The organism is Nonomuraea sp. NPDC049141 (genome assembly GCF_040648415.1).
Lineage (GTDB): Bacteria > Actinomycetota > Actinomycetes > Streptosporangiales > Streptosporangiaceae > Nonomuraea.
The window spans coordinates 167846-281734 of the sequence record NZ_JBEZDR010000012.1 but is presented as its reverse complement, the minus strand read 5'-3'; the positions used below and the strand labels follow the sequence as shown (position 1 = coordinate 281734).

The following is a 113889-nucleotide window of genomic DNA, read 5'->3' as shown; positions in this document are numbered from 1 at the left end:
TTGAGCATCTTCGCGGCGCCCAGGATGGCGTCGGCGGGGTCGTAGACGTTGCCGACGCCGTCGCCGTTGCCGTCGGAGGCGTACCCACTGAACTTCGACGACATCGCGATCTGCGCCTTGCCGCCCCACGTGCTGATCAGGAACTGCATCGGCCCGGCCGCGCCCGCGTAGTTGGTGCCGCTCTTGACGCCCGCCATGTTCGAACGGCCGTGGTCGGTCTCGCGTTTGCCGACGGCGGCCAGGATGTTCCACTGGACGCCGATCTTCTTGCCGAACTTCTTGTAGAGCCCCAGGTAGTCGGCCGGGATGTCCGCGGCTCCGGTGTCGGACACCTCCTGTACGGGGGTGCCGCCATCGAGGCAGTCGGTACGGCCGGTGCCTCCGCTGCCGAGGAACGACGGGATCGAGGTCATGAGCATCGGCGACATGATGATGACGGCGAGGAGCAGCACCCCGGCGGCTCCGATCGCCAGGGCGACGTGGGCGCGGGAGCTGTTCACTCCTGGGTGTCTCCGTCCTGGCCGTCGGCGGCGGGTTGCAGGTCGAAGACCCGCCAGTCGGAGCCCATCTGACTCACCGTGACCGCGTAGTCGTCCACGAGTTGCTTGTTGCCGCTCTTGGCGGTGATCTGCTGCGTCCCGGTGACCACGAAGACGACCGACGACTGCTCGACCTGCCTGATCTCCTTCATCTTGGCCGTCCCGGCGGCCACGACCTCGTCGGCTCGGTCATGGTCGACAGTGCCGGGCGAGGTGCGCGTCCTGGCCAGCACGTTGCCGAAATCTGCGGTGGTGAACACCTTGACCCGATTCGCGTAAGCCGACGGCTCCTCGTCGTAGCGGAACGTCCCGTACGCGGCGGTGAACCGCTCAGCCAGGTCGGCCGCCGCGGCGAGTTGCTCCTTCGTCATCGGCAGATAGGAGTAGATGTCGAACGGCTTGCCGCTGGCGGTCGCCAGCGGCTTGCTCGGCGCAGCCGGTGAGACGGTCGTGGTCCGGCCGGCGGACGGCTGCCCGGCGTCCGTGTCACCGGAATCCGGCCACATCGTCAGGTAGATGCCGACGGCGGCGATGACCGCCACGATGGCGGCGAAGGCGACGCCCCGCCTGTCACCCGGCTGCGCCATGATCAGTCCCTGTCCGGATTGCTGGGCTTGAGCCAGAACGGCACGGACGGCTCGTCACCACCGGAGCTGCCGCCGCGGCGGCTGCTCGGCAGCCAGAGCGGCGGCGCCTCGGAAGAGCGGCTCGCCGGCTCGTCGGCCGGGCGACGCGAACCCGAACCACCGCCGCCACCGAACATCCCGCCACCCGACGAACCACGACTCGCCGGCCGGGCCCCGCCCGAACCGCCCGAACCGCCGGAACCACCCGAGCCACCAGAACGACCTGAGCCACCCAGCCAGGACCCGCCCGACCCGGAACCGCCCGATCGAGACCCGCCCGACCCGGAACCGCCCGATCGAGACCCGCCCGACCCGCCTGATCCGCCGAACCGGGTGCCACCCGACCTGGTGCCACCGGAGCCGCCCGAGCCACCGCGCGAAGCCCAGCCGCCTCCGGAACGCCCGCCGAACCAGCCACCGGATCCGCCCGCACTACTCCCAGCGCCGGCCGTGGAACCAGCGGAACCGCCTGACGAGCCGCCCGACGGCCGTGATCCACCGGATGCCGGAGTGCCACGGGTACGGGTCGGCGTGCCGCTCAGGTTGAGCGGTGGCGCGGCCCCGGCACGCGGCGCCGGCACCTGCCTGCCCGCGGCCTTCCCGCCCTGCTGGTCGGTGTTCAGCGGCGCGGCCGTGGCGGGCACCCGGGTGCCGGAGGCGGCCATGCCCTCCGCGCCCTCCTGCCCGCGGGCCCGGCCCTGGGCGACCGTGGCCGCGGCCGCCGCGGTGCCCGCCGAAGCGCCCATCGCGGCCGCCTGGATGAGGGGCTCGGCCTTGCGCGCGCCCCAGCGGCCGATCCTGGCCGCCGCCACCGGCGGCAGCGCCGAGGACGACCGCTCCAGTACGGAGGAGCTCGCGGCCTCGCCGAGCATCCGCGTGGTCAGCGTGTGCCCGTTCATCGAGGCGAACAGGTGCTGGAACGGCCGCCGGTAGAAGAACACCGCGATCGTCAGCAACGCCATGAACAGGATCTGCAACCCCCACGGCATGGCGGTCGAGATGATCAGCGCGTAGCCGTACACCAGCACGCCGAGCACGAGCGCGAGCACGGCCTGCCGGAGCAGCGTGCCGATCAGCATCTCCACCCACCGCATGGCGATGATCCGCCCGCTGCCCGGATGCACGCCGATCAGCAGGAACACCGGCCCGAGTATGAGCAGCAGCAGGAAGCCGACCTTCAGCACCAGCAGCGAGACCGCCACCAGGAAGATGAGCACCCCGGCGACCAGAGCGGCGATCAGCGCGCCGATGGCCACGCCGAGCCGGCTGGTCCAGTCTCGGCCAGAGAAGATCATATAGCGCGAGTCGTTCTTGAGCTTCTCCGCGATCTCAGCGTATTTTGCCTGGTGAGCACCGACGTCCGGAGCCGGTTGATTGGCCGTGGCGGCCGGGATCGACTGGGTCTCCAGCATCGTACGGCCGAAGTCACGCACGATCGGCTGGTTGGGGTCGGCGGTGCCGAACAGGCCCATCAGCCACGGCTTGCAGACCAGCGTGGACCACAGCGCCTCGGCGTTCTGGTCGACCCCCGGCGTGCCGGTCTGGCCGTAGCCGCCCGCCTTGACCTCCGGGTTCGTCTGGCCGGGGCCGGGCAGGCAGGAGGCGCCGCCCGCACCGGGCAGGCCGGAGAAGGCCGAGTTGACCACCTCGCCGGTCTTGTCCGTGACGATCTTGCCGAGGCCGGTGAAGTCGCCGGGCCTGCTGAAGAACCAGGTCGCGACCGTGACCGCGAGCACCATCCAGATGATGCCTTCGGCGGTGGTGGTGGCCCGCTTGCGGATCAGCCCATACCAGGCCAGCCAGATGGCGCCGATGATGACGATGGGCCGGAGCAACGGCCAGTACATGGCGTTCGACAGGTTCACCACGATGTCGTCGACCACGTCCTTGATGGACTGGAGCGGCCCTTCCGTGGCGGCGGCCTGGTAGGTGGTGATGGTCACCCGGTCGATCGCCTTGGCCCACAGGAAGATCGTGTTGGCCCAGGTGTTGCCGAGCACCGCGGCGAAGTCGGAGCAGCCTAGGTCGTACGTGTGCCAGAACTGCCCGCTCATGCCGAACTGGGCGTAGTTGGTAGTCGGCGCGGCCGGGCCGCCCTCGGGCACGGGCGGCATCATCATGCCGTCGGAGCCGCTGCCGATCACCTCGGGAGCGAGCGCGCCGGACAGGTCGCAGGGAGCCGCGGCGCTGGCGGGTGAGAGCGCGCCCACCACGATCGGCACCACGAGGATGCTCACGAGCAGAGCCAAAGCGAGCGCGAAACGTCTGGGTAGCCGGAACTTCATGACCGCACCTCCTGCGCTCTGCCGCCTACTCCCCCTTGACGATCATGATGCCCGCTGTCGCTGGGTTTGTCGTGTGTCGGATTCGTATCGAGCCAACGAAGCAGGTCATCGGAGATCAGGTCTACTCCGATGCGCCCCGCCCTGCCATCCAGATCGCGGAAAATGCATTCGCCGTTGCCGAGCGATCTCAGCACGGCCTTGTGCTCTTCCGACGCCTCCACACCGAGCAGTGACATGACGTGATCGACCTCCACCCGCTCGGTGGACCTGAACGCGAAGACCGAGGACAGGCAGTTGGTGACCTGCTCGTTCAGCAGGTCACCGGCGTTCTGAGAGACGAGCACCAGCGCGGTGTTGCGGGAACGACCCATGCGGCTGACCTCCGGCACCAGCTTCGCGCCCTCCGGCGTGGACGTGATCGCCCACGCCTCGTCGAGGAAGATCGCCTTCGGCGCACGGCGGTCCAGGCTGTTCATCAGCCGCCGGGCGAACTGGGAGACCAGGTAGAGCAGCGCGACCGACAGCCGCTGCTCATAGGAGTAGTCATCACGGCCCGTGGCCACGTCGGGCAGCGTCAGGCCGCCGAGCGTGAACACGGTCGTCCAGCCTTCGGTGTCGACCTGGTCGCCTCCTGAAGGGTCGAAGCAGAGCTTGGCCAGCCGCATCTCCGACATGGAACGGAGCACGGCGCCCAGGTTCTTGGAGGCGGCGTCCGCGGACTGCTCCAGGAACTCCACCACCTTGCCGAGCGACGGATCCACACCGTTGGACACCGCCGCGACGGCCTGGATCATCGCCGACTCGCGTTCCTCCGACATCCGGGGCAGCAGCAGCCGCAGCGTCTCCGTGGCCATGGTCTTCTTGGCCGCGATGTCGTCGCCGAACGAGAACGGGTCGAGCAGGCCGGGCGCGGCCGAGCCGAGCGGGATGACGCGGGCCTTGCGGTCGCGCTTCTGCAGTAGCTGGACCAGCGACTCGGCGTCGCCCTTGGGGTCGATCACGGCGACGGTGACGCCGCGCAGCGCCATCTGGTAGATCATCAGCAGCGCGAGCGTGGTCTTGCCGCCGCCGGGCTCGCCGGTGATCGCGATGGCCGTCGGCCGGTTGCGGGTGGCCGCGACGAGCGGGTCGAAGTGCACGATGCTGCGGGCCCTGCCGACGGTCTCGCCGATGTAGGGACCGAGCCAGCCTTCGCTGCCGTCGCCCAGCCGGTCGCCCAGGTCCACGGTCGCCGTGGCCATGCCGCCGGCGATCGTCCGCAGCGGCTGCCGCTGGGCGTAGGCGTTGACCCTGACCTTCTCCCCCGGCAGCGCCTCGCAGAACAGCGAGAACTGGTCGCCGGTCGAGTTGACCACGTCGATGCCCATGTCACGGTAGTGCTCGACGACCGCTTCGACCCGCTGGACGCACATCTCCTCAGTCGGGGCCGACACGATCAGCCGGTGCCAGCCGTACACGAAGGGCAGTCGTTCCTTCGTGATGCCGTGCTCCAGCATGCGGGCCGCGTCGATCTGCTCGGCCAGCGCGAGCGGCGCCTCCGCGCCGGCCTCGCGGATGTGGATGTCCATGTCGCGCGCGTGCGCGAGCTTGCGCGCGACGTCCTTCGACGCCTTGACCGGCGGGATGAGCCGCATCCGCGACGAGACCTCGACGGGGAAGGGCAGTTGGTCGGCGAAGTGCAACCACGGCTCGCCGTCCGGGAACGGCATGATGTCCGGGAAACGGGCGAACGACAGCTGCGCGACATAGGAGTCGCCCTGCGGCTGCACGATGCGCAGCAGCGACCTGCCGTTGTGGATCTCACCCTCGACCAGCGACTCGATCTCGCCCTTGCCCCAGCGCCGCTTCGGGCTCGCCGACGGCGGCGGGTCACCGAGCGCGCCTGCGGCCGAGTGCTGGAACAGCCACGCCACCTCTACGGAGGTGGCGTGCCTGGCGTAGAGGGCGCTGGAGGCGAGTGCTCGGCCCAGCCGTTCGGCCTGTTCGGTCCATCTGCCGATCTCGCTGTCCGGCACATGGTCGTCCTCGATCCCGAGCGCCTTCTCCGTACGCTGGTAGAAGCCGAAGAGCTGCGACAGCACGCCTTCGCCCATCTGCTTGCCCCGGGGGCCGAGGCGGACGCCGATGTAGACCTCCTTGGACCAGAAGTCCTTGGCCCAGACGTGCCGGTACATCTCCTCCAGGTAGTCGCGCCAGCCCGACCCCTCGTCGGAGGTGGCGTTGAGCGCCATCGCCCATTCGGCCGCGGGATAGGTGCGGTGCGCGACCCTGAGGTGTACCTCGGCGTCGGGCATCCTGATCGTGGCCAGCGCGATCGTGATGTTGGTGGCCAGCGCCTCACGCTCTTCGGGCGTGACGAACTCATAGCTGACCGTCGGAAGGCGGAAATACGCCCATGCGGAGGTGTTGGTGAGCAGGATGCGGTCGTCGAAATAGCGGACCGCCAGGCGCTGATGCGCTCGGGACGCCCTGCTCATGCCGCCCCCTCGGCGCATGAACAAGTCAGACCTGCTCGCACGTTCACTTATCGCTCACCGATTCTCGTGCCCGGGGGGTCACTCGCCAACTCCTCTTCGCTCGGACGGACCGTCTTTGCCGCAAAGCCCGCGACCACGACTCCGGCGAGGGCGAGATAGGCCCGCCGCCCGGCCGCGCGCAACTGCCCGGGATCGACGACCCCGTCGCCACTCGGCGCCAGGTCGTCTTCCCACGGGACCCTGACGATGGCCCGGCACCTGCCCCTGGCCACCGACTCCGCCTGCTCGACATCGGCCATCGAACGCCTGCTCACGCCGTTGACCACCATGACCGCCCGCCTGCGCAGGTCCGCGCAGCCGTGCCCGTCGAGCCACTCGTACGTCATCGCCACCGCCTCCGCCGCCTCCTCACTCGCGGGGACCACCAAAACCAGCTGGTCGGCGTACGGGAGCACGCGGGCCGCGAGCGCGGCGGCCGGATCCATGACGGCCAGCTTGTAGTGCCGGTCGAGCAGGTGCATGACCTGGCCCAGCCGATGGTCGGAGAACAGCGTCCGGTCGGACAACCGCTGCTCGGCGCCCGCGTCGGTGTCGGCGCCGATCACCTCGAGCCCCGACGAGGTGCGGGTGGTGTAGCCCCGCATGGTCAGGTAGCCGCTGACCCGGTCGAGCCCCGACAGCAGCGAGGCCAGCGTCTCGGGGGTCTCCGGCTCGATCTTGCTGGTCAGGGTGTTGCCGCCGGTGTTGGCGTCGATGGCCACGACCCGGTCGTCCCGATACTGGGCGAACGTGTGGCCCAGCATCAGCGCGGTCGTGCTCTGCCCGGCGCCACCGGTGCAGCCGAGCACCACGACCCGGCGACTGCCGCTGAACACCGCCCGCGCCCTAGCCTCGTCGATCTCCGATCCGTCGGTCCGCACATTGCCGCCACCGACGACCACCTGCGCGATCCGCCGCCAGCCACCGGAGTCCCGGCCCACCACGGACTCGACCCGCCGCACCTTTTCGCCGGGCTTGGGTCCCGGGGCAACCTGCCTGGCCGCAGGCGCCCGCCCGCCCGGCTCCCGCTCAACCGGCCCACTCTCGAACGGCCCGCTCTCGAACGTCCCGCTTCCCGACGGCTCGGCCCCGGACGCGGCGGCGCTACCGGACTCGCTCGCATCCGACTCGGCTCGCCCGCTCTTCGTGGGACCGACGTCTTGACGGGCCCGCTCGGTTTTGGCGGGACCGGTGTCTTGACCGGCCCGCCCGCCCCTAGCGGGTCCAGCGTCTTGACCGGCCCGCCCGCCCCTGGCAGGTCCAGCGTCCTGACGGGCCCGATCGCCCCTGGCGGGGCCGACGTCTTGACGAGCTCGCTCGCTCCTGGCCGGGCCGATCTCGTGGACGGACGCGGTGGTCGTGGGCTCGTCATGCCCGACGGAAGCCGTCTCGGTCTCCTGCGCCTCGTCATCGCCCGTCACCGGCCGGATGAACCGCACCGGCTTGCCGTCTGGACTGACCGGCCAGAGCCGTTGCGCGTCCGGCAGCACCAGCGACGGCCCCTGCCTGGGCGGCTGCCCCTTCCGATGCTGATCACGCGCCACCTCGTCCGCCCCAACCGCGCGAACCTCCTCAGGACCGTCACCCTCGTCCTGCCGCGATTCCTCACCCCGGCCCACACCCGAGGACTCGCCCGCCTCAGCTCGCTGCCCCTCCTCCACGACTCCGCCAGCCGCGACATCCCGAGACCCCACTCCGCCACCCAGCACCTCAGTGCGCGCCGTCTCCGGCCCCGCCGTCTCCAGACTTGCCGTCTTCGAGCCCGCCGTCTCCGGGTCCGCTGTCTCCGGGTCCGCTGTCTCCGGGTCCGCTGTCTCCGGGCGGGTTGCCTCCACGCGGCCCGCTTCTGTGCGCGCGACCTCAGCATGGGCCGTTTCTGGACGCGCTGCCTCAGCACGCGTCATCTCTGCGCGGACCGCCTTCGCGTGGATCGCATCCCCGTGGGTCACATCCCCGTGGGTCACATCCCCGTGGGTCACATCCCCGTGGATCGCTTCTGTGCGCGCAACCTCAGCACGGGCCGCCTCAGCACGCGTCATCTCTGCGCGGGCAGCATCCGCGCGAGCCGCCTCCGCGTGGGTCACATCCGCGCGGGCGACTTCGGCGGGCGCCGGCTCGCTGGACGGTGGGGTGTCGGCGCTCGCGGCGAGCTTGCGGAGCCGCCGTAGTGCCTCCGTGTCGATCGGCTTCCCGGCTGCGGCGGGCCGGTCCTCACGCGACGCGTTCCGAATCTCCGCCGCCCCTTCCGGCGACAGCGACAGCGACTCAACCGACGCTTCCCGTACTTCCCGCGTTCCCCGTACAGCGTCCGCTTCCCGTACGGCCTGCGCCTCGTCAGCGCCCGGCACGAACCCAGCCATACGGGCGATGTCAGAGACGCCCTCCCGAGCCGCGCTCTTCCCGCGCACCACCGAGGACGGCTCGTCGCCCCGCCCCGTGGCGCCCCGGCGCCGCTCGTCCGCCCAGGGGACCTCGCGGCCGCCCTCGACCAGAGGCGTCTCCTCCGGCCGTGTGCCTCCCCGCGACCCCAGCCCCGACGTCGACCGAGAGGAGCCCATCGCGAGTGTCTTGTCCGGGCTCGTGGGAGTCTCGGCCAGGTCGGCGCCCAGGGCGGGGGCGGTGCCGCGACGCGGGGCCGAGCCCCAGCCGGGACGGGCGGGCCTGGACTCCGCGACCGGAGCCTGCGCCGCCGCCGCGGCGGCGGCCGCGACCGCGGGGCGGACCTGGCGCGGCCCCGTCACCGGCTCGGCGCCGACAGCCGGCTTGGTCCCGGCGACAGACAGATTGCTACCGGCGGCAGACAGTTTGGCCCCGGCGACGGACTCGGCGGCGATGGCGAGCTCGGCGCGGCGCTTGCGCTGGGGCTGGCGCGCCTTGCGTGGTGCCTTGGCCCGCTTGGGCGTGACCCGCCAGACGCGGCCCGCGAAGGTGATCACCTCCGGCTCGGCCGTCGGCGCCATCCGGCACCAGGCCCGCGGCTCGCCCACGTAACGCAGCTGGGACTGCAGGAGCTCGGTCAGGCGCTTGTTCTCGATCACCGGCCGGGTGGACAGCCAGGTGACGATGCCCGGCGGCACCAGGTAAAGCACGTGCCATGGTGCGTGAAATTGGATGCCCACGAGCATGAGGAGCAGGGACCATGGAGCCAGGACGCCGACGAACACGCCGATCCACACGATGGGAAGCGGCATCGGCAGCCGTAGGTCGTACAGCTTGTAGAGCCGCTTCTCGATTCGCCAAATATTGGTATACGTGGGCAGGTCCACGCGGTCCTCCTCTCCACCCGCTCGTACAATGACCGCCCCTGAGCGGTCTCAACCCTTTACTTGATGCCCAGTGCTCCCGCGATTGCCTTCGCCGTCACCTCAATGATGTTGGGAACGTAGAAGATCACGCCGATGGCGATGGCCAGGATGAGGAACTGGACGAACCTCGTGATCTCCCTCGTGAAGAGGAAAAAGAGGGCGACCACGGACACGACGACGAGGAAGAGCGGAGCGAAGAAGGCCCGCAGGAAGTTGGCGAGCCCCGCGGAGTCGATCCCGGTGGGGGCGGGTGTTGGCGCCAGTTCCATCATGTTGAGCAGTATCGTTTTCAAGATCACTTCTTTGTCCTCCCGGGGTTACCGATCAGCAGTGCGTGAGTGCGTCTACCCAACGGCCCGACCGGCGCCGCGGATGTCATCGACGTACCATTTGTCGCCCTGCTTCTCGACGGTGAGGCGGTATGCCTGCTCCAGGCGGGCACCGGCCGCGTTGAGGTCGGTGTTACTCGTGTCGGCTGACGGGGCCGCGCCACTGGGCACGGTCCACACCACGACCACCTGGATCTCTCTGGTGGCGCCCCCCACAGGCACCACGATCTCCTTGAGCTCGGCGAAGGTGAACGCCCCGCCGAAACTCGCGATGCTCTTGCCCGCGGCGACGTAGCGCTGCAAACCCGTCGTGTCGCCCGAGCCGTAGTTCTTGAAGAAGTCTTCCATCTGCGGCTTGAGCTCCGCGGCGACGGCGTCGTCGTTCTCGGGCTTGGCGAGCTGGGGCAGATCGGCCCGGCCCGGCGCCGGCAGTATCGCGGGCCGGCCGGAGACGACGAACTTGCCGGCCCCGTCAGCCGAGTAGTAGATCGGGACCGACAGCATCATCCGGCGGGAGCCCGTCTGGAAGGCCACGGTGACGACCGCGTCGTTGGCGTCGGTGGCCTCGATGTCGTACGGCTGGATCGCGACGGCGGCCAGCTTGCCGTTGCCGTCCCAGCCCATCTGCTGATCCATGCCGTCGGCCAGGAACGCGGCCAGCTTGCCCGCCCTGCTCTGCGCGTCGGCCGGGCTGAAATTCAGATAGACGCCGGCGAACTGGGCGGCGAACGCCATGCCACGGTCGACCGGGAATCCGTGATTGGCCACGGGCGCCTCATTCGGAGTCGCCGCGCTCCCCTGAGTAAACCTCTCAAATGGGGCACGGACCCCATTAACCACGATAACCGCGATAAGTGCCCAGAGAATGATGCGACCGGTCCACACCAGCCATCGCCCGCCGGCGCCCGACCAACCGCCCCGGCGCGGCCTGCGGGCAGGCGACACGTCGAAATCAGCCATGTCGTGGCGTGCCGAAAGCTCGGGGTCGCCAGGGATCCGAGGACCCTGCTGGACGGTTGACCTACGAGCCATCACGCCTCCGCTCGCGCCGATCCCCCGGGCTGGCGCGGTGTCGTCCGTTGCCGATCCCCATCATCTGCGGTAAAGCAGTCACACTACCTGCCTCCGCCATTGTTCCAGGAAAGCCACGCCCATGCTGCAGGCATCGCCGTCCATGGGCAAACCAGGTGCGCATGACACGCTGGAGCGCCAACCCTTGCAATTTGCCCTGCCAAATGGGCATTTGACCAGGCCAGAGGCCGGTATTGGCATAGCCCGGCGGCCATGGATTCCTGTCCAAAGCAGCCATGGACTCTCTTTGACCTGCGGAATTGGTATAGCACGCGAACGGCCGCACACCCCCTCAGGGGTCCGCGGCCTGGTGCGTTGCGCGCCCTCAGGCAGGCTCTGAGTCCTGTCCCGGGTCGTGTCGTCTCCTACTCCGCAGATCGACCACCGTGGGCCGTACCGACCGCTCCAGGGAGCCGCGGAGGTCTTCGAGCATGGTGGCGGCGTCCTGGTCACGCATCCGCGTGGCGAGCTCTTCGCGCTCGTCCACTTTCCTGCGCAAGTACGCCTCGCGATTGACGCGCAGGCCGTACATGAGCTCGACCCGCAACAGGGCGAGCTCCTCTTCGAGGCTGATACCCGCGAGTGAAGGTGCTGGACGTCGTTTCCGGATGATGCGACGGATCATGAGGGCCCTCCCGAGTCAGCGTAAACGCTGTGACGATTCGACGCGTAGGGGCCCAAAGTGGTTGACGTCTCACCTATCCGGAAATCAGACGTTAAAGCGGAACTCCACCACGTCGCCGTCGCGCATGACGTAGTCCTTGCCCTCGATGCGGGCCTTGCCCACCGAGCGGGCGCTGGCGATGGAGCCCGCCTCGACCAGGTCGTCGAACGACACGACCTCGGCCTTGATGAACCCGCGCTGAAAGTCGGTGTGGATCACGCCGGCGGCCTCGGGAGCGGTGGCGCCCTTGCGGATCGTCCAGGCCCTGGTCTCCTTGGGCCCGGCCGTCAGGTAGGTCTGCAGGCCGAGCGTCTCGAAGCCCACCCTGGCCAGCTGCGACAGGCCGGACTCCTCCTGGCCCACCGACTGCAGCAGCTCCAGCGCCTCCTCGTCGTCGAGCTCTACCAGCTCCGACTCGATCTTGGCGTCGAGGAAGACCGCCTCGGCCGGGGCGACGAGGGCGGAGAGCTGCTCTCGGAGCGCGGAGTCGATCAGCTCGTCGGCGTCGAGGTTGAACACGTACAGGAACGGCTTGGCCGTCAGCAGGTGGAGCTCACGAAGCTCGTCGCGGTCGAGTCCGCTCTCGAAGATGGTCTTGCCGGTCTCGAGCACGGCCAGGGCGGCCTCAGCGGCCTCCAGCGCGGCCTTCTTGTCCTTGTTGTGCCGCGCCTCCTTCTGCAGGCGCGGGACGGCCTTCTCGACCGTCTGCAGGTCGGCCATGATCAACTCGGTGTTGATGGTCTCGATGTCACGCTTGGGGGAGATCTCGCCGTCGACGTGTGTGACGTCGGGGTCGGTGAAGACCCGGATCACCTGGCAGATCGCGTCGGTGTCGCGGATGTTGGCGAGGAACTGATTGCCCCGCCCCTGCCCCTCCGACGCACCCTTGACCAGGCCCGCGATGTCGACGAACTCCACCTTGGCGGGCAGCACCTTGGCCGAGGAGAAGATCTCGGCCAGCTTGGGCAGGCGGTCGTCGGGCACGCCCACGATGCCCACGTTGGGCTCGATGGTGGCGAACGGGTAGTTCGCGGCTAGGGCGTTGCCGGTCTTGGTCAACGCGTTGAAGAGCGTGGACTTGCCGACGTTGGGCAGACCGACGATGCCAATGGAGAGACTCACGTTCGCCGAGTTTACTTGCTCACAAGACGCAGACAGGTCACGGGACGATAGGCGCCTCGCGCCTCCAAGTAGCGCTCGGAGCTGTCGGGGCAGCTTTCGGCGGACTCGGTGAAGGCGTCCACCCGCGCCCAGGCCCGCCGCGACGCGCAGGAGACCCGGTCGATCACCGACCTGGTCACCACGCCGGGGCCCGGCTCGGCCACGCACATTCCCCGGTCGAGCACCTTGCCACCGGCGCCGAGACAGATCACCGCGTCCCCGGTCAGCGTGCCGGGTGCCGCGTGGTCGAAGGTGAGCGTGTCGAGGGTGTTCGCGGGACAGTTCGACGCTGTACGGACGAGCGCGACGGCTCTGCCGTACCAGCCAGGCTGAGAACACGGCCGCTCGCGGCCGTCGAGCGCGACGCAGTCGCCCGGCCTGAGCACTCCCCCGCCGCCGCCCGGTGCGCCGGGGTGCGGGTCGAGGAAGTTGCGTACGCAGGCCGCGCGTCCTCCGTCGATGCGCAGGACGTCGTCGACGTCGTCGGGGCAGGCGCCGGGGCCCGGCGGATCGGCGGTCACGGCGACCACCTCGGAGTCGCCGCCATTGCACGGCGTCAGGTCGTAGCGCTCCGCGGAACTGCGCACGCACGCCCCGGGCTCCCACCGCAACGCCGGCCCGGGGTCCGGGGCGGCGACGGGGCTCGCGGAGTGGGCGCGGACGACGACCGTCGCCAGCGCGAGCACGCCGGCCGTCACCGCGATCGCCGCCACGAGCGGCAGCGCACGCCGCGATCCGGTAATCATATAAGTACTCTGGGTGACGATCGGGGAGCCGCACAAGCGGAACGCCCAAGCGTGTCGGGGAGATCCACGACCGATGTCCTGCAATCATCAATGGAGTGGATAGCGATGGAGTGGATGTCGTCTCGCTTCTCATCGGCCTGGCCGTTGGGTTGGCCATCGGGTTCATGATCGCCCGCACCCGGGCGGCGGTGCGAGTGGCCGAGTCCGACGCCAGGGCCAAATCGGCCGCCGACAAGCTCGTCTACGTCGAGGAGCAGCTCGCCGAGCGCTTCCAGGCCCTGTCCACCCGGGCACTCGACGTCAACAACATCCGCTTCCTGGAGCTGGCCGAGACCAGGCTGGCCGCCAGCCGCGCCGAGGCGAGCGGCGACCTCGACCAGCGCAGGCAGGCGGTCGAGCATCTGGTCGAGCCGCTGAAGGACGCGCTCACGCGGGTCGAGGCGCAGTTGCGCGACACCGAGTCGGGGCAGCGTGCCGGCCGTGCCGAGCTGGCCAAGCAGATGGAGTTCGTCCGGCAGAGCAACCTGGAGCTGCGTTCGCAGACCACGGCGCTGGTCCGGGCGCTGCAACGGCCCGAGGCCCGTGGCCGGTGGGGCGAGCTGCAGCTGCGCAGGGTCGCCGAGATCGCCGGGATGCAGCGCTACTGCGACTTCGACGAGCAGGTCACCGAGGGCGCCATGCGGCCCGACATGATCGTGCGGCTGGCCGGCGGCAAGAACATCGTGATCGACTCCAAGGTGTCGCTGGCCGCCTACCTGGAGGCCGCGGAGGCGTCCGACGACTCGCTGGCCTCCGTGCGGCTCGACGCGCACGCCAGGCACGTACGCGAGCACGTCGACCGGCTGGCTGCCAAGGCGTACTGGCAGGGGTTCAACCCGTCGCCGGAGTTCGTGGTGCTGTTCATCCCCGGCGAGGCGTTCCTGGCGCCCGCGCTGGAGCGGGATCCGGCGCTGCTGGAGTACGCGATGACGCGCCGTGTGCACATCGCCACCCCGACCACGCTGATCACCATGCTGCGCACCGCCCAGTACGCCTGGCAGCAGGCCGCGCTGAGCGAGAACGCGCGCGCGGTGTTCGAACTGGGCAAGGAGCTGTACGAGCGGCTCTCGTCGCTGGGAAGGAATGTCGAGTCCCTGGGCAAGTCCCTGAGCCGGGCCGTCGAGGCGTACAACAAGACTGTGGGATCCCTCGAAAGCCGCGTACTCGTCAGCGCACGCAAGCTGCACGATCTGGGCGTCGTCGACCGCGAGCTCGATTCTCCGGAGATGCTGGAGGGCCTGCCCAGGCCACTGGCCTCGCCCGAACTGCTGGAAACCTCGTCTCTGATCTCGCACGCGAACGGTAAGTTGGCCAACGGGTCGCAGTAGGGGGGCGGGGGCAATGAGTGAGAAAGGCAAGCGATCGGCCGTCAGGCTGACCGCTCGCGGTGCCATCGCGCTCGCCCTGATCGCCACACTGGCGGCCTATGTCGTGGCTGCCCTGATCAACCTGCCGATCGTGGTCGGGCCGGTTTTCGTGGTGGCGAGCCTGCTCGGCGTGCTCCTGGTCAACCCGCGCGAACTGCTGTCGCTGGTGGTCACGCCGCCGCTGGTGTTCTTCGTGGCGACGCTCTTCGTCGAGCTGGGCCGGGCGCTCGGCTCGGTGTCGATCACGCAGTCGCTCTTGCTCGGCCTGATCGCCTCGCTGTCGCAGGGGGCTCCCTGGCTGTTCGCGGGCTCGGCGATCGTGCTCGTCGTCGCCTGGCGGCGCGGGCTGCGCGACAACGTACGCGACCTGCGCGAGGAGCTACGGGCGGGCGCCGAGGCGCCGCGCCCGCGCCAGTCGTTCGTACCGGAGCCGGAGGGCTACTTCGAGCCCAAGGTGTACGGCACACCACGCACCGAGGACTGACCCGCCCCAGCCGGCGAGCCGCCCATCGAGGACCGACCGGTCCTCGGCGGGCCGCCCGCCGAGGACCGGCGACACCACACGACGCGCTGCCTGCCAAGGACCGGCCACGCGGCACGACGGGCCGCCCGTCGAGGGCTGACCACGCCGCGCGGCGCGAGGCACCCGGGAGCGCCCGGGGACCGACGCGGCCGCGCAGGCGGGGCTAGGAGACTCGGAGGTCCTTGCGGAGCTCGTGGGGAAGGGCGAAGCGCACGCTCTCGTGGACCGGCTCGACCTCCGCGACGTCGTCGAACCCGTGCGCGGCCAGCCGGGCGAGCACCTCGGCGACCAGCTCTTCCGGCACCGAGGCGCCGCTGGTCACGCCGACCGTGGTCACGCCGTCGAGCCACTCGTCGCGGATGAAGGTGGCGTTGTCGACCAGGTAGGACGCGTCGGCGCCGTAGTCCTTGGCCACCTCGACCAGGCGCTTGGAGTTGGAGGAGTTTTCCGACCCGACCACGATGACCAGCTGCGACTCGGCGGCGATCTCCTTCACCGCGACCTGGCGGTTCTGGGTCGCGTAGCAGATGTCGTCGCTGGGCGGGTCGATCAGCGTGGGGAAGCGCTCCTTGAGCTTGGCCACCGTCTCATTGGTCTCGTCGACCGAGAGCGTGGTCTGCGACAGCCAGACCAGCTTGGACGGGTCCTTCACCTGGATCCGGTCGACGGAGTCGAGGCCGTCGACGAGCTGGATGTGGTCGGGCGCCTCACCGGCAGTGCCTTCGACCTCCTCGTGCCCTTCGTGGCCGATCAGCAGGATGTCGTACTCCTGGCCCGCGAACCTCTTTGCCTCGTTGTGCACCTTTGTGACCAGTGGGCAGGTAGCGTCGATCGTGCGCAACCCGCGCTGCTTGGCCTCGTCGTGCACGGCGGGCGAGACTCCGTGGGCCGAGAACACCACGATCTCGCCCTCAGGCACCTCGTCGGTCTCCTCGACGAAGATCGCGCCTCTGGCCTCCAGAGTCTTGACCACATGCGTGTTGTGCACGATCTGCTTACGCACGTAGACGGGCGCTCCGTATTGCTCCAGGGCTTTCTCGACCGCCACCACGGCTCGATCGACTCCGGCACAGTAGCCGCGTGGCCGGGCTACGAGGACTCGGCGGGAAGTGGGGGTCTGGGGCTCCATACTTCTTATGCTACGTGGAGCGGCCGACAGGCCCGCGCGTGCGTGGTTGCCCGCCGTGCCAGACTGGCCGTCCAATACAGACCTCCCAGGGAGACGTCATGTCCCTCAGCGACGTGATACGCAACATCACGAAGACCATCACCAACAAAGACGAGCTGAAGGAGAAGGCGAAGGACTTTCCGCTCCTCGTCATCCAGACCACTCTGAGCGCGGCCGGTCAGGCACTGCTGGTCGTCGATCGGATGAAGAACTCGATCAAGGGGCTGGGCAGCAAGGAGAACAAGGAGGCGGACTACGACTCCCGTCCGTCCGCCGCCGACCAGGTGGCCGCGCCCGCGCCGGCGGATGAGGAGGTGGCGGCGAAGCCCGCTCGCAAGGAGCCGGTCATCTTCGCGCCGCGCCCCACCCCGTCGGACGCCGCCGCGCCCAACGGCTCCGCCAAGACCAAGCCGGACCCGGTCATCTTCAGCCCGGCGGCCAAGCCGAAGCCCGAGGCCACCACCGAAACCGCCGCCGCCCCGGCGACCGCCCCCGAGCCGACCGTCGCTCCGGAGCCCAAGGCCGCCCCCGAGCCTGCGGCCGCCACGGTCGAGCCCGCTGTCGCCCCCGAGCCGACCGTCGCCCCCGAGCCTGCGGCCGCTGTCGCTCCCGAGCCCCAGGTCGCCACCGTCGAGCCTGCAGTCGCTCCTGAACCGACCGTCGTCCCCGAGCCTGAGGCCGCTGTCGTCCCCGAGCCCGCCGCCGCGCCTGAGCCCGAGGCCGCCCCTGAGCCCGAGGTCGCCGCCGTTGAGCCCGTCGTCGCTGCCGAGCCGGTGGCCGCGCCGGAACCGGTGGCCGCGCCGGAGGCCGCTGAGGTCAAGCCCAAGCGGGCCGCCAAGCCGCGTACCGCTGCCAAGCCGAGGGCCGCTGCCAAGGCCAAGGCCGCCACGGAGCCGGCGACCGCCGCCGAGACGACCGCCACCAAGGAAACCGCCGCCGCGGCGCCGGCCGCCAACGGCCTGGTCGAGCCGCTGCCCGGCTACTCCGAGCTGACCGTCGCCTCGCTGCGCGCCAGGATGCGCGGCAAGTCGGCCGAGCAGATCACCGCGCTCATCGCGTACGAGCAGGCAACGAGCGCGCGCGCCGAGGTCGTCCGGATGTACGAGAACCGCCTGGCCAAGCTGCAGGCCGGGGAATAAGTCCCCCTGGCACCGTAGTCTTCCGACATGACCTCGAAGACCTCGCCCGAGTCTCCGCTGCCGATCCGCACCGTCCTGCAGATGGTGGGCGGCTGGATCGGCAAGCTGGGGACGGTCTGGGTCGAGGGCCAGATCACCGACCTGAGCGCGCGTGGCGGCACGGTGTTCATGACGCTGCGCGACCCGGTGGCCAACGTGTCGGCCCGGGTCACCGCCCCGCGCGGCGTCTACGAGGCGGCGGTGCCGCGACCGGCCGACGGCGCGAGGGTCGTGGTGCACGTCAAGCCCGACTTCTGGGTCAACAGGGGCTCGTTCGCCTTCACCGCGCTGGAGATCAGGCCGATCGGCGTGGGCGAGCTGCTCGCGCGGCTCGAACGGCTGCGCCAGTTGCTGGCCGCCGAGGGCCTGTTCAACGCCGACAGGAAGCGGCGGCTGCCGTTCCTGCCCGGCACGGTTGGGCTGATCTGCGGCCGTGACTCGGCGGCGGAGCGCGACGTGCTGGAGAACTCCCGGCGCCGCTGGCCCGCCGTGCGCTTCAAGGTCGAGGAGGTCGCCGTCCAGGGCCCGTACGCCGTGGGCGAGGTCACCGAGGCGCTGCGGAAGTTCGACGCGGACTCCGAGGTCGAGGTGATCGTCGTCGCCCGTGGCGGCGGCTCCCTGGAGGACCTGCTGCCGTTCTCCGACGAAACGCTGGTGCGGTCCGTGGCCGCCTGCCGCACGCCTGTGGTGAGCGCGATCGGCCACGAGCAGGACAATCCGCTGCTCGACCTGGTAGCCGACGTGCGGGCCTCGACGCCGACCGACGCCGCCAAGAAGGTGGTGCCCGACGTGGGCGAGCAGCTCACGCTGGTACGCCAGCTGCGCGACAGGGGGCGCAGGGTGCTCGGCGGCTGGCTCGACCGGGAGATGTCCTGGCTGACGTCGGCGCGCTCCCGGCCTTCGCTGGCCGACCCGGTGCGCGAGCTCGAACGCCGGGCCGAGCAGGTCGACGCGCTCCGTGACCGGTCCAGGCGCTCGCTGAGCGGCTCTCTCGACCGCGCGGAGGACTCGCTGTCGCATCTCCGTGCCCGGCTCGTCGCCCTGTCACCCGCCGCCACGCTGGAACGCGGCTACGCCATCGTCCAGGATCCGTCCGGGGAGGTCGTCCGGCTGGCCAAGAACGTGGCCCCCGGCTCCGTGCTGACGATCCGGTTCACAGACGACCGCCTGACCGTCCGTACGGAAGACGGCACGCCAACAGCCACCACCAAACCCCGCAAACCCCGCAAGAAGGCCACTGATGAAACCGACTGAAATCTGGCTCAGGCCCTGATCGCCTGGGTCAGGGCGTCGAATCCGGCCTTGATCTCGTCGACCGACATGCCGCGTACGTCCCGCTGATGGCGGAGCAGATGGGCGCTGATCGGCGCCAGCAGCGCGTCGGCCAGAAAGTCCGCGCCTTCTGGACGCACCTGGGCGAGCAGCGCGGCCAGGTGGGTGTGATGCACCCTGTACGGCCCGCTGAGCCGGGCGGCCGGCGGCCCGAGCTCCAGCAGCAGGAACAGGTCCAGCTGCTCGACCACCCGATCGATCAGCGCGTGCAGGAACGCCCTGATCCGCTCGGCAGGAGGCGCCCCCGGCCCGACCGGCGGCGGGCCGTTCAGGAAGGCCGCCTGGAAACGCCGCTCCCGATCGTCGATCAGCGCCAGCACCAGCCCGGCCCGATCCCCGAATCGGCGGTAGACCGTGCCGACCCCCACGCATGCCTCACGGGCGACCTCGTCGAGGGAGAGCTGGTCGAGGGACCCGTCGGCGATCATCTTGGTGGCCACCTCGACGATCTTCTGCCTGTTGCGCGCCGCGTCGGCCCGCTCGGGCTGAGGCTGCCCGAGGATCGGCAGCATTCGGCGCTCACCCACAAGGCGAGCATAATCGTTGTAACCGGAAATTTCTCCGGTTAGGCTGGGCGCCTTAACCGGAGAAATTTCCGATTCAAGGAGCCGAGCATGGCCAACGAGTTCAACGAGAAGATCATCGCCGAGTTCCGTGCCAACGAGGGCAAGGTCGGCGGCATGTTCGAGGGTGCCAATCTGGTACTTCTCACGACCACGGGCGCCAAGAGCGGCAAGCGGACGACGAGCCCGGTGATGTACTTCGAGGACGATGGCCGCTACATCGTCATCGCCTCGTACGCGGGCGCGGACCACCACCCGGCGTGGTACCACAACCTGGTCGCCAACCCGGAGGTGACCGTCGAGATCGGGACGGAGACGTTCGAGGTCACGGCCGAGGTCGTGGGGGACGAGGAGCGCGACAAGCTCTATGCCCGCGTGGTGGAGATCGCTCCGGGTTTCGCGGAGTATCAGCAGAAGACCACCCGCCGCATCCCGGTGGTGGCCCTTCACCGCGCCGCCTGAGCGATGAGCGGCTACTACGCCTGACGCTGTGCGCGGCGGGAATGCCTGACCAGCTGAGTGGCTAGAACGGCGCGTCGTCCGACTGGCCGGCGGTGGGATCGGCGCGGCGGGCCATGGCGGCGGCGAGCTTCACCCTGGCGCCCTGCAACCACTCCTCGCAGATGGCGGCCAGCTTCTCGCCGCGCTCCCACAGCTCGATCGACTGCTCGAGGGTGAGCCCGCCCGTCTCCAGGCGGCGCACCACCTCGGTCAGCTCCTCGCGGGCCTGCTCGTATGAGGGTGCCTTCTCGTCTGCCACGCGCACCACCTTAGGGTCAGGAACCGACATCCGCAGACCGGGCCCGCCGAGGAGAGCCGCGCCACGGGTCAGCCCGTCGGCTTCGGCCGCTGCCGCAGGCCGGCGGCCAGCTCGCCCAGCTCGGCCCAGTCGGCCGTGCCGGTGACGACCAGCGTGACCTCCGGCAGCACCCGGACCAGGGTGCGCTGGTTCTTGTCCTCGCGGAAGCGCTGCTCCCACGGCTGCCCGGCCACCTGCTGGGTGCCCACGACCCGGTTGGAGTTGGCCATCCGGTCGGCGAACCCGGCGGCCGGCTTCTCGTCGCTCTGCACGAACATGGCGTGCTGATTCTTGGCCGTCGCGTAGCCCAGGTAGAGCACCTGGGCCCCGCCGGAGCCCTTGGCGATCTTGTTGCTGTTGGGAACCCAGCCCGCCGGGTCCTTCTCGGGCGCCCACACCTGGTACGGCACTTCATGGCCGAAGTTGGCGACGGTCATCGAGTAGTCGAGCTTGGGAATGTGCTGCTCCCGGCTCTGCGGCGTGACCAGCAGGAACAGCCCCACCCCCACGAGACAGACGAGCAGGGCTACCGCGTAGCCGTAGAAACCTTCGGTGAACCGTCGCACAACTGGCGAGATTACCCGCTGGTGGGGCCGCCCGCCGAAGCGGCCGGGCGGATCTGGCCGATGATGGCGAGCACGTCCGCGGCCAGCTTGGGGTCGTCCGAGAGCACGACCTCGGAGACGGCGGCCGCGAGGGCGCCGGTGAGGACGACGACCAGCGCTCCCTCGTCGTCCTCGAAGAGCGCGGCGTTGCGTTCGGCCCACTTGCGCAGGCGGGCGCGCATGACCAGCTCGAAGCCGGGCGGCCCGTCGCCGCGCAGGAACAGCGCGGCGAGCTCGCGTTCCTCGATGCAGCCGTCGAGGTAGGCGCGGGCGGCGCGGATGAAGACCCGCATCGGGTCGTTCTCCCCCTCGGCGCGGGCCTCGCGGGCGGCCTGCTTGGTCCGCTGGGCCTGCCTGGCCTGCCACTCCTCGAACAGCGTGAGGTAGAGGTCGGCCTTGCCGGAGAAGTGGTGGTAGAGGCTGCCGACGCTGGCGTCGGCCTTGGCCACCACGTCGGTCACGCCGGCCTCGGCGAAGCCCTTGGAGACGAAGACGTCCCGGGCGGCCTGGAGTAGCGCGCTGCGCGTGGCCGCACCTCGCCCGGAGGTGCGGGCTGTCGCCGGTTGTTCCACATCGCTGCTCATGGCAGGCACATTATCCTCCGCTGACCGGGGATACAGGGACAACTACCATCGAGACAGTTTGTCCACAAGGAGGGCCTTCATCATGTCCGATCAGTCGTCCGTACCCCCAGCGCTGGCCACGGGAGAGCGCGCCCCTGATCGCAACCTGGCTCTGGAACTCGTACGCGTCACCGAGGCGGCCGCGATGGCGGCGGCCCGCTGGGTGGGCAGGGGGGACAAGAACGGCGCGGACGGCGCGGCGGTGAACGCGATGCGCCAGTTGATCAACACCGTGTCGATGAACGGGGTGGTGGTCATCGGGGAGGGCGAGAAGGACCACGCCCCGATGCTGTTCAACGGCGAGCGCGTCGGCGACGGCAGCGGCGCCGACTGCGACGTGGCCGTCGACCCGATCGACGGCACCCGGCTGACCGCGCTCGGCATGCCCGACGCGGTGTCGGTGATCGCGGTGAGCGAGCGTGGCTCGATGTACGACCCGTCCGCCGTGTTCTACATGGAGAAGCTGGTCACCGGCTGCGAGGCCGCCGACGTGGTCGACATCGAGGCTCCGGTGTCGGCGAACATCCAGGCCGTCGCCAGGGCCAAGGGGGTCTCGGCCTCTGACGTGACGGTCGTCGTACTCGACCGCCCGCGGCACGAGCAGATGGTCAAGGAGATCAGGGAGACCGGGGCGCGGATCAAGTTCATCGTCGACGGCGACGTGGCGGGCGCGATCATGGCGGCCCGCGCCGACACCGGCATCGACCTGATGCTGGGCATCGGCGGCACGCCCGAGGGCATCGTGGCCGCGTGCGCGCTCAAGTGCCTGGGCGGCGTGATCCAGGGCAAGCTGTGGCCGCGTGACGACGCCGAGCGGCAGAAGGCGATCGACGCCGGGCACGACCTCGGCCAGGTGCTGACCACGAACGACCTGGTGCGGTCCGAGGACGTGTTCTTCGCGGCGACGGGCATCACGCAGGGCGAGCTCATGCAGGGCGTCCGGTTCAGGGGCGGGGTGGCGCTGACGCACTCGCTGGTGATGCGCGGGCGTTCCGGCACCATCCGCAAGGTGGACAGCGAACACCAGCTCTCGAAGCTGCGCGCCTACAGCGCGATCAACTTCGACACCGCCGGATAGGACAAGGGCTCAGCGGCGGCGCTTGCGGCGCGGTGGTTCCTTGACCTTGACGTCGCCCGCGAAGTTCGTGGTGCGCACCTCGACCACCGGTGCTCCCGGCTCGGTCGGCTGCTTGGTCAGCCGGACCGTGCTGCCCTTCGCGACGCGGATCACCTCGAGACCCTCGGGTACGTGGATCTCGAGGCCGCCGAAGACCAGCGTGGCGTTGATCACGATGCGCCGGTTCTGCAGGATGGCCTCGCGGAGGTCCAGCTTGGTGGTGCCGAACATGGCCGTGACGGTCAACTCAGCGGGCACCACCCAGCGTCCGCCGCGCTGCTCCTGCTTGAAGAACGCCGACACCGGCCGGCCGTCGAGGTTGAGCGGCTGCTGCTCCGCGGGCAGCAGGTCGGCCGTCACCGCGGCGAGCTCGCCCAGCGTCCGCGCCGAGTAGACGACTCCGAGCCGTTCCTCCAGCTCGTCGAGCATGAGGCGGCCGTCGGCGTGGGCGTCCTGCAGCACCTGGACGAAACGCTCGCGATCGTCGTCGGAGGCCCGTAGTTCGTGCGGGGGAAGTGCGTTTTCATCTTCTTTGGGGCGGCGTGCCGAGACCCATTCCTCGGCCAGCCGTTCTCCGACTTCTTGCAGGCGTGGCAACCAGGATCCCGGGCGTTCATTCACACTTCTGACGATATCCGGCAGCCGGGCGGTTCGCTCGTGCCTCGGACGCCACCTCAGCCAAAAGTACGCGCCGAAAGTCAGCCGATTCGCGCGACCAGGGCCGCGATCTCCTCCGCGAGTGTCTCGTCGACGTCGGCGTGGCGGTTGAGCAAGCGGTACCACATGGCACCGAAGATCAGATCGACCGCGAGCTCAACGTCCACGTCGGCGGGGAGCGCACCGCGTTCCAGCACCGAGCGCAGGGCCTGCCGGCGCGGGCCGATGAGCCTGGCCCGCAGCTCAGCGCCGAACGCGGGGTCTGACTGGGCCTCGGCCATGAGGCCCACGACCACCCGCCCGGCCACGCCGTGGGCTAGCGCGAAGGTCTCGCGCAGGAACGCGACCAGGTCCGCGCCCGCGTCGCCGCTGACGGGCGGGGGCCGCAGCTCGGCGCCCACCAGGTCGGTCATCGCCTCCATCAGCACCTCACCCTTGGACTGCCACCAGCGGTAGAGGGTCTGCCTGCCGACACCCGCCGCGTCGGCGATGCCCTTCAGGGTGACATTCGGGTATCCGTCGCGCTCGCACAGGTCGAGCGCGGCCTTGAGGATCGCCTTCCTGGCCACCTCGCTGCGTGGTCTGCCTACCATGCCCGTCACTTTACAAGACAGCGTGCCTCGTTTTATAGTTTCGAGGCAGGGTGTATCGAATTAGGAGGAACACGATGCGAGTCGTGATCATTGGCGGCACCACGGGCATCGGGCTGGCGACGGCGGCCCGGCTGGCGGACGACGGCGCCGAGGTCGTCATCACCGGCCGGTCCGCCGAGCGGGTGGCGGCCGCGGTGAAGCAGCTGGGCGACCGGGCCTCCGGCGAGGCCGTGGACGCCCGCGACACCGAGGCGATGCGCGATTTCTTCAGCCGGACGGGTGTCGTCGACCATCTGATCGTCACCGTGACCGGCCGCGGCCCCGCCGGGCCGCTGCGCTCGCTGACGCAGGAGGCGCTGGTCGGGGCCGTACAGGACAAGCTGATCCCGCACCTGCTGACCGCGCAGGCCGCTCTGGACGTGCTCGCCCCCGAGGGTTCGATCACGTTCGTGACGGCGGCGTCGGCGGGCTCGGCCTTCCCCGGCGTCTCCGCTCTGGCGGCGGTGAACGGCGCGATCGAGTCCGCGGTGCCCGGCCTGGCGGTCGAGCTCGGCCCGATCCGGGTGAACGCCGTCTCCCCCGGCGTGATCGACACCGAGTGGTGGTCCGGGCTGCCCGCCGAGGCGCGGGCGGCCGTGTTCGCCGACTTCGCGGGGCGCTCGCCGGTCGGCCGGACAGGCAGGCCGGAGGACGTCGCGGCGACGATCGCCTACGTGGTGGGCAACTCGTTCGTCACCGGAACGGTGCTGACCGTCGACGGAGGAGGCAGGCTGAAGGCATGAGGACGATCCTGATCACCGGCGCGACGGACGGGCTCGGGCGGGAGCTGGCGCGACGGCTCGCCGCCGACGAGCGCGTCATCGTGCACGGTCGCGATCCTGAGCGGGTACGGCAGGCACGGGCCGGCGCGGGCGGCACCACCGAGGGCATCCTGGCCGACCTGGCCGACCTGAGCCAGGTGGACCGGCTGGCCGACGAGGTGCTCGACCGGTTCGACCGGATCGACGTGCTGGTCAACAACGCCGGGATGGGCGGCGGCCCGCCGGGCTCCGGCCGCGAGGAGAGCAAGGACGGCGTCGAGCTCCGCTTCGCGGTCAACTACCTGGCCGGATACCACCTGACCCGGCGGCTGATCCCGCTGCTCGTCAGGTCGGCGCCGTCGCGGGTGGTGAACGTCGCCTCGGCCGGGCAGCAGGCGATCGACTTCGCCGACCCGATGCTGACCCGCGGCTACGGGCGGCAGCGCGCCTACAGCCAGAGCAAGCTGGCGCAGATCATGTTCACCTTCGACCTGGCGGAGGAACTGGCCGGGCAGGGCGTGACGGTCAACGCCCTGCACCCGGCCACGTACATGGACACCACCATGGTCCGCGAGGCGGGAGCGCCGGTGATGAGCACGGTCGACGAGGGCGTGGCGGCGACGCGGCGGCTGATCGACGGGCTCGACGGCGTGAGCGGCCACTATTTCAACGGGCAGCGGGAGAGCCGGGCCGACGCCCAGGCCTACGACCTCGCGGCGCGCAAGCGGCTGCGCGAGCTCAGCGATGACCTCGTACGACGGGCGCTGGGCTGATCCACAAGGAATCCGTGCCCTTTTCCCGCCGTTGTCTCGACAAAGACGGCGGAGAGGGGGCCTCGTGCATCAACCCGCACGATGGGGACTGGGCGCGGTGGCGGCTGGCGCCGCGGTGATCGTCGGTCTCGATGTGACCAGCCTCGGCGAGATCGACCCGCTGCGGCGGACCATCAGCCAGCACGGCCTCGGGCCCGAGGGCTGGATCTTCGGGCTCGGCGTCGCGCTGCTGGCGGCCGGGTCCGCGGCGATCTGCGTGTCGCTGGCCCGCAGGCGGCTGGCCGGGATCGTCGGGACGCTGACGTTGACGCTCTGGAGCGCCGGGCTGTTCGTCGCCGCCTGGTTCCCCAAGCAGGACTGGTCCCTCGCGCCGACCTTGAGCGGCAGCTTCCACCGGGCCGGCAGCTTCGTGGCCTTCCTCAGCCTGCCCATCGCGGCCGTGGTCATCGCGCGGTCCTGGCGGCGCGCGGAGCGGCGGGGGGCCGCGCTGACCGCGTTCGCGTTCGGGCTGGGCTCGGTGTTGTGGGTGGCGGGCATGGCCGCGATGGCGCTGTACGGAGCGCACAACGGGCTGCCGTGGTGGCGGGTCATGCCACTCGGCCTGGTCGAACGTGTGCTGGCGGTCACCGAGGTGGCCGCGCTGATCGCCCTGGGCGTCTGGGCCGCCGCGCACACACCCGCGCTCGCAAGATCACAGGGTGGCGACGAGGTGGCGAAAGAGCTGGCCAAGCGGCTAACCTGACCGCGCCTCACGTTCCCCCCATCTGGAGGCCGCCGTGCCGACTCCTCGTGATCGCCAGGCCCGCATAGCCACGTTCGTCGTGTACGCGGTGCAGGGCCTCTCGTTCATCACGCTGCTCGCCCAGGTCGCGAACCTGCAGACCAAACACCGGCTCGACGAGGGCGCACTGACGATCCTGCTGCTCATCGTGCCGGTCTTCGCCGGGCTGGGCAGCGTGGCGGCCGGCTCGTTCGCCGCGCGCAGGGGCAGCAAGCCGCTGCTCCGCGTCGCGCAGCCGGTCGTGGCCCTCGCCGTGGTGCTCGTCGCCCTCGCGCCGAGCGTGCCGCTGCTGGTGCCCGCGCTGTTGCTGTTCGGCCTCGGGGTCGGCGCGGTCGACGCGGGCATCAACATGCAGGGCGTGGCGGTCGAGCGCAAGTACGGCCGGGCCGTACTGAACGGCTTCCACTGCATGTGGAGCGTGTTCAGCACGGCCGGGGCGCTCTGGGCGTCGGCCGCGGCCGAGCTGCCGCTGGCGGTCACGATGGCGATCCCGATGGTCGTGGCGGTGGGCGGCTCCCTGTACGCCGGGCCGCTCCTGTGCACGATCGAGGAGGAGAAGGTCGAGGACACCACCGCGACGGCCGCCGGTGGGTTCCCGTGGAAGCCGATCATCCCGCTCTGCCTGGCGATGGCGTTCCTGTACGTCGGCGACGCCTCGGTCTCCAACTTCAGCACCGTCTACATGCAGCAGGTCCTCGCCGCGAGCCCCGGCGTCATCCCGCTGGCCTACGCCGCCTACCAGGCCACCACGCTGCTGATCAGGCTCGGCGGCGACGTCGCGGTCAGGAAGTACGGGCCGGCGGCGATCGTCAGGATCGGCGGCGCGATCGCCACCCTCGGCTTCCTGGGCATCGTCCTGGCGCCCAACCAGCCGCTGGCCATCCTGGCGTTCGGCCTGACCGGGGTGGGACTGTCGGTGGTCGCGCCGCAGTCGTTCTCGGCTGCGGGACGGCTCGACCCGGCGGGGACCGGGGTGGCCATCGCGCGGGTCAACCTGTTCAACTACGTCGGCTTCATCGTGGGCGCGGCGCTGGTCGGCGGCATCGCCAGCGCCAGCGACATGCAGGTGGCGTTCGCCGCGCCGCTGGTGCTGTCCGCCGTGATCATCGCACTGGCCAGGGGGTTCGAGCCACGACGGGTCAAGGAAGCCGCCTGACCGCGGCGGGCCGGCCCAAGCCCAGCAGTCCCACGCGCATGGCGCCTCCAATGTGGTGGGGATTTCTTTCTAAGCGCGACCTTCTCCATCAGTCAATATTTTGTCCTGACATTCTGACCTTTAAGCCCTGGATGACCTCCGCCGCCCGATGAGCGGGGAGGCGGGCGAAGCCGACCACGACCGCGGGCGGGCCCGGGGTGAGGCGCGTCGGGCCGACCGGGTCGGCGGCCAGGCCCAGCTCCCGCGCCGGCCCCACGAAGGCGTCCTCGTCCCAGCCCGGCGGCAGATCCAGGTAGGCGTGCAGGCCCGCCTCGATGCCCCGGACCCGCACCTCGGGCAGGTGCTCGGCCACCGCCTTGACCAGGGCGTCCCTGCGGCGCCGGTACTCCCTGCGCATCCGGCGCAGGTGCTTGTCGTAGCCGCCGGTACGCAGGAAGTGGGCCAGCGCGTACTGGTCGATGACCGGGGAGCCCAGGTCGAGCTCGCCGCGCGCCTGCCGGATGGACTCGGCCAGGTCGGCCGGGGCCGCCACCCAGCCGAGCCGCAGCCCGGGGGCGAGCGCCTTGCTCACACTGCCGGAGAGGATCACCCGGCCGGGGGCCAGGCCCTGCAGGCAGCCGACGGGATCGCGGTCGAAGCGGAACTCGGCGTCGTAGTCGTCCTCCAGGACCACACCGTCGCTCTCGGCGGCCCACTCCATCAGGGCGGCCCGCCGGGCCGGGGAGAGCACGACGCCGGTCGGGTACTGGTGGGCGGGGGTGACCAGGACCGCGTGCGCGCCGCTGGCCCGCAGCGCCGTCACGTCGAAGCCCTGGTCGTCCACCGGGACGGGCACGAGCTCGGCGCCCGCCCGGCGAAGGAGGGGAACCTGGCGGTGGCTGTTCGGGTCCTCCATGGCCAGCCGCAGGCCGTCGATCCGCTGGGCGAGCACGTGCAGCGCCAGGCTGAGGCCCTGGGCCACGCCCCCGACGATCACCAGGTTGTCGGGGTGCACGTCCGCGGCCCGGACCCGCCTCAGGTAGCCGGCCAGTTCGTCGCGCAACTCCAGGACGCCGCCGGGGTCGCCGTAGTCGAACACGTCGGAGTGCATCGTGGTGAGCACATGGCGTACGGAGGCCAGCCAGCGCTCCCGGGGGAAGCACCCGAGGTCGGGCGAGGTAGGGCGGTGACCGTAGTGCGGGCCGCACGCGGTGACCTCCGGGCGGGCGGCGGCCGCCACCGAGCCTCGGGACGGCGCGGGCGCCACCTGGGTGCCCGCGCCGACTCGGGAGATCAGGAAGCCCTCGGCCACCAGTTGCTCGTAGGCCTCGACCACGACACCGCGCGACACCTGGAGGTCGGTGGCCAGGTCGCGGCTGGCCGGGAGCCGGGTGCCCGGTGTGAGGCGACCCCGCCGGATGGCCTCGCGAAGCTCCGAAGCGATCTGCCCAGCTATGCCCCCCTGATCACGATTTATCAGGATGTGTAGGTCAGCCACATTGGTCCATCCTTTTAGTGGGACATTGGACTCCTTGCCTGAGCCATTCTGCCCCTAGCCTCCCTTCCATGAGAAACGGAGTCGTCGGGGCGGCCGCCGCCATGTTCCTCGTGGGGACGCTGGCGGGTGTGTCGGGCCTGATCCAGGACTATCCGGTGTACGGCGGGCAAGCGGTGCGCTACCTGGCCGCGGCGGTGATCTGGCTGGTCGTGATCCGGGTGCTCGGGCTGCGGTTCGTCCGGCTGACCAGGCGCGAGACGCTGCTGCTCGTCGCGCTGACGCTGCTCGGGCTGGTGTTCTTCAACATGTGCGTGATCGAGTCGGCCCGTGCCGCGGGCCCCGGACTGGTCGGCACCATCCTGGGCACCGTGCCCCTCGCCCTGGCACTGCTCAGCGGCCGTCCGGCGCCCCGGCTGCTGGCCGGCGCGGTCGTCGTGGTCGCGGGCGCGACACTGGCCACCGGGCTGGGCAGCGGCAACCTGCCCGGCCTGCTGTGGAGTCTGGGGGCGCTCGTCGGCGAGGTCAGCTTCTCGATGCTGGCGATCCCGCTGCTGCCGAAGCTGGGGGCGATCCGGCTGTCGGCGTACTCGACGATGCTGGCGGTCCCCCTGCTGGCCACGATCGGCCTGGTCAAGGAGGGCACCGGCATGCTCCGGCCACCGACCTCTGCACAGGCCCTCGGCTTCGTCTACCTGGCGGTCGTGGTGACCGTCCTGGCCTTCTTCCTCTGGTACACCGCGCTGCCCAAGCTCGGCCCCGGCCACGCGGGCCTGTTCGCCGGCCTCATCCCGGTCGGGGCGATCACCACCGGCCTCGTCCTGGGCATCGCCACCCCAACGGTCTTCGACCTGCTCGGCGCGTCGCTGGTGATCGCGGGCATCCTGGTCGGGCTGACCACTACGAGGCAGCGGGAGCCGGCTCACGTCCTTTGAAACCACCCAGACGGCCGGCGATACGCACGTCACGGCGGCCGGCCACCTCCACCGGAGGAGCGTGCCCCTGGACAGAGCCCAGCTTGGACGGCGGGTGGGGCCCACCGGGCCGGCCGTAAAGACTGGTAGAAAAGATAGGCTCTGTGCGGCGAATGGGGAGGATCATGGGCGAGTTCGATTACAGCGAGTTGCTCCCGTTGGGCGCCGACGAGACCGAATACCGGCTGATCACGCCGGACGGTGTGCGGCGGGTCGAGGCGGCCGGGCGCAGCTTCCTGGAGGTGGACCCCGAGGCGCTGCGGCTGCTCACCGAGACCGCGATCCACGACATCTCGCACTTCCTCCGCCCCTCCCACCTCGCCCAGCTGCGGAAGATCGTCGACGACCCCGAGTCCAGCGGCAACGACCGGTTCGTCGCGCTCGACCTGCTGAAGAACGCCTCCATCTCGGCCGGCGGCGTGCTGCCCATGTGCCAGGACACCGGCACCGCCATCGTCATGGGCAAGCGTGGCCGCCACGTGCTCACCGACGGGCGCGACGCCGAGCACATCTCGCGCGGCGTCTATGACGCCTACACGCGCCTCAACCTGCGCTACTCGCAGATGGCGCCGCTGAGCATGTGGGAGGAGAAGAACACCGGCAGCAACCTGCCCGCCCAGATCGAGCTCTACGCCGAGGACCCCTACGGCCACGCGGACGAGTACAAACTGCTGTTCATGGCCAAGGGCGGCGGATCGGCCAACAAGTCGTTCCTGTACCAGGAGACCAAGGCCGTGCTGAACGAGAAGCGGATGCTGGCCTTCCTGGAGGAGAAGATCCGCTCGCTCGGCACCGCGGCCTGCCCGCCGTACCATCTGGCGATCGTGGTCGGCGGCACGTCGGCCGAGTACGCGCTGAAGACGGCCAAGTACGCCAGCGCCCGCTACCTCGACTCGATCCCCACCTCGGGCTCCCCCTCGGCGCACGGCTTCCGCGATCTGGACCTGGAGGCCAAGGTCTTCGAGCTGACGCAGAAGCTCGGGATCGGCGCCCAGTTCGGCGGCAAGTACTTCTGCCACGACGTACGCGTCATCCGGCTGCCCCGGCACGGCGCCTCCTGCCCGGTGGCCATCGCCGTGTCCTGCTCGGCCGACCGGCAGGCGCTGGCCAAGATCACGCCGGAAGGCGTCTTCCTGGAGAAGCTGGAGACCGATCCGGCCCGCTTCCTGCCGGAGACCACCGACGAGCACCTCTCGGACGACGTCGTCAACATCGATCTCAACCGACCCATGCCGGATGTCCTTGCCGAGCTGTCGAAATATCCGGTGAAGACGCGGCTCTCGCTGACCGGCCCACTCGTGGTCGCCCGCGACATCGCGCACGCGAAGATCGCCGACCTGCTCGACGCGGGCGGCGAGATGCCGCAGTACCTGAAGGATCACGCGGTCTACTACGCGGGTCCGGCCAAGACCCCGGAGGGCTACGCGTCGGGCTCGTTCGGCCCCACGACCGCGGGGCGGATGGACTCCTACGTGGAGCGCTTCCAGGCCGCCGGCGGCTCGATGGTGATGCTGGCCAAGGGCAACCGGTCGAAGCAGGTGACCGACGCCTGCAGGGAGCACGGAGGCTTCTACCTGGGCTCCATCGGCGGGCCCGCGGCCAGGCTGGCTCAGGACTGCATCAAGAAGGTGGAGGTCCTGGAATATCCGGAGCTGGGGATGGAGGCGGTGTGGAAGATCGAGGTGGTCGACTTCCCCGCGTTCATCGTCGTCGACGACAAGGGCGACGACTTCTTCACCGATCGCACCGGACCGGTCCTGTCGATAGGCCGCCGCTGACGCTCTCGTCTTGTCTCGTCAATCGGTCGCCGAAGGGTGCCGGGTGGGCCGTTTCGGGCCGCTCGGCACCGGTCGGGTGACGCTCAGGCGGCCACGAGACCGCGGTGGGGCGCGACGACGGAGCCGTCGGGAAGGAGCAACCCGGTGTCCTCGAACAGCACCACGCCATTACACAGCAGGCTCCAGCCCTGGTCAGGGTGGGCCGAGATCACGTGGGAAGCCTCACGGTCGGGTGAGTCGGCGGTGGGACAGAGCGGGTAGTGACTGCACATCGTGCACCTCTCGGGTGACGCTCCAGTTGTGTGGGTTTCAAAAGGGCAGCTGTCGCCCCGACGGCGTGCGAAGGTCCAGCGCGGGCACGATCGGCCTCTTCGTCGGTCGGCGACGAACCTGACTGCGGCGCATCCTCATCACGTCCCTCAACGAACTCGTCATGGCTATTCGTTCCGGTAAAGCACCAGGGCCGTATGTTCCCAGTGTGACCGCCGACACTGACAGTTTCGGCCGCCGGTGGGTCCATGAGTTCCCCTTAACTCCACTGTGCCCCAGAGCCCTTACGACACCCTTACAAGTCGCTGACGGCTTCGTCAGACCGCTGTCGGCAAGCCTGCCGGATGCCTGCGAACTTCTTGCCGGGCATCGCGCACATTCCTCGCGACCAACCTGGGCCGGGCGCTGTATCGGCAGGTCAGGGGCCTGAGAACGAGCGGCACCGCTACCCCGCCCGTACGCCTGACCCCGAGCCCGGCATCACCGGCGAGACCTTGTCGCCGCACCAGGCCGGGTCCGTCCGCGGCGCCGGCGGCACCCTGGACACGCCGGCCGGGAGCCGACCATCTCGGCATGGTCGAACGTTCCAGCGGGGGCAGACTGGTCATCGGGCCGATTTGCCACCATCATGGGAACACCACGCTTGGGAGCACGCCTACTACTCGCGGTATCGCAATGTCTGTGGAGCCTGATCAACGGGGACCGATGTAGCCGACAGGTTTGCTGACGTCACGAGTCAGGCGAGTTGACTTAACTTCGCAACATTTTATCGGCCCCGCCTCTACTGGTCGGTTTACACAAATAGGTAAGCTGCCTGCCATGCGTGCGCCCTCCGGTTACCTACTCGCCGCGCGCTACCGGCTTCTCGAACCGGTCGGTCGCGGCGGCATGGGTACCGTTTGGCGAGCGCACGACGAGCTGCTCGACCGCGACGTGGCGGTCAAGGAGGTCCGGCTGCCGGCCGTGCTCGACGAGGAGTTGCGGGCCGAGCTGTGCGCCCGCACCGAGCGTGAGGGCAGGGCGACCGCGATGGTCGCGCACCCGTCGGTCATCACCGTGTTCGACGTGGTCACCGAGGACGACCGGCCGTGGATCGTCATGGAGCTGCTCCAGGCCAGGTCCCTTGAGCAGCTCATCCTGGAGGGCGGACCGCTCCATCCGCGCAAGGCCGCCGAGATCGGCCGGCAGATCCTCGGCGCGCTGCGGGCCGTACACGCCAAGGGGATCCTGCACCGCGACGTGAAGCCCAGCAACGTGCTGGTGATGGAGGACCGGGCGGTCCTGACCGACTTCGGGCTGGCCGCACTGGAAGGTGACGTTTCCATCACCCAGGCGGGCATCGTGCTGGGTTCCGCCGGATACATCGCTCCAGAGCGGGTGCTGGGCTCGAAGGCCAGTCCGGCCGGTGATCTGTGGTCGCTCGGCGCGACCCTCTACACCGCCGTCGAGGGCAGGGGCCTGCATGGACGCCGTACGGCCGCCGCCGCGCTGGCCGCGCTCACCAGTGGCGAGCCGATCCCGATGACGAAGGCCGGGCCGCTGGCGCCGGTTCTCGACGCGCTGCTCCGCATCGACCCGCAGACCAGGCTCGACTCAGTACGCGCCTCGTTGATGCTGGCCAGGGTGGCCGCGGGCGGCTCCGCGGAGGAGCCGCTGGCCCCCAGCGGATCGGGCCGGCCGACGCCGGTGATCACCGCACCCTCTTTCGCGCGCAGGCCCGCGCACCGCGGGCTGCACCGGGCAGAGGCCACGGCGGCCGCCCTGGCGGTGCCGCCACCACGTCAAGAACGACGGCAGGGCGAAGGCGTCCATCGGAAGAGAGTCGAGCCTCGACCTACTCCGTCCGCTTATGCCCGTTTCAAAGCGACGGTGATAAAGTTGTGCCTTCCTCGACGGTTCTGGCCAAGAGAACTTCGCAAGCGAGGGTAAAGCACTTCCCAAGCGAGAATCGATATCTTCTTCTCATGCCGGAACAGCAGACACGCCTGCTCGCGGAGCGCTACGAGCTCATCGCACCCCTCGGTCGAGGGACAATGGGCACGGTGTGGCGCGCCCGTGATCGCGCGCTCGGGCGCGAGGTGGCGGTCAAGGAAATCCGCCAGGACCAGGGTCTCACCGAGGAACAACGGGCCGAGCTGCGCGAGCGCATGGTCCGCGAGGGGCGTATCGCCGCCCGGATCAACCACCCGTCAGTCGCCGCCATCCACGACGTGCTCATCCACGACAAGAGCCCGTGGATCATCATGGAGCTCATCGAGGCCCGCTCCCTGGAGCAGGTGATCGACGAAGAGGGCCCGCTGCCGCCCCGGCTGGTGGCGGAGATCGGCGTCGACCTGCTCGGCGCGCTGCGCGCGGCGCACGCCCAGGGCATCACGCATCGCGACGTCAAGCCGGGCAACGTGCTCATCACCGAGAACGGCCGGGTGGTGCTGACCGACTTCGGCATCGCCAAGGCCGAGGGCGACTCCCGGCTCACCAAGACCGGCATGGTCATCGGCTCGCCCGGCTACACGGCGCCGGAGCGGGCCAGGGGCGAATACACCGGGCCCGAGTCCGACGTCTGGTCGCTCGGGGCGACGCTGTACTTCGCGGTCGAGGGCCGGCCGGCGTACGAGCGGGCCACGATCGCGGAGACGCTCGCCGCGCTGCTGAGCGAGAACGCCGACCCGCCCACCCAGGCCGGGGCGCTGCTGCCGGTGCTGACCGGGCTGCTGGACAAGGACCACAAGCGGCGCCTGACGGCGGCCAAGGCGGAGACCCTGCTCCGGATGGTCGCCGACACGCCCACGAGCGAGATGCAGGCGATCACGGCCGAGGCCCTGATCGCCCAGGAGGCCGGCGTGCCCGACTCGAACGACACGGCACCCGCCGTACAGGCCCCCAAGGCGGCCGGCCAGTGGGGCACCCCACCCGCCGCGCCCGGCTGGGGAGCGCAGGGCGGGCCGTCGGGACCCGGTCGAGATGCGCAGGCTCCGCACGCGGCGACCGGTCCGAGCGGATCGGCACCGGCCGGGGTAGGCGGTCCGGCCGGTCAAGGCGGACAAGCTGGTCGAGGTGGGCAGGGTGGCCAGAGCGGCTCCGCGGGTCCGGGCGGGCAAGCCGGTCAAGGCTGGCAAGCGGCTCAGAGCGGCCAGAGTGCTCAGGGCGGGCAAGCGAGGGGCGGTCAGGGGCCGATGGGCGGGCCCCAGGGACCGGTAGGCGGGCCGCAGGGGCGTGGGACCGGGTCGCGGCCGAATGCGCCCGGCACATCCCCTCAGGGCCCCGCGACAGGACCGCAGGCAGCACGGGCAGGCGCGGCCCCCGACGCGCGGACCGCCAACCCGATGGGCGGAGCCCAACCGCATGGACCCTCGGGCGCCCCGTCCGGCCCCGTCGGCGCTCCGCAGGGCCCCGGTGGTCAGCAGGGCCCGGGTGGTGCTGGGCGCGGCGTTCCGACCGGGCCTCAGCCCAGCGGTGCGTACGACCCCGAGCGGACCATCAGCGTGGCGCGTCCGAAGGCCCCCAGGCCGCAGGACCCGCCACGACGTGGCTCCGACGAGGAGAGCACCGTCACCACCCGCATCCACCAGGCCCCGGGACAGCAGGTCTACCCGCTGCCCCCACCCCAACAGCACCCCCAGCCAGGACCGCGAGGCCCGCAGATGGGACCGCGGCCCGGACCGCCGACGGGTCCGCAGCAGGCGCCACCCCCGATGGGGCAGGAGCGCCAGGCCGGGCAGGGGCTGGGCACGGATCTGTTCGCCATCGCGAAGGAGCCCGAACAGCGCCCCACCGGCAACCGCAACGGCATGCTGGTCCTGATGGCCGTGGCCGCGGCCGCCGCCGTGGTGATCGCCGTCCTCATCGTGGCACTCCTCTCAAGCTGACCCAGCGTCGGCGGGACGCCCCTTTCGGGGTGATCCGGCAGGCGTGAGCCAGACTGGGAGGCATGAGCGAGTTCCGCATTGAACATGACTCCATGGGTGAGGTGCGCGTTCCGGTCGGAGCCAGATGGCGCGCGCAGACACAGCGGGCGGTGGAGAACTTCCCGGTGTCCGGACGGCCGCTGGAGCCGTCGCACATCGCCGCGCTCGGCCTGATCAAGGCGGTCGCCGCCGAGGTCAACGGAGAGCTCGGCGTACTCGAAAAGGATCTGTCCGAGGCCATCGCGCAGGCCGCGGCCGACGTCGCGGAGAACGAGCACGACGACCACTTCCCGATCGACGTCTTCCAGACCGGTTCCGGCACCTCGTCCAACATGAACGCCAACGAGGTCATCGCGACGCTGGCCCAGGAGCGGCTGGGCCGGCCCGTGCACCCGAACGACCACGTCAACGCCTCGCAGTCGTCCAATGACGTGTTCCCGACCTCGATCCACGTGGCGGCGGCGACGGAGGTGACCTACCACCTGCTGCCCTCGCTGGAACACCTGGCGGCGGCGCTGCGCGCCAAGGCGATCCAGTTCGACCAGGTGGTGAAGTCGGGCCGGACGCATCTCATGGACGCCACGCCCGTGACGCTGGGGCAGGAGTTCGGCGGCTACGCCACGCAGATCGAGCACGGCTCCGTACGGGTGAGGTCGGCGCTCGGGCACGTACTCGAGCTGCCCCTGGGCGGCACGGCGGTGGGCACCGGCATCAACACCCCGCCGGGCTTCGCGAACCTGGCGATCGAGAAGCTGCGTGAGGCGACCGGGATCCCGTTCCGGGAGGCGATGGACCACTTCGAGGCGCAGAGCGCGCAGGACTCCATCGTCGAGCTCTCGGGGCAGCTGAAGGTGGTGGCGGTCTCGCTCAACAAGATCGCCAACGATCTCCGGTGGATGGGCTCCGGGCCGCGCGCCGGGCTCGGTGAGATCAACCTGCCGGACCTGCAGCCGGGGTCGTCCATCATGCCCGGCAAGGTCAACCCGGTGATCCCCGAGGCCACGGCCATGGTCGCGGCGCAGGTCATCGGCAACGACGCGGCGATCACGTTCGCGGGCGCGTCGGGCAGCTTCGAGCTGAACGTGCAGCTGCCGGTCATCGCGCGCAACATCCTGGAGTCGATCCGGCTGCTGGCGAACGTCTCACGGCTGCTGGCCGACCGGTGCGTGGCCGGGATCACGGCGAACGTGCCGCGGCTGCGGGAGTACGCGGAGTCGTCGCCGTCGATCGTCACGCCGCTGAACCGGTATGTGGGCTACGAGGAGGCGGCGAAGATCGCCAAGCAGGCGTTGGCGGAGCGCAAGACGATCCGCGAGGTGGTCATCGAACGCGGCCACGTGGCGGCCGGCCGGCTCACGGAGGAGCAACTCGACGCCCTGCTGGACGTGCTCTCCATGACCCGGCCCGCCAAGTGACGGACAGCTTCAAACCGCCCGGTGGGTGGCGTGGATCCAGCGGGTGAGCAGTGTCGAGGCGGCACCTGAGTCGACGGCGTCACCCGCTCGCTTGTAGGCCTGGGCGAGAGCCGTGGTGAGGCCGTCGGCCGGGGGTGTGCCGTCGGCCGCCACCAGGGCGGCTGCCGCGTTCAGGAGCACGATGTCGCGGACCGGCCCCCGCTCGCCCGCGAGGACCGCCCTGGCCACCGCCGCGTTGTGCGCCGCGTCGCCGCCGACCAGGTCGGACGGGTGTGCTCGCGGGATCGACAGGTCCGCCGGGTCGAAGCGGGTCGGGGTTACCGTGCCCCTGCGTACGAGCCAGACGGCCGAGGGGCCGGAGGTGGTGAGCTCGTCGAGGCCGTCGTCGCCACGGAAGACCAGCGAGGAGCCGCCGCGCTCCGCGAGGACGCCCGCGATGACCGGCGCCAGGTCCGGGTGGAAGACGCCGACCGCCTGCGCGGCCGGCAGGGCGGGGTTGGTGAGGGGGCCGAGGAAGTTGAAGACCGTCGGCACGCCCAGCTCCCGCCGCGCCCCGGAGGTGCGTTTCAGCGCCGGGTGGAAGGTCGGCGCGAAGCAGAACGTGATGCCGACCTCCTCCACGACCCGGGCGACGCCGGCCGGCGGCAGGTCGATGACCAGGCCGAGCTCCTCCAGCAGGTCGGCGGCCCCGGTGCTCGATGAGGCGGCCCGGCCGCCGTGCTTGACGACCTTGGCTCCGGCCGCCGCCGCCACGATGGCCGCCATGGTCGAGACGTTGACCGTGTTGGCCCGGTCGCCGCCGGTGCCGACCAGGTCGACCGGGTCGCCGGGGATCCTGATGGCCGCCGATCTGGCGAGCATGCCGTCGGCCAGGCCGGAGACCTCCGCCACGGTCTCGCCCTTGGCCCGCAGGGCGATGGCGAAGGCGGCGATCTGGGCGTCCGTGGCGGCGCCCGACATGATCTGGTCCATGGCCCAGGCGGCCTGAACGGAGGTGAGCGAGGTGCCGTCGAGGAGTGTGCTGAGCAGCGCTGGCCAGGTTGTCACGGAACGCCCTTTCGTCTGGGGTGCTCGACAAGGGGGTCCGGACATGACGACGGCCGCCTCGTCGAGGCGGCCGGGGTGCGTATGCGCTAGGAGGACCGCCTAGAAGGCGGGCCACCAGGAGTACGAATACGCGTGCATAGGGAAACCGTAGCAGGGAGGCGGGCGGCGCGGCCTCCCAGACACACCACATAAGGCGACAACGATCTATGTAGTGGACACCCATGCCACGTTCGCCCCGCGAGCGCTTAGGGTCGGAGACATGGCGAAGGAGCTGACTGGGCGGACGGCGCTGGTCACAGGGGGCGGAGCCGGGATCGGGGCCGCCTGCGCGAGACGGCTGGCCGCCGGCGGGGCGAGGGTGCTGGTCGTCGACCGGAGCGCGGAGTCCGCGGAGAAGGTGGCCGCCGAGCTCGGCGGGGTGCCGGTGGTGGCGGACCTGAGCGATCCGGAGTTCGTCCGCGCCCTGCCGGAGGAGCCCGTCGACATCGTGGTCAACAACGCGGGGTTCCAGCATGTGGCGCCGATCGAGGAGTTCCCGCCCGCGGTGTTCGGGACGATGCTGCGGGTCATGGTCGAGGCGCCGTTCCTGATCGCGCGGCAGGTGCTGCCGGGGATGTACGAGCGGGGCTGGGGGCGGTTCGTCAACATCTCGTCGGTGCACGGGCTGCGGGCTTCGCCGTACAAGTCGGCGTACACGGCGGCCAAGCATGGGCTGGAGGGGTTCTCCAAGGTCGTGGCGCTCGAAGGGGCGGCCCACGGGGTGACCTCCACCTGCGTGTGCCCGGCGTACGTACGGACCGGGCTGGTCGAGAGCCAGATCGCCGACCAGGCGAAGGCGCACGACATCGACCCGGGCGAGGTCGTCGAGGACATCATGCTCCAGCCCGCGGCGATCAAGCGGCTGATCGAGCCCGAGGAGGTGGCCGAACTGGTCGCCTACCTCTGCGGCCCGGCCGGGTCGTTCATCACCGGCGTCTCCCTCCCCGTCGACGGCGGCTGGACGGCGCGCTAACAATGAGCAGGCGCTTTCTGGAACTGTTGGCCCGGGAGGCGTCGGCGGTCGAGTTCGAGGGGCCGATCATCCAGGCCAGGGCCGCGGGCGCCGACGCGGCGACGGTCGAGGAGCTGGAGCTGGCCAAGGTCGACGCGCTCAAGGTGCGCGCGCTGCTGAAACGCCGGGCCAGGCGCGAGGCCGAGCTGTCGGCGCTCTACGACACCGCCAACGACCTGGCCGCGCTGCGCGACCTCGACGCGGTGCTGGAGGCGATCGTGCACCGCGCCAGGCAGTTGCTCGCGACCGACACCGCCTACCTCACACTGCACGATCCCGCCCGCGGCGACACGTACATGCAGGTGACGGACGGTTCGATCTCGGCCAAGTTCCGGGCGCTCCGGCTGGCCATGGGCGCGGGGCTGGGCGGGCTGGTCGCGCAGAGCGCCACGCCGTACGCGACCGCCGACTACTTCGCCGACGCCCGTTTCCACCACAAGAACCACATCGACGAAGCCGTCACCGAGGAAGGGCTGGTCGCGATCCTCGGCGTGCCGCTGCGGCTGGGGCAGCGGGTGATCGGCGTGCTGTTCGCCGCCAACCGCAGCGCCAGGCCGTTCCTGCAGGAGGAGGTGTCGCTGCTGGCGAGCCTGGCGGCGCACGCGGCCGTCGCGATCGACAACGCCAGGCTGCTCCAGGAGACCAGGAACGCCCTCGAAGAGCTGTCCACCGCGCACCGCACGGTCAGGGAGCACGGCCAGGCCGTCGAACGCGCCGCGCTGGCCCACGACCGGATGACCTCGCTGGTGCTGCGGGGCGGCGGCATCGAGGACGTGGCCGCCGTGGTGACCGACGTGCTCGGCGGTTCGCTGGCCGTACTCGACGACCTGGGCCGGCCGATCACCGGAGACGTCGGCGAGCTGGATCCGGGCGTGTTCGAGGCCGCGCAGGCGTCCAGGGCGCTGGGCCGTACCGTGCGACGAGCGGATCTGCTGATCGCGTCGGTGGACGTCGGCGGCGAGCCGCTGTGCACGCTGATCCTGCGCAGCGACGACGCCGACGAGCGCATCCTGGAGCGGGCGGCGCTGGTCTGCGCGCTGCTGTTGCTGTTCCGCCGGAGCGTGGCCGAGGCGGAGGGGCGGGTGCGGGGCGAGCTGCTCGATGACCTGATCTCCCGACCCGGCTCTCCTGGGCTGGCCGACCGGGCGCGCCGGCTGGGCGTGGACCTGACCGCGCCGCACGTCATGGTGGTGGTCCGGCATGAGGGGCAGCGCGAGCGGGCCGCGTTCTGGGCGTCGTCGCAGGCGGCCGTACGCCATGGGCTGGCAGCCGGGCGGGCCGGAGAGGTCGTCCTGCTGCTGCCCGGCGGCGACGCGGGCGCCATCGCGCAGCGTGTCGCGGCCGAGCTGAGCGCGTCCCTGCACACCCCCGCCACGGCCGGGGCGTCGCGCAAGAGCGACGTCGCCGCGGCCTACCAGGAGGCGCGGCGCTGCGCGGAGGCGCTCATCGCGCTGGGCCGGACGGGTGACGGCGCGAGTGCGAGCGAGCTCGGCTTCGTCGGCCTGCTGATCGGCGACGTCCGCGACGTGCCCGGCTACGTCGGGTCGGTGCTCGGGCCGGTGGTCGAGTACGACGCCCGCAGGGGCACCGTGCTGGCCGACACGCTGACCGCCTATTTCGGCTCGGGCGGCTCGCCCTCCCGTACGGCCGACGCCATGCACATCCACGTCAACACCGTCACCCAGCGGCTCGACCGCATCGGCAAGCTCCTGGGCGACGGCTGGCTGGAGCCGGAGCGAGCGCTGGAGATCCAGCTCGCGCTCCGCCTGCACCGGCTCGGCCACACATCCCCACGACAGACTGTGGGCCCCGACGCCATATGAGTGACGCCGGTCACTCCCTAGCGTGACGGCATGGCCACTTCCATCAAGAAGATCGTCGCCGCGAGCCTGATCGGCACCACCATCGAGTGGTACGACTTCTTCCTGTACGGCTCGGCAGCCGCTCTCGTCTTCAACAAGCTCTTCTTCCCCAACGAGGACCCCCTGACCGGGACGCTTCTCGCGTTCCTCACCTACGCCGTCGGGTTCGTCGCCCGTCCGCTCGGCGGCCTGATCTTCGGCCACTTCGGCGACCGGCTCGGCCGCAAGCGACTGCTGGTGGTCAGCCTGCTGCTGATGGGCGCCGCCACGTTCCTGATCGGCTGCCTGCCGACGTACGCGGGCGTGGGCGCCGCCGCGCCGCTGCTGCTGACCCTGCTCCGGCTGGTGCAGGGCTTCGCGCTGGGCGGCGAGTGGGGCGGCGCGGTGCTGATCGTCTCCGAGCACGGCGACGCGGCGCGGCGCGGCTTCTGGGCCTCCTGGCCGCAGGCGGGCGCGCCGGGCGGCAACCTGCTGGCGACCGGCGTGCTGGCGATACTGGCCGCCTGGCAGTCGGACGAGGCGTTCCTGGCATGGGGCTGGCGGGTGCCGTTCCTGCTGTCGGGCGTGCTGGTGCTGATCGGCCTGTGGATCCGGCTGTCGATCACCGAGTCGCCGGTGTTCCAGCAGGCCGAGCCGGAGGAGACGGCGCCGATCATCGGCGTGCTGCGCCACCACTGGCGGGACGTCGTCACCGCGATCGGCGCCCGGCTGGCGGAGAACATCTCCTTCTACCTGCTCACGGTCTTCGTCATCACCTACGCGAAGGCCAACAAGATCGAGAACTCCACCGTGCTCAACGCCGTGCTGATCGCCTCGGCCATCCACTTCGTCACGATCCCCATGTGGGGCGCGCTGTCGGACCGGATCGGCCGCCGCCCGATGTACCTGGCCGGGGCGGCCGGCATCGGGCTGTGGATCTTCGCGTTCTTCCCGCTCGTCAACACCGGCAACTTCCTGGCCATCACCCTCGCCGTCACCGTGGGCCTGCTCTTCCACGGCATGATGTACGGCCCGCAGGCGGCCTTCTTCGCCGAGCTGTTCGGCACCAGAATGCGCTACACCGGGGTGTCGATCGGCGCCCAGCTGTCGGCGATCGTGGCCGGGGCACTGGCCCCGATCATCGCGGTCGCGCTGCTGAAGAGCTACGGCAGCAGCCTGCCGATCTCCATCTACCTCGGCCTGGCGGCCGTCCTCACCCTGGTCGCGGTCTTCGCCGCCAGGGAGACCCAGGGCCGCGATCTGGCCGAGAAGGTGCGCGTATGAAGGTCACCACGCCGAGGCTCACCCAGCACGTCCTGACCGTGGACGGCAGGGAGACCGGCGAGCCCGTGCTGTTCGTCCACGGCAATGTCTCGTCGAGCGCGTTCTGGCGGGACACCATGGCCGCCCTGCCCGAGGCGTACCGGCCGCTCGCGGTGGACCTGCGCGGGTTCGGCGGGACCGACGCCGAGCCCGTGGACGCCACGCGGGGCCTGCGCGACTACTCCGACGACCTGATCGAGCTGGTCGACCGGCTGGGCCTGGAGCGGGTCCACCTGGTCGGCTGGAGCATGGGCGGCGGCATCGTCCTGCAGCTGCTGCGCGACCGTCCCGCGATGGTCGGGAGCGTCACGCTGGTGAACCCCGTCTCCCCGTACGGCTTCGGCGGCACGGAGGGCGCGGACGGCAGGCTCACCCACCCGGACGGCACGGGAGCAGGTGCCGGGGGCGCCAATCCGGACTTCGTGTCCCGCCTGAAGGCGGGCGACATGTCGGACGAATCCCCGACGTCGCCTCGCTCGGTGTTCCGGGCCACATACGTGAAGAATCCGGTGCCCGATGAGGACTTCTACCTCCGCTCCATGCTCACCACCCGGGTCGGCGAGGCCCATTACCCGGGCGACCCCGTCGGGTCGGCGCGGTGGCCGGGCGTGGCGCCGGGCAAGCACGGCGTGCTCAACGCCTTGGCCCCCACCCACTTCCGGATCGACGACCTGCACGAGATCGACCCCAAGCCGCCCATCCTGTGGATCAGGGGCGCCGACGACGTGATCGTCTCCGACACCTCGCTGTTCGACCTGGCCCACCTCGGCGCCCTGGGCGTGGTGCCCGGCTCGCCCGGCACCACCGCGCAGCCCATGGTGACCCAGACCAGGGTCGTGCTCGACCGCTACGGCCGCTATCGGGAGGCCGTGCTCGACGAGTGCGGCCACAGCCCGCACCTGGAGCGACCCGCCGACTTCCAGCGCCTGCTGGCCGACCATCTCGCGGAGTCCTGATGATCGTCGCGTTAACCCTGGTGGCGAGCCTGCTGACCCCCGGCCAGGGCCCGACGGTGCCCGGCGCCGAGTACACGGTCAGCGCCCGCCTGGACGACCTGACCACCGCGGGCACCGTCGGGACGGGTCACACCGACCCGGCTGACTGGGCCGGGCTGCACTCGGCGGCCACCGTCAACCCCACCGGCGTCCCCGGCGTCCAGATCGACGGCTACTTCCCCGACACCTCGGCCACCAACACCAACCACGGCTGGAACCACGACTCCCAGTTCGTCATCAGGCTCCCCGAGAACTGGAACGGCGGCCTGGTCGTCACCGGCACCCCGGGCAACAGGGAGCAGTACGCCAACGACTTCACGATCTCCGACTGGGTGCTGTCGAAGGGCTACGCGTTCGCCGCCACGGACAAGGGCAACACCGGCCCGCAGTTCCACACCGACGGCCGCCGCCCCGGAGACGCGATCGCCGAGTGGAACGAGCGCGTCACCCAGCTGACGGTCGCGGCCAAGGCCGTGGTCAGGCAGCGGTACGGCCGGCCGCCCCGGCGCACGTTCATGGCCGGCATCTCCAACGGCGGCTACCTCGTCCGCTGGCAACTGGAGAACCGCGGCCACCTGTACGACGGCGGCGTCGACTGGGAGGGCACGCTCTGGCGGGTCAAGGGCGACAACCTGCTCAACTTCCTGCCCCAGGCGCTGAAGGGGTCTCCGGAACAGGCGGGCTTCGCCGCGGGCTCGGAGTTCCTGTGGCCCTTCCACCGGCAGTACTACTGGGAGCTCACCCAGCAGCTCTACCAGAAGGAGCTCGACCCGTCGTACGAGGGCGCCCCGGCGGACTACGACTACGACGCGCGCAAGCCGTACGCGGCCGTCGCCAAGATCGCGCTGACCGGCCGGATCACCAAGCCGCTCATCACCATCCACGGCACGCTCGACTCACTGCTGCCGATCTCCCGCGACTCCGACATCTACGCAAAGATGGTCGGCCCGCACCGGCCGTTCCGCTACCACCGGGTCGAGGGCGGCAACCACCTCGACGGTCTGGTGGACGTCTACCCCGGCAAGCTGAAGCCGCTCCTGCCGGTCTTCAGGGACTCCTTCACGGAGCTGGAGGACTGGGTCAGTCCCTGAGGTAGCGATGCTTGCCCGCGCGCGCCAGACGCACCATGTGCCGCGCGCCGGGCAGGCGGCGGCCGAGCCGGTGCAGCAGTGTGTCCCCGCCCATCGGCGAGCGCCGCTCGGGATCCATGGCGGCCGACGGCCGCACCTCGATCCTGCCCCTGCGTACTTCCAGCCCGAACCGCAGCCCGGTCTCGTCGTCGGCGGTGCGCAGCGAGGAGAGCCAGGCGCCGGGGCCGAGGCTGTCCTTGCCCGGCAGCATCCGCTTGACCGGCACCTTGGCCACCAGCTGGCCGGCGATCTTGCCCGGCACCCCCGGCTCGACCAGCGCGGGCGCGGACACCTCTCGTGGCCGGCGCGAGGTGTTGCGCAGCACCAGCTCCAGCGCGGGGCCGCCGCTCGGCGGCACGTACGGCACGGGCAGCACGACGTACAGGTGCCCCTCCTGCCGCCTGATGGTCACGCCCGGCGACACCAGCGCGATCGACTCCGAGAACGAGCGCGGCTCGATGGCAAGCCCGAGCTCGCCCGCGTCGCTCCAGCAGGGCAGCACCAGGCGCATCCTGGGCTGCTGGGCGAGCACGCCGAGGCAGTTGAGCGGGCCGTCCGGGCGGCGGACCCGGCTCCTGGCCTGGTGCGCGCCGCCGAACATGCGGACGTGCACCTCCCACTGGCCGGCCTTGAGCGGCTCGCCGAGCGCCGCCGCGGTCACGTCGACCCTGGCCTCGCCGACGATCTGGATCCGGACGTGGCGGCGCCCGTCCGGGACCCGTTCGACCCGGTAGGCGACCGGCAGGTAGTGGATGACGCCCGTCTCGCTGTGCCGTACGTACACCTCCATGCGGGCGCGCTCGACGGCGCCGGTGACGTCCGTGACGCTGTCGGGCAGCAGCTTGGCGTCGACCGAGCGGGGCGGCTGCCACAGCAGGCGCTCACCGCTCGTACGGAACCTGGCCGGCCCCCCGTCGCCGCCCAGGACCTCCACGGAGAGCTCGAGCACCAGAACCTGCGCGTCCCAGCGGACCTCGCTCAGGTCCGCGCGCAGCCCGGCCCGCTTGGAGGAGTTGGCCAGGACGACGAGCTGATCCAGCCGCCCGGCGCGGACGAAGGCGGCCACGACCCGCAGCTGGACGGGCAGGTACTGGTCGAGGCGCTCGGGGAAGCTGTCGAGCACGAGCTGCCTGATCAGCCTGAAGTGCATGCCCCGGTCCACGGACGAGGCGGCGAAGCGGCTGGTCAGCAGCGGCTTGAGCACGGTGGAGCGGAACCAGTGGCCGTACATGCGGTCACGCTGGCGGCCGTCGCCCACGTAGGCGTCGATGGCGGCCAGCAGCGTCCGGAGCTCGGCCACGGCGGTGCGCGGGTCCTCCGCCGCCTCGTCGCGCTCGCCGATGTGGCAGCAGATCTGGTCGGCCAGCACGGCGACGACCTTGGCCTGCAGGTAGGCCCGGACCGAGAACGCCTGCTCGGCCACCTGCCCGCCGGGCACGGGGAAGCCCAGCTCGTGCTCCTCCAGGAAGGCGCGGCGGTAGAGCTTGTGCGGCGTGAGCAGGCTGAGCAGCCGGTCGCGCAGCAGGTCGGCGCGTCCCCGGTTGCGGACGAACGCGGTCACCGGCGGCCCCGTGTCCCGCACCAGGCGGCCGACCAGGACGTCGGCGTCGGTCTCGACGGCCCGTTCGTACATGCTGAGCAGCGCGTCGCGCTCCAGCCGGTCGCCCTGCTCCATCAGGTAGACGTAGTCGCCCTTGGCGGCGGCCATGCCGACGTTGCGTCCCCGCATCGGTGAGCCGGTGTGCGGAAGGTGCAGCACGCGGACGTTCCTGCGGACGGCGGCGACCGTGTCGAGTCGCTCCGCGATCCCGTCCATGGAGCCGTCGTCCACGAAGATCACTTCATAGTCGTCCGAGGGCATGCTCTGCTCCAAGACGGAGCGGATGCACGCGTCCGCACGGCTTCCCGGGTTGTGGACACTGACGATCACACTGACCTTCACACCCATGCGGACAGGGTGCGCCGGGCTGTCTCATCGGGCGTGGCGGCTTGCCGATTGCAGAGGGAAAGATGGGCTGTTAATACCATCCCGTGGACTGCGAGTGCCCCCAGGCGCCGCAGGGCGTGCCGTAGCGGCCCTTGATATAGCCGAGACCCCATTTGATCTGGGTGGCGGCGTTGGTCTGCCAGTCACCGCCCGCGCTGGCCATCTTGCTGCCGGGCAGGGACTGCGGGATGCCGTAGGCGCCGGAGTAGCGGTTCATCGCCCGCTCGTTCCAGCCGCTCTCCTTCTGCCAGAGCCGCTCCAGGCAGCCCCACTGGTCGCTGCCGAAGCCGGCTCCGGACAGCATCTGCTTGGCGACGGCCTTGTTGCTGCCCGGCGAGGGGTCGCTGCCCGGCGGGAAGTTGGCGGGCGGGAACCCGTCGCCGCCCGGACCCTTCTTCTTGACCTCGATCCAGTCGAAGTCGGCCTTGGTGTTCTTACGGCCTTCCTTGAGCTTCTTCGCCTGGTACGCCTTGACTCCCGCCTCCTTGAGCGCGTCGCTGGCGGGGTCGGGCGCGTAGAGGTCGCCGCTGGCGATCCGGCCGAAGTCCTCCGCCGAGATCGGCGTGGGCGGGGTGTTGGCGTTCTGGATCGCTCGGTAGGCGACGAAACCACCGCCACCACAGACGATCACGACGGACAACCCGATGACCGCCACGCGCTTCACCTTCTGCGCGGACGAACGGGCCGGTCGGCGTGCCGAGCGGGAGGTTTCCGACGCGGGACGCTCACTCAACTGCGGACCAGGGCTCACGACCCATGAGCTTGCCCTGTCATGGGGGGTGGTCCGCAACCGAAACGGGACATCTGGTTGGCGCCGCATTTACTAACAGGCTGGTTGGCGGCCAGTTTCCCGAAACATGTGATTTTCCTCACATCACCGGCCCGCCCCTCGGGCGCCCGTAACCGAAGGGAGGGCCGCTTTAAGCGTGCCCGTCGTTGTTTGTAGTCCTGTGCGCGCCATGTCACAGTTTCATGACGGAACGCAAGGACAGTCGGCATGGAAGAATAATGTTCGCGTGGCTGGCATCCTCCTCGTCGAAGACGATCCCTCCGTCCGCACTGCTCTGGAGCTGGCGCTGACCAGGCAGGGGCACTCCGTCACGTCTTACGCGACCGGCGAGGAAGCGCTCGACCACATCAGGTCCCGCCGTCCCGAGATCGCCATCCTCGACGTCATGCTGCCCGGCATCGACGGGGTCGAGGTGTGCCGGCGCATCCGCCGGCTCGACCAGCTCCCGGTCATCCTGCTCACCGCGCGCGGCGACGACCTCGACGTGGTGGTCGGGCTGGAGGCGGGCGCCGACGACTACGTGGTCAAGCCGGTCGAGCCGCGGGTCCTGGACGCGCGCATCCGCGCCATCCTGCGCCGGGCCGAGTCCTCCGCCTCCGACCGGATCTCGTTCGGCGACCTCATGATCGACCGGGGCGCGCTGAAGGTCACGCTGGCCAGCAAGGAGATCCACCTGACCCCGACCGAGCTGCGGCTGCTGCTGGAGCTCGTCCGGCATCCCGGCCAGGTGCTCAACCGCCGCTACCTGCTGCGGGCCGTCTGGGACCACACCCACGTGGCCGACTCGCGGCTGGTCGACGCCTGCGTGCAGCGGGTACGCGCGAAAATCGAGCCGAAGCCCGCGGAGCCGGTGTTCATCCACACCGTGCGCGGGTTCGGCTACCGGTTCAGCCCTCCGTGATACCGCTGCCCACCGGGCTGCGCGCGCGCCTGGTCATCACGTTCACCCTGGTCGCCGTCACCGCCTCCTTCCTCGTCGCGACCATCGGCTTCGAGCTGGCCAAGTCGGCGCTCGTCAAGCGGGCCGAGGACACCTCCATCGACCTGGTGACCAGGGAACTGGGCCGCATCACCTTCCCGGTAGGCACGCTCAGGCAGGGCGAGGCCCCGCCCACCACCAAGAACCTGGAGAACGTCGCCCAGTCACTCAACGGACCCGGCCGCAGCGTCGTGGTCGAGTACAAGAACCTGACCTACGCCGAGGGCCCGCTCAACATGAACGACGTGCCCAACGAGCTGTACGGCCGGGCCAAGCGGAACGTCGTCACCCAGCGCAAGCTCATCCACGACGAGCTCTGGCTCGTCGTCGGCGCCGAGGTCTACCGCGAGACCAGCACCGAACCCGAGGCCACCGGTCTGCGGGCCTTCGTGTTCTTCCCGCTGCGCGACGACGAGCGCGAGCTGGCCACGCTGAAGGGCAAGCTCACCCAGGGCGGCGTGGTCATCCTGCTGATCGCCCTGGTCGTGGCCCTGCTGTCGGCCAGGCAGGTGCTGCTGCCCGTCAGGCGGCTCAGCGCCGCCGCGCAGGCGCTCGGCCAGGGCCGCCTCGACACGCGCCTGCCCGTGCACGGTCAGGACGAGCTGGCCGAGCTCACCTCCAGGTTCAACGACGCGGCGGCGGCGCTGGAGCTCAGCGTGTCGGAGCTGCGCTCGCTGGAGGCGCTGTCGCGCCGCTTCGTCGCCGACGTCTCGCATGAGCTGCGCACCCCGCTCACCGCGATGACCGCCGTGGCCGACATGCTCTCGGAGGAGGCCGAGCGCCTGCCCAGCGCGCCCGCGGAGGCGGTACGCCTGGTGCTGCGGGAGATCGAGCGGCTGCGCGGGCTGGTCGAGCACCTCATCGAGATCAGCCGCTTCGACGCGGGCACCGCGACGCTCAACCTGGAGCCGGTCAACGTGGCCGACGCCATCCTCGACTGCCTGGAGGTACGCGGCTGGGGCGAGCAGGTGGAGGTCGCCGCCTCCCACGTGCTGACGGTCAACCTCGACCCCAGGAGGTTCGACGTCATCGTGGCCAACCTCGTCGGCAACGCGCTCAAGCACGGGCTGCCCCCCGTGGTGGTCACCGCCAGGGCCACGAAGAACGGGCTGGAGGTCAAGGTACGCGACCACGGCAAGGGCATCCCGGCCGAGGCGATGGCCCACGTCTTCGACCGCTTCTTCAAGGCCGGCGCGGGCCGGGCGCGCAGCCAGGGCAGCGGTCTCGGCCTGGCCATCGCGCGGGCCAACGTGCACCTGCACGGCGGCACGATCTCGGTGCGCCGGCAGGATCCGGGCACGCTCTTCACGGTCTGGCTGCCCCATGGCTGACCGTCGCGCCCTCGCCGCCGCCCTCCTCACCCTCCTGACGGTGGCCGCCTGCGGCATCTCCCCCACAGACGTCGAGGTACGGGCCACGCCGCCGGTCATCGAGGTGCCGCCGCCCTCGAAGACGATCTACCTGCTCAAGAACGGCAAGCTGACGCTGGAGCCGGCCGACGTCGACTCCGACACGGTCAGCAGCCTGCTCACCGCCCTGTTCGACGCCTCCGGCCTGCCGCTGGGCGACCGGGACACCGCCCTGCGCGGCTTCACCTTCGAGCGCATCGAGGACTCGCTCAACCCCATTCAGCGCGACGAGGTCCAACTGCCGCGGACCTCGACGCTGACCGTCTTCGTCAGGGGCGAGGGCACGCTCAGCAGGCTGGCCAAGGCCCAGATCGTCTGTACGGCCCAGCAGGACGCGGCGTTCGAGCAGGTCAAGATCATCCACGTATACCCGGAGAACCGCCCCTCCAAGACGGAGGGACGGTTCATCTGCGGCGAACTGAAGTGATCCGTCGAGCTAGAGGGTGATGTCCTCCAGCATCTCCGTCACCAGCGCGGCGATCGGGGACCGCTCCGACCTGGTCAGCGTGACGTGCGCGAACAGCGGATGGCCCTTCAGCTTCTCCACCACCGCCACCACGCCGTCGTGCCTGCCGACCCGCAGGTTGTCACGCTGGGCGATGTCGTGGGTGAGCACCACCCGGGAGTTGGCGCCGATCCTGCTCAGCACGGTCAGCAGCACCCCGCGCTCCAGCGACTGGGCCTCGTCCACGATCACGAACGCGTCGTGCAGCGAGCGGCCGCGGATGTGCGTGAGCGGCAGCACCTCCAGCATGCCGCGGTCGAGCACCTCCTCGATCACCTCGGGAGAGCTGATCGCTCCCAGGGTGTCGAAGACCGCCTGCGCCCACGGCCCCATCTTCTCGCCCTCGGAGCCGGGCAGGTAGCCGAGCTCCTGGCCGCCCACGGCGTACAGCGGGCGGAAGACGACCACCTTGCGGTGCTGACGGCGCTCCAGCACGGCCTCCAGGCCCGCGCAGAGTGCCAGCGCCGACTTGCCGGTGCCCGCGCGCCCGCCCAGCGAGACGATCCCGATCTCCGGGTCCATCAGCAGGTCGAGCGCGATGCGCTGCTCCGCGGACCGGCCGTGCAGGCCGAACACCTCCCGGTCCCCACGCACCAGCCGTACCGACTTGTCCGGCAGCACGCGGCCGAGGGCCGAGCCCTTGGCCGACAGCATCCGCAGGCCGGTGTGCGTCGGCAGGTCTCTGGCCTCCGCCAGGTCGGCCGTGCCGTGCTCGAAGAGCGTCCCCACGTCGTCCGTGGTCACCTGGACCTCGGCCATCCCGGTCCAGCCCGACTCCACGACCAGCTCGGCGCGGTACTCCTCGGCCGCCAGGCCGATCGAGGCGGCCTTGACCCGCATGGGCAGGTCCTTGGAGACCAGCACGACATCGCAGCCTTCGGCGGCGAGCGAGCGCGCCACGGTCAGGATGCGGGTGTCGTTGTCACCTAGTCGGAATCCGACCGGCAGGATGGATGGATCGCTGTGGTTGAGCTCAACCCTGATCGTGCCGTCTCCCGTCGGCATCGGCTCGTCCAGCCGGCCGTACTGAACTCGCAGATCGTCGAGGTAGCGCAGGGCTTTCCTGGCGAAGTAGCCGAGTTCGGGGTGGTGTCGCTTGCCCTCCAGTTCGGTGATCACCACGATTGGGAGGACCACGTCGTGCTCCGCGAACCGGGTCGTGGCCGCCGGGTCCGCTAGCAGGACAGATGTGTCCAGCACGTACGTGCGCTTGGCCGGGTTGGTCGAAGGGTTGCTCGAGGACACTGCCACACGTTCTCCCCCGGGCGCCCATACGAGCGGGCACCCTGCAGACGAGGTGGGAACCGGACCGGACCCGCGTCCCCGACCACAACATGCCGGCGGCGCCGGATTCCGGCCCCCCGCGGCAGATAGTGGTGCAAAGGCGGGCCCTCTCCGGAGTGTCCGGCCTGTGACCGGACACTTCTCACGTTACGTACTGGATACCCAGATGTCCCGTCAGGAACCGTAACGTCGATGCCTCGCGGCGTAGTCGCGCAGCGCCCGCAGGAAATCCACCCTGCGGAAGTCAGGCCAGTACGCCTCATGGAAGTAGAACTCGGAATGAGCGCTCTGCCACAGCATGAAGCCCGACAGGCGCTGCTCGCCTGAAGTCCGGATGAGGAGGTCCGGGTCGGGTTGGCCGCGAGTGTAGAGATGCTCCGCGATGTGCTCGACATCGAGTACCTCGACGAGGTCCTCGATGCTCGCACCCTTGCTGGCGTGCTCCTGGAGGAGTGAGCGCACCGCATCGGCAATCTCACGCCTTCCTCCATACCCAACTGCAACGTTCACAATCAGGCCGGGACGGTGTGATGTGACTTCTTTTGCATTTTTCAGGACATTCGCCGTCCTGTCGGGCAGCAGGTCCAGCGCTCCGACCGGGCTGATCCGCCAGCCCGACTCCACCAGCTCCTGGGTCACGTCCTCGATGATGCGCAGCAGCGGCTCCAGCTCTTCGGCCGGCCGGTTGAGGTTGTCGTTGGACAGCATCCAGATGGTGACCACCTCGACGCCGGTCTCGCGGCACCAGGTGACCAGCTCGGCTATCTTGTCGGCACCCTTACGGTGCCCGCTGGCCACGTCGCGCATCCCCATGGCCCGCGCCCACCGCCGGTTGCCATCGATGATGACCCCGACGTGCCGGGGGACGCTGTCCTTCGACAGCTTGGTCTCCAGCCGGTGCTCGTACAGCCGGTAGACCAGATCGCGCAGGCCCACGGAGTCCTCCCCATCGGTGCCGTGCCTATGGTCGAATGACCCAACAGGCAATTATCACCGCGTTTCACCCCAGCCTGCTCCCTCAACCGGATTCCCGGGGCCCTTCTCCGCCGCCGAGGCAGTCCTCCACCTCGTCGACCAGTCCGTGCACGAACGCGGCCAACTCGGACGATGTCAGAACCGCCCGCATCCCGACTCCGCTGGAGCCCCAGGCTTCCACGAAGGCCCTCCGCGTCACGCGCCACTCACGCTTGCCGGGAAGCCAGATGGGGATCGTCCTGAGCTGGCAGCGTAGCTCCCCGCCGGTCATCGCGCCGGACCTCGCGCGATATTGGAACGAGAACAACTCGCTCCCGCCCTCGCCCACCGGGAATCTGTCGTCGGGATCCGGCCACTTGCCCGCTTCGCCGGGTCCCGCCGGACCCTGCCCCTCGCGTGCCCGGCTCACCCCGAGCGCCAGCCGCGCCAGCAGCCAGCCGCACCTCTCGCCGACGATCCCGTACGGGGTGCCGTCGCGGCGGAGCTCCAGAGTGATCTCGTACGGCGTGCCGACGCTGTCCATGCACGGGATGGGCGTGACGGTCAGGTACGAACCGTCGACACAGCGAAGTCCTCCCATGTCCAGAGAGTATCCGTCGTCAAACTCGGTCAAACCCGTAGAAATACCTAGCTGTGTCACCAAATACCCGGTCCTTGTCGGTACCGCCGAGCAGGGCCGTGGCCACCTCCCAGACCGTCCGGTAGTCGGCCGCCAGCAGGGCGACGGGCCAGTCGCTGCCGTACATCAGCCGCTCGGGCCCGAACGTCTCGACCGCGTGCTCGACGTAGGGCCTGAGGTCCTCCACGGTCCAGGCGCGGTGGTCGGCCTCGGTGACCAGCCCCGAGACCTTGGCGTACACGTTGGGGCAGGCGGCGGCACGGGTGAGCTGGGCGGCCCACGGCTCCCACTCGTGGTCCTTGATCCGCGGCTTGGACAGGTGGTCGATGACGATCTTCAGGCTCGGATGGCGTTCGGCGAGCGTGACCACGTGGTCGAGGTGCCGTGGCAGCAGCGACGGCACGTCGAGCGTCAGCCCGGCCTCGGCCAGCAGTCCGAGCGACTCCAGCACGGTGTCCTGGACCACCCAGTCGGGGTCGGGTTCGTCGTGGATGAGATGGCGGACACCGGCAAACTTCGGATGTCTCCGGTAGCGGCCGATGGCCTCCGCCGCCTCCTCCGGCCGGTCCAGCGGCACCCAGCCGACGACGGCGGCGATGAAGTCGTGCGCGTCGGCCTGGGCCAGCATGGCGTCGGTGTCGTCGTAGGAGTTGGCGGCCTGGACCAGGACCGTGGCCTCGATGCCGGTGGCGTCGAGCTCCGGCCGCAGATCGTCCGGGGCGTAGGTGCGGTAGAGCGGGCCGAGGTCGGGGGTCAGCCAGGTGTACCAGCCGGTGTCGACATTCCAGAAATGCTGGTGCGCATCAACCATCATCCGACAAAACCTAGGATGTCTGGATATACCAGAGCAAGAGGTCGCGCCGACCGTGACGAAGACGGCCGGCGCGGTCGGTGCCGGTGGATCAGCTCAGGCGGTCGAGCAGATCGTTGTACTCCTCCCACAGCTCCTTGGGCAGGTGCGAGCCGAACGTGTCGAAGTGCGCCGGGATCAGCGCCGCCTCCTCCCGCCACACCTCGCGGTCGACCGAGAGCAGCGTGCGCAGGTCCTCTTCCGGCAGGTCCAGGCCCTCGACGTCGAGCCCCTCCGGCAGCAGGCCGATCGGGGTGGGCACGGCCTTGGCCTCGCCGTTGAGCCGGTCCACGATCCACTTGAGCACGCGGCTGTTCTCGCCGAAGCCGGGCCAGATGAACTTGCCGTCGGCGTTCTTGCGGAACCAGTTCACGTAGTAGATGCGCGGCAGCTTGGCGTTCTTGCGGCGGCCGATCTCCAGCCAGTGGGCGAAGTAGTCGCCCATGTTGTAGCCGCAGAACGGCAGCATCGCGAACGGGTCGTAGCGCAGCTCGCCGACCTTGCCCTCGGCGGCGGCGGTCTTCTCGGAGGCGACGTTGGCTCCGAGGAAGACGCCGTGTTCCCAGCTCAGCGATTCGGTGACCAGCGGCACCGCGGTGGCGCGCCGGCCGCCGAACAGGATCGCCGAGATGGGCACGCCCTTGGGGTCCTGCCATTCGGGGGCGATGGTCGGGCACTGGGCGGCGGGTGTGGTGAAGCGCGCGTTCGGATGGGCGGCGGGCTCATCGGACTCCGGCGTCCACGAGCGGCCCTTCCAGTCGGTCAGGTGCGCGGGGGGCTCGGCGGTGAGCCCCTCCCACCACACGTCGCCGTCGTCGGTCAGCGCGACGTTGGTGAAGATGCTGTTGCCCCAGAGCGTCTTGACCGCGTTGGCGTTGGTGACCTCGCCGGTGCCGGGCGCGACGCCGAAGAAGCCGGCCTCGGGGTTGATGGCGTAGAGGCGGCCGTCGTCGCCGAACCGCATCCAGGCGATGTCGTCACCGACCGTCTCGACTTTCCAGCCGGGGATCGTCGGCTGGAGCATGGCGAGGTTGGTCTTGCCACAGGCGCTCGGGAAGGCGGCCGCGATGTAGCGGGTCTCGCCGGAGGGCGGGGTCAGCTTGAGGATGAGCATGTGCTCGGCCAGCCAGCCCTCGTCGCGGGCCATGACGCTGGCGATGCGCAGGGCGTAGCACTTCTTGCCGAGCAGCGCGTTGCCGCCGTAGCCGGACCCGTAGGACCAGATCTCGCGGGTCTCCGGGAAGTGGCTGATGTACTTGGTCGAGCTGCACGGCCACGGCACGTCCTCCTGGCCGGGCGCCAGCGGCGCGCCGACGGAGTGGACGCACTTGACGAACTCACTCTGCTCATGGTCGCGCTTGCTGCGGCCTCCGTTGGCTCGTTCCTCGCTCTCTCCGGCCTTTCGCGCCGCTCCGCGCTCCTCGATCAGGCGCAGCGCCCGCTCCCCCATCCGCGTCATGACCCGCATCGACACGGCCACGTACGCCGAGTCGGTGATCTCGACGCCGAGCTGGGAGATCTCGCCGCCCAGCGGGCCCATGCAGAACGGCACGACGTACATGGTCCGGCCGCGCATGCTGCCCTTGAACAGCTCGCCGAACGTCCGGCGCATCTCGGCGGGCGCGACCCAGTTGTTCGTCGGCCCGGCGTCCTCCGAGCGCTCGGAGCAGATGAACGTCCGGTCCTCCACCCGGGCCACGTCGGTCGGGTCGGACTTGGCGTAGAAACTGTTGGGCCGCTGGGCCAGGCGCGTGAACGTGCCCTGCTCGACGAGCAGGTTGGTCAGGCGCGTCCACTCCTCCTCCGAGCCATCGCACCACTCGATCCGGTCGGGCTGGGTCAATGCGGCGATCTGGTTCACCCAGGCGACCAATTCGGCATTGCTCGTCGGGGCGGGTACTTCCACGGAAACGGACACGGCTACGGCTCCTCCACTCTTCAGGCCCAAACATCATTCACGACGACGGCGGCGAAAAGCCAATTGGCATAGACCTATGCCTGGATTCCACCGTCGCCGCAGGCTGCGGCCTTGATGATTGGGGGAGCCTACCCCGGCGAAGCGGTTTCAAAAGAAATCGACTCGCCCACCGTCCCGGCGAATGCGGCTGGTCTAAACCAATTTCGCAAGTGGTTTAGTCCATTCGCCGGGGAGTTTCTCCTGCGCACTCTCAGGAATTGACGTCCGGCCCTGCGGAGCGAACTCGGTCGACGTGTTGCAACGCGTCTCGCAATTCGGACAGCCAGGTGTCGGTGTTCTTTCCGACGAGTCGTACGCACCAGGCCAGCGCGTCGCTGCGGCTCCGGGCCACGCCGGCGGCGACGAGCGTGTCGAGCACCTGGCGTTCCTGCTGCCGCAGGCGGGTCATGACGGGCACGGAAAGAGTGGTGAACATCACAGTCGCATCACCGCAGACGACGCCCCAGGAGACCTTCTGCCCGAATCGCCGTTCGGCCTCCTTGGCGATCTCGATGCGGCGCTCGCGGGTCTCTTCCCTGAACCGCCCGATGAGCCCCTCGATCAGGGCCGCCCTCTCAGTGTCCGATCCCTCGAAGTCGGGCTCCGGCAGCGTGCCGAGCACCGCGATCTCCTCGCGGTCTCTGACGATCTCCGGCGCTCCGGTGAACCATCCCTCGGGCAGCCGCCCGGTGAACCAGCCCTTGATCGGGGCCGTTGCTTCATCAGTTGCCATGTAATCACAATTACATGGTTGCGCGGAAAAAGCACGTGCCGAAGGAGGGTCTCTTTCGCGGTAAAGCTTTCGTCAGCGAACGCGCGCCGCGAGCGCCGGGCTGACCCGGACGATTCCGGCCAGGTTCCGGGTGTTGATCGGGGCGATCTTGACCACGTCGCCGGTGCGCGGGGCCACCACCATCTTGCCGCCGCCCCAGTAGATCGCCACATGCGAGATGTAGCCGGGATTGGTCGGGTCGAGGCGCCAGAAGATCAGGTCGCCCGGCTGGATCTGGGCGAGCGGCACCTGCGGCCCCGCCAGCCACTGCTGGTGCGTCACCCGCGGCACGCGCACCCCCGCCTGCGCGAAGGCCCACTGGACCAGGCCCGAGCAGTCGAAGGTGTCAGGGCCTTCCGCGCCCCACACGTACGGCCTGCCCAGCTTGGAGGCGGCGGCCCTGAGCGCGACGGTGATCTGCTCGCCGCTCATGAACGAGCCGGCCGCATAGGTGCGGACCTTGGCCTGCGCCGGGGGCAGCACCGGGTTGACCATGGCCACCTGCGTGCCCTTGCCCAGCACCTTGAGCAGGGCCTTGCGCAGCTTGTCGGAGTTGGTCTTCGGCGCGCTCACGATCAGCGCGTTGTCGTGCGGCAGGCCGAGCGTCCGCCCGACCTCGCGGGAGACGACGGCGTCGACCGCCCCGAAACCGGTCGTGGCGTAGGCCCCGATGCGCAGCGACCCCGCGGGCCCGCTCACCCGGCTGTGCAGGCTCAGCCCGCCGTCGTTGCCGAGCACGAACGAGACCGCCACGTCACCGGCGGCCACGTTGTTCCACAGCGCGTCGGAGGCCGCCGTCACCTTGGGGGTGTAGGCGCGGAAGGTCGAGGGGTCGACCGCCAGGGTCTGCACCCGCTTCCCGTCGAGCGTGATCGAGGCGGCGTCGGCCAGCTCCAGCGCGGTCACCCCGCTCACCCGCGCGACCTTGCGCAGCAGTTCGTTGGTCAGCGGCTTGCGGGTGACCACGAAGAGGTTGGGCTTGTGTAACTGGCCCAGCGGCTTCACCGGCTGCGGGGTGTTGCCCTGCTTGTTCTCCTCGGCCGCCAGGGTCTTCTGGGGCTCCGGACGATGCTGCTGCTGCCGCACGGCGGCCGCGGGCTGCTGGCCGGCCGCCTGCCGTTCGCTCGCCTGCACCAGCAGCATCAGGTCGGCGGTCAGCACCGCGACGAGCGACACCACGATGAACGGGACCAGCTTGTGGTGGTCACGCCGCTTCCTGGAGCGGACCAGGAAGCTGAGGTCCTGCCGAATACCGGAGGAACGCGAAAAATCCGCCGGGCCGACGTTGGCCCGGCGGGTCGTCTCTTCTGAAGTCAGTTGCCGATGTACGGAACGGCCTCGAGGATCTCGACGGTGTTCTGGCGACCGTTGGGCATGGAATAGGTCGCCTTCTCGCCGATCTTCTTACCATTGATCGCCGCCCCAAGGGGCGATTTCGGCGAATACACGTCGATCGGGGCTCCGCTCTCCTCCCGGGAAGCGAGCAGGAAGGTCACCTCGTCGTCGTCACGGACGAACCGGATCGTCACGGTCATGCCGGGGCCGACGACCCCTTCGGTCTTCGGTGCCTCTCCCACCTTGGCGTTGTCGATGATCTGCCGGAGGTGGAAGATGCGGGCCTCCATCTTGCCCTGCTCATCCTTGGCCGCGTGATAGCCGCCGTTCTCCTTCAGGTCACCTTCCTCACGGGCGGCCTCGATCTTCTTGGCGATGTCGACGCGCCCTGGGCCCGAGAGGTATTCGTACTCCGCCTTGAGACGGTCGTACGCCTCCTGCGTCAGCCATGTGACGTTCTCATCGCGAGAGTCGGCCACGGGTTCTCCTTGCTTGCCTAGGGGGCCCTGAGATCACTCGAGGTTGCGTACGGTTGAATTGCGAAAGGCTAACAACTCAACAGCTCGAACGCTTCCTCAAACGTCTCATTATACGAGATTGCAGTACTGGATGTGGACGGATGCGGCCTGGGCACTCGTGTCCAAGCGCTCTTTGAGCTGCTTACTACCCGCACCGGCCGGAATTCTTACTTCCCTGCTGCCCACTTCTGCGTGGTTGACATCGACTGCCCTGATACGGCATATGGCCGCCCGGTCGTCCGGCTTGCTCACCTCGAAGATGATCTCGGCCTCGTTCGGACGGTCTACCACGAACGACACCACCTGCGGGACGGCCCCGGTGTTGCCGCCGGTCATCGACCACATCACGTAGCCCCAGCCACCTGCGATGATGGCCACCAGCACGCCGATGACGACGTGCACGACGAAACGGCCCCGTCGCTCGGGACGGTCGGGGAAGTCGTCGGGTGTGCCGAGAACTGGACGGTTCTCGACATCTTCGGTGGCCATGGCGGAATCTCCCTGCACTCCCTCAGCGTTATCCGAGACAATTGTCGCCCGAGGGGGTCACGCCCTCGCGACCGCCCAGCAGAACCTAACCTGTCTGGGCAAGTGATCGGTCCAACTGAGGAGACATCGAGCCCGTGAGTGCACCGTTGAGGCTGATGGCCGTCCACGCCCATCCTGACGACGAGTCGAGCAAGGGCGCCGCCACCATGGCGCGCTACGTCCGCGAAGGCGTGGAAGTGCTGGTCTGTACGCTCACCGGCGGTGAGCGCGGCTCGGTGCTCAACCCCAAGATGGACCGGCCGGAGATCGTCGACAACATCGGCGAGGTCCGCAAGGCCGAGATGGCCCGCGCGCGCGAGATCCTCGGCGTCCGGCAGGAGTTCATGGGCTTCGTCGACTCCGGGCTGCCGGAGAGCGAGGAGGAGGAGCTGCCCGAGGGCTGCTTCGCGCTGCAGAAGCTCGAAGACGCCTCCGCGCCCCTTGTCGCCGCGGTGCGTGAGTTCAGGCCGCACGTGATCCTGACCTACGACGACGACGGCGGCTACCCGCACCCCGACCACATCATGACGAACAAGGTCTCCGTGGAGGCGTTCGAGGCGGCCGGCGACCCCGACCGCTACCCGGGCACGGGCGACCCGTGGCAGCCGCTGAAGCTTTACTACCAGATGGGCTTCACCAAGGAGCGGTTCGAGGCGCTGCACGAGGCGATGACCACGCGCGGCATGGGCTCCCCCTACTCCGACTGGATCTCCCGCTGGGAGGACCGGCCCGCCAAGTGGCCGGTGACGACCCGGGTGCCCTGCGGCGACTACTTCGAGCTGCGGGACGAGGCGCTGCTCGCGCACGCCACCCAGGTGGATCCCGACGGCTTCTGGTTCGTCTGCCCGCGTGACCTCCAGCGCGAGATCTGGCCGACCGAGGACTATCACCTGGCGCGCTCGCTGGTCGACACCGAGCTGCCGGAGGACGATCTGTTCACGGGCATCCACGCAGAAGAGGTCTCCCCCGCCTGCCACTGACCGGAGCATGACCCCTCGGTGGCAGACTGAAGGGGTGACAACTCTCGTAGCGGGTGATGTGAGTCCGGGCCTGCTCGGCTTCGTCGTCGTCGCCCTCATCGGTGTCGCCCTGTACATCCTGATCAAATCGATGAACAAGCAGATGTCGAAGATCCAGGTACCCAGGGCGGCCGATATCGACGACAAGAAGGCCGAATAGATGCCGGTCGAAATAGTCGACAACACCGAGCACAGCCGGTTCGAGATCCTCGTGGACGGCACGGTCGCCGGGTTCGCCGACTACCGGCTGCTGCCCACGAAGATCGTCTTCACGCACACCGAGGTGCGGCCCGAGTACGAGGGCCAGGGCCTGGCCGGCAAGCTGGTCGGGCACGCGCTCGACGCGAGCAGGGACACCGGCCTGCGAGTGGTGCCGCTCTGCCCTTACGTGGCCAAGTACATCGAGCGTCATCCCCCGTACAAGGACCTGGTCGACGACTCAGTCGGAGGGTGACCAGGCGCGTTCGAGCGCCTTCGGCAGCCCCCACCAGCCCAGCGGGGTGAGCACCTCCTCGGTGTCGACGATGCCCAGGTAGCCCCACAGGCTCACCACCGGCACGAACAGGCGCTCGGTGGCGTCGAGGTCGTCGGCGTCCTGGTCGTCGATGTCGATGTCCTCCGACTCGGCGATGAGGCGGGCCAGCCGCTCGGGCGAGGCGAGCACTCCGGGACCGAGCCTGGTCAGGGCCGCCACCGCGGCCAGCCAGTCGGCGTGCTGGATGGCGCAGAGGTTGGCCAGCACGGAGTCCTCGTGACTGAGGTCGCCGTCGAGGTCCGCGAACTCCTCCAGGCTGTCTCCGGCCTCCGACAGATCGGCGATGGGCCCGGCGATGCCGGCCGCCACCGACAGCCAGAGCTCACCGTCGTCGTCGGGCATCGGCCGGTCGTCGAGCCCGGCGCAGGCCCGCAGCACGTTCGCCGGATAGCCGGGCAGGCCGATCAGCTCGCGCAGCCGCATCCCGGCCCGCCGCAGCTCGACGGCGGGCAGCTCGGGCGGCTTGGGCAGCTCGGCGACGATCCGCCGCAGCTCGGCCAGCGCGAACGCCTCCTCCTCGTCCCAGGCCGCGAACAGCTCCTCGTCCTGCTCGTCACTGACCGCGAACCCGGGCACCCGGCCGTCGGGCTGCGGCGCGCTCAGCCAGCGTTCCTGCAGGTCCTCGTACGTTCTGCGGGCCTCAGGATCGCCCACGACCAGCGCGTCGGGGTCGATCTCACCCGCGCTGACGCGTTCCTCCAGATACGCCACGAGCAGCGAGAACATCTCCTCGGCCACCGGCCCGCGCTCGTCCTCCTCCGGCCAGACGAAGTAGCCGGGCGTCATCAGCATCGGCTCGGTGCCGGTCGACTCGACCCAGCGCTGCACGTCGCCGACCGTGGCGGCGCCCGATTCGATCATGCCGAGCGTCGACCGGGCCGAGTCCCAGAACGCCAGCGAGAGCGGGTTGCCCGCGGCCATCAACGAGCGCCGCAGGTCGGGCAGCGCCACCAGCGCCACCCCTGAGGGCACGGCGAGCAGCGCGCGGGCCACATCCCTGCGGGTGAGGGCGGCGGCGGGGCGCCCCGCATGCGTGCACACGAAGTCCAGATCCACGCTCCGTAACCTACGCCCCCGCCGTCCCCACCACACGTGTTGCCGCCCACCCCGTGTCCGCCGGGCGTGGTCGTAGAGTGCACAAGGGAGGACCTGATGAACCGCTTGAAGGACGCGACGAGCCCTTATCTGCTGCAACACGCGGACAACCCCGTCGATTGGCACCCCTGGGGCGAGGAGGCCTTCGCCGAGGCACGCCGGCGCGATGTGCCGCTGCTGATCAGCGTTGGTTACTCAGCGTGTCACTGGTGTCACGTAATGGCACACGAAAGCTTCGAGGACGCCGGCACCGCGCGGCTGATGAACGAGCACTTCGTCAACGTCAAAGTGGACCGCGAGGAGCGGCCCGACGTCGACGCCGTCTACATGACCGCCACCCAGGCCATGATCCACCAGGGCGGCTGGCCGATGACGGTGTTCGCGACGCCTGAGGGTCACCCGTTCTACTGCGGCACCTACTTCCCGCGAGCCCAGTTCCAGCGGCTGCTGCGAGGCGTGCACGACGCGTGGACCGGCGACCGGGCGACCGTGACGGAGCAGGGGTCGAAGGTGGTCGAGGCGCTCAACGCGCACACGACGCTGCCCAGCGGGCCGCTGCCCGGCGAGGAGACGCTGGCGCTGGCCGTGGCGAACCTGCGGGAGTCGTTCGACAAGGAGCGCGGCGGGTTCGGCGGGGCGCCCAAGTTCCCGCCGTCGATGGTGCTGGAGTTCCTGCTGCGCTCCGGGGAGAGCGAGATGAGCGGCCGCACACTGGACGCGATGGCGCGCGGCGGGATGTACGACCAGCTCGGCGGCGGTTTCGCCCGCTACAGCGTCGACGCGGGCTGGGTGGTGCCGCACTTCGAGAAGATGCTGTACGACAACGCGCTGCTGCTGCGCGTCTACACGCACTGGTGGAAGGCGAGCCGGGAGCCCCTCGCCCGGCGGGTCGCCCTGGAGACGGCCGACTGGCTGCTGCGCGAGATGCGCACCGCGGAGGGCGGCTTCGCCTCGGCGCTCGACGCCGACAGCGAGGGCGAGGAGGGCAGGTTCTACGTCTGGACGCCGGAGCAGCTGGGCGAGGTGCTCGGCGACGACGACGGGGAATGGGCCACCCGGCTCTTCGAGGTGCGGGGCACGTTCGAGCACGGCACGTCCGTGCTGCAACTGCTCGCCGACCCGGACGACGCCGCGCGGTTCGACGACGTCCGGGCCCGGCTGCTCGCCGCCCGGGGCGGGCGGGGCCGCCCGGGACGTGACGACAAGGTCGTGGCCTCGTGGAACGGGCTGGTCATCGCCGCGCTGGCCGAGACCGGCACGGTGTTCGACCGGCCGGACCTGGTGGACGCCGCCCGGCAGGCGGCGGAGCTGCTCGAAGACGTGCACATGGACGGCGGCAGGCTGCTGCGGACCTCACGCGACGGACGCGCCGGCCGCAACGCCGGCGTGCTGGAGGACTACGCGAACCTGGCCGAGGGGCTGATCGCCCTCTACGGCGTGACCGGCGAGACGCGCTGGCACCGGCTGGCGGGCTCGCTGCTCGACACCGTGCTCGACCGGTTCGGCGACGACGTGGGCGGGTTCTACGACACGGCCGACGACGCCGAACGCCTGTTCCAGCGACCGCAGGATCCCACCGACAACGCGACCCCGTCCGGGCAGTACGCGGCGGCCGGGGCGCTGCTCGCCTACTCGGCGCTGACCGGGTCCACGCGGCACCGTGAGGCCGCCTACGCGGCGCTGGGCACGGTGTCCGTGCTGGCCACCGGGCACGCGAGGTTCGCCGGCTGGGGACTGGCCGTGGCGCGGGCGGCGCTCGACGGTCCGGTCGAGGTGGCGGTCGTCGGGCCGCCGGACGACCCGCGTACGCGGGCGCTGCACCGCGAGGCGCTGCTGGCGGACGTTCCCGGCCTGGTCGTCGCGCTGGGAGACGGCGAGGGAGCGCCGCCGGACGGCCCCGCGCTGCTGGAGGGCCGCGGGACGGTCGGCGGATCCCCTGCCGCGTACGTGTGCCGGGACTTCACCTGCCGGATGCCCGTCACCACCCCCGAGGAGCTGCGGGCCGAGCTAGCCGATCGGTGACCGGCCGTCGTTCCCGTCGGGCCCGGCCGTGGGAACGGCCGGGTCGCCGGTGGGCTGGCCGGTGTCGTTCTGCTGCGGCGGATCCTGGGTCTCGGGCTCCTGCGTGGTGGGCGCCTCCGTGACCGACGGCTCGGGGGTGTCGGGGGTGGGCGTGGCCCACGGGTCGGACTGCTGGGTCTGCGGCGTGTCCTGCGGCGTGTCCTGCTGCTGGTCGGGCCGGCCCCATTCGGAGCCGTAGCCGTAGTCGGACGGCTCCGGGAACTCCATGACGGGCTTGTTCGCCATGGCCTCGGTCATGAACGCCCGCCAAACCTGCGCGGGCAGCTGGCCACCGAACTGCACCCCGTAGCCGGGGATCTCGACCGGCTTGTTGTCGTCGCGGAACATGTCGACCGCGACGGCGAGCTGCGGCGTGAAGCCGTTGAACCAGACCGCCTTGGAGCTGTCCGTGGTGCCGGTCTTGCCGGCCACCGGGCGGTCGTACAGCCTGGCCGCGGTGCCCGTGCCGTACTTGACGACCTGCTGCATGGCGTACGTGGTGTCGGCGGCGGCCTGCTCGCTGACCACCTGGGTCGAGGTGGGATCGACCACGTTCTTCTTGCTGTTGGGGCGGGCCACCGACTTCACGACGTGCGCCTCCATGTGGACGCCGCCGTTGGCGAAGGTGGAGAAGCCGGAGGCGTTCTGCACGGCGCTCACCGAGGCGACGCCGAGCGGGAACGTGGCGGCCGACTCGTGCTGCTTGAGCTGCGCCTCCGGGATGCCGGCCGCCTCCGCGGTGGCGGCCACCTTGTCGAGGCCGACCTTCTGGCCGAGGTCGACGAACGCGGTGTTGACGGAGTTCTGGGTGGCGCTGATCAGGTTGATCTCGCCGTACGAGCGGTCGCTGTCGTTCGGGATGGGCTTGGTGGCTGAGGCCACGCGCATCGGCGAGTTGCCGTTGACCCGGGTGGACAGGTCGAAGCCGTTGTTGAGCGCGGCGGCCAGCGTGTACGGCTTGAAGGTGGAGCCGGCCATCACCTTGGCCGAGAAGGCGTTGTCGTACTCGGAGCGGTCGGGACGGCCACCGTAGAAGGCGACCACCTCGCCGGTGGCCGGATCGACGGCGGCCAGCCCGGTGCGCACCTTCTTGGGCGTCGCTTCGGGCAGCGTGTTCTTGACCGCGCTCTCGGCCGCCTGCATGAGCTTCTTGTCGAACGTGGTGACGACCCTGAGCCCGCCGCCGTTGATGTCCTCGTCGGTGTAGCCGCGCCGGTTCAGCTCGGCGGTGACCTGGTCGAGCATGTACTGGGCCTGGCCCTTGAGCTCGAAAGGCCGCTTCGGCGCCTTGAGCGGCGGGAACGTCTGGGCGGCGGCCTGCTCGGCGGTGAGCGAGCCGGTCTGGCGCATGGCGTCGATCACGGCCCGCCAGCGAGCCTCGGCGGCGGCGAGATCGGCGCCCTTGGGGTCGGCGAAGCGGCTGGGCTGCTGGATCACCGCGGCCAGGTAGGCGCCCTCGGCCACGCTCAGCTTGTCGACGTTCTTGCCGAAGTACGCCTGCGCGGCCGCCTGGACACCGTTGGCGCCGCGGCCGAAGTAGATCGTGTTGAGGTACTGCTCAAGGACCCAGTCCTTGGACTTGGACTGGTCCACCTTGATGGAGATCATGATCTCCTTGAACTTGCGGGCGATGGACCGCTCCTGGCTGAGACCGCTGTAGTAGTTGCGGACCAGCTGCTGGGTGATCGTCGAGCCGCCCTGGAGCTGCTGCCCGGAGACGGTGGACCACACGGCGCGCACGGTGCCCTTGACGGAGACGCCGCCGTCCTCGTAGAACGAGCGGTTCTCGGCCGCTATCACCGCGTCGCGTACGTGCTGGGGCACCTTGGCCAGCGGCACGGTCCTGCGGTCGATGCCCTTCTTCGCGAGCACGGTCTTGCCGTCGCGGTAGTAGATCACCGACCCCTGGGCCGTGGCCTCTTTCTGCGTGCTGTCGGGGATCGGGGTCATCGCCCACGCGACGGCGAACAGGCCTATGGCCACGACGATCCCGGCGCCGAATACGATCAACAGGCGTCGAAGGATCCGGCGCTTCCCCATGCCTTTCTCACCACCACTCCGCACCCACGACCCCCGATCACACCCCCGTTAGCTGGGAGAATGTCAAGGCTAAGCGATCGGTACCGGTGCCTCATCCCCTCCCGCGATAGTACGACTAGCGCGTAACACGCTGCGGAACATTCGCCACCAATGGCAATACGCGGTAGGGAACAGGAGTGTCGAGGGCGATGATCGAAGAAGTCCTGAGAACACCCTGAACCTCGACGATCCGATCGATCACCCGCTGCAGATCGGCGTTCGTCCGGGCCACCACCCGGCAGAGCAGGTCGCTGCCGCCCGTGATCGTGTGGACCTCCAGCACCTCCGGAATGTGGGCCAGCCGGTGCGCCACCGGGTCGTGCCCGGCGACCTGCCTGATCTCCATCGTCACGAACGCGGTGACGTCGTAGCCGAGCGCCTCGGGCGATATGTCCGGCCCGAACCCGGTGATCACTCCCCTGTCGATCAGCCGGTCGAGCCGGGCCTGCACGGTGCCGCGGGCCACGCCGAGCCGGCGCGAGCACTCCAACACGCCCAGGCGCGGCTCGGCGGCCAGCAGCGCGATCAGCCGGGCGTCCAGTTGGTCGATCGTCATGGTGTACAGATCTCCCGATCATTCGCGGTTAAGACTATGCAGATTGTTCAGCCTACGAAGCTTCTGTTGCACAACTCGTCGAGGAAATTCGAGGATTGGTGCTATGAGCGATGTTTTTCCGGTCAATGGGATGGACGCCGTGGTGTTCGCCGTGGGCAACGCCAGGCAGGCGGCTCACTACTACTCGACCGCGTTCGGCATGCGGTTGACGGCCTATCGCGGGCCGGAGAACGGCAGCCGCGACGAGGTGGCCTACGTGCTGACCTCGGGGGGCGCCAGGTTCGAGTTCAGGGCCTCGATCCGGCCGGGGACCGACCTGGCCGGGCACGTCGCCGAGCACGGTGACGGGGTGATCGACCTGGCCCTCGAGGTGCCGGACGTGGAAGGCGCCTACCGGCACGCCGTCGAGCAGGGGGCGCGCGGGCTGGCGGAGCCGTACACGCTGGAGGACGAGCGGGGCAAGGTGGTGCTCGCGGCGATCGCCACCTACGGGGAGACGCGGCACACGCTCGTCGACAGGTCCAACTACAGCGGCGCCTACCTGCCCGGCTACGTGCCCGCCGAGCCGCTCGTCGCCCCGCCCGCGACCAGGACCGGGCGGCTGTTCCAGGCCATCGACCACTGTGTGGGCAACGTCGAGCTGGGCCGGATGGACGAGTGGGTGGAGTTCTACAAGAATGTGATGGGCTTCACCAACATGGCGGAGTTCGTCGGCGACGACATCGCCACCGAGTATTCGGCGCTGATGTCCAAGGTCGTGGCCGACGGGACCCGCAAGGTCAAGTTCCCGCTGAACGAGCCGGCCGTGAGCCGCAAGAAGTCGCAGATCGACGAGTATCTGGAGTTCTACCGCGGGCCGGGTGTGCAGCACGTCGCGCTGGCCACCAACGACATCCTGACCACGGTCGACCACATGCGCGCGGCCGGCGTGAGCTTCCTCGACACGCCCGACTCCTACTACGACGACCCTGAGCTGCGGAGCCGTATCGGGCAGGTCAGGGCACCGATCGAGGAGCTGAAGAAGCGCAGGATCCTGGTCGACCGGGACGAGGACGGTTACCTGCTGCAGATCTTCACCAAGCCGGTGCAGGACCGGCCCACCGTTTTCTTCGAGCTCATCGAGCGGCACGGCTCGCTCGGGTTCGGCAAGGGCAACTTCAAGGCGCTGTTCGAGGCGATCGAGCGGGAGCAGGAGCGCAGGGGCAATCTTTAACCCGCGCACGCACCTCCTCGACCTAGGCTGGATTCTGTTCGACCCCCGCGAGCAGGCTTTGCCCGGCAAAGCCGCGAAGACGGTCTGGTCGACGCCTGACTCCGCGTAGAATTCCGGTCACTTAGCGAAGGGGAGAGCGCAGCCTATGGGGTTTGACCAGCGCGTGGTCGCTTCGCTCGTGGCGCTTCTGAGCATGCTCGCCTGCGCGCCGTCCGAGGGGGCCATCGTCCCCGCGGCCTCAGGCAGCCGGCAGCCGAACGCGAGCATGGGCGCGCCCGGCATCGGCGACCCCGACTTCCCCTTCGACGGCAACGGCGGCTACGACGTCTCCCACTACGGCCTGGCGATCGGCTACACGCCGAGCAGCAAGCACCTCGACGGCGTGGCGACGATCAACGCCACGACCACGCAGCCGCTCTCGCGCTTCAACCTCGACCTGTCCGGTCTCGAGGTGAGCGATGTCACGGTCAACGGGGAGAAGGCCATCTTCTCGCGCACCGGCAGCGAGCTGAGCGTGCTGCCCGCGACGCCGCTCGGCGACAAGGCCGCGTTCACCGTCAAGGTGACCTACGCCGGGGTGCCCAAACCGGTGAAGGACTCCTCCAACCTGGGCACGTTCGGCTTCATCCCGACGCCCGACGGCGCGTTCGTGGCCTGCGAGCCCGACGGCGCCAAGACCTGGTACCCAGCCAACGACCACCCCGCCGACAAGGCGTCCTACGACTTCACCATCACCGTGCCCGAGGGCGTGACCGCGCTGGCCAACGGCGAGCAGGTCGGCGAGCCCACGACCGCGGACGGCAAGACCACGTTCCGGTGGCGCGAGAAGCACCCGATGGTGAGCTATCTCGCCACCGCCACGATCGGCAAGTTCGAGCTGCACAAGGGCCGCACGCCGGGTGGCATCCCCAACTTCGCGGCGGTCGATCCCAAGCACCGCGGCTCGCTCAACAACCTCTTCAACGTGTCGGGCGAGGTCACCGACTACTGGAGCAAGATCTTCGGGCCTTACCCGTTCTCCTCGACCGGCGGCATGATCGACGACTTCGCGGCCGGCTACGCCCTGGAGAACCAGACCAAGCCGCTCTACGGCGGCTTCGCCCCCGACCAGAGCATCATCGCGCACGAGCTGGCCCACCAGTGGTTCGGCGACAGCCTGAGCATCAAGCGCTGGCGGGACCTCTGGCTCAACGAGGGCTTCGCCACCTATGCCGAGTGGCTCTGGGCCGAGCACAAGGGCACCAACACCGCCGACCAGCTCTTCCAGACCTTCCACGCCCGCCCCGCGAGCGACCCGATCTGGAAATACCCCCCCGGTCGCGCCCAAGCCCGTGACCTGTTCAACGACTCGGTCTACACCCGGGGCGGGATGACCCTCCACGCCCTGCGCAAGGCCATCGGCGACGAGACCTTCTTCAAGCTGCTGAAGACGTGGACGGCCGACCACAAATACGGCTCGGTCACCACCGAGGAGTTCATCGCGCTGGCCGAGAAGCTCTCGGGCAAGGACCTGACCTCGCTGTTCAACGCCTGGCTCTTCACCGCGGCCAAGCCCGACTGACGGATCACGGGCTGCCCGCCCCGCCCGAGGGCGTGGAGAAGATCAGGACGGACGCCGTGAAGCCGTGCACGTGGTTCTGGCCACCGACCGGGCCGACCTCGCCCGCGGCGAAGAAGCCCGCGACCCCGATCGGCCCGAGCGTGTCGCGCAGCGCCACCGGATCGTGGTCGGCGGTGCCGAACATCGCCGAGCCCCGGCCGTTGCAGGAGAACAGCAGCGCGCCGTCGATCCGGCCGAGCTCCTCCCGGTGCGCGTCGAGCAGGTCGTAGAGGTCCTCGTCGGCCGTGGCCGCGTCGCGCACGTGGAAGCGCACGGTCCTGCCGACGTCCACGACGTCGCCGATGGCCACGCCCTCGCGTTCCGGGTCGATGCCGATCACGCCTCTGATGAGGAAGTCGCCTCGTTCGTGCCGTTCGGCGTACTCGTTCATGGCCACGCCGATCTGCAGGCCGGCGGCGACCAGCTCGCGGTCGTCCTCGTCGAGCTCGCTGACGATGTCCTCCAGCCGGGCCAGGGCGGGCTGGCCGGCCAGCTCCAGCAGCAGGTTCTCCTCGGAGCGGGTGACGACCATGGTCGGGCCGATCGGCCGGCAGCCCTGGCTGACCACCGTGCTGACCTGTACGGCGCCGCTGAGCAGCACGCCGATCGCGCCCTCGGTGTAGACCTCGCCGTCGGCGAAGAGCCGGACGGAGCCGCGGCCCCGGATCCCGTTGGCCAGCCCGCCGATCAACGGCAGGTTGCCCAGCACGTCCGCCGAACGCTCCACGAACGCGTCCGTGGGGAAGGTGTACGGGTCGGCCAGCAGGATCGCCACGTGATCGTCCGACGTCCGCTCGGGCAGCCCCACCACCACGAACCGGTCCTCGGCGGTCAGCGTCTCCAGCGCGAACGTGGTCAGCTCGGCCCCGTCCAGCGTGGCCGCCCACGCGCTCACGGCGGACGTCAGCTCGACCCCCTGCCCGTCACCGATCACGCCGGTGGCGCTGCATCCGATCACGTGGGCCTCGGGGGCCAGCCTCATCGCGCGCTCCCCCGCCCTGGCGACGTCGTCGGGGTCGTCGCCGCAGATGAAAAAGCACACCAGGTCCGCCTCGCCGCTGAGCCTCGACAGGGCCTGACCGACAGCACGCTCCGCGGCCTCCACCAGGTCGGACCCCACGGCGAGACCGTCGGCGAAACGGCTCGTCATCACAGCCACAGATCTCGCCTCCTCGGCGGGTCGAAGTTCCCTAGGAACGGATTCTCCCCAGTAAAGGGACAAGCACGCGCACGAACCGTCACGCAATAGTCAAGATCCGAAATCTCCGCCAGATGGGAAACTGTCTGCCGCAGTGGTCCCGGGGGACGTAGTCTCGATCCCGTGCATCAGCCTCTAAATCTCCGCGAGCTGCGAGAGAGCGGTCACGTTCATCGCACCGTGAAAGCAGAGGTCCGCGAAAATCTGCTGGCCAAGCTGCGAGCAGGTGAGCCCCGTTTTCCAGGCATCGTGGGCTTCGACGACTCCGTCCTGCCCCATTTGGAGCGGGCGCTACTCGCCGGGCACGACCTCGTCCTGCTCGGTGAGCGGGGCCAGGGCAAGACCCGACTCATCCGCACCGTTACCGGCCTGCTCGACGAGTGGACTCCGGTGGTCGACGGGTGCGAGATCAACGACCATCCGTACGCGCCGGCCTGTACGCGCTGCCTCGCGCTCGCCCGGGAGCTGGGCGACGAGCTGCCCGTGGCGTGGAAGCATCGCGACGAGCGCTACGGCGAGAAGCTCGCGACGCCCGACACCTCCGTCGGCGACCTGATCGGCGACGTCGACCCGATCAAGATCGCCGAAGGCCGGACGCTCGGCGACCCGGAGACCGTCCACTACGGGCTGGTGCCGCGCACCAACCGGGGTGTGTTCTCCGTCAACGAGCTGCCCGACCTGGCGGAGCGCATCCAGGTGTCGCTGCTCAACGTGCTGGAGGAGCGCGACATCCAGGTGCGCGGCTACAACCTGCGCCTGCCGCTCGACATCCTGCTCATCGCCAGCGCCAACCCCGAGGACTACACCAACAGGGGCCGGATCATCACCCCGCTGAAGGACCGCTTCGGCGCCGAGATCCGCACCCACTACCCGCTGACGGTCGAGGACGAGCTGGTACTCATCCGCCAGGAGTCCATGCCGGACATCGGCGCCGACATCCCCGAGCACCTGGTCGAAGTGATCGCCCGGTTCACCCGCCTGGTCCGTGAGTCCACGGCGGTCGACGCCCGCTCGGGCGTCTCGGCGCGGTTCTCGATCGCGGCCGCCGAGACCGCCATGGCCTCCGCCGTACGCAGAGCGGCGATCGCCGGCGAGGAGCAGGCCGTCGCCCGCGTCTGCGACCTGGCCAGCGTCGTCCACAGCCTGCGCGGCAAGGTGGAGTTCGAGGTCAGCGAGGAGGGCAGGGAGACCGAGATCCTCGCCCACCTGCTCCGCCGGGCCACGGCCGAGACGTTCAGGAGCCGGTTGGGCGGGATGGACCTGTCACCGCTGACGGACAAGTTCGCCGAGGGCAACCAGGTGGAGTCCGGCGAGCTGATCCCGGCCGCCGAGCTGCTGCGCCGCATCGGCCCGGTCAGCGGCCTGGCGAAGGTCATGTCGCGGCTGAGCATGGGCGCGGGCGAGGAGTCGCCCGGACACGCGGCGGCCGCGCTGGAGTTCGCCCTGGAGGGCCTGTACCTCATGCGCCGCCTGTCCAAGGAGGACCTGGACGGAGTCACCGTCTACCGGACGTGAACATTGGGGCGGTCTCGCGCGTCGAACGTGATGTTTTGATCACGCCGCCGGGGGAGACCGCCCATGCGTCCGCTCGTCTTTGCCATCGCCTTGTCCTTGAGCGCTTTCGCCGTACCCGCTGAGGCCGCCGAGGCCACTGGGACCACTGGGACCACTGCCACGAAGGCCGTGTACGGCTGGGCCTGGTCCACCGGCGGGACCGGGATCCGCATCACCCCCATGGCCGCCACGTACCGCAAGCCGCTCCACACGTTCAAGGCCATTCCCGGCGCCAGGGAGCTGCGGCTCGACTACGCCAAGGCCGCGTTCCGTCGGGTGACCGTCGCCTGCGACCTCAAGGAGACCGAAGGACGGGTGGCCCTCGACCGCAAGGGCCTGGGCAGCACCGTCTGCGGGCCGGGCGACCTGACCGCCGACCTGGCGTTCGGGCCCAGTGCCGTCCGCGTGGAGTACCGCGGCACCACGGCCGTCAAGATCAACGAAGTGCTCGCCAACCGGCCCGACCCGCGCACCGCCCGCGGTACGGTCAAGCGGATCGACGACACCACGGTCCTGTTCACCGGGGCGGGCAGGACGCTCAAGCTCGGCTACACCAACCTGATGACGTTCGGCAGGACCACCAGGCGCTGCGGCGACGGCTGGCTGGCCGGCAAGCCGGTCAACGCCGACAGGCACGGGCTCGGCAAGAAGCCGTGCCAGAGCCGCGACTTCACCAAAGCCCTCAAATCGGTCGGGCACCCGGTGCTCGTCCAGGTCGATTACGCGCCCCAGGTCAACGAACTCTCCGGGGTGCGTGAGGTATTTGGGGACGCGTAGGCCCGTATATCGGGTTAGCGTGTGTTCGTGATGGCCTACCGCTATGGCGAGTTCAACGATGGCCCCGACCCCCTCGCCCCGCCGTACGACGTGCGCGCCGCGCTCGACGAGATGGGCGACGCCATCCTGTCCGGCTCCACCCCCGTACACGCCCTGCGCGACCTGCTCAAGCGCGGGCTGCCCGGCGCCCAGGACCGCCGGGGTCTCGACGACATGCTCAGAGAGGTACGGCGCCGCCGCCGGGACCTGCGCGAGAGCGGCCGCCTCGACGGCACGCTGGAGAAGGCGCGGGCACTCCTCGACAAGGCCATCGGCCAGGAGCGGGCCGAGCTGTTCCCCGACCCGTCCGACGACGCGCGACTGCGCGAGAGCGAGCTCGACTCGCTTCCCGACGACACGGCCAGCGCGATCCAGCAGCTGACCTCGTACGAGTGGCGCTCCGCCGCCGCCCGGCAGACCTTCGAGGAGCTGCGCGACCTGCTGCGCCGCGAAGTGCTCGACAGCCAGTTCAGAGGGATGCGCGACGCGCTGGCCCAGCCGGACCCGGCGGCCATGGAACGCGTCCGGCAGATGATGTCGGACCTCAACGACATGCTCGACAAGGACGCCAAAGGTCAGCACACCCAGGCGGACTTCGAGGCGTTCATGAAGAACTACGGCGATCTGTTCCCGGAGAAGCCGCGCAACCTCGAGGAACTCGTCGACGTCCTGGCCCGGCGGGCCGCCGCGACCCAGCGCATGCTCGCCTCGATGACCCCGCGCCAGCGCGAGGAGCTGGCCAACCTGATCAACCAGACGCTCGACCAGGCCGGGCTCTCCGACCAGATGCGCCGTCTCGGCGAGGCGCTCCAGGCCCGCCGTCCCGACCTGGCCTGGGACACCCCCGACCGGCTCACCGGCGAGGAGCCTCTGGGCATGGGCGACGCCGTCACCGCTCTGGAGGAGCTGGCCGACCTCTCCCAGCTGGAGACCTCGCTCCGGCAGGACTACCCGGGCGCCAGGCTCGACGACATCGACGAGTCCGCGGTCCGCCGCGCGCTCGGCCGGTCGGCGGTCGACGACCTGGAGGCACTCAAGCGGATCGAACGTGAACTGGAGGAGCAGGGCTACCTCCTGCGCCGCCGGGGCAAGCTGGAGCTCACTCCCAAGGCCGTCAGGCGGCTCGGCGAGACCGCGCTGCGCCGGGTGTTCTCCTCGCTCGACGCGGGCCGGCGCGGCGACCACGACCAGCACGACGCGGGCTCGGCCGGCGAGCTGACCGGCTCGTCGCGGCCCTGGCGGTTCGGCGACGAGCAGCCGATCGACGTGGTCCGCACGCTGGTCAACGGCGTCCGCAACGGCGGCGTCCAGACGGAGTCGGGCGCGGTCCGGCTCTCCGTCGACGACTTCGAGGTGGCCGAGACCGAGCGGCGCAGCGCGGCGGCCGTCTGTCTGCTGGTCGACCTGTCGTACTCGATGGCCCTGCGCGGGACCTGGGCGGCGGCCAAGCAGACCGCGCTCGCCCTTCAGGCGCTGGTCGCCTCGAAGTTCCCGCAGGACGCCGTGCAGATCATCGGGTTCTCCAACTACGCGCGGGTACTGCAGCCGGACGAGCTGGCAGGTCTCGACTGGGACATGGTCCAGGGGACGAACCTGCACCACGCGCTGCTCATCGCGGGCCGGCACCTGGATCGCCATCCCGACTTCGAGCCGGTCGTGCTCGTGGTCACCGACGGCGAGCCGACGGCTCACCTGATGCGCAACGGGCAGTCGGCCTTCGAGTGGCCGCCGTCGAACGAGACGCTGGAGCTCACGCTGGCCGAGGTGGACAAGATGACGCGGCGGCGGGCGACGCTCAACATCTTCATGCTGGCCGGTGACGATCGGCTCAAGGAGTTCGTCGACGAGGTGGCGCGGCGGAACGGCGGGCGGGTGTTCTCCCCCAGCGCGGAGCGGCTGGGCGAGTACGTGGTGAGCGACTTCCTGCGGGTGCGCCGGTCCCGCTGACCCTCGGCGTCTTCAGGCGATCAGGTGGTCACGCCTCGACGAGGGGGGCGTAGAAGTCGAGCGCGACGTCGAAGCCGTCGCGGCAGTTGCGGTGGGAGCGGTAGCAGGGGCGCCACGCGGAGCTGGCGCCCACACCCACGCGGGCGTCGCTCAGCGCCGACGGCACGCGCTCGGGCCGGGGCAGCAGCCCGCCGCCCAGATAGCGGACGCCGTCGAGCTGGGTGTGCTCGCCGCGACCACCGGAGACGAAGCTCCCGAGCCGCCACCCGCTCTCCTCGTCCCACACCAGCGCGCTGCCGTCCGTCAGGCGGACGGTCGCGTCACGCGGCTCGCAGGGGCCTTCCCACCAGTCGGCGACCTCGGCTCCGAGCAGGTCGACGACCCGCTGCACATAGCCGGTCGGCTGCTGCAGCCACTCGTCGGTATACGGCTCGACATGCCTGACGGCCACGGACGGCACCCCCTTGTGCCCAGAAGGTAAGGAAAAAGCGACGGTTAGCAACCATACCCGCGCTGAACTTATTCCGTTGCCAGAGCGTCTAGTCATTACGGACGATATTTACGTCCCACACGGGGAAGGAGGGGTGTCTCATGATTGCCATGATTCTTCTGATCGTGCTGATGGTGGTCGCCATCGCGGCCACCGAGCTGATCATGCGTTGCTCCTCGGAAGGTAAACAGAGTGTCGAGTCCACGGGCGAGATCGTCGGGGACTAGTCTCCTTCGCATGTCGTCCCTGCTTCTCTGGCTGCACATCGGCTTCGCGATCTTCACGATCGGCCCGCTCACGGCGGCCACCATGGCGGCACCGCGCGCCATCCGAGGTAAGAACGTGCCCGTCCTGCAGAACATCCAGCGGACCACCCGGATCTACAGCATCGGTTCGCTGGGGGTGCTGATCTTCGGACTGGCCCTGGGCCTGTCCATCGGGGCCGGCGTGCTCGGCAAGTGGTACATGACGGCCTCGATGACGCTGTTCATCGTGGCCATCGTGCTGCTCGTCATCATCGACCGCGACCTGCGCACCGCCGTCCGGGTCCTCGAGACCGAGAACCCGGACGACGACGCCAAGGTGCAGAACGGCCGGATCGCCGCCATCAGCGGGCTGCTGTCCGTGATCTGGCTGGTGATCCTGTTCCTGATGGTCGTACCCGGTTAGCCGAGCGCCTGCTTGAGGTCGGCGAGCAGGTCGTCGACCGTCTCGATGCCGACCGACAGCCGCACCAGATCGCCCGGCACCTCCAGCGGCGAGCCGGCCGCCGAGGCGTGCGTCATCCTGCCCGGGTGCTCGATGAGCGACTCGACGCCGCCCAGCGACTCGCCCAGGGTGAACAGCTTCGCCCGGTTGCACACCGCGACGGCCTCTTCCTCGCCGCCCGCGACGCGGAACGACACCATGCCGCCGAACCGCTTCATCTGCTTGGCGGCCACCTCGTGCCCGGGGTGCTCGCCCATCCCCGGGTAGAGCACCTGCGTCACGCGCGGGTGCGCGAGCAGCAGATCGACGACCCGCTCGGCGTTGTCGCAGTGGCGGTCCATCCGGACGCCCAAGGTCTTGAGCCCGCGCAGCGTCAGCCAGGCGTCGAATGGGCCGGCCACCGCGCCCATCGCGTTCTGGTGGTAGGCCAGCTCGTCGCCGACCGCCTGGTCGGCCGCGATCAGCGCGCCGCCGACGACGTCGGAATGCCCGCCGACGTACTTGGTGGTGGAGTGCACGACCACGTCCGCGCCCAGCGCGAGCGGCTGCTGCAGATAGGGAGAGGCGAAGGTGTTGTCGACGACCAGCAGCGCCCCGTTGTCGTGGGCGAGCTGGGCGAGTGCGGCGATGTCGGCGATGCCGAGCAGCGGGTTCGTCGGCGTCTCCACCCAGACGATCCGCGTCTTCTGCGTCATGGCCGCGGCCACGGCGTCCAGATCGCCGAGCGGCACCGGGTCGTAGTGCAGGCCCCAGCGCTCGTTGACCTTCGCGAACAGCCGGTACGTGCCGCCGTACGCGTCGTTGGGGATGATGACGTGGTCCTGCGGCCTGCAGACGGTACGCAGCAGGGCGTCCTCGGCCGCCAGGCCCGACGCGAACGCCAGCCCGCGCGCGCCGCCCTCGACCGCGGCCAGCGCCTCTTCGAGCGCGGTCCTGGTGGGGTTGGCCGAGCGGCTGTACTCGTATCCGGAACGCAGGCCCCCCACGCCGTCCTGCTTGTAGGTGGACGTCGCGTAAATCGGCGGCACGACCGCGCCGGTCAGCGGGTCAGGCTCCTGACCTGCGTGGATCGCCAGAGTTTCGAAACCGTTCGTCATAGGCCCACGGTAACGGAAGCGGCCCGCGATCCGTTCCCCAACGGATCGCGGGCCGAGGCGGGCGCCGTCCCCAAAGCGCGCCCGCGTGACTCGCACGCCATGCCCGCACGAGCCAGGTCTGTCGTATTTTTCATTTCTGTTGTGCGGCAGGCCTGTTGTGCGTCAGGGCTCAGGCCGCTTGGGGCTCGTGCCTGTCGCCGCCCGCTCGGGGCGTCAGGCGCACCACGTCGGCGTTCGGCGCGGGCACCTCGATGTGGCGGCCGCTGCCGCCCTCCGCTTCCTCCCCGTTGATGCGGGAGAGCAGTACGGGGTCGGCCACCGCCAGCAACAGCCCGATGACCAGCCCGACACCCAGTAGTACGAACCCAATGAGAACCATTTCCCGTCCCCCTTCCGGACATGTACCAGCATCGTCGACGGCCCCCCGCCACCGCCTCCGCTGAAGGGCTGGTCCTCGGCGCTCCCCATCGGCCGAACGGTCGATACTCGCCGTCCGACTTCCGGCTTAGGCTTCCAGGAGTGGGGGAATCCAAGCGCGTCGTCTACTGGATCCGCCGGCTGAGCGAGATCGCCGCGATCGGCTGGCTGGCCATGATGCTTCTCGTGGACTTCGCCGTGGCCGCCACCAGGGGCGGCGTCCAGTGGGCGGTGGCGATCTGCGGGGTCGCGGGCATCGCGGCCGTCATCCTGCGGCGCCGTTTGCGGGTCGAGACGTTCGTCGCCGTGCTGGCCCTGTCGTTCGTCGTGTCGATGGTGATCGGCGTGACCGGGTTCGCCGGCGTGCCCGGCTCCGCGGAGACCGGCGCGCTGATCATCCTGACCATCGGCGTGCTCCGCCACGTCGAGCCGGTCAAGAGGGCCGCCGTGTTCGGGGGCGCCGCACTGGTCGCCCTCATGGCGGAGGGCATCGCGCGTGATCCCCGCAACGAGCTGATCTTCTCGTTCATGCTCTTCACCGCCTGGACGATGACCGCCGCCGTCGGCGGCTACCTCCGCTTCCAGCAGGAGCGCCGCAAGGAGGCCGTCCATTCCGTACGGCGGGCCGAACGCCTGGAGCTGGCCAGGGAGCTGCACGACCTGGTCGCCCACCACATCACCGGCATCGTCGTACAGGCCCAGGCCGCCCGTACGGTCGCCGACATGAAGCCCGACGCCGTGCTGCCCGCCCTCGACGCCATCGCCACCGCCGGCACGGAGGCGCTCACCTCGATGCGGCGCCTGGTCACCGTGCTGAGGACCGAGGACGAAGCCGACAGGCGGCCCGGCACGTCGCTGGCCGATCTGCGCCTGCTGACGGAACGGTTCTCGGCGAACGGGCCACGCGTCGCGTTCGAGATCGGGTCGGGCATCGACGACCGCACCCTGCCGCCGGAGGTCATGACGACGATCCACCGGGTGCTACGGGAGGCGCTCACCAACATCCGCAAGCACGCGCCGGGGGCCAGCTGGGTCGAGGCCGAGCTGCGGCGGTTCGATCAGCGCGTGCTGTTGCGCATCCGCAACTTCGGCTCAGCCGCCGACCCCAGGCTCTCCCGTCTGGGAGGCGGGTTCGGCCTGGTCGGAATGGCCGAACGGGTGGAGGCCCTGGGCGGCCGCCTCCACGCCGGGCCCGGCGCCGACGGCGCCTGGGAAGTGGTCGCGGAGTTTCCCGCGGCCTGAGGCGCGGGCCGCGTCGAACGCCTCCTCCCCCATCGCCCCGCGCAACCTGGCGGAGATCCGGTCGACGTCGGCGCGCTCGGGAACGGGCAGAGGCACACCTACCGCCTCTCTGAGCGCGCCCGCCACCCCGACCAATCCGGCCGCCTCCCGGTACTGCTCGGTCTGGTCGGCCTGCCTGCCCTGCTTGGCCTGCTCGCCCTGCTTGGCCTGCCTGCCCTGCTTGGCCTGTCCGTGCTGCTCGCCTTGCTCGGCCATGAGTGACAGTGCGCCTGCCAGGCCCTCCAGCGCGAGCGCGATCGCTCTGGGGTCTCCGGTGGTCTGGGCCGCCTCGTAACCATCCCGCTGCCTGGCGAGCGCCGTTCCGGCGTCGCCGCGCTGCTCGGCGGCGAAACCCAGTTCGGCCATGAGGAACGCGATGCCGGGCGTCCCCCGCACCTCCCGCAACCAGCCGAGCCACGGCATCAGGAGCCCCTCCGCCCGCTCGTACCTGCCCTGGCGCCTGGCGCTCAATGCCAGCCCGAGCACGGCATGCTCCTCCGCGGCCTTGTAGGACTGTTCCACGGCCAGCCGCCTGGCCCGCTCGTGGTAGTGGTCGGCCCGCTCGTACTGGCCCGCCAGGAGCGCCACACGGCCCAGTCCGGCCAGTTTGAACGCGACCTCGAACCCGAGCTCCTCCGCCAGCCGCAACTGCTCCACGCGCAATCTGGCGGCCTCGGCATAGTCACCACGTATCTCAGCCAGCCGGTCGAGCGCGTCCATGGCCTCCAGCTGCCCCCACCCGTCCCCCAGCTGACTGAACAACTCCAGACTCCGCCGACCGTCCCGCTCCATCGCGGTCAGATCCGCCCGGCCCACCGCCAGCTTCGCCCGCAGACTGAGCGCGGCGGCGATCCCCCACCGATCGCCAAGCACCTCGAACGCGGCCAACGCCCGGCTCACCGCCGCCTGATGCGCCGCCTGATCGCCGTACGCCCAGCGCACGTGGGTCAGAAACCAGTCGGCCAGTGCCCGCCCCTCAACATCGAGCCCCGCCTCCCGCACCGGCGGCGCCACCTCCCCAACCGCCAACGCCATCCCCGCCAGCCACACAGACGCGACCGCCGCCTCACCGACGGGTCGGTCGACAGCGGGGGCGCTGGTGACAAGCGGACCACTCACAGACGGATCGGCCGCAAACGCGACGCCGACGGGCCGACCCGCCGCGAACGAACTGGCGGCGGGCACGCCGATGGCAAGCGGGCCGGTCATAGGCAGGCCACTCGCGGACGCATCGGTCACGGACGCGTCCGTGGAGGGCCGGTCCATGGTGAGCGAGGTGGTGGCGGGGCGGTCCGGCGGGCGTGGGGTTGGTGTCGGGGTGGTTCTGGAAAGGGCGGTGGCCAAGGAGCGGCGAGCCTCACCCATGCGGCCGCGTAGGAACCAGTACCAGGCGAGGGCGTTGACCAGGCGTAGCGGTTCCGGGCCCGACAGGGCGAGTCGGAGGTTGGCGGTCTCGGTGTCCAGGCGTTCGAGCCACTGCCTCTGTCCTGGGCCGCGCAGGTCCGCCCGTTCGGCCAGCGACGTGTAGTAGCGGGCGTGACGAGCGGCGATCCGCCCGTGCTCTCCCGCCTCAGCCAGGCGTTCGGCGCAGTAGGCCGCGACCGATTCCAGCAGCCGGTACCTGGGGCCGGTGGTCACCACCACCAGCGAGCGGTCGACCAGCCGAGCCAGTACGTCCACCACGTCCACGCCGGGCTCGGCACAGATCGTCTCGGCCGCCTCCAGCGTGCACCCGTCCGCGTGTACGGCAAGCCGCCGCAGCACGACCCGCTCGTGGCCGGACAGCAGGTCCCAGCTCCAGTCGATCACTGCCCGGAGCGTCCGCTGCCTCGACGGGGCGTCCCGCATGCCGGAGCTGAGCAGGCGGAACCTGTCGTCCAGCCGCTCGGCCACCTCCCGTACGCCCAGCGCACGCACCCGAGTCGCGGCCAGCTCCAACGCCAGCGGGATGCCGTCGAGCCGCCTGCAGATGGTCGCGACCGCCTCGCCCACCTCGTCCCGGCCGTCCAGCTCGTTCGCCCTGCTCGGCCAACTGGTCGCGTCAGTCGCGGCAGGCCCCATCGTCGCGGTGGTCGCGGTGGTCGAGGTGGTCGCGGTGGCCTCGGTGGTCGTGTCAAGCGTGGTGGTCGGGTCCGCCGCAGTGGTCGCGTGTGGTTCGTTCGGTTTGAGGTCGGCGCGGGCCGTGAAGAGGCGTACGGCGTCGGGCTCGGTCAGTGGTGGCACCACGTGGACGCGTTCGCCGGTGACGCAGAGCGGTTCCCTGCTCGTCGTCAGGACCCGTAGCCCCGGGGCGGCCCGCAGCAGCGCCGACACGAGCGCGGCCGCCTCCTCCACCAGGTGCTCGCAGTTGTCGATCACGAGCAGCGCCCGCTTGGCCGCCAGGGCGGTCGCCAGCCTCGGTGCCAGGGGCGCGGCGTCGTCGTCGCGTACGCCGAGGACGTCCGCGACCGCCTCAGCCACGTCGGCGATCCCGCCCAGCTCCACCAGCCACACCCCGTCGGGGAAGGCGGGGCTTTCGTCGAGGATGGAGCGGGCGGTTTCCAGGGCGAGGCGGGTCTTGCCGACGCCGCCAGGGCCCGTGAGCGTCACCAGGCGGGCGGTGTTCAGCAGGTCGCGGAGCTGGGCGAGCTCGGCGTCTCTGCCGATCAGCTCCGTGAGGGGGGTCGGCAGGTTGGAGTGGGGCGGCCGGGCGGTGAGTGAGGGGTCCTGGCGGAGGATGGCCTCCTGGAGCGCTGCCAGCTCGGGTGTGGGGTCCAGGCCCAGTTCCCGCGCGAGCCGCTCGCGTAGATCGTCGTAGCTGGCCAGGGCCTCGCCTTGGCGGCCGCCCCGGTACAGGGCTGTCATGTGCTGGGCTCGGAGGCGTTCGCGTAGCGGGTGCTGGGCGACCAGGTCGGCCAGGTCTACGTCCTCGCCCAGCGCCAGCCGTACCTCTGCCTGCTCTTCGAGCGCGGACAGGCGCGCCTCCTCCAGGCGCGCGATCTCCGGGCGGAGGAACTCCTCGTCGGCGAGATCGGCGTACGCGGGGCCGCGCCACAAGGTCAGAGCCTCGTGGAGCTGAGCGGCCCGCTCATGCGGGTCGGCGGAACGGCGGCCGGCGAGCTCGAGGAAGCGGTCCGCGTCGACCGCGATACGGAAGCGACCAGCATCACCACCCGCCCCGAAACGGCCCAAAGCGTGCCGACCCTCGGAGCGGTCCGCGTCGCGCCACCGGTCCCGAAAAGGGTCCGGCCCGACGTGGAAGGCGTCCGCCCCGGCGTGGAAGGCGTCCGGCTCAGCCGGTGAGGGGTTCGCGACGGTAGCCAGGCGGTAGCCGGCCGGGGTGTGGACGATCGAGCCGGAGCCGCCGAGCACGCGGCGGAGCTGGGAGACGCGGGCCTGAAGGGTGCCGACGGGGTTGCGGGAGGGCCGGTCCCCCCACAGGTCGTCGATCAGCCGGTCCATCGAGACCGGGCCGCCCCCGTGCGCCAGGAGGTCGGCCAGCAGCGCCCGCATCCTGGGCTCCGTCACCTCGATCCGCCGGCCGTCGTCCGTCCAGACGGCCAGCGGCCCGAGTACCCCGAAACTCACCACGCCAGGGACAACCCGTAGCGAGGCGGAAGGATTTCCGTAGGGGGACATCCGAGGCTGTGGGTCATGAGTCGAGTGACAGTGATCGGAATGGGCCCGATGGGGTCGAAGATGGCGGAGACGTTCCTCGCGGCGGGCCACGAGGTGACCGTGTGGAACCGTACGGCGAGCAAGACAGAGCCCCTGGTGAACAAGGGCGCCCGGCGGGCGGCCGAGGCGGCCGAAGGCGAGTTGCTGGTCATCAGCCAGGTCAGCTACCAGGCCATGTACGACAGCCTGGGCGACGCGCGGCTGGACGGGAAGGTGCTGGTCAACCTCAGCTCCGGCACCCCGGAGGAGCTGCGTGCGGCGGCGGGGTGGGTGGCCGGGCGGGGCGGCACGCTCGTCACCGGAGGGATCATGGTGCCGCCGCCCGGCATCGGCCTGCCCATGGCGTACACCTTCTACAGCGGCCCCAAGGACGCCGTCGACCGGCACGCGGAGACGCTCAAGTCGCTGGCCACGATCACCTACGTGGGCGAGGACCAGGGCCTGGCGATGATGTACTACCAGGCGCAGTTGCTGATCTTCTGGTCCAGCCTGACCAGCTACATGCACGCGCTCGCGCTGCTCGGCACGGCAGGAGTGGCGCCCGGGGACTTCCTGCCGTTCGCCAGGGAGACCTTCACGCAGCTCGGAGGTGACGGGCCGATGGGGTTCGCCAAGATCCTGGCCGAGGAGGTCGAGGCCGGGGTGTACCCGGGCGAGCTGAACTCCCTGCGCATGCAGGCGGTCGGCCTGGGCCACGCCGTCCACGCGCTGAAGGACGCCGGGCTGGAGATCACGGTGCCGAACGCGCTCAAGGAGCTGTTCGAGCGCGCCGACGCCGAGGGGCGCGGCCTGGAGGGGCTCGGCACCGTGATCGAGTCGATCAGGAAGCCCTAGTGGTTGGCGAGGAAGGCGAGCAGGTCCTGGCGGGTCAGTAGCCCGGCGGGCTTGCCGTCTTCGAGCACCACGGCGGCGTCCGCCTTCTCCAGCGCCTCCACCGCGCGCGCCACCGATTCGCCGCTGCCGATCATCGGCAGCGGCGACGACATGTGCTCGGCGATCGTGTCCTCGGAGGAGAGCCGGCCGCGGTAGAGGGCTTCGAGCAGGTCGCGCTCGACGATGGAGCCGACCACCTCGGCCGCCATGACCGGCGGCTCCTCCTTCATCACCGGGAGCTGCGACACGGAGTATTCGCGCATGATGGCGATGGCCGTGCCGACCGACTCGTGCGGGTGCACGTGCACGAACTCCGGCAGGCCCGCCCCCTTGCGGTCCAGTACGTCACGTACCAGGCCCTCCTCGGACGGGGTGATCAGGAAGCCGTAGTCGGCCATCCAGTCGTCGTTGAAGATCTTGGACAGGTAGCCGCGCCCGCCGTCGGGCAGGAGGACGACCACCACGTCGTCGGGCCCCGCCTTGGCCGCCACCTCCAGCGCCGCCACCACGGCCATCCCGCACGAGCCGCCGACCAGCAGGCCCTCTTCGCGGGCGAGCCTCCGGGTCATGTTGAACGAGTCCTTGTCGGACACCGCGATGATCTCGTCGCAGATCTTCGTGTCGTAGGTGGCGGGCCAGATGTCCTCGCCGACGCCCTCCACGAGATACGGCCGGCCGGAACCGCCCGAGTAGACGGAGCCCTCCGGGTCGGCCCCGATGATCTTCACGCGGCCCTGGGAGATCTCCTTGAGGTAGCGTCCGGTGCCGCTGATCGTGCCCCCGGTGCCGATGCCCGCCACGAAGTGGGTGATCCGGCCCTCGGTCTGCTCCCACACCTCGGGTCCTGTCGAGTAGTAGTGGGAGTCGGGGTTGTTGACGTTGGAGTACTGGTCGGGCTTCCAGGCGTTGGGCACCTCGCGGGCCAGCCGGTCGGAAACCGAGTAGTAGGAGTCGGGGTGGTCGGGCGACACGGCGGTCGGGCAGACCACGACGTCGGCGCCATAGGCGCGCAGCACCGCGATCTTGTCCTGGGCCACCTTGTCGGGCACCACGAACAAGCACTTGTAGCCCCGCTGCTGGGCCACGAGGGCCAGGCCCACACCGGTGTTGCCGGACGTCGGCTCGACGATCACGCCACCGGGAAGGAGCTCCCCCGACGCCTCCGCCGCGTCGATCATGCGGACCGCGATGCGGTCCTTGACCGAGCCGCCCGGGTTGAAGTACTCGACTTTGGCGAGCACCTGGGCGGTCAGGCCAGCGGAGACCTTGTGCATCCTGACGAGCGGCGTATTGCCCATCAACTCGACCAGGGAATCGTAAACGCGCACCGAGGTGTTCACCTTCTTTGCCGAAGCTTGGTCAGCTTGCCGAAGGCCGAGATCCCGTGGGGGTGGCGAGCGCTCGGCTAGTTTTCAAGCAAACGCTACCGCCGAGTTCAGTCGAAGGGAGCAACGTAGGTGGTCTGGGCACCGGGCACGGCGCGCGCGGCGCGCAAGATCGCGACGGCGGCGGCGCTCGGAGGCGGCGGTCTGACCGCTCTCGGCGCCACCGCGTACGCCCTCCTGATCGCCGAGAGCCTGCTGGCCAGGAAGGCGATCGGACGGCCGCACGGCATGGAGGGACCGCCTTCCGACGGCGTCTACGGCGACTTCTCCGGCACCCCGATCTCCATGGTCCTGCTGGGCGATTCCCTCTCCGTCGGCCTGGGGATGACCGACCCGGCCTTGACGCCGGGGGTGCTGCTCGCGCACGGCCTGGCCTCCGTGTCCGAACGCCCGGTACGCCTCCACGTGGTCGGCAAGTCGGGAGCCCCGTCGGCCGAACTCTCCGGCCAGGTCGACCGGGCGCTCAAAGCGGAACCCGACCTGGCCGTCATCTTCGTCGGCGCGAACGACGTCACCACCCAGACCCCGCCGGCGGCGGCCGTACGGCACCTGAGCAAGGCCGTGCGACGGCTGCGCGAGGCGGGCGCCGAGGTGGTCGTGGGCACCTGTCCCGATCTCGGCACGGTACGGCCCATCGCGCAGCCGCTGCGCTGGGTGACGCGGCGCTGGAGCCGCCAGCTGGCCGCGGCGCAGACGGTCGCGGTGGTCGACGCGGGCGGGCGTACGGTCGCGTTCGCCGACGTCCTGGGACCGGAATTCGCGACAAACCCCGGCGAAATGTTCGGACCGGATCGTTTCCATCCATCTGCCCGAGGTTACGCACAGGCAGCTTACGCAGTGCTACCTTCTGTATGCGCTGCGTTGAGGTTGTGGCCCGAGCCGAGACCCGCGCGCGGCGAAGGATTGCAACCGATTTACCTTGCGGCGGCTACGGCCGCGGAGGAGTCCGGCACCGAGGTCTCCGCGACCCGGGTCGCCGGGCGGGCGACGGGTCCCCACGGCAAGTGGGTGACGTTGTTCCGCCGCCGGCTGGGGGAGACGCTGAACGACGCCTGACCCCGGTCACCCTCCGAGCCGAAGCCGTCACTCCTCGTCCCTTTGGAGTGGATTGCTCGTGCTCCGGCCCCTCGCGAACGCCGCCCTCACACTCGCCGGAATCCTGGCCCTGGCCGGCTGTTCCGATGACAGCGGCGCGGCCACGGTCGACTTCCCGACCTGGCACAACTCCGAGATCGACGCGGTCAGCCGGATGGCGGCCGCAGGCGGGGTCGTCGCGACCACCTCCATGAAGCCCGACGGCACGCTGGAGACCGTCGCCGTCGACCTCGCCCACGGCAACAAGCTCTGGGCCCAGCCGGCCACCATGGCGGGCAGACTGCCCGGCATGGGCGTCTCCGCGCCCGCCATCGTGGAGACGGCCCCCGGCCAGGCCGTCGTCGTGGCGATCGACCCGGCCAAGAAGGGCCGCTGGAACGCCGCCCTCGTCGCCCGCGACGCGCGCACCGGCACGCAGAAGTGGACGCGGCCCGTGCATTCCACGTTCGGCCCCCAGCGCTGCGGCACCTACATCTGCCTGTCGGAGCACACCGCGCTCGCCAGCGCCCGCGTGGTGGTGCTCGACCCGGCCACCGGCAAGCAGTTGTGGAAGCTGCCCGGCATCGCCGAGGTCGAGTGGTCCGACGCCGACCGGGTGCTGCTGCTCCGCCTGGCCGCCCACCCCATGATCGAGTCGTACGAGCTCAAGACCGGCAAGCTGCAGTGGCAGCAGCCGATCGAGCAGGCGCTCGGTCCCGGCATCGACATGTCGGGCGGATGGGCCTTCGGCTCGACGAGCGACAACCTGATCGGCTACGTCGCCCCCTACACGAACCCGCAGACGAAGAAGGTCTCCACGTTCGGCCTGTTCTCCGTCAAGATCGGCGACGGCACGATCAACTGGATGCGTCCCTCGGTCGTCCGCGTCTACCCCAGCGGCAGCCCCGGATACGCCCCCGTAGTGCGCCCGGTCGACCAGCAGGGCACCTACGGCGGCTTCGCCCGGCTCGACTCGGAGAGCGGCCGGGTCGTCGGCCAGATCGCCGCCTCCGAGGTGCCCGGCTCCGGCTGGTGGCTGGCCTTCCCCGACCACATGGAGAGGCTGGGCTTCCTCAAGCACGACGCCAAGGGCGCCGCCTTCGACCTGACGACGGGCACCTCGGTCCCGGTCGACAACCAGCGCGGCTGGTCCTTCTGCGTCACCGACCCCAAGCCGCTCCCGCTCCGCGCCCAGGCCCCCGGCTTCTACTCGATAGCGGCCATCTGCGAGTACGACCTGTCGACCGGCAAACGGCTCGGGACCTCGGCGGCACCGCCCCCCTGGTTCACCGGCAGCCAGGACGGCTGGCGCCTCTGGCGGGACGAGAAGGGCGGCGTCCACGCGGTCAACGACGGCGCGGCCACGGCTCCGGGCATGTACGGCTAGCAACCCGGGCCGGGGCCACCGTGCCCTGCCGATAGGACTGGAATATAGTTCTAAAGGCCGGACACAGGAGGATGAAGATGGCTGAAGCTGTGATCGTCGCTACCGCGCGCTCACCCATTGGGCGGGCTTTCAAGGGTTCGATGAAGGACATCCGTCCCGACGACCTCACCGTGCAGATGATCAAGGCCGCGCTGGCCAAGGTGCCCCAGCTCGACCCCACCACGATCGACGACCTCATGCTCGGCTGCGGCCTGCCCGGCGGCGAGCAGGGCTTCAACATGGCCCGCGTCGTGTCGGTGATGCTCGGCCTCGACAGCGTGCCGGGCACCACCGTCACCCGCTACTGCTCGTCGTCGCTGCAGACCACCAGGATGGCCTTCCACGCGATCAAGGCGGGCGAGGGCGACGTGTTCGTGTCCGCGGGCGTGGAGATGGTGTCGCGGTTCGTCAAGGGCAACTCCGACTCGCTGCCCGACACCCAGAACCCGATCTTCCACGACGCCATCGGGCGCAGCAAGGCGTTCGCCGAGGGCGGGCGGACCTGGCACGACCCGCGCGAGGACGACACGATCCCCGACATCTACATCGCGATGGGCCAGACCGCCGAGAACCTCGCCCAGATCAAGGGCGTCACCAGGCGCGACCAGGACGAGTTCGGCGTACGCTCGCAAAACCTCGCCGAGAAGGCGCTGGCCGACGGCTTCTGGCAGAAGGACATCACCCCGGCGACGCTCCCCGACGGCACCGTGGTCAGCAAGGACGACGGCCCGCGGGCCGGGACCACGTACGAGGGGGTGGCGGGGCTGAAGCCGGTCTTCCGCCCCGACGGCACGGTCACGGCCGGCAACTGCTGCCCGCTCAACGACGGCGCCGCCGCCGTCATCGTGATGAGCGATACGCGGGCGGCCGAACTGGGCATCACGCCGCTGGCGCGGATCGTCTCCACCGGCGTCACGGGCCTGTCCCCCGAGATCATGGGCCTCGGCCCGGTCGAGGCCTCGAAGCAGGCGCTCGCCCGCGCGGGGATGGCGATCGACGACGTCGACCTGGTGGAGATCAACGAGGCGTTCGCCGCGCAGGTCATCCCTTCCTACCGGGATCTGGGCATCGACCTCGACCGGCTCAACGTCAACGGCGGCGCGATCGCCGTCGGGCACCCGTTCGGCATGACGGGCGCGCGCATCACCTCCACGCTGATCAACAGCCTCCGGCACCACGACAAGTCGATCGGCCTGGAGACCATGTGCGTGGGCGGCGGGCAGGGCATGGCGATGGTCCTGGAACGCCTTTCCTAGCTTTTACGGCCGGCCCGGTGGGCGCCAACCGCCATACGGGGTTGGCGCCCGTCCAGGGGAACGCTCCTCCGGCGATGCGGGCCGCCCGCCGTGACGTGCGCGTCCTTGGCCGTCTTCTTCGGACTTCCCCTACCCGTGGCGGTCCGGCCCGGCCTGAACCGGAGTCACCCGGACGATGACCCTCTTGTCGCGGACCATCGCCGCCTCGTAGTCCGGCCAGTCCGGATGTTCGCCCGAGATGCCGCGGTAGTAGGCGATCAGGTGATCCATGGCATCCGGGAGGGAGATGATCTCCGCCTCGCCCTCTACCTGGATCCAGTTCCCGTAGAAGGCGTCCGTGAAGGCACAGATCGCCACCCTGTTGTCGCGGCGGATGTTGCGGGTCTTCGCGGCCGTCTCCCTGGTGCTGATGACGAGGTAGCCCTCGGCGTCCACGCCCACCGCCACCGGGGACATCTGCGGACGGCCGTCGCCGTGCCTGGTGAGGAGGATGGCGCGGTGGTTGTGCCGCAGGAAGTCACGTGCGTCGTCTAGGTCCATGCACCCATGATTACGCGCCCGTGCCAACGGCACGGGCGCGGATCGGAGTACGGGCCTACAGGAAGCCCGTGCGGTTATGGCGGAACCGCTCGTGTTCGTGCACGATCGCGGCGGCGTAGCCATGGGTCAGCCCGTGCTCGTCGGCGAGCCAGTTGGCCCGCTCGTCACACCTCAGGAAGGACGGGCCGTTGTCGATGGCTTGAAACCACTCTGGGAGTTCGCGTCCCGTTATCGTTGGGACCCTGGCGATGAGCTTCGTGTGCGTCTCCGGTGAGTGGTTCAAGGACATGGGCACCTCCACGGATTAAGGTCCTTTGCTCGACACTGCAACACGTCCCCCGGATTGACAAGCCCCAACCTCCGACCATTTTGTGACGGCGGGTAGATTTTCGGTCGCGCAAAGCGAAGGACCCCGCCGGTTCGACGGGGTCCAGGAGGCGAACGGTCAGTCGCTGCGAGTGAAAATGCTGATGAACCGCAGGACCTCGAGGTAGATCCACACGAGGGTCAGCGTGAGCCCGAAGGCGCACTGCCAGGCGAACTTCTCCGGCGCGCCCTGCCGGACGCCTTCCTCGACCGAGTTGAAGTCGAGCAGCAGGAAGAAGCAGCCGAGCAGGATCATCGCGACACTGAAGATCCAGCCGAGCGGGGAGTCGGTACGCAGGCCGATGCCGCCCGCGACGAAGAAGCCGGCGATCAGGTTGACGAGCATCAGCCCGATGGCCGCGATGCCGGCGGCGACCACGAACCGGATGAACTTCGGCGTCACCCTGACGATGCGCAACGCGTAGACGGTCAGGACTCCGCCGAAAGCGAACGCGGTGCCGAGCACCGCCTGGAGCACGATCCCGTTGTAGAGATTCTCGTAGGCGCTGCTGATCGCGCCGAGGAAGATTCCTTCGAACGCGGCGTAGCTGAGGATCAACACCGGGTTGGTGCTCATCCTGAACGAGGCGATCAACCCCAGGACGAGCGCGACGATGGCCGCGCCGATGGCCACACCCAGGGAGACGTTCAGATACCAGGCCGCGGCCGCGGCCACGACGAGCGTGCCCAGGGTCATGAATCCGCGGACCACGACGTCGTCGATCGTCATCGTCCGGTAGGCGGGCGGGGCCGAAGGGGCGTACGACGGCGAGTCGTACATGTTCTGCAGGTCGCCGGGCGTCGGCGTCGTGCCCTGCCACCCGGCCGACTGCCTTGACCTGTTGAAAACGGGGTTCTTGCTCTCCATCGCTGCCTCCTGTGCGCCGAGCTTATTGGACCCGGCGTCGCCTAGGTCAACCGGCGCTCAGATCTATGTGGTTTCGAGACTTCAGCGTGGTGGACAACGAACGAGTGCGTTCCTGAGTTCCCGCGGTTACTGTGGGTTGTTTAATGGGGCATTTCCTATGGTAGACGCGGGTGCCCCCGGCGGGATTCGAACCCGCACTACAACCCTTTTAAGGGGTTTGCCTCTGCCTTTGGGCTACGGGGGCGCCGCAATCATACGAAACGGACCATGCTCCCGAGGAGCACAACTTCGTATCAGGCGTCACAACTGTGAAGTCTGCGGTGAAGTGATAGGGCTCCTGGCACTCTGTCCAGGAACAGAACGCCGTCGAGATGGTCCAGTTGATGCTGAATGCACCTAGCTTCGAATGCATCCGCCTCGATGGTGACGGGATCTCCCGTCCCAGGCAAGCTGCCGAACACTGTGATACGGGTCGCTCGCCGTACGTCACCGGTAAGATCCGCGATCGAGACGCACCCCTCGCGCCCCGCGCTCCAGCGGGACGCCTCAGCGAGGCGTGGATTGACCACCACGAGCTCGCCGGCCCAGGACCGACCCCTTGGGTGGCCCGCGGCGTCGAAGGCGATCAGCCGCCAGCTCAGCCCGATCTGGGGGGCAGCCAGGCCCGCCGTCCTCGGCTCGCTGCGCAGGGTGGCGAGGAGGTCGGCCGCCGCGGCCACCACGCGGGGGTCTGTTGGGTCCACCTGCTGGGCCCGGGCGGACAGGAGCGGGTGCGGAGCGTCGAGCACGCCGCGGACGATCCCGTCCGACCAGGTCACAGCAGGTCCGGTTCAACGGGGCGGAAGGTGATCTCGGACTCGAGACCCGAGCCGACCGTGGCCAGCCGGCGCATCAGCCCGGCTACATCGACCTCCTCGGGCAACTCGACGTCGGCGATCAGGACGTAGAGCCGGCCGGTGAGCCGGGTGCTCATGCCGGTGATGTTGCCGCCCACCGAGGCGAGCACGGCGCTGATGGCCGAGATGATGCCCGGCCGGTCGGGGCCGTGAACGGTCAGGACGTAGCCGAGACCGGTCGGCCGCCTGCCGAAATAGCGGCGGGCCTCGACGGCCGAGGCGGTTACCACCAGCTCCGGCGCGCAGAGGTGCTTGCAGAGCTCCTCGGCGCTCAGATCGCCCGAGACCAGCAGCATCATCGCGACATGGCCGCCGAGCAGCGTCATGGTCGAGTCCTGGATGTTCGCCCCGCAGTCGGCGAGCGAGCCGGTGACCGCGGCGATCACGCCGGGCCGGTCCACGCCGAGCACCGTCACCGCTGAGAGCCCCACTCGTGGGTCCCCTCTCTATCGAGGCCGAGAATGCCGGAACGCCCCGACGCGGCCGCACCGGGGCGCTGCTGTACACGGGCTGGCGGCTAGCGGCGGGTCGTCGCCACGGCGGCCCTGAACCCGTCGCGCGGGTGCTCCATCTCGCCCAGTGAGATGGTCTCCCGCTTGAAGAACAAGGCCAGCGTCCAGTCGACGACGACACGGACCTTGCGGTTCAGCGTCGGCACCCGCGACAGATGGTAAGTGCGGTGCATGAACCACGCAGGGAATCCGCGAAGCTTGACGCCATAGACGTTCGCGACCCCCTGATGCAGACCGAGACCGGCGACCGATCCGACATACTTGTGGCGGTAGTCGACCAGTTCCTGCCCCCGCAGATGGCGGACCAGGTTGTCGGCCAGCACCTTGGCCTGACGTACGGCGTGCTGGGCGTTGGGCGCGCAATACTGGCCGGGGTTCGTCACGTCGGGCACGCCCGCCGCGTCACCGGCGGCGAAGGCGTCCGTGACGCCCGCGACGGTCAGCCTGGTCGTGGTCTTGATCCGCCCGCGCTCGTCGAGCGGCAGACCGCCGTCGTTGACCACCGGGCTGGGCTTGACGCCCGCGGTCCACACGAGGGTCTCGGCGTCGAACTCGGTGCCGTCGGAGAGCACCACGTGGCCGCCCTCGCACGACTCCAAGCGCGTGTCGAGCTTCACCTCGATGCCGCGCTCGCGCAGCTGCTCCAGCGTCCACTTGCCCATCTCTGGGCCGACCTCGGGCAGCACCCGGTTCGTGGCCTCCACCAGCACCCAGCGGATGTCGGCCGGCTTGATGTTGCGGTAGTAGCGGGTCGAGTGCTTGGCCATGTCCTCGAGCTCGGCCAGCGCCTCGACGCCCGCGAAGCCCGCGCCGACGACGACGAACGTGAGCGCCCGGCGGCGCGCCTCCACGTCCTCGGTCGACTCGGCGACATCGAGCAGGTGCAGGACCCGGTTGCGCAGCGCGATGGCCTCGCCCACGGTCTTGAACCCGATGCCGATGTCGGTCAGCCCCGGGATCGGCAGCGTCCGCGAGATCGAGCCGGCGGCCATCACGATCACGTCGTAGGCGATCTGGCGGGGCTCGCCCTTGGCCGGCTGGAAGGTGACGGACCGCTCTCCGTGGTCGATCGCGGTGACCGTGCCGTTGAGCACGCTCACCTTGGGCAGCACCCGGCGCAGCGGGGCGACCACGTGCCGCGGGGAGAGGTTGCCGGCCGCCGCCTCAGGCAGGAACGGCTGGTAGGTCATGTAGGAGTGGGGGTCGATGATCGTGATGCGCACTTCGCCGTCGCGCAGCTCCGTGCGGAGCTTGTGCTGCAGTCGCAATGCCGTGTAGAGGCCGACGTAACCGCCGCCGACGATCAGAATGTGCTTGTTCATCCTCTGGTCCCATCCCTTGCGGGGGAGCTTGTGAAACTATTCACAAGGTTACGTCAAAGACATCCCCAAAAGCCAATCCCCAGGTCGTGCGACACGTCACACCCCCAGCTCCCTGGCTCTGGCGAAGACGTCGTCGAGCATCCGGGCGGTCACCCTGCCGGTGAAGGTGTTCTGCTGGCTGGGGTGATAGCAGCCCAGCAGGGTCACCGGCGCCTGGCCGTAGGAGACCTGGACCTCGACGCCGTGCCCGAACGGCGGCCTACTGCGCGGCAGCGAGTAACCGGCCTCCTTGAGCGCGGGCCACATGGCCTGCCAGGCGAACCCGCCCAGCGCCACGACCACCCGCACGCTCGGCGCGGTCAGCGCGAGCTCACGGGACATCCACGGCAGGCAGGTGGCCCGCTCCTCGGGCGTGGGCTTGTTCGCGGGCGGCGCGCACCGCACCGAGGCCAGCATCCGGGCGCCGATCAGCCTCTGCCCGTCACCGGCGTGCGTGCTCGTCTCCTGTACGGCGAGGCCGACGCGGTACAGCGAAGCGAACAGCCAGTCGCCGCTGCGGTCACCCGTGAAGATCCGCCCGGTCCTGTTGCCCCCGTGCGCGGCCGGAGCGAGGCCGACGAGCAGGACACGCGGCTCGTCGTCGCCCCACCCGGCGACCGGCCGCCCCCAGTACGTCTCGTCCATGAACGCGCGCCGCTTCACCTCGGCCACGTCCTCGCGCCATTCCACCAGGCGCGGGCAGGCCCGGCACACGGACTGCGCGGCGGTGAGCTCCGCCAGAGTGCCGCCGGCGGCGGCCAGACGGCGCACGTCGGCGGGGTCGTGGGCGACCGGGGTGTCAGCGGTCGCCGGGTCGCCGGGCCAGCCGGTGCCGGGAGGTACGAAGCTCACGTCGCAACGGTAGCGACAACGAAAAACCGGGTGGCGCCGGAGGGCACCACCCGGTTCGGTTCAACCGATCAGACGCTGGGCTTCGGGCAGGTCACCGAGAAGGCGGTGGCCGAAGACGCGGCGTCGGGGCTGACGACCACGAGCGAGACAGAGCCCTTGGTCTCGTTGGCGCTCTGCGCGCCGGCGATGCCCCAGGTCACGTCGACACTGCCGCTGACCTGACGCTCAAGGTCCGGGTTCTCCCGCTTGCCGTCGATCACCCAGTAGTACTTGACGGTGGTCGGAGCGGAGCTGGAGATCGTGGCCTTGAAGTCGACGCCCGGGCCGCGCTTGTCGGCACAGAAGTCGTTGCGCTGGCCGACCGTGATGCTCGAAACCGTGATCTTCGGCTTCGGCGCCACGCACGCGGCGTAGGACTGCGTGATCGAGTCGTTGTTGCTCGGACCGGAGACGGTCAGGGTGACCTTTCCACCCTTGGTCGCGTCACCGGACAGAACGCGGTCCGACAGGTCGACGGTACGCGAGCCCTCGCGGCCGAAGTAGACCGCGTCCTTGTCGACGGGCCTGCCGTTGACCGACCACACGTACTCGACCCGCGCACGGCCGGTCGAGTTGATGGTGGCGTGCGCGCCGACCTTGCAGCCGTCGTTGTTGGTGGCGGTCACCAGGTTGGTGGCCGTGACCTTCACCGAGGGAGCCGGATCTTCACACGTGACCTTGTAGTAGGCCCGGTCGGACGAGCGACCGTCGTTACCGACGACCTGCAGCAGGGCGTAGCCGCGCTCGCTGACCCGCGGCGAGTACCCGAAGGAGACGGTCCGCGAGTGGCGCACCCTGGCGTTGCCGGAGTCGACGACGCGGCCGTCCAGCACCCAGCGGTACCTGACCCACGACGGGTCGCTGACCTTGATCCGGCCAACAAAGTTGATCTTGTCGCCGGGGGTACAGGGGCCGGTGTACGAGCTCGGGTCGGCCCAGGCGCTGACCGAGACCTTCTTGTCGTCACCGTTGTCGTCGATGACGACTTCCTTCTGGCAACTGACCGAGAAGTAGCCCTTCTTGGACGTCACCTTGCGGGGGCTGAGGACCTGCACGGCCTCCCAGCCCTTGACGTCCTCGTCGAAGGACAGCGTCTGGCCGATCTTGACCGACTTGGTGCCGTGGCCCTTGAGCTTCAGGACCTTGACCTTGCCCTTGGAGCCGTCACCGTGGAGCCAGCGGTAGGCGAGGTCGGTCTTGCCGTCGAGCTTGACGTTGACCTTGGCCGTGATGCCGACCTTGACCGGGCAGGCACCGTCGTAGTCGCGGGTCGACGCCTTGGGCGTGGACACCGAGACCTTGGGCCGGGCCTTGGAGGAGGTGGCCGCGGTGCCGGCCTTACCCGCGGTGGCCTGGGTGGACGCCTGCGCGGGAGCGGCTGCCAGCCCCGCGATCATGGCGCCCAGCACGGCGGTGGAGGCGCCGAACGCCGCCGCCTTCCGCGCTAAAGGAGAGGACTTCATCTGAGAGTGCTCCATTCCGTTAGGGAAAAGACGCGCTCGGGAACGGTTGCCACGCCGACACCATCCGTGTCCGGCGATATGGCAAAGCCCCCGCAATGCTGCCCATACCTAAGCACAAAACTGATTGCACGCTCAACACAACTGAAAACCCCGTATGTCCGGGTTTCGTCGAAATATCAGGCTATGGAGTAGGCGATTCCATCAAGGATGTCGTGTTCACTCACGACTACCTGCGGAAACGCGAAACGCCGTACGAGGCGGTCCAGAATCAGCGCTCCGGCACAAATCACGTCAACTCTTCCGGGATGCATCACCGGAATCCGGGCCCGCTCACTATGGGTCATCGCGAGCAGTCGCCGGGTGACGTCGTGAACCTGCTGGGCGGTGATCCGGGAGTGATGGATCCGCTCCGGAACGTACGCGGGAAGGTCGAGCGCGATGCCCGCCACCGTCGTGACGGAGCCGGCCAGACCGACCAGTGTGTGCGCCTCCCGAACCGGCACCGCCTCGGCCACCCGATCGAGCGCGGCCTCGATGTCGGCCACCATGGCCTCCAGCGCGCGCACCGACGGCGGTTCTTCCGGGGCGGCCCCCGCTGTGCGCAGGTGACGCTCCGTCAGCCGTACGCAGCCGATGTCGACCGACAGCGCGCCGATGACGTGCTCGGAGCCGACCACGAACTCGGTCGAGCCGCCGCCGATGTCGACGACCAGGTAGGGCGGGAGCGGCCCCTGCGGCATCCCGGTCTCGCGCGACAAGCGGACCAGCCCTCTGGTCGCGCCGACGAACGACAGCTCGGCCTCCTCCGCGCCCGTCACCACCTCGGGCTCGACCCCGAAGATCTCGCGCACCCCGTCGACGAACTCCTGCCTGTTGGCGGCGTCACGCGTCGCGCTGGTCGCCACCACCCGGGTCGCCGTGGCGCCGTGCTGGTCGATGAGCTTGCGGTAGATCCGCATCGCGGCGAACGTCCGCTCCAGCGCCTCGGGAGCCAGTCGCCCCGTCTTGTCGACCCCCTCGCCCAGCCGGACGATCTCCATCCGCCGCTCGACGTCGACCGGCCCGCCGTGGGCCCGCGTGCCGTCGGAAACCTCATGGCCGGTGTCGGCGATGTCGGCGATCAGCAGGCGTACGGAGTTGGTGCCGCAGTCAACGGCGGCTACACGCATGGTCCGTCACTCCACCAATCGGGGAGGGCATCCAGCGCCTCCCGGCCGAACGGGTTGGATCCGGGCACCGCCAGCTCGTGCGCGACGAGCGCGTGCAGGCATTTCACCCTCAGCGGCATGCCGCCGGTGCTCTGCATGTCGCGCGGCAGCGGCTCCAGGCCCTGATCCTCCGCCGCCTTGTCGCGCCTGGCCACGTAGTCGTCGTGAGCGGCCTGGTAGGCGGCGGCCAGCTCGGGATCGGTGGCCAGCCTGGCCTGCATCTCCCGCATCAGCCCCGAGCCCTCCAGGGTGCCGATCGCGGAGGCCGCCTTGGGGCAGGTCAGGTAGTAGAGGGTGGGGAACGGTGAGCCGTCGGGCAGCCTCGGCGCGGTCTCCACCACGTCGGGGTTGCCGCACGGGCAGCGGTGCGCCACCTCGCGCGGCCCTCTCGGCGGGCGCCCCAGTTGCCGCTGCACCGCTTCGACGTCACTGCTGTCCAACGCTCTCCCCGTCTTATCCGGCCTTGCGGCCATGGCCCGTGTCGACGGCCTCGACCGATTCCCACAGCGTCTGGTACCACGGCGGCCGCGTCGCGGGCTGCTTGACCGTCTTCTCGGTCTTGTCCGGCTCGGCGTCCATGACCACGTAGCACTTCTCGCCCGGCCCGCAGTAGTGCAGCCGTTCCTTGGCCGTCCGCTTGATCCAGTTGGGATCGCGGATCTGCTCCGCCTGAGCGGCCAGCGCCTGGCGGTCGGCCTCGACCCGCGCCTTCTCCGCCTGCAACTCCGCGATGCCGCGGCGCTGCGCGATGTACTCGCGCACAGGATAGGCCAGGCTCATGGCGATCGCGCACACCACGATCGCGAGGATGGCGGCCCGTCCGGTCAGTTGTGGCCTCTTCGCCAACGCTCCATACCCCCTCAGTGCCCGGCCCGGCGTGGCGACCGGCCCAGGCCTGGGCGGACAGTCGTGTTCGCCGATTCTGAGCGGCTCGCGGCACACCCGCCATGCCGCGAGCCGTACCCGAAACTAGCGCCGGAAGCGCGGAAAAGCCGCGCGACCCGCGTAGCGAGCGGCGTCGTCGAGAATTTCCTCGATGCGCAGGAGCTGGTTGTACTTGGCCACCCGGTCCGAGCGGGCGGGGGCGCCGGTCTTGATCTGGCCGCAGTTGACCGCCACGGCCAGGTCGGCGATCGTCGTGTCCTCGGTCTCGCCGGAACGGTGGCTCATCATGCAGCGGTAGCCGCTGCGGTGGGCCAGGTCGACCGCGTCGAGGGTCTCGGACAGGGTGCCGATCTGGTTGACCTTGACCAGCAGCGCGTTGGCGGTGCCTTCGGCGATGCCGCGCCCGAGCCGCTCCGGGTTGGTCACGAACAGGTCGTCGCCGACGAGCTGGACCTTGTCGCCGATGGCCTCGGTGATGGCCTTCCAGCCGGCCCAGTCCTCCTCGTCGAGCGGGTCCTCGATCGACACGAGCGGGTAGTTGTCGACCAGGTCCGCGTAGAAGGCGATGAGCTCCTGGGCCGACACGCCCTTGCCGTCGATCGTGTAGACGCCGTCCTTGTGGAACTCGGACGCGGCCACGTCGAGCGCCAGCGCGACGTCCTCGCCCGGCGTGTAGCCGGCCCGCTCGATCGCGACCAGGATCAGGTCGAGCGCGTCGCGGTTGGACGGCAGGTTGGGCGCGAAGCCGCCCTCGTCGCCCAGCCCCGTGGCGTAGCCCTTCTCCTTCAGCACGCCCTTGAGCGCGTGGTAGACCTCGGTGCCCATGCGCACGGCCTCGCGGAACGTGGGCGCCCCGATCGGCGCGATCATGAACTCCTGGATGTCGACGTTGGTGTCGGCGTGGGCGCCGCCGTTGAGGATGTTCATCATCGGCACGGGCAGCACGTGGGCGTTGGGGCCGCCCAGGTAACGGAACAGCGGCAGCTCGGCGCTGTCGGCGGCGGCCTTGGCCACGGCCAGCGAGACGCCCAGGATGGCGTTGGCGCCCAGCTTGGACTTGTTGGGCGTCGCGTCGAGGTCGATCATGATCTGGTCGATGATGCGCTGGTCCTCGGCCTCGATGCCGTTGATCTCTTCGAAGATCTCGTCGGTGACGGCGAGCACGGCCTTCTCCACGCCCTTGCCGCCGTAACGCTCGTCTCCGTCACGCAGCTCCACGGCCTCGAACTGGCCGGTCGACGCGCCGCTGGGCACCGCCGCGCGTCCCCTGCCGCCGTCGTCGAGGATCACCTCGACCTCGACGGTCGGGTTGCCCCTGGAGTCGAGGATCTCGCGAGCGTATACGACCTCGATGGTAGCCACGGGTAGCGCTCCTAAATCGAAAGGCAAATATGCCTTCAGAGCCTATCGGTCGGCCGGGACCAGGCAGCAGCCGGAAGCATGACACTCCGCCAAATCCCCGGAGAACCCGCGTGGCGGCGGGGTTACGGCGACTCGCGCCCGGACTCCCAGCGGAGCACGCGGTCACGGTAGTAGCGGGCGGCGGCGCGGAGCTCGGCTTCGGCGTCGAGGCCCGCGTCCTGGGCGCGGCGGACGAGGTCGAACAGCTCGCGCCCCACCCCCTGCCCGATCGCGGCAGCCAGCCCATCGGGGGCGCCTGCGCGCTCGGCGCGGCGCACCAGCTGGGCCGCCAGCGACAGCGCGGGTTGCCCCATCGGCACCCCGTCGAGCACCGACGGGGCGTCGCCCTTCGACGCGCGCTCGGCCGCCTTGATCGCCTCCCAGTTGTCGTTCACCTCGTCGGCGGTCTCCGCCCGCACCGAGCCGAACACGTGCGGATGGCGCCGCACCAGCTTCTCGACGATCCCCTCGGCCACGTCGTCCATGTCGAACCCGTCGGCCACCCGCGCGTGGAAGGCCACCTGGAGCAACAGGTCGCCCAGCTCCTCGCGGAGCGCCGGGCAGTCGCCCTGCTCGATCGTCTCCAGCACCTCGTAGGCCTCTTCGAGCAGGTACGGCACCAAGGTCTCGTGCGTCTGCTTGCGGTCCCACGGGCACTCGGTGCGCAGCCGGTCCATCACCGCGACCAGGTCGAGCACCCGCGCGCCCGGCAGATCGTACGAGCCCGGCACCACCTCGATCAGCGGCGGCTCGGCCATCGCGACGGCGGCGTGGCCGACCGAGCGCATGAAGTCCTCGGAGTCGGCGGCGGCCAGCCAGACCACCGTCTCCGTCACCGCCCGCCGCGCCAGCGCGGCAGGGTCGGGCGTGACGACGGCCACCTCGACCCCGGCCTCGGCAAGGTAGGGCAGCTGCGGATGATCCTCGGACCCGGTCAGCACGGGGCCCGAACCGAACGCCTGCCACGCCTGGTGGCTCAGCAGACCGGGCGCGACCCGCGGCGAGGTGGTGACGACGATCAGCGGCACGACTAGCCCTGCGACTGCTGCTGCTGTTGCTGCTGGGCCTGGTCGGTCTGCTCGGTGGTCTCCGACGGCTTGCCGAAGCGGCCGGCGTCGACGAAGCCCTGCTGCCCGATCTTGCCGTAGCGGGGGCTGAAGACCGGGGCGAGCGCGTTGTACTCGACCTTGAACTTCTCCACGGCCTGCTGGTTCTGCGAACCGCCGAACTTCTCGATCACCTTGTTCACGCCGATCATCGCCCGCAGGTAACCGCGCGGGTCGGTCGGGTCGACGGCCTTGGACAGCAGGTTCATCTCGGGCGTCTGCTGCTCACCCTTGTCCTGGGCGGCGGTGTCGATCTCCGTGTCGCTGACCTGCACCCCGAACTTGTCGGCCAGCTGCTGCTGCCGGCTCTGCTCGGCCATCCTGGACAGGACGAACTGGTTGACCGACACACCGAGCTGCGACGGCTCGATGTTGACCTTCCGCAGCGCGGCCTCGTACGCCTGAACGTTCTTGTTCAGGTCGCGCGCCGAGATCCGCTCATGCCCCACCACGGCCGCGGCACCGGCCTCCATGGGCGAGGAGCAGGCGGTCAGCGCGACACCCACCACTGCAGCGGCCACTGCCACTCGAATCGACTTCACGTGCGTCCTTTCCGACAAAACCGCGGCTAGCTTACCCTCGCCGGCTCAAGGAACATCGCCTCGACCAGGTCCCCGCACCATTTGAGCAGGTCGAGGTCGCGAAGCGGCTGCCCGCCCAGCGGCTTGGTCTTCGGCGCCGGGACCAGCAGCGTCTCCGCCGCCTGCTTGTAGATGGCCTTCTTGTACAGCCGGTCGAGGCGTACCTGCTGCGACTCCCGCAACCTGACCGGGCCGAACTTGATGTTCTGGCCCATCAGCGTGACATCGGTGAGCCCGGCCTGGCGGGCCCGGATGCGGAAACGCGCGACGGCCAGCAAGTTCTCCACCTCGACGGGCGGCTTGCCGTATCTGTCCGTCAGCTCGGCGCGGACCTCGTCGATGTGGATGTCGGCCGAGATGGCGGCGATCCGCTTGTACGCCTCCAGGCGCAACCGTTCGGAGGTCACGTAGTCGTGCGGGATGTGCGCGTTGATCGGCAGCTCGACCTTGACGTCGTGGTGCTCCTCCGCCACCTCCACGCCGGACAGCTTGGCCTTCTGCTCCTGCACGGCCTCGGCCATGAGCCGGACGTACAGGTCGAAGCCGACACCCGCGATGAAGCCCGACTGCTCGGCGCCGAGCACATTGCCCGCGCCGCGGATCTCCAGGTCCTTCATCGCGACGTACATACCCGCGCCCATCTCGGTGTGCTGCGAGATCGTCGCCAGCCGCTCGTGGGCGGTCTCGGTGAGCGGCTTCTCCGGCGGGTAGAGGAAGTAGGCGTAACCCCGCTCCCTGCCTCGCCCGACCCGGCCCCTGAGCTGGTGCAACTGCGAGAGGCCGTAGTTGTCCGCCCGGTCGACGATCAGCGTGTTGGCGTTGGGCACGTCCAGGCCGGACTCCACGATCGTGGTGCAGACCAGCAGGTCGTACTCGCGTTCCCAGAAGCCGACCATGATCTTCTCCAGCTGGTGCTCGTTGAGCTGCCCGTGCGCCACCGCGATGCGCGCCTCGGGCACCAGCTCCCTGATCCGGGCGGCCACCCGGTTGATCGAGGCCACCCGGTTGTGCACGAAGAAGATCTGACCGTCACGCATCAGCTCGCGCCTGATGGCGGCCGCGATCTGCTTCTCGTCGTACGGTCCGACGAAGGTGAGGATCGGGTGCCGCTCCTCCGGCGGGGTGAGGATGGTCGACATCTCCCTGATGCCGGTCAGGCCCATCTCCAGCGTGCGCGGGATAGGCGTGGCCGACATGGCCAGCACGTCCACCTGGGTGCGCAGGTGCTTCATGGCCTCCTTGTGCTCGACGCCGAACCGCTGCTCCTCGTCGATGATGATCAGCCCCAGGTCCTTGAACCTGACCTCGGGGCTGAGCAGCCGGTGGGTGCCGATCACCAGGTCCACGGCGCCGCTGCGGAGCCCCTCCAGGGTGCCCTTGACCTCGCCGTCGGTCTGGAAGCGGGAGACCGGCCTGAGCGCGACGGGAAAGCTGGAGAACCGCTCGGTGAACGTCGACATGTGCTGCTGCACCAGCAGCGTGGTCGGCACCAGCACAGCCACCTGCTTGCCGTCCTGGACCGCCTTGAACGCCGCCCGCACCGCGATCTCGGTCTTGCCGTAGCCGACGTCGCCGCAGATCAGCCGGTCCATCGGGACGCCGCGCTCCATGTCGCGCTTGACCTCGTCGATGGCCTCCAACTGGTCGCCGGTCTCGGCGTACGGGAAGGCGTCCTCCATCTCACGCTGCCACGGGGAGTCGGCGGCGAAGGCGTGGCCGGGCGAGGCCATGCGCGCGGAGTAGAGGCGGATGAGCTCGCCCGCGATCTCCTTGACCGCCTTCTTCGCCCGGGACTTGGCCTTGGCCCAGTCGGCGCCGCCCATCCGGTTGAGCGTCGGGGCCTCGCCGCCGACGTAGCGGGTGACCTCGTCCAGCTGGTCCGTCGGCACGTACAGGCGGTCGCCCTTGGCGTACTCGATGACCAGGTATTCGCGCGTCGCGCCCTGGACCGTCCGCTGCACCATCTCGACGTAGCGGCCGACGCCGTGCTGCTCGTGCACCACGTGGTCGCCGACCTTGAGCTGGAGCGGGTCGACCATGTTGCGGCGGCGGGACGGCAGGCGGCGCATGTCCTTGGTGGACGCCTTCTGGCCGACGAGGTCGAGGTGGGTGAGCACCGCGAGGTTGGGGGTGATGAACCCGTGCTCGATCAACCCCGTCGAGACATGGACAACCTTCGGATCTGGCGACTTATCCAGATATTTCACCAACCGGGCGGGAACGTCCACGCCCTTGAGGACCTCGACCATGCGCTCGGCCGGGCCGTGCCCCTCGCTGAGCAGCACGACCGCCTTGTCCTCGGCCAGCCAGCCCTTGACGTCGTCGAGCGCCTTCCTGGTGTCGCCCCGGTACGCCTCGGAGTCCTGCGCGTCGAGCTCGACCCCGGCCCCGAACGGCGCCATCGTCCACCACGGCTGCCCCAGCACGTCGGCGTGCCCGCGGATCTCCTCGAGCGAGCGGAACGCCGCCGCGCCGAGATCGATCGGCGCCTCGCCCCCGGCCGCCGCGTTGATCCACGACGCCTCCAGGAACTCCTGTGAGGTGCGGACGAGCTCCTCAGCCCGGCTCCTGATCCGCTCGGGGTCGCAGACGAACACCGCGGCGTTGGCGGGCAGGTGGTCGACCAGCAGGTCCATCTCCCCCGCCAGCACGGGCGCGAACGCCTCCATGCCCTCGACCGGCGTCCCCTCGGCGAGCTGGTCGAGCACGTCGGCCAGCGCCGGGTGCTCCCGGCCCAGCTCGCGCGCCCGCTCCCTGACCTCGGCGGTGAGCAGCAGCTCACGGCAGGGCGGCGCGAACAACCCGCCGTCCGCGGCCTCCAGCGACCGCTGGTCGGCCACCTTGAACCAGCGGATCTCCTCGACGGTGTCGCCCCAGAACTCCAGCCGCAGCGGATGCTCCTCGGTCGGCGGGAACACGTCGAGGAGCCCGCCGCGGACCGCCACCTCGCCCCGCTTCTCCACCATGTCGACCCGGTGATAGCCGTTCTCGACCAGGCGCCGCACGACCTCGTCGAGGTCGGCGTCGTCACCCGCGCGCAGGCGGGTCGGCTCCAGGTCGCCCAGACCCTTCATGATCGGCTGGAGCAGCGCCCGGATCGGGGCCACGACCACGCTGAGCGGCCCGGCCGACGGGTCGTCCTTGACCGGGTGCGAGAGCCTCCTGAGCACCGCCAGCCGCTGTCCCACGGTGTCGCTGCGCGGGGAGAGCCGCTCGTGCGGCAGCGTCTCCCAGGCGGGGAAGACGGCCACGGAGCTGGGCTCGATCAGGCTGGTCAGCGCGCTCGCCAGGTCCTCCGCCTCGCGGCCGGTGGCGGTGATCGCCAGCACGGCCCGCTGATCGTGCCCGGCCAGCGCGGCCACCCCGAACGGCCGCAGCGCGGACGGCGCCACCAGTGAGATGTCTCCGCCCTCTTCCAGAGCGGCGGTCAGCTTGGGGTCGGAGATGACAAGATCAAGAAGCCCGGACAGACTCATTTTTCGATAGCCCCACGACGATTACCCCCAGCCGGCGGGCGTGGGGGTGCCTCTACTCTATTCGCATCTGCCCCACGCCCCCGTCCTGCTCGGCGACCTTGTAGCCCGGGACGGACGGCCAGCGGACCGTCAGGACCACCGACTCCTCCTCCGCGCGCCAGGAGTGGTCCACGCCCTTGCCCCAGACCACGTAGTCGCCTCGCTCGGCGAGCAGCACGCTTCTCCCCGGTAGTTCGACGCGGAAGCGGCCCGAGATGAGGATCAGCAGCGCCGTACGTTCTTCGCCTTTCACCCACTCGGCGCGCTCGTCGCCCGGAAGGTGGGTGCCCCATTTGATTTCCACGTCATTGCTGTGTCTCGGGTCCCCGTAGGGTTTGAAATGACCCAGGAGCCAGCCATGGTCCATCGCGGCGTCGACGTTCGCGTTGCCCACGTACACGAGATCACTCACGGCGCAGAAGCTAGCAGGGAAATGCCTTACTAATTGGCGTCGATTGATTACTCTGGGTGACATGTCTGAGGTGCGGTCGGTAGCCCCGAGGGGCGATCTCTTTGGTCAGCGGATCCGCGAACAGTGGGCCGGACAGCTCGGCAGGCGGCTCGACGTGCTCGTCGCCGGATGCGCGCACGACGAGCCGCTGGTCCTGGACCGGATCGACACCAGGATCACCGGTGTCGACGAGGACCTGCCCCCGATCAGGACGGCGGTCGCCGAGCGAGCCGATCTCGTCAGGTGGTCGCTGGGCGATCTGCGCTGCGTGCCCCTGCCCCCGAGGTCCGTGGACGTGATCCAGCTCTCATTCCTGCTGGAGCGCATCCAGCACGCCGAGCTGGTCTTCGACCGGCTGCTCCAGGCGCTGCGCCCCGGCGGGCTGATCCTGCTGCGCATGCGCGACCGGAAGTCCGCCTACGGCCTGCTCGACCGGATCACCCCGTCCTGGCTGCGGCGGCTGCTCTGGCGGCACCTGGTGGCCGCCGGCACGCCGGGCCCGCTGCCGGCCGTCTACGGGCCGGTGACCTCGCGCGACGGGATACACGCCTTCTGCCTGACGCGCGGCCTCATGATCACCGATGACCAGGAGGCGACCAGCGGCCCGGCCATGGGCCGCATCGGGCGCGCGGCCGTCACACTGACGGCCAAACTGACCCGTGACCGCTTCCCGTCCTCACACGACGAGATCGCCATGGTCATCAGAAAGCCGCAGAACCACTTCGCACGCCTCATCTAGCGACACACTTGTAGCAAAGGATAGACTCCTTTCCTACCAATTCAATCGGAATAGTTGGGATGGCAGAACGTGGAGTGGACCCCCGGCGCGTACGAGCTGGCCGATCTGGAGCTGCTGCTCTCGGGCGCGTTCCAGCCGTTGAACGGGTACCTCGGCCACGACGACCTGCACGCGGTGCACGAGCGCGGCACGCTCGCCGACGGCACCCCGTGGCCCGCGCCCGTCACGCTCCACCTGCCCGAGGCGGCCACCCCCGGTGACGAGGTCACGCTGCTCGACCCCGAGGGCGTGCCGCTGGCCGTGCTCACCGTCGCCGAGCGCGAGCCCGACGGCCTGACCTCCGGTCCGGTGAAGGGCTTGGGCGCCCCGGAGCACGGCCCGTTCGCCCGGCTCCGCCGTACTCCGGCACAGGTACGCGACGAACTCGACGGGCGGGAAGCCCTCGCCGTCACCATGCGGGGACCGCTCGACGACCTCACCGAGATCGTCGCCACCGCCAAAGAGCTCGACGCGGTGATCCTGCTGCTCCCCCTCTCCTACGGCGAGACGGGCCCGGCCGTCGTACGAGCCGCGCTGCGCGCCAAGGAGCAACTGCCCGAGGGCACGCTGGTGGTCTCGGTGCCCCTGGCGCCGCGCGCGGAGCCCGAGATCGACCTGGAGCTGCGCGAGCACGTCGCCACCGCCTACGGAGCCACCGAGCACCTGGCCGGCCCCGAGCCGGTGCGCATCCCCGGACCGCCGCACCGGCGCGGGCTCGTGGTCTTCTTCACCGGCCTGTCCGGCTCCGGCAAGTCCACGATCGCCCGCGGCCTGCGCGACTCGCTGCTGGAGCTGGGCAGCCGCACGGTCACCTACCTCGACGGCGACGTGGTCCGCCACCTGCTGTCCAAGGGCCTGACGTTCTCCAAGGACGATCGCGACCTCAACATCCGGCGCATCGGCTTCGTCGCCGCCGAGGCCGCGCGCCACGGCGGGCTGGCGATCTGCGCCCCCATCGCCCCCTACGCGGACACCCGCGAGGAGGTGCGCGAGATGGTCGAGTCGGTCGGGGCCGACTTCCTGCTCGTGCACGTGGCCACCCCGCTGGAGGAATGCGAGCGCCGCGACCGCAAGGGCCTGTACGCCAAGGCCCGCGCCGGGCTCATCCCCGAGTTCACCGGCGTCTCCGACCCTTACGAGGAGCCGGACGACGCCGATCTGGTCATCGACACGACACACATTTCCATCGAGGCGGCCGTCTCCCAGGTGCTGGGGGCGCTGCGCAGCGGAGGCTGGGTTCGTTGATCGACTTCCCCCTGATCTTCGGTTCCTTTGTGGTGGCCATCGTCGTCGGGCTCACCGGCATGGGCGGCGGCGCGCTCATGACGCCGATGATGATGCTGTTCTTCCACGTCTCGCCGCTGGCGGCGGTCTCCAGCGACCTGGTCGCCTCGGCCGTGATGAAACCGGTCGGCAGCGCGGTCCACCTGCGCAGGGGCACGGTCAACCTGCGCCTGGTGGGCTGGCTCTGCGTGGGGTCGGTGCCGGCGGCGTTCTGCGGGGTGTTCGTGGCGCGGGCGTTCGCGGTCGGCGACGGGGTGAAGTACGCGCTCGGCGTGGCGCTGCTGCTCGCCGTCGCGGGCCTGGTCGCCAAGACGTGGCTGGGCGGGAAGGGCGGTTCGTCGAGCGCCCACGATATTGTCGTGCGCCCAATCCCGACCGTACTGGTCGGTACGGTAGGCGGTCTCGTGGTCGGGATCTCCTCGGTCGGCTCGGGTTCCCTGATCATCGTGGCCCTGCTCGCCCTCTATCCGGCGCTCAAGGCCAACCAGCTCGTCGGCACCGACCTGGTGCAGGCGGTGCCGCTCGTCGCCTCGGCCGCGCTCGGCCACCTGCTCTTCGGCGACTTCCAGCTCCAGCTGACGCTCTCGCTGCTCATCGGCTCCATCCCGGGTGTCTACCTCGGTGCCCGGATCTCCTCCAGGGCGCCGGGCGGGCTCATCAGGGCGATGCTCGGGATCGTCCTGCTCGCCTCCGCGCTCAAGCTGCTCGACGCGAGCAACACCCTGACCGTGTGGGTGCTCGCGGGCGCCGTGGTCGTGACCGTCGCGGGCTGGCGCTGGCGCGTCAGGGCCGCGGCACGGGCGTCGAGTGAAAGTACGGATCTCGCGCGAGTTCGCTGAACGCCCGCCCGGCTGCGGGGTCGGAGTCGAAGCTGGTGTCGCCGCGCGGCGCGTGCGGTGAGTCGAAGTAGATCAGTGCCTTGATCTGTGGGTAGTGCTGGATCTGCGTGCGCACCGACTCGAAGAACGAGCGCTTGGCCGTACGGTCGCCCGACCGCTCGAACACGCCCCACTCCGCGACCATGACCGGCTTGCCGGGAAAGCGCCACTGCATCCAGCGGTAGAACCCCGGCCACTGGCCGAAGTCGGGCCGGGTCTTGTTGACCAGGCCGTCGAAGTCGTCGACCCGGTGGTCGGCATAGGGGTCGAGGGCCACCCAGTCGACCACGTCGTCACCCGGGTAGAGCTGCTCGAACCAGGGCTTGGCCGCCCAGTTCGGGGCACCCATGTAGGTCATGACCGTGACCGCGTTCTTGACGCCCTCGTCGCGCAGCCTGAGCACGACGTGGCGGTACATGGCGGCGTAGTCGGTGGCCTGCATGCCCGAGCCGGGGGTGGCGTCGACGTCGTTCTCCGGCTCGTGGTGCAGGGTGAGGAAGAACCGCTCGGGGAAGGTGCGCCTGATGTAGTCGGCCAGCCGGTCGATCCTTCGGTCGATGGCTCCGTCGGCGATCTGCGCCCAGGTGCGGTCCAGCGACGGCTTCCAGTTGATGAGCAGCAGCCTGGGCCGGACCGGGTCACGGGCCAGCCCGACCTCCTCCTCGGTGGGGAATTCCTCCTTGCCCCGGTGATAGACGTGCAGCACGTCGGCGGTGCCGCCGATGCGGGTCTCGGCGCTCTGGAGCGACCTTTCGACGCCCGTGCCGGTGAAGACCTCTGGGGCGATCCCCCACCAGGCACCGCATGACGGGATGAGCCGGGCGGTGACCGCACAGGACGGCGAGCTCTCCGCGTTCGGCCTGACGCTCGGCTCCCGCGCCGGCCTCTCCAGGCCCTCCGGCTGCCCCGAGCAGCCCGCGAGCACGGCGACGACCAACAGCGCGACACCTTTGATGCCGATATTTACCGCTATACGAGAAATTCCTCGCCGGTTCAAGGCCGTTCAACCCCCTCGCCCAAGGACCCCCGTCCTATCAAACCTGAACCATGCCATGCCATTCCCAGAACTTCAGCAGGAGCGGGTGTATCGCCAGGTCATCGACCATCCATCTCGTCCCCAATTTCGCATTATTTCGGGTTATTGGAGGGTAAATTGCTGGCCGCTCCAGAGAAATCTCCCAAGATTCGTCCTGGGCAAAAGCGGTTCCACCTATAGTGGGCGGATGCCCGCGACTCGTGACGCACAGTCGCCGATCGGCGACTCCGCGCACATACTCCAAGGGAGATCCGCCCCAATGAGCCTGTCGCCGGACTACCCGGGCCGCCGCCCCGGCACCGACCTGGCGGAGCACCTCTCGCTGTTGCGCAGACGCTGGCTGCCGTTTCTGGGGCTCCTGCTGGCCGGCGGCACGGCGGGGCTGGCGCTGCTGCGGGTCACCCCGCCCGCCTACACCGCCACCACCCAGGTCCTGGTCGCGCCCGTGGGCATCCAGGACCAGAGCAACCAGGTGACCAACCGGCAGCGCGAACCACTCAACCTCGACACCGAGGCGCAGATCGCGCAGTCGTCCGTGGTGGCGGCAAAGGCCGCGAAGGAGCTCAAGACCAGCACGCCCGAGCCCGTCGAGGTCTCGGTGCCGCCCAACTCGGCCGTGCTGTGGATTTCCGTCACGGCCGCCGACCCCGCCGTCGCGGCGGCCCAGTCGCAGGCGTACGCGCAGGCGTACCTGACCAACCGCACCGAGAGCGCGCAGGCGACGATGACCGCGCAGCAGCGGGCGATGCTGGTCAAACTCCGGCAGGTCAACACCGCGCTCGACACCGTGATCAAGGAGCTCGCCCGGCTGGGCAAGGGCACCATCGAGCACACGATCGCCGCGCACCGGCAGAGCGTGCTCAACCGGCAGGCCTACAGCCTCACGCTCAAGTACGACGCGCTGAAGACCGTCGCCGTCACTCCCGGCTCGATCATCAGCCAGGCCACGCCGCCGACCGTGCCGAGCTCGCCCAGCCTGCCGCTCTACCTCGGCACCGGGCTCATGATCGGCCTGCTCCTCGGCACGGCCGCCGCCTACGTCCGCGACCGGCTCGACACCCGGCTGCGCACCGCCGCCGACGTCGAGCGGCTGACCGGGCTGCCCGTCCTCGGCGACCTGTCGGACCCACCGGCCCGGGGCGTGCCGAATGACCTGGCCGCCGCCGTGGTCGCCGCCTGCCCCGGCAAGCGGCTGCTGATCAGGGCGATCCCGTCCGAGCTCGGCGCGAAATCGGTGCTCGGGCCGCTGGCCCGCACCGCGCCGCTGTCGCTGCTGACCGGCTCCGACGTGGGCGACCTGGCCCGGGCCGACGCGGCCTTGCTGCTGGTCGGGGTCGGCCGGGCCACCTCGGTGCAGGCGGACGCCGCCGTACGCCATCTGGGCAGGCACAACGTACCGATCATCGGTGTGGTGACGACGGCGGACCCGGCCCCCGGGCACGGTTCGCGGGCCGGCGCCTCGCTCGGCAAGCTGGTCGCCAGCGGCGAGCTGGAGCCCGGCCTGTCCCCTGAGACGGATCCCATGACGGCGTTCCCCCAGCCACCGGGCACCTCGCCATGAGAGGCCCCGCGTGGCCGATCGGCGCGCTCCTGCTCGGCTATCCCGTGTGGTGGGCGCTCGGCTTCGGGGGCCTGTCGGTGATCGTCCTGGCGGCGCCCATGGCCGTCATCCTCTGGCGGCGCCGGCCGATCCGGGTGCCACGCGGGTTCGGCCTGTGGCTGCTGCTCCTGGCCGGATACACGGTGAGCGCGCTGATGCTGGCCGACATGCCGCCCGACACCTACGGCGGCTTCAACGCCGGGCGGGTGATCGGCTACCTCATGCGGTTCGCGCTCTACACGGCACTGTTGATCATGGTTCTCTACCTGGGCAACCTGACCGAGCGGGAGCTGCCGCAGCTCAGACTCGTCCGGATGCTCGGCGTGCTGTTCGTCACGACCGTGGTGGGCGGGCTGCTCGGGGTGTTCTTCCCCAGGCTGGAGTTCACCTCGCCGGTGGAGCGGGTGCTGCCGGGCTGGATCAGCGACAACGCCTTCGTCCAGAACCTCATCCACCCCACCGCCGCCCAGACCCAGAAGGTGCTGGGCTACGCCTCACCCCGCCCCGAGGCGCCGTTCGAGTGGGCCAACGCGTGGGGCAGCAACGTGTCGGTGCTGCTGATCTGGTTCGTGGTCGGCTGGTGGGTGTACGGCGGAGGCGGGCGCAAGGCGGCGGCCATCGCCTTGACGGCCGTGGCCGCCATCCCGATCGTCTACTCGCTCAACCGCGGCCTCTGGATCGGCCTGGGGCTGGCCGGGCTCTACCTGATCGTCCGGGTCGGCGGACGCACCAGGCTGGCCCTGTGCGCCACGGCGGTGGCGGCGACGCTGGCGTTCGCGCTCAGCCCGCTCGCCTCGCTGGTCGGCCAGCGCCTGGACAACCCGCACTCCAACGACATCAGGGCCTTCACCGTGTCGGCGACCATCGCGGCGGCCGCCCACTCCCCGATCATCGGCTACGGCAACACCCGCAACGCCATGGGCAACCACCGCACGATCACCACCGGCAAGACCGAGTGGTGCGGCGGCTGCGGCCATCCGCCGCTGGGCAGCGACGGGCAGCTCTGGCTGCTGATCATCACCCAGGGCTTCGTGGGGGCGGCGCTCTACGTGGCGTTCTTCCTGGGCGCGATCCGGCGCCACTGGCCCGACCGCAGCCCGATCGGGCTCGCGGGCGTGCTCGTCATGATCCTCGTGCTGCTCTACATGTTCGTGTACGACGGCCTGGTCACGCCGCTCAGCCTCTATCTCATCTCGTTCGCCCTCCTGTGGCGCAACGCCAGGGAGGCCTCGTGAACGACGCGAACCGGCGGCTGCGCTATCTCGATCAGACGCTGCGGTCGCTCTACCCCGGCCCCGGCTCACCGCGCCCCTACAGCGTGCTGCCGCACCGGCTGGTGCCACGCCGCCTGGCCCCCCGGCGCCGATGGCACGCGCTGCTGGGGCGCCGGGTCATGGTGCACGTCGAGGAGTCGATCGAGACCCATCTGAGCGACGTCCTCGGCGTCCCCGTCGAGACCGCCCTCCACGTACGGCCGGCCAGGCGGGCCAATCGCAAGCCCGTTCTGGAGGCGCGCCGCGAGGGCTCTCTGCTGGCGTTCGTGAAGGTCGGCGACACCGCGCGCACCCGCGAGCTGGTCGACGGCGAGGCCGCCGCGCTCAGGAAAATGGGCGAGCTGGCGCTGAAGACGGTCGTCGTGCCGGCCGTGCTCCACTACGGGCAATGGGGGGAGTTCTCGGTTCTGGCCCTGTCGCCGCTGCCGGTCCGGCGCGGCCGGGTCCCCGCCGCGCTGCTCACCGACGCCGTCAGGGAGATCGCGGACACCGGCGGCCCTGAGGGAGCCGCCTGGCACGGCGACCTGTCGCCCTGGAACATCGCACCGTCCGGCGACGGGCGGCTGCTCGTGTGGGACTGGGAGCGCTACGCGGTCGGCGTGCCCTACGGGTTCGACGCCGTGCACCACTTCTTCCAGCGCGCCCTGCGGCGGATGAACCCGCCCACGGCAGCGCGGGCCTGCCTGGCGCAGGCTCTGCCGGTGCTCGCACCGCTCGGGCTGTCGGCCGCGCAGGCCAGGCGGACGGCCCTGCACTACCTCATCGCGCTGGCCGACCGGCACGCCACCGACGGCCACGAACCCCTCGGGCCACCGGACACCTGGCTCAACCCCCTCATCGATCAGCAGGAGTCAGTCACGTGAACACCATGAAGCAGTCGGTGCTGTCCGTCTCCCGGACCACCGGGAAGTTCACGTCGAGCGTGCGGATGCTGCCGTCGTTCCTGATCGCCGGGGCGCAGCGGTGCGGCACCACGTCGCTCTACCGGGCGCTGGCCCGGCACCCGCTGCTGCTCAAACCGGTGCTGCACAAAGGCGTCCACTACTTCGACGCCAGCTACGGGCGAGGTCTGTCCTGGTATCAGGGGCATTTCCCGCTCCGGGCGGCCGCCGCGCGGCTCGCCCGCCGCCACGGCACGCACCCGCTGGCGTTCGAGTCGTCGCCCTACTACCTGTTCCATCCGCTGGCCGGCGAGCGCATCGCCGCCGACCTGCCCGAGGTCAAGCTCATCGTGCTGGTCCGCGACCCGGTCGAGCGGGCGTGCTCGGCGCACGCCCACGAGCTGGCCAGGGGGTACGAGACCGAGTCCGGCTTCGAGCGGGCCGTGGAGCTGGAGGTGCCACGGCTGGCCGGCGCCGAGCAGAGCCTGCGGGCCCGCCCCTACTCCGTCCACCACTCGCACCGCCACCACGCTTACCTGGCGCGCGGGCGATACGCCGAGCAGCTCGACCGGCTGGAGCCGCTGTTCGGCCGCGAACGCATCCTGGTGCTCGACAGCCACCGCTTCTTCACCGAGCCCGAACGCATGTACGACCGGGTGCTGGACTTCCTCGGCCTGCCGCATCTGGGCTACCCGGCGTTCGAGCGGCACAACGGGCGGCCACTGCCCCGGCCGCTGCCCGACTCGGTCAGGCGAGCACTCAGGGACCACTTCGAGGTGTACGACACGCGGCTCACCCGCTGGCTGGGGGGTGACCCGTCGTGGCGCCGCTGACCGCACGCCTGGCGGGCCCGCTCGGGCAGGTGGCCAAGGGTGGCATCGCGGGCATCACCGGGGCCGCCATCAGCGCGGCGGCGCAGTTCCTGCTGGTGGTGGTCGTCACCAGGGCCTTCAGCGCGCACCAGGCGGGCACCTTCTTCACCGCCACCGCCCTGGCCCTCATGATCGCCGGAGTGGCCAAGCTCGACGCGGGCAACGGCCTCATCTACTTCATCGCCCGCGCCAAGACCTACGACTACCACGGCATTTCCGGATATATCCGGGCAGCTCTCGTCCCGGCGGTCCTGGTCGCCACCGCCTTCGGAGCGGTCCTCTACCCGCGGCTCGGTCTCCTGGCCGTGGCTCTGCCGGTGATGGTCGTCGCCGACGTCCTGCTCGCCGCCACCCGCGGCTTCGGCGCCATGCGTCCCACGGTGCTGCTCGACGGGATGGCGCTGCCCGCGCTCCAGTTCCTGCTGGTCGCCGCCGCGGCCGTCGCCGTCAGGCCGCAGTGGCTGCCGTTGGCGTGGGCGCTGCCGTACCTGCCGGTGGCGCTGCTCGCCGCGATCCAGCTACGCGGACGCCTGCCGCGTACGCCGTACCTGCCGGGAACCGGCCGCGACCTGTGGCGCTACACGGCGCCGCGCTCGATGGCGGGCGCCATCCAGGCGGTGTTCCAGCGGCTCGACATCGTGATCGTCGCGGTGCTCGGCGGCCCGGTCCAGGCGGCCGTCTACACCGCCGCCACCCGGTTCAAGGTCGTCGGCCAGCTCGCCAACCAGGGCCTGGCGCAGGCCGTACAACCGAGGCTGGTCAGGGCGATGGCCGACGGCGAACTGGCGCGGGCGCGGGAGCTGTACCAGGCGGCGACGGTCTGGCTGGTGCTGCTCACCTGGCCGGTCTGGCTCGGGTACGCCGCGCTGGCGCCGTGG

102 protein-coding genes, 1 tRNA gene and 1 pseudogene (2 of these 104 only partly in view) are annotated in these 113889 nt (G+C 70.0%); 46 read left to right on the top strand and 58 right to left on the bottom strand.

Annotation, left to right across the window (positions count from 1 at the left end):
* From AB0B91_RS34650 to AB0B91_RS34605, 10 genes are all read right to left on the bottom strand, one after another.
* Positions 1-500 carry the 5' portion of a bifunctional lytic transglycosylase/C40 family peptidase gene (locus tag AB0B91_RS34650; protein ID WP_358328556.1) on the bottom strand. The gene continues 601 nt to the left of window position 1, outside the view, so only the first 500 of its 1101 coding nucleotides appear in the window; it begins with the start codon at positions 498-500; its stop codon lies off the left edge, out of view.
* Entirely contained in the window at positions 497-1126 is a 630-nt protein-coding gene (locus tag AB0B91_RS34645; protein ID WP_358328553.1) for a hypothetical protein, read from the bottom strand. The genes AB0B91_RS34650 and AB0B91_RS34645 overlap by 4 nt, the downstream gene beginning before the upstream one ends.
* 2 nt (positions 1127-1128) lie before the next feature.
* Positions 1129-3450 (bottom strand): type IV secretion system protein, encoded by a 2322-nt coding sequence (locus AB0B91_RS34640; protein ID WP_358328551.1) that lies wholly within the window; start codon positions 3448-3450, stop codon positions 1129-1131.
* Complete coding sequence (locus tag AB0B91_RS34635; protein ID WP_358328548.1) at positions 3447-5927, bottom strand: ATP-binding protein; 2481 nt, start codon at positions 5925-5927, stop codon at positions 3447-3449. The genes AB0B91_RS34640 and AB0B91_RS34635 overlap by 4 nt, the downstream gene beginning before the upstream one ends.
* A gap of 47 nt (positions 5928-5974) precedes the next feature.
* Positions 5975-9232 carry a TcpE family conjugal transfer membrane protein gene (locus AB0B91_RS34630; RefSeq protein ID WP_358328545.1) on the bottom strand — a complete coding sequence of 1086 codons (3258 nt, stop codon included), beginning with the start codon at positions 9230-9232 and terminating at the stop codon, positions 5975-5977.
* 56 nt (positions 9233-9288) lie between these two features.
* On the bottom strand, positions 9289-9543 hold the full coding sequence (locus AB0B91_RS34625; RefSeq protein ID WP_358328904.1) for a hypothetical protein: 255 nt from the start codon (positions 9541-9543) through the stop codon (positions 9289-9291).
* A gap of 72 nt (positions 9544-9615) precedes the next feature.
* Positions 9616-10368, bottom strand: a complete 753-nt coding sequence (locus AB0B91_RS34620; protein ID WP_358328542.1) for a conjugal transfer protein — start codon at positions 10366-10368, stop codon at positions 9616-9618.
* Between the two features lie 628 nt (positions 10369-10996).
* Positions 10997-11296 carry a hypothetical protein gene (locus tag AB0B91_RS34615; RefSeq protein ID WP_358328539.1) on the bottom strand — a complete coding sequence of 100 codons (300 nt, stop codon included), beginning with the start codon at positions 11294-11296 and terminating at the stop codon, positions 10997-10999.
* Between the two features lie 84 nt (positions 11297-11380).
* On the bottom strand, positions 11381-12457 hold the full coding sequence (gene ychF / locus AB0B91_RS34610; RefSeq protein WP_358328536.1) for a redox-regulated ATPase YchF: 1077 nt from the start codon (positions 12455-12457) through the stop codon (positions 11381-11383).
* 11 nt (positions 12458-12468) lie between these two features.
* Positions 12469-13242 (bottom strand): hypothetical protein, encoded by a 774-nt coding sequence (locus AB0B91_RS34605; RefSeq protein ID WP_358328533.1) that lies wholly within the window; start codon positions 13240-13242, stop codon positions 12469-12471.
* Positions 13243-13406: 164 nt separating this feature from the next.
* Here AB0B91_RS34605 and AB0B91_RS34600 point away from each other — a divergent pair, with 164 nt between their 5' ends.
* Positions 13407-14609 carry a DNA recombination protein RmuC gene (locus AB0B91_RS34600; protein WP_358328901.1) on the top strand — a complete coding sequence of 401 codons (1203 nt, stop codon included), beginning with the start codon at positions 13407-13409 and terminating at the stop codon, positions 14607-14609.
* A gap of 13 nt (positions 14610-14622) precedes the next feature.
* Entirely contained in the window at positions 14623-15132 is a 510-nt protein-coding gene (locus AB0B91_RS34595) for a DUF6542 domain-containing protein (RefSeq protein ID WP_358328530.1), read from the top strand.
* Between the two features lie 202 nt (positions 15133-15334).
* Here AB0B91_RS34595 and AB0B91_RS34590 read toward each other — a convergent pair whose 3' ends face one another.
* Complete coding sequence (locus tag AB0B91_RS34590) at positions 15335-16300, bottom strand: 4-hydroxy-3-methylbut-2-enyl diphosphate reductase (protein ID WP_214639695.1); 966 nt, start codon at positions 16298-16300, stop codon at positions 15335-15337.
* Positions 16301-16398: 98 nt separating this feature from the next.
* Between AB0B91_RS34590 and AB0B91_RS34585 the strand changes: the two genes are divergently transcribed.
* Positions 16399-17478: a hypothetical protein gene (locus tag AB0B91_RS34585; protein ID WP_358328527.1), complete on the top strand. Its 1080-nt coding sequence runs from the start codon at positions 16399-16401 to the stop codon at positions 17476-17478.
* A 27-nt stretch (positions 17479-17505) separates the two neighbouring features.
* The gene (gene xseA, locus AB0B91_RS34580; protein ID WP_358328525.1) at positions 17506-18771 is read left to right on the top strand and encodes an exodeoxyribonuclease VII large subunit; all 1266 of its coding nucleotides are present in this window, start codon (positions 17506-17508) and stop codon (positions 18769-18771) included.
* Between the two features lie 8 nt (positions 18772-18779).
* On the opposite strand, the gene AB0B91_RS34575 is transcribed toward xseA, so the two are convergent.
* Positions 18780-19376, bottom strand: a complete 597-nt coding sequence (locus AB0B91_RS34575; RefSeq protein ID WP_358328522.1) for a helix-turn-helix domain-containing protein — start codon at positions 19374-19376, stop codon at positions 18780-18782.
* Between the two features lie 87 nt (positions 19377-19463).
* Here AB0B91_RS34575 and AB0B91_RS34570 point away from each other — a divergent pair, with 87 nt between their 5' ends.
* Positions 19464-19874 (top strand): nitroreductase family deazaflavin-dependent oxidoreductase, encoded by a 411-nt coding sequence (locus AB0B91_RS34570; RefSeq protein ID WP_358328519.1) that lies wholly within the window; start codon positions 19464-19466, stop codon positions 19872-19874.
* 61 nt (positions 19875-19935) lie between these two features.
* Here AB0B91_RS34570 and AB0B91_RS34565 read toward each other — a convergent pair whose 3' ends face one another.
* From AB0B91_RS34565 to AB0B91_RS34555, 3 genes are all read right to left on the bottom strand, one after another.
* Positions 19936-20172 (bottom strand): exodeoxyribonuclease VII small subunit, encoded by a 237-nt coding sequence (locus AB0B91_RS34565; RefSeq protein ID WP_358328516.1) that lies wholly within the window; start codon positions 20170-20172, stop codon positions 19936-19938.
* A 68-nt stretch (positions 20173-20240) separates the two neighbouring features.
* Entirely contained in the window at positions 20241-20777 is a 537-nt protein-coding gene (locus AB0B91_RS34560; protein WP_358328513.1) for a DUF4245 domain-containing protein, read from the bottom strand.
* A gap of 11 nt (positions 20778-20788) precedes the next feature.
* Entirely contained in the window at positions 20789-21400 is a 612-nt protein-coding gene (locus tag AB0B91_RS34555) for a TetR/AcrR family transcriptional regulator (protein WP_358328510.1), read from the bottom strand.
* A gap of 82 nt (positions 21401-21482) precedes the next feature.
* Between AB0B91_RS34555 and glpX the strand changes: the two genes are divergently transcribed.
* Positions 21483-22517, top strand: coding sequence for a class II fructose-bisphosphatase (gene glpX / locus AB0B91_RS34550; RefSeq protein WP_358328507.1), 1035 nt, complete (start codon positions 21483-21485; stop codon positions 22515-22517).
* Positions 22518-22526: 9 nt separating this feature from the next.
* On the opposite strand, the gene AB0B91_RS34545 is transcribed toward glpX, so the two are convergent.
* Positions 22527-23177, bottom strand: a complete 651-nt coding sequence (locus AB0B91_RS34545) for a DUF1707 domain-containing protein (protein ID WP_358328504.1) — start codon at positions 23175-23177, stop codon at positions 22527-22529.
* Positions 23178-23254: 77 nt separating this feature from the next.
* On the bottom strand, positions 23255-23806 hold the full coding sequence (locus AB0B91_RS34540) for a TetR/AcrR family transcriptional regulator (protein ID WP_358328501.1): 552 nt from the start codon (positions 23804-23806) through the stop codon (positions 23255-23257).
* 74 nt (positions 23807-23880) lie between these two features.
* Here AB0B91_RS34540 and AB0B91_RS34535 point away from each other — a divergent pair, with 74 nt between their 5' ends.
* The 4 genes from AB0B91_RS34535 (at position 23881) to AB0B91_RS34520 (ending at position 27316) form a co-directional block, all read left to right on the top strand.
* Positions 23881-24588 carry an SDR family oxidoreductase gene (locus AB0B91_RS34535; RefSeq protein WP_358328498.1) on the top strand — a complete coding sequence of 236 codons (708 nt, stop codon included), beginning with the start codon at positions 23881-23883 and terminating at the stop codon, positions 24586-24588.
* Complete coding sequence (locus tag AB0B91_RS34530) at positions 24585-25379, top strand: SDR family NAD(P)-dependent oxidoreductase (protein ID WP_358328494.1); 795 nt, start codon at positions 24585-24587, stop codon at positions 25377-25379. Before AB0B91_RS34535 ends, AB0B91_RS34530 begins: the two co-directional genes overlap by 4 nt.
* Positions 25380-25443: 64 nt before the next feature.
* Positions 25444-26121: a DUF998 domain-containing protein gene (locus AB0B91_RS34525; protein ID WP_358328491.1), complete on the top strand. Its 678-nt coding sequence runs from the start codon at positions 25444-25446 to the stop codon at positions 26119-26121.
* A 34-nt stretch (positions 26122-26155) separates the two neighbouring features.
* Positions 26156-27316, top strand: a complete 1161-nt coding sequence (locus tag AB0B91_RS34520) for an MFS transporter (RefSeq protein ID WP_358328488.1) — start codon at positions 26156-26158, stop codon at positions 27314-27316.
* An 88-nt stretch (positions 27317-27404) separates the two neighbouring features.
* Here the strand turns inward: AB0B91_RS34520 and AB0B91_RS34515 are convergent, their stop codons facing one another.
* Positions 27405-28793: a PLP-dependent aminotransferase family protein gene (locus AB0B91_RS34515; protein WP_358328486.1), complete on the bottom strand. Its 1389-nt coding sequence runs from the start codon at positions 28791-28793 to the stop codon at positions 27405-27407.
* Positions 28794-28861: 68 nt separating this feature from the next.
* Between AB0B91_RS34515 and AB0B91_RS34510 the strand changes: the two genes are divergently transcribed.
* Together AB0B91_RS34510 and AB0B91_RS34505 are read left to right on the top strand one after the other, a co-directional pair.
* Positions 28862-29725, top strand: coding sequence for a DMT family transporter (locus AB0B91_RS34510; protein ID WP_358328483.1), 864 nt, complete (start codon positions 28862-28864; stop codon positions 29723-29725).
* Positions 29726-29889: 164 nt separating this feature from the next.
* A complete protein-coding gene (locus AB0B91_RS34505) occupies positions 29890-31542 on the top strand; it encodes a fumarate hydratase (protein WP_358328480.1) in 1653 nt (550 codons plus the stop codon).
* 83 nt (positions 31543-31625) lie between these two features.
* Here the strand turns inward: AB0B91_RS34505 and AB0B91_RS34500 are convergent, their stop codons facing one another.
* Complete coding sequence (locus tag AB0B91_RS34500) at positions 31626-31814, bottom strand: DUF5999 family protein (protein ID WP_214639679.1); 189 nt, start codon at positions 31812-31814, stop codon at positions 31626-31628.
* A gap of 817 nt (positions 31815-32631) precedes the next feature.
* Here AB0B91_RS34500 and AB0B91_RS34495 point away from each other — a divergent pair.
* The 3 genes from AB0B91_RS34495 (at position 32632) to AB0B91_RS34485 (ending at position 37132) form a co-directional block, all read left to right on the top strand.
* The gene (locus tag AB0B91_RS34495) at positions 32632-33741 is read left to right on the top strand and encodes a serine/threonine-protein kinase (protein WP_358328477.1); all 1110 of its coding nucleotides are present in this window, start codon (positions 32632-32634) and stop codon (positions 33739-33741) included.
* 35 nt (positions 33742-33776) lie between these two features.
* A complete protein-coding gene (locus tag AB0B91_RS34490) occupies positions 33777-35678 on the top strand; it encodes a serine/threonine-protein kinase (protein ID WP_358328474.1) in 1902 nt (633 codons plus the stop codon).
* 62 nt (positions 35679-35740) lie between these two features.
* A complete protein-coding gene (locus tag AB0B91_RS34485) occupies positions 35741-37132 on the top strand; it encodes a class II fumarate hydratase (protein ID WP_358328471.1) in 1392 nt (463 codons plus the stop codon).
* Between the two features lie 9 nt (positions 37133-37141).
* Here AB0B91_RS34485 and trpD read toward each other — a convergent pair whose 3' ends face one another.
* The gene (gene trpD, locus AB0B91_RS34480; RefSeq protein WP_358328468.1) at positions 37142-38224 is read right to left on the bottom strand and encodes an anthranilate phosphoribosyltransferase; all 1083 of its coding nucleotides are present in this window, start codon (positions 38222-38224) and stop codon (positions 37142-37144) included.
* Between the two features lie 214 nt (positions 38225-38438).
* Between trpD and AB0B91_RS34475 the strand changes: the two genes are divergently transcribed.
* From AB0B91_RS34475 to AB0B91_RS34455, 5 genes are read left to right on the top strand one after another with little or no spacing between them, the layout of a single operon-like run.
* Positions 38439-39191 carry a 3-hydroxybutyrate dehydrogenase gene (locus AB0B91_RS34475; protein WP_358328465.1) on the top strand — a complete coding sequence of 251 codons (753 nt, stop codon included), beginning with the start codon at positions 38439-38441 and terminating at the stop codon, positions 39189-39191.
* Positions 39192-39193: 2 nt separating this feature from the next.
* The gene (locus tag AB0B91_RS34470) at positions 39194-41053 is read left to right on the top strand and encodes a helix-turn-helix domain-containing protein (RefSeq protein ID WP_358328462.1); all 1860 of its coding nucleotides are present in this window, start codon (positions 39194-39196) and stop codon (positions 41051-41053) included.
* A 30-nt stretch (positions 41054-41083) separates the two neighbouring features.
* A complete protein-coding gene (locus tag AB0B91_RS34465; protein WP_358328459.1) occupies positions 41084-42355 on the top strand; it encodes an MFS transporter in 1272 nt (423 codons plus the stop codon).
* Positions 42352-43350 carry an alpha/beta hydrolase gene (locus AB0B91_RS34460; RefSeq protein WP_358328457.1) on the top strand — a complete coding sequence of 333 codons (999 nt, stop codon included), beginning with the start codon at positions 42352-42354 and terminating at the stop codon, positions 43348-43350. The genes AB0B91_RS34465 and AB0B91_RS34460 overlap by 4 nt, the downstream gene beginning before the upstream one ends.
* On the top strand, positions 43350-44480 hold the full coding sequence (locus tag AB0B91_RS34455) for a tannase/feruloyl esterase family alpha/beta hydrolase (protein WP_358328455.1): 1131 nt from the start codon (positions 43350-43352) through the stop codon (positions 44478-44480). The genes AB0B91_RS34460 and AB0B91_RS34455 overlap by 1 nt, the downstream gene beginning before the upstream one ends.
* On the opposite strand, the gene AB0B91_RS34450 is transcribed toward AB0B91_RS34455, so the two are convergent.
* Both AB0B91_RS34450 and AB0B91_RS34445 read right to left on the bottom strand, forming a co-directional pair.
* Positions 44470-46467 carry a glycosyltransferase family 2 protein gene (locus AB0B91_RS34450; RefSeq protein WP_358328452.1) on the bottom strand — a complete coding sequence of 666 codons (1998 nt, stop codon included), beginning with the start codon at positions 46465-46467 and terminating at the stop codon, positions 44470-44472. The genes AB0B91_RS34455 and AB0B91_RS34450 overlap by 11 nt on opposite strands.
* A gap of 70 nt (positions 46468-46537) precedes the next feature.
* Complete coding sequence (locus tag AB0B91_RS34445) at positions 46538-47161, bottom strand: lytic transglycosylase domain-containing protein (protein ID WP_358328449.1); 624 nt, start codon at positions 47159-47161, stop codon at positions 46538-46540.
* Positions 47162-47522: 361 nt separating this feature from the next.
* On the opposite strand from AB0B91_RS34445, the gene AB0B91_RS34440 reads away from it, so the two are divergent.
* The 3 genes from AB0B91_RS34440 to AB0B91_RS34430 are packed head-to-tail and all read left to right on the top strand — an operon-like array spanning position 47523 to position 50111.
* The gene (locus AB0B91_RS34440; protein WP_358328446.1) at positions 47523-48197 is read left to right on the top strand and encodes a response regulator transcription factor; all 675 of its coding nucleotides are present in this window, start codon (positions 47523-47525) and stop codon (positions 48195-48197) included.
* Positions 48194-49606, top strand: coding sequence for a HAMP domain-containing sensor histidine kinase (locus AB0B91_RS34435; protein WP_358328442.1), 1413 nt, complete (start codon positions 48194-48196; stop codon positions 49604-49606). The genes AB0B91_RS34440 and AB0B91_RS34435 overlap by 4 nt, the downstream gene beginning before the upstream one ends.
* The gene (locus AB0B91_RS34430) at positions 49599-50111 is read left to right on the top strand and encodes a hypothetical protein (protein ID WP_358328439.1); all 513 of its coding nucleotides are present in this window, start codon (positions 49599-49601) and stop codon (positions 50109-50111) included. The genes AB0B91_RS34435 and AB0B91_RS34430 overlap by 8 nt, the downstream gene beginning before the upstream one ends.
* A gap of 9 nt (positions 50112-50120) precedes the next feature.
* On the opposite strand, the gene AB0B91_RS34425 is transcribed toward AB0B91_RS34430, so the two are convergent.
* The 9 genes from AB0B91_RS34425 to AB0B91_RS34385 form a co-directional block, all read right to left on the bottom strand.
* Positions 50121-51440, bottom strand: a complete 1320-nt coding sequence (locus tag AB0B91_RS34425; RefSeq protein WP_358328436.1) for a PhoH family protein — start codon at positions 51438-51440, stop codon at positions 50121-50123.
* Positions 51441-51647: 207 nt separating this feature from the next.
* Complete coding sequence (locus AB0B91_RS34420) at positions 51648-52409, bottom strand: isoprenyl transferase (protein WP_358328433.1); 762 nt, start codon at positions 52407-52409, stop codon at positions 51648-51650.
* Between the two features lie 82 nt (positions 52410-52491).
* Positions 52492-53028: a hypothetical protein gene (locus tag AB0B91_RS34415; protein WP_358328430.1), complete on the bottom strand. Its 537-nt coding sequence runs from the start codon at positions 53026-53028 to the stop codon at positions 52492-52494.
* Between the two features lie 19 nt (positions 53029-53047).
* Complete coding sequence (locus AB0B91_RS34410) at positions 53048-53881, bottom strand: amidohydrolase family protein (RefSeq protein ID WP_358328427.1); 834 nt, start codon at positions 53879-53881, stop codon at positions 53048-53050.
* A gap of 88 nt (positions 53882-53969) precedes the next feature.
* Positions 53970-55835, bottom strand: coding sequence for a phosphoenolpyruvate carboxykinase (GTP) (locus AB0B91_RS34405; protein WP_358328425.1), 1866 nt, complete (start codon positions 55833-55835; stop codon positions 53970-53972).
* A gap of 250 nt (positions 55836-56085) precedes the next feature.
* A complete protein-coding gene (locus AB0B91_RS34400) occupies positions 56086-56607 on the bottom strand; it encodes a hypothetical protein (RefSeq protein WP_358328423.1) in 522 nt (173 codons plus the stop codon).
* Between the two features lie 72 nt (positions 56608-56679).
* Entirely contained in the window at positions 56680-57822 is a 1143-nt protein-coding gene (locus AB0B91_RS34395; protein WP_358328422.1) for a C40 family peptidase, read from the bottom strand.
* Positions 57823-57959: 137 nt separating this feature from the next.
* A complete protein-coding gene (greA, locus tag AB0B91_RS34390; RefSeq protein WP_219534083.1) occupies positions 57960-58460 on the bottom strand; it encodes a transcription elongation factor GreA in 501 nt (166 codons plus the stop codon).
* 108 nt (positions 58461-58568) lie between these two features.
* Complete coding sequence (locus AB0B91_RS34385; RefSeq protein ID WP_358328419.1) at positions 58569-58988, bottom strand: DUF4307 domain-containing protein; 420 nt, start codon at positions 58986-58988, stop codon at positions 58569-58571.
* A gap of 134 nt (positions 58989-59122) precedes the next feature.
* Here AB0B91_RS34385 and mca point away from each other — a divergent pair, with 134 nt between their 5' ends.
* The 3 genes from mca to AB0B91_RS34370 are packed head-to-tail and all read left to right on the top strand — an operon-like array spanning position 59123 to position 60500.
* Positions 59123-60007: a mycothiol conjugate amidase Mca gene (mca, locus tag AB0B91_RS34380; RefSeq protein ID WP_358328416.1), complete on the top strand. Its 885-nt coding sequence runs from the start codon at positions 59123-59125 to the stop codon at positions 60005-60007.
* Positions 60008-60041: 34 nt separating this feature from the next.
* The gene (locus AB0B91_RS34375) at positions 60042-60206 is read left to right on the top strand and encodes a hypothetical protein (protein WP_358328413.1); all 165 of its coding nucleotides are present in this window, start codon (positions 60042-60044) and stop codon (positions 60204-60206) included.
* A complete protein-coding gene (locus AB0B91_RS34370; protein ID WP_358328410.1) occupies positions 60207-60500 on the top strand; it encodes a GNAT family N-acetyltransferase in 294 nt (97 codons plus the stop codon).
* Here the strand turns inward: AB0B91_RS34370 and AB0B91_RS34365 are convergent.
* Positions 60486-61637 (bottom strand): hypothetical protein, encoded by a 1152-nt coding sequence (locus tag AB0B91_RS34365; protein ID WP_358328408.1) that lies wholly within the window; start codon positions 61635-61637, stop codon positions 60486-60488. The genes AB0B91_RS34370 and AB0B91_RS34365 overlap by 15 nt on opposite strands.
* 96 nt (positions 61638-61733) lie before the next feature.
* Between AB0B91_RS34365 and AB0B91_RS34360 the strand changes: the two genes are divergently transcribed.
* Positions 61734-63698 (top strand): thioredoxin domain-containing protein, encoded by a 1965-nt coding sequence (locus AB0B91_RS34360; protein WP_358328406.1) that lies wholly within the window; start codon positions 61734-61736, stop codon positions 63696-63698.
* Here AB0B91_RS34360 and AB0B91_RS34355 read toward each other — a convergent pair.
* Both AB0B91_RS34355 and AB0B91_RS34350 read right to left on the bottom strand, forming a co-directional pair.
* The gene (locus tag AB0B91_RS34355; protein WP_358328403.1) at positions 63684-65747 is read right to left on the bottom strand and encodes a transglycosylase domain-containing protein; all 2064 of its coding nucleotides are present in this window, start codon (positions 65745-65747) and stop codon (positions 63684-63686) included. The two genes, AB0B91_RS34360 and AB0B91_RS34355, sit on opposite strands and share 15 nt — an antisense overlap.
* A gap of 145 nt (positions 65748-65892) precedes the next feature.
* Positions 65893-66372, bottom strand: coding sequence for an Lrp/AsnC family transcriptional regulator (locus AB0B91_RS34350; protein WP_358328400.1), 480 nt, complete (start codon positions 66370-66372; stop codon positions 65893-65895).
* Between the two features lie 103 nt (positions 66373-66475).
* Here AB0B91_RS34350 and hppD point away from each other — a divergent pair, with 103 nt between their 5' ends.
* Positions 66476-67585 (top strand): 4-hydroxyphenylpyruvate dioxygenase, encoded by a 1110-nt coding sequence (gene hppD / locus AB0B91_RS34345; RefSeq protein ID WP_358328397.1) that lies wholly within the window; start codon positions 66476-66478, stop codon positions 67583-67585.
* Positions 67586-67730: 145 nt separating this feature from the next.
* Positions 67731-69146, top strand: coding sequence for a M1 family metallopeptidase (locus tag AB0B91_RS34340; RefSeq protein WP_358328394.1), 1416 nt, complete (start codon positions 67731-67733; stop codon positions 69144-69146).
* Positions 69147-69150: 4 nt separating this feature from the next.
* Here the strand turns inward: AB0B91_RS34340 and AB0B91_RS34335 are convergent, their stop codons facing one another.
* Complete coding sequence (locus tag AB0B91_RS34335; protein ID WP_358328898.1) at positions 69151-70335, bottom strand: FIST N-terminal domain-containing protein; 1185 nt, start codon at positions 70333-70335, stop codon at positions 69151-69153.
* 171 nt (positions 70336-70506) lie between these two features.
* On the opposite strand from AB0B91_RS34335, the gene AB0B91_RS34330 reads away from it, so the two are divergent.
* The 3 genes from AB0B91_RS34330 to AB0B91_RS34320 all read left to right on the top strand — a co-directional run bounded on the left by AB0B91_RS34330 (position 70507) and on the right by AB0B91_RS34320 (position 74700).
* Complete coding sequence (locus tag AB0B91_RS34330) at positions 70507-71898, top strand: sigma 54-interacting transcriptional regulator (RefSeq protein ID WP_219534073.1); 1392 nt, start codon at positions 70507-70509, stop codon at positions 71896-71898.
* 63 nt (positions 71899-71961) lie between these two features.
* Positions 71962-72714 (top strand): hypothetical protein, encoded by a 753-nt coding sequence (locus AB0B91_RS34325; protein WP_358328392.1) that lies wholly within the window; start codon positions 71962-71964, stop codon positions 72712-72714.
* Between the two features lie 30 nt (positions 72715-72744).
* Positions 72745-74700, top strand: a complete 1956-nt coding sequence (locus tag AB0B91_RS34320; protein ID WP_358328895.1) for a hypothetical protein — start codon at positions 72745-72747, stop codon at positions 74698-74700.
* 28 nt (positions 74701-74728) lie between these two features.
* On the opposite strand, the gene AB0B91_RS34315 is transcribed toward AB0B91_RS34320, so the two are convergent.
* Positions 74729-75151, bottom strand: a complete 423-nt coding sequence (locus AB0B91_RS34315; RefSeq protein ID WP_358328389.1) for a DUF6292 family protein — start codon at positions 75149-75151, stop codon at positions 74729-74731.
* Between the two features lie 276 nt (positions 75152-75427).
* On the opposite strand from AB0B91_RS34315, the gene AB0B91_RS34310 reads away from it, so the two are divergent.
* Entirely contained in the window at positions 75428-75859 is a 432-nt protein-coding gene (locus AB0B91_RS34310; RefSeq protein WP_358328386.1) for a hypothetical protein, read from the top strand.
* On the opposite strand, the gene AB0B91_RS34305 is transcribed toward AB0B91_RS34310, so the two are convergent.
* Together AB0B91_RS34305 and AB0B91_RS34300 are read right to left on the bottom strand one after the other, a co-directional pair.
* Complete coding sequence (locus tag AB0B91_RS34305) at positions 75856-76995, bottom strand: cystathionine gamma-synthase (RefSeq protein WP_358328383.1); 1140 nt, start codon at positions 76993-76995, stop codon at positions 75856-75858. The two genes, AB0B91_RS34310 and AB0B91_RS34305, sit on opposite strands and share 4 nt — an antisense overlap.
* Before the next feature lie 169 nt (positions 76996-77164).
* Positions 77165-77374, bottom strand: coding sequence for a hypothetical protein (locus AB0B91_RS34300; RefSeq protein WP_358328380.1), 210 nt, complete (start codon positions 77372-77374; stop codon positions 77165-77167).
* A gap of 20 nt (positions 77375-77394) precedes the next feature.
* Between AB0B91_RS34300 and AB0B91_RS34295 the strand changes: the two are divergent.
* Positions 77395-78582: pseudogene (locus tag AB0B91_RS34295) on the top strand (histidine kinase); the annotation flags it as partial.
* On the opposite strand, the gene AB0B91_RS34290 reads toward AB0B91_RS34295, so the two are convergent.
* On the bottom strand, positions 78505-82260 hold the full coding sequence (locus tag AB0B91_RS34290) for a BTAD domain-containing putative transcriptional regulator (RefSeq protein WP_358328378.1): 3756 nt from the start codon (positions 82258-82260) through the stop codon (positions 78505-78507). The pseudogene AB0B91_RS34295 and the gene AB0B91_RS34290 sit on opposite strands and share 78 nt — an antisense overlap.
* A gap of 66 nt (positions 82261-82326) precedes the next feature.
* On the opposite strand from AB0B91_RS34290, the gene AB0B91_RS34285 reads away from it, so the two are divergent.
* Complete coding sequence (locus AB0B91_RS34285) at positions 82327-83184, top strand: NAD(P)-binding domain-containing protein (RefSeq protein WP_358328375.1); 858 nt, start codon at positions 82327-82329, stop codon at positions 83182-83184.
* On the opposite strand, the gene AB0B91_RS34280 is transcribed toward AB0B91_RS34285, so the two are convergent.
* A complete protein-coding gene (locus AB0B91_RS34280; RefSeq protein WP_358328372.1) occupies positions 83181-84551 on the bottom strand; it encodes a cystathionine beta-synthase in 1371 nt (456 codons plus the stop codon). The two genes, AB0B91_RS34285 and AB0B91_RS34280, sit on opposite strands and share 4 nt — an antisense overlap.
* 129 nt (positions 84552-84680) lie before the next feature.
* On the opposite strand from AB0B91_RS34280, the gene AB0B91_RS34275 reads away from it, so the two are divergent.
* The 3 genes from AB0B91_RS34275 to AB0B91_RS34265 all read left to right on the top strand — a co-directional run bounded on the left by AB0B91_RS34275 (position 84681) and on the right by AB0B91_RS34265 (position 88364).
* The gene (locus tag AB0B91_RS34275) at positions 84681-85664 is read left to right on the top strand and encodes an SGNH/GDSL hydrolase family protein (protein WP_358328369.1); all 984 of its coding nucleotides are present in this window, start codon (positions 84681-84683) and stop codon (positions 85662-85664) included.
* Positions 85665-85722: 58 nt separating this feature from the next.
* On the top strand, positions 85723-87069 hold the full coding sequence (locus AB0B91_RS34270; RefSeq protein ID WP_358328366.1) for a PQQ-binding-like beta-propeller repeat protein: 1347 nt from the start codon (positions 85723-85725) through the stop codon (positions 87067-87069).
* Between the two features lie 77 nt (positions 87070-87146).
* Positions 87147-88364, top strand: coding sequence for an acetyl-CoA C-acetyltransferase (locus AB0B91_RS34265; protein WP_358328364.1), 1218 nt, complete (start codon positions 87147-87149; stop codon positions 88362-88364).
* 129 nt (positions 88365-88493) lie between these two features.
* Here the strand turns inward: AB0B91_RS34265 and AB0B91_RS34260 are convergent, their stop codons facing one another.
* From AB0B91_RS34260 to AB0B91_RS34180, 17 genes are all read right to left on the bottom strand, one after another.
* The gene (locus AB0B91_RS34260) at positions 88494-88904 is read right to left on the bottom strand and encodes a PPOX class F420-dependent oxidoreductase (RefSeq protein ID WP_358328361.1); all 411 of its coding nucleotides are present in this window, start codon (positions 88902-88904) and stop codon (positions 88494-88496) included.
* 55 nt (positions 88905-88959) lie between these two features.
* Positions 88960-89193 (bottom strand): DUF4287 domain-containing protein, encoded by a 234-nt coding sequence (locus AB0B91_RS34255; RefSeq protein WP_214639636.1) that lies wholly within the window; start codon positions 89191-89193, stop codon positions 88960-88962.
* Between the two features lie 156 nt (positions 89194-89349).
* Positions 89350-90138, bottom strand: a complete 789-nt coding sequence (locus tag AB0B91_RS34250; RefSeq protein ID WP_358328357.1) for a Bax inhibitor-1/YccA family protein — start codon at positions 90136-90138, stop codon at positions 89350-89352.
* A gap of 171 nt (positions 90139-90309) precedes the next feature.
* Positions 90310-90382 (bottom strand) — tRNA-Leu (locus tag AB0B91_RS34245).
* A gap of 49 nt (positions 90383-90431) precedes the next feature.
* The gene (locus AB0B91_RS34240; protein ID WP_358328892.1) at positions 90432-90926 is read right to left on the bottom strand and encodes a peptide deformylase; all 495 of its coding nucleotides are present in this window, start codon (positions 90924-90926) and stop codon (positions 90432-90434) included.
* 26 nt (positions 90927-90952) lie between these two features.
* Positions 90953-91465: an ACT domain-containing protein gene (locus tag AB0B91_RS34235; RefSeq protein ID WP_214639633.1), complete on the bottom strand. Its 513-nt coding sequence runs from the start codon at positions 91463-91465 to the stop codon at positions 90953-90955.
* An 86-nt stretch (positions 91466-91551) separates the two neighbouring features.
* Positions 91552-92868, bottom strand: coding sequence for an NAD(P)/FAD-dependent oxidoreductase (locus AB0B91_RS34230; protein ID WP_358328353.1), 1317 nt, complete (start codon positions 92866-92868; stop codon positions 91552-91554).
* A gap of 96 nt (positions 92869-92964) precedes the next feature.
* A complete protein-coding gene (locus AB0B91_RS34225; protein WP_358328350.1) occupies positions 92965-93759 on the bottom strand; it encodes a uracil-DNA glycosylase in 795 nt (264 codons plus the stop codon).
* Positions 93760-93827: 68 nt separating this feature from the next.
* A complete protein-coding gene (locus tag AB0B91_RS34220) occupies positions 93828-95261 on the bottom strand; it encodes a hypothetical protein (RefSeq protein ID WP_358328347.1) in 1434 nt (477 codons plus the stop codon).
* Positions 95262-95437: 176 nt separating this feature from the next.
* A complete protein-coding gene (locus AB0B91_RS34215) occupies positions 95438-96430 on the bottom strand; it encodes a Ppx/GppA phosphatase family protein (RefSeq protein WP_358328345.1) in 993 nt (330 codons plus the stop codon).
* Positions 96421-96942 (bottom strand): DUF501 domain-containing protein, encoded by a 522-nt coding sequence (locus AB0B91_RS34210; RefSeq protein WP_358328342.1) that lies wholly within the window; start codon positions 96940-96942, stop codon positions 96421-96423. Before AB0B91_RS34210 ends, AB0B91_RS34215 begins: the two co-directional genes overlap by 10 nt.
* Positions 96923-97315 (bottom strand): septum formation initiator family protein, encoded by a 393-nt coding sequence (locus AB0B91_RS34205; protein ID WP_358328339.1) that lies wholly within the window; start codon positions 97313-97315, stop codon positions 96923-96925. The genes AB0B91_RS34210 and AB0B91_RS34205 overlap by 20 nt, the downstream gene beginning before the upstream one ends.
* 123 nt (positions 97316-97438) lie before the next feature.
* Positions 97439-98716, bottom strand: coding sequence for a phosphopyruvate hydratase (gene eno / locus AB0B91_RS34200; RefSeq protein WP_358328336.1), 1278 nt, complete (start codon positions 98714-98716; stop codon positions 97439-97441).
* Between the two features lie 122 nt (positions 98717-98838).
* Positions 98839-99783 (bottom strand): MazG family protein, encoded by a 945-nt coding sequence (locus AB0B91_RS34195; RefSeq protein ID WP_358328333.1) that lies wholly within the window; start codon positions 99781-99783, stop codon positions 98839-98841.
* Between the two features lie 2 nt (positions 99784-99785).
* The gene (locus AB0B91_RS34190; protein WP_358328330.1) at positions 99786-100403 is read right to left on the bottom strand and encodes a SurA N-terminal domain-containing protein; all 618 of its coding nucleotides are present in this window, start codon (positions 100401-100403) and stop codon (positions 99786-99788) included.
* Between the two features lie 26 nt (positions 100404-100429).
* Positions 100430-103918 (bottom strand): transcription-repair coupling factor, encoded by a 3489-nt coding sequence (gene mfd, locus AB0B91_RS34185; RefSeq protein WP_358328327.1) that lies wholly within the window; start codon positions 103916-103918, stop codon positions 100430-100432.
* A gap of 52 nt (positions 103919-103970) precedes the next feature.
* Positions 103971-104369 (bottom strand): signal peptidase I, encoded by a 399-nt coding sequence (locus AB0B91_RS34180; RefSeq protein WP_358328325.1) that lies wholly within the window; start codon positions 104367-104369, stop codon positions 103971-103973.
* A gap of 61 nt (positions 104370-104430) precedes the next feature.
* Between AB0B91_RS34180 and AB0B91_RS34175 the strand changes: the two genes are divergently transcribed.
* The 3 genes from AB0B91_RS34175 to AB0B91_RS34165 all read left to right on the top strand — a co-directional run bounded on the left by AB0B91_RS34175 (position 104431) and on the right by AB0B91_RS34165 (position 107309).
* On the top strand, positions 104431-105147 hold the full coding sequence (locus tag AB0B91_RS34175; protein WP_358328322.1) for a class I SAM-dependent methyltransferase: 717 nt from the start codon (positions 104431-104433) through the stop codon (positions 105145-105147).
* A 69-nt stretch (positions 105148-105216) separates the two neighbouring features.
* Positions 105217-106431 (top strand): adenylyl-sulfate kinase, encoded by a 1215-nt coding sequence (cysC, locus tag AB0B91_RS34170; protein WP_358328319.1) that lies wholly within the window; start codon positions 105217-105219, stop codon positions 106429-106431.
* Positions 106428-107309, top strand: coding sequence for a sulfite exporter TauE/SafE family protein (locus AB0B91_RS34165; protein WP_358328316.1), 882 nt, complete (start codon positions 106428-106430; stop codon positions 107307-107309). Before cysC ends, AB0B91_RS34165 begins: the two co-directional genes overlap by 4 nt.
* Here AB0B91_RS34165 and AB0B91_RS34160 read toward each other — a convergent pair.
* Positions 107254-108285, bottom strand: coding sequence for a hypothetical protein (locus tag AB0B91_RS34160; protein WP_358328314.1), 1032 nt, complete (start codon positions 108283-108285; stop codon positions 107254-107256). The genes AB0B91_RS34165 and AB0B91_RS34160 overlap by 56 nt on opposite strands.
* 358 nt (positions 108286-108643) lie before the next feature.
* On the opposite strand from AB0B91_RS34160, the gene AB0B91_RS34155 reads away from it, so the two are divergent.
* The 5 genes in view from AB0B91_RS34155 to AB0B91_RS34135 are tightly spaced (at most 5 nt apart) and all read left to right on the top strand, a layout consistent with a single transcriptional unit that may run on beyond the window.
* Positions 108644-109945, top strand: coding sequence for a Wzz/FepE/Etk N-terminal domain-containing protein (locus AB0B91_RS34155; protein WP_358328311.1), 1302 nt, complete (start codon positions 108644-108646; stop codon positions 109943-109945).
* Complete coding sequence (locus AB0B91_RS34150; protein WP_358328308.1) at positions 109942-111219, top strand: hypothetical protein; 1278 nt, start codon at positions 109942-109944, stop codon at positions 111217-111219. Before AB0B91_RS34155 ends, AB0B91_RS34150 begins: the two co-directional genes overlap by 4 nt.
* Positions 111216-112121: a hypothetical protein gene (locus AB0B91_RS34145; protein ID WP_358328305.1), complete on the top strand. Its 906-nt coding sequence runs from the start codon at positions 111216-111218 to the stop codon at positions 112119-112121. The genes AB0B91_RS34150 and AB0B91_RS34145 overlap by 4 nt, the downstream gene beginning before the upstream one ends.
* 5 nt (positions 112122-112126) lie before the next feature.
* Positions 112127-112972, top strand: a complete 846-nt coding sequence (locus AB0B91_RS34140) for a sulfotransferase domain-containing protein (protein ID WP_358328889.1) — start codon at positions 112127-112129, stop codon at positions 112970-112972.
* Positions 112960-113889, top strand: partial view of a polysaccharide biosynthesis C-terminal domain-containing protein gene (locus AB0B91_RS34135; RefSeq protein WP_358328302.1) — the 5' portion only. Its footprint extends 351 nt past the window's final position; only the first 930 of its 1281 coding nucleotides appear in the window; it begins with the start codon at positions 112960-112962; its stop codon lies beyond the right edge, outside the window. The genes AB0B91_RS34140 and AB0B91_RS34135 overlap by 13 nt, the downstream gene beginning before the upstream one ends.

What these genes read in the sequence shown, in the direction of transcription:
- AB0B91_RS34475 (WP_358328465.1), top strand. Translation starts at nt 38,439, where the DNA reads ATGGCGAAGGAGCTGACTGGGCGGACGGCGCTGGTCACAGGGGGCGGA.
- AB0B91_RS34340 (WP_358328394.1), top strand. Translation starts at nt 67,731, where the DNA reads ATGGGGTTTGACCAGCGCGTGGTCGCTTCGCTCGTGGCGCTTCTGAGC.
- AB0B91_RS34250 (WP_358328357.1), bottom strand. Translation starts at nt 90,138, where the DNA reads ATGGAGAGCAAGAACCCCGTTTTCAACAGGTCAAGGCAGTCGGCCGGG.
- AB0B91_RS34640 (WP_358328551.1), bottom strand. Translation starts at nt 3,450, where the DNA reads ATGAAGTTCCGGCTACCCAGACGTTTCGCGCTCGCTTTGGCTCTGCTC.
- AB0B91_RS34400 (WP_358328423.1), bottom strand. Translation starts at nt 56,607, where the DNA reads ATGGCAACTGATGAAGCAACGGCCCCGATCAAGGGCTGGTTCACCGGG.
- AB0B91_RS34370 (WP_358328410.1), top strand. Translation starts at nt 60,207, where the DNA reads ATGCCGGTCGAAATAGTCGACAACACCGAGCACAGCCGGTTCGAGATC.
- AB0B91_RS34230 (WP_358328353.1), bottom strand. Translation starts at nt 92,868, where the DNA reads ATGAACAAGCACATTCTGATCGTCGGCGGCGGTTACGTCGGCCTCTAC.
- AB0B91_RS34155 (WP_358328311.1), top strand. Translation starts at nt 108,644, where the DNA reads ATGAGCCTGTCGCCGGACTACCCGGGCCGCCGCCCCGGCACCGACCTG.
- AB0B91_RS34590 (WP_214639695.1), bottom strand. Translation starts at nt 16,300, where the DNA reads ATGGAGCCCCAGACCCCCACTTCCCGCCGAGTCCTCGTAGCCCGGCCA.
- AB0B91_RS34430 (WP_358328439.1), top strand. Translation starts at nt 49,599, where the DNA reads ATGGCTGACCGTCGCGCCCTCGCCGCCGCCCTCCTCACCCTCCTGACG.
- mfd (WP_358328327.1), bottom strand. Translation starts at nt 103,918, where the DNA reads ATGAGTCTGTCCGGGCTTCTTGATCTTGTCATCTCCGACCCCAAGCTG.
- AB0B91_RS34510 (WP_358328483.1), top strand. Translation starts at nt 28,862, where the DNA reads ATGAGAAACGGAGTCGTCGGGGCGGCCGCCGCCATGTTCCTCGTGGGG.
- AB0B91_RS34505 (WP_358328480.1), top strand. Translation starts at nt 29,890, where the DNA reads ATGGGCGAGTTCGATTACAGCGAGTTGCTCCCGTTGGGCGCCGACGAG.
- AB0B91_RS34310 (WP_358328386.1), top strand. Translation starts at nt 75,428, where the DNA reads ATGTCGTCCCTGCTTCTCTGGCTGCACATCGGCTTCGCGATCTTCACG.
- hppD (WP_358328397.1), top strand. Translation starts at nt 66,476, where the DNA reads ATGAGCGATGTTTTTCCGGTCAATGGGATGGACGCCGTGGTGTTCGCC.
- AB0B91_RS34605 (WP_358328533.1), bottom strand. Translation starts at nt 13,242, where the DNA reads ATGATTACCGGATCGCGGCGTGCGCTGCCGCTCGTGGCGGCGATCGCG.
- AB0B91_RS34150 (WP_358328308.1), top strand. Translation starts at nt 109,942, where the DNA reads ATGAGAGGCCCCGCGTGGCCGATCGGCGCGCTCCTGCTCGGCTATCCC.
- AB0B91_RS34415 (WP_358328430.1), bottom strand. Translation starts at nt 53,028, where the DNA reads ATGGGAGGACTTCGCTGTGTCGACGGTTCGTACCTGACCGTCACGCCC.
- AB0B91_RS34220 (WP_358328347.1), bottom strand. Translation starts at nt 95,261, where the DNA reads ATGAAGTCCTCTCCTTTAGCGCGGAAGGCGGCGGCGTTCGGCGCCTCC.
- AB0B91_RS34210 (WP_358328342.1), bottom strand. Translation starts at nt 96,942, where the DNA reads ATGGCCGCAAGGCCGGATAAGACGGGGAGAGCGTTGGACAGCAGTGAC.
- trpD (WP_358328468.1), bottom strand. Translation starts at nt 38,224, where the DNA reads ATGTCCGGACCCCCTTGTCGAGCACCCCAGACGAAAGGGCGTTCCGTG.
- AB0B91_RS34300 (WP_358328380.1), bottom strand. Translation starts at nt 77,374, where the DNA reads ATGGTTCTCATTGGGTTCGTACTACTGGGTGTCGGGCTGGTCATCGGG.
- AB0B91_RS34600 (WP_358328901.1), top strand. Translation starts at nt 13,407, where the DNA reads ATGATCGCCCGCACCCGGGCGGCGGTGCGAGTGGCCGAGTCCGACGCC.
- AB0B91_RS34625 (WP_358328904.1), bottom strand. Translation starts at nt 9,543, where the DNA reads ATGATGGAACTGGCGCCAACACCCGCCCCCACCGGGATCGACTCCGCG.
- AB0B91_RS34645 (WP_358328553.1), bottom strand. Translation starts at nt 1,126, where the DNA reads ATGGCGCAGCCGGGTGACAGGCGGGGCGTCGCCTTCGCCGCCATCGTG.
- AB0B91_RS34485 (WP_358328471.1), top strand. Translation starts at nt 35,741, where the DNA reads ATGAGCGAGTTCCGCATTGAACATGACTCCATGGGTGAGGTGCGCGTT.
- AB0B91_RS34460 (WP_358328457.1), top strand. Translation starts at nt 42,352, where the DNA reads ATGAAGGTCACCACGCCGAGGCTCACCCAGCACGTCCTGACCGTGGAC.
- xseA (WP_358328525.1), top strand. Translation starts at nt 17,506, where the DNA reads ATGACCTCGAAGACCTCGCCCGAGTCTCCGCTGCCGATCCGCACCGTC.
- AB0B91_RS34325 (WP_358328392.1), top strand. Translation starts at nt 71,962, where the DNA reads ATGCGTCCGCTCGTCTTTGCCATCGCCTTGTCCTTGAGCGCTTTCGCC.
- AB0B91_RS34335 (WP_358328898.1), bottom strand. Translation starts at nt 70,335, where the DNA reads ATGACGAGCCGTTTCGCCGACGGTCTCGCCGTGGGGTCCGACCTGGTG.
- AB0B91_RS34540 (WP_358328501.1), bottom strand. Translation starts at nt 23,806, where the DNA reads ATGGTAGGCAGACCACGCAGCGAGGTGGCCAGGAAGGCGATCCTCAAG.
- AB0B91_RS34570 (WP_358328519.1), top strand. Translation starts at nt 19,464, where the DNA reads ATGGCCAACGAGTTCAACGAGAAGATCATCGCCGAGTTCCGTGCCAAC.
- AB0B91_RS34535 (WP_358328498.1), top strand. Translation starts at nt 23,881, where the DNA reads ATGCGAGTCGTGATCATTGGCGGCACCACGGGCATCGGGCTGGCGACG.
- AB0B91_RS34495 (WP_358328477.1), top strand. Translation starts at nt 32,632, where the DNA reads ATGCGTGCGCCCTCCGGTTACCTACTCGCCGCGCGCTACCGGCTTCTC.
- AB0B91_RS34285 (WP_358328375.1), top strand. Translation starts at nt 82,327, where the DNA reads ATGAGTCGAGTGACAGTGATCGGAATGGGCCCGATGGGGTCGAAGATG.
- AB0B91_RS34410 (WP_358328427.1), bottom strand. Translation starts at nt 53,881, where the DNA reads ATGATGGTTGATGCGCACCAGCATTTCTGGAATGTCGACACCGGCTGG.
- AB0B91_RS34320 (WP_358328895.1), top strand. Translation starts at nt 72,745, where the DNA reads ATGGCCTACCGCTATGGCGAGTTCAACGATGGCCCCGACCCCCTCGCC.
- AB0B91_RS34140 (WP_358328889.1), top strand. Translation starts at nt 112,127, where the DNA reads ATGAAGCAGTCGGTGCTGTCCGTCTCCCGGACCACCGGGAAGTTCACG.
- AB0B91_RS34265 (WP_358328364.1), top strand. Translation starts at nt 87,147, where the DNA reads ATGGCTGAAGCTGTGATCGTCGCTACCGCGCGCTCACCCATTGGGCGG.
- AB0B91_RS34215 (WP_358328345.1), bottom strand. Translation starts at nt 96,430, where the DNA reads ATGCGTGTAGCCGCCGTTGACTGCGGCACCAACTCCGTACGCCTGCTG.
- AB0B91_RS34455 (WP_358328455.1), top strand. Translation starts at nt 43,350, where the DNA reads ATGATCGTCGCGTTAACCCTGGTGGCGAGCCTGCTGACCCCCGGCCAG.
- AB0B91_RS34470 (WP_358328462.1), top strand. Translation starts at nt 39,194, where the DNA reads ATGAGCAGGCGCTTTCTGGAACTGTTGGCCCGGGAGGCGTCGGCGGTC.
- AB0B91_RS34465 (WP_358328459.1), top strand. Translation starts at nt 41,084, where the DNA reads ATGGCCACTTCCATCAAGAAGATCGTCGCCGCGAGCCTGATCGGCACC.
- AB0B91_RS34260 (WP_358328361.1), bottom strand. Translation starts at nt 88,904, where the DNA reads ATGGACCTAGACGACGCACGTGACTTCCTGCGGCACAACCACCGCGCC.
- AB0B91_RS34585 (WP_358328527.1), top strand. Translation starts at nt 16,399, where the DNA reads ATGTCCCTCAGCGACGTGATACGCAACATCACGAAGACCATCACCAAC.
- AB0B91_RS34500 (WP_214639679.1), bottom strand. Translation starts at nt 31,814, where the DNA reads ATGTGCAGTCACTACCCGCTCTGTCCCACCGCCGACTCACCCGACCGT.
- AB0B91_RS34530 (WP_358328494.1), top strand. Translation starts at nt 24,585, where the DNA reads ATGAGGACGATCCTGATCACCGGCGCGACGGACGGGCTCGGGCGGGAG.
- AB0B91_RS34450 (WP_358328452.1), bottom strand. Translation starts at nt 46,467, where the DNA reads ATGGGTGTGAAGGTCAGTGTGATCGTCAGTGTCCACAACCCGGGAAGC.
- AB0B91_RS34305 (WP_358328383.1), bottom strand. Translation starts at nt 76,995, where the DNA reads ATGACGAACGGTTTCGAAACTCTGGCGATCCACGCAGGTCAGGAGCCT.
- AB0B91_RS34255 (WP_214639636.1), bottom strand. Translation starts at nt 89,193, where the DNA reads ATGTCCTTGAACCACTCACCGGAGACGCACACGAAGCTCATCGCCAGG.
- AB0B91_RS34635 (WP_358328548.1), bottom strand. Translation starts at nt 5,927, where the DNA reads ATGAGCAGGGCGTCCCGAGCGCATCAGCGCCTGGCGGTCCGCTATTTC.
- AB0B91_RS34350 (WP_358328400.1), bottom strand. Translation starts at nt 66,372, where the DNA reads ATGACGATCGACCAACTGGACGCCCGGCTGATCGCGCTGCTGGCCGCC.
- AB0B91_RS34555 (WP_358328510.1), bottom strand. Translation starts at nt 21,400, where the DNA reads ATGAGCAGCGATGTGGAACAACCGGCGACAGCCCGCACCTCCGGGCGA.
- AB0B91_RS34615 (WP_358328539.1), bottom strand. Translation starts at nt 11,296, where the DNA reads ATGATCCGTCGCATCATCCGGAAACGACGTCCAGCACCTTCACTCGCG.
- AB0B91_RS34360 (WP_358328406.1), top strand. Translation starts at nt 61,734, where the DNA reads ATGAACCGCTTGAAGGACGCGACGAGCCCTTATCTGCTGCAACACGCG.
- AB0B91_RS34385 (WP_358328419.1), bottom strand. Translation starts at nt 58,988, where the DNA reads ATGGCCACCGAAGATGTCGAGAACCGTCCAGTTCTCGGCACACCCGAC.
- AB0B91_RS34490 (WP_358328474.1), top strand. Translation starts at nt 33,777, where the DNA reads ATGCCGGAACAGCAGACACGCCTGCTCGCGGAGCGCTACGAGCTCATC.
- AB0B91_RS34595 (WP_358328530.1), top strand. Translation starts at nt 14,623, where the DNA reads ATGAGTGAGAAAGGCAAGCGATCGGCCGTCAGGCTGACCGCTCGCGGT.
- glpX (WP_358328507.1), top strand. Translation starts at nt 21,483, where the DNA reads ATGTCCGATCAGTCGTCCGTACCCCCAGCGCTGGCCACGGGAGAGCGC.
- AB0B91_RS34175 (WP_358328322.1), top strand. Translation starts at nt 104,431, where the DNA reads ATGTCTGAGGTGCGGTCGGTAGCCCCGAGGGGCGATCTCTTTGGTCAG.